Origin of the sequence: Arthrobacter parietis (assembly GCF_039530425.1) — a bacterium.
GTDB classification, from domain to species: Bacteria; Actinomycetota; Actinomycetes; order Actinomycetales; family Micrococcaceae; genus Arthrobacter_D; species Arthrobacter_D parietis.
This window is the reverse complement of the sequence record NZ_BAAAON010000001.1, coordinates 603,770-719,112: the sequence shown is the minus strand read 5'-3', so window position 1 is coordinate 719,112 and position 115,343 is coordinate 603,770. Positions and strand designations below refer to the sequence as shown.

Annotated in this window: 97 protein-coding genes and 1 pseudogene; 45 read left to right on the top strand and 53 right to left on the bottom strand. The window is 62.9% G+C overall.

The genetic code is table 11. From position 1 onward, the window contains the following. Positions 1-91: 91 nt before the first annotated feature. Genes ABFX19_RS03355 through ABFX19_RS03335 form a run of 5 tightly spaced genes read right to left on the bottom strand, consistent with a single transcriptional unit; the run spans position 92 to position 4,613 of the window. Entirely contained in the window at positions 92-1,783 is a 1,692-nt protein-coding gene (locus ABFX19_RS03355) for a DUF885 domain-containing protein (protein ID WP_346027460.1), read from the bottom strand. A gap of 54 nt (positions 1,784-1,837) precedes the next feature. Then, a complete protein-coding gene (locus ABFX19_RS03350; RefSeq protein ID WP_346027459.1) occupies positions 1,838-3,205 on the bottom strand; it encodes an aldehyde dehydrogenase family protein in 1,368 nt (455 codons plus the stop codon). Next, positions 3,202-4,053, bottom strand: a complete 852-nt coding sequence (locus ABFX19_RS03345; RefSeq protein ID WP_346027458.1) for an SDR family NAD(P)-dependent oxidoreductase — start codon at positions 4,051-4,053, stop codon at positions 3,202-3,204. Before ABFX19_RS03345 ends, ABFX19_RS03350 begins: the two co-directional genes overlap by 4 nt. A gap of 51 nt (positions 4,054-4,104) precedes the next feature. Beyond that, on the bottom strand, positions 4,105-4,365 hold the full coding sequence (locus ABFX19_RS03340; protein WP_346027457.1) for a Txe/YoeB family addiction module toxin: 261 nt from the start codon (positions 4,363-4,365) through the stop codon (positions 4,105-4,107). Next, a complete protein-coding gene (locus tag ABFX19_RS03335) occupies positions 4,362-4,613 on the bottom strand; it encodes a type II toxin-antitoxin system Phd/YefM family antitoxin (protein WP_277359499.1) in 252 nt (83 codons plus the stop codon). Before ABFX19_RS03335 ends, ABFX19_RS03340 begins: the two co-directional genes overlap by 4 nt. A 135-nt stretch (positions 4,614-4,748) precedes the next feature. On the opposite strand from ABFX19_RS03335, the gene ABFX19_RS03330 reads away from it, so the two are divergent. Next, the gene (locus ABFX19_RS03330) at positions 4,749-5,540 is read left to right on the top strand and encodes a nucleotidyl transferase AbiEii/AbiGii toxin family protein (RefSeq protein WP_346027456.1); all 792 of its coding nucleotides are present in this window, start codon (positions 4,749-4,751) and stop codon (positions 5,538-5,540) included. Then, a complete protein-coding gene (locus ABFX19_RS03325; RefSeq protein ID WP_346027455.1) occupies positions 5,540-5,971 on the top strand; it encodes a helix-turn-helix domain-containing protein in 432 nt (143 codons plus the stop codon). Before ABFX19_RS03330 ends, ABFX19_RS03325 begins: the two co-directional genes overlap by 1 nt. Here ABFX19_RS03325 and ABFX19_RS03320 read toward each other — a convergent pair. Next, positions 5,968-6,957: a glycoside hydrolase family 43 protein gene (locus tag ABFX19_RS03320; protein ID WP_346027454.1), complete on the bottom strand. Its 990-nt coding sequence runs from the start codon at positions 6,955-6,957 to the stop codon at positions 5,968-5,970. The genes ABFX19_RS03325 and ABFX19_RS03320 overlap by 4 nt on opposite strands. An 83-nt stretch (positions 6,958-7,040) precedes the next feature. Next, positions 7,041-7,763: a response regulator gene (locus tag ABFX19_RS03315; RefSeq protein WP_346027453.1), complete on the bottom strand. Its 723-nt coding sequence runs from the start codon at positions 7,761-7,763 to the stop codon at positions 7,041-7,043. A 480-nt stretch (positions 7,764-8,243) separates the two neighbouring features. Here ABFX19_RS03315 and ABFX19_RS03310 point away from each other — a divergent pair, with 480 nt between their 5' ends. The 13 genes from ABFX19_RS03310 (at position 8,244) to ABFX19_RS03250 (ending at position 24,664) form a co-directional block, all read left to right on the top strand. After that, positions 8,244-9,395 (top strand): sensor histidine kinase, encoded by a 1,152-nt coding sequence (locus tag ABFX19_RS03310; RefSeq protein WP_346027452.1) that lies wholly within the window; start codon positions 8,244-8,246, stop codon positions 9,393-9,395. 264 nt (positions 9,396-9,659) lie between these two features. Continuing rightward, positions 9,660-10,745, top strand: coding sequence for an ABC transporter ATP-binding protein (locus ABFX19_RS03305; protein WP_346027451.1), 1,086 nt, complete (start codon positions 9,660-9,662; stop codon positions 10,743-10,745). Then, positions 10,742-11,611, top strand: coding sequence for an ABC transporter permease (locus ABFX19_RS03300; RefSeq protein ID WP_346027450.1), 870 nt, complete (start codon positions 10,742-10,744; stop codon positions 11,609-11,611). Before ABFX19_RS03305 ends, ABFX19_RS03300 begins: the two co-directional genes overlap by 4 nt. Before the next feature lie 39 nt (positions 11,612-11,650). Beyond that, positions 11,651-13,102: a YcaO-like family protein gene (locus ABFX19_RS03295; RefSeq protein ID WP_346027449.1), complete on the top strand. Its 1,452-nt coding sequence runs from the start codon at positions 11,651-11,653 to the stop codon at positions 13,100-13,102. A gap of 14 nt (positions 13,103-13,116) precedes the next feature. Continuing rightward, positions 13,117-13,545: a hypothetical protein gene (locus ABFX19_RS03290; protein ID WP_346027448.1), complete on the top strand. Its 429-nt coding sequence runs from the start codon at positions 13,117-13,119 to the stop codon at positions 13,543-13,545. A gap of 42 nt (positions 13,546-13,587) precedes the next feature. Beyond that, positions 13,588-14,550 (top strand): hypothetical protein, encoded by a 963-nt coding sequence (locus tag ABFX19_RS03285; protein ID WP_346027447.1) that lies wholly within the window; start codon positions 13,588-13,590, stop codon positions 14,548-14,550. A 21-nt stretch (positions 14,551-14,571) separates the two neighbouring features. Beyond that, positions 14,572-16,323, top strand: a complete 1,752-nt coding sequence (locus ABFX19_RS03280) for a SagB family peptide dehydrogenase (protein WP_346027446.1) — start codon at positions 14,572-14,574, stop codon at positions 16,321-16,323. A gap of 11 nt (positions 16,324-16,334) precedes the next feature. Then, positions 16,335-17,093 (top strand): CPBP family intramembrane glutamic endopeptidase, encoded by a 759-nt coding sequence (locus ABFX19_RS03275; RefSeq protein ID WP_346027445.1) that lies wholly within the window; start codon positions 16,335-16,337, stop codon positions 17,091-17,093. Then, positions 17,090-18,136: a hypothetical protein gene (locus tag ABFX19_RS03270; protein WP_346027444.1), complete on the top strand. Its 1,047-nt coding sequence runs from the start codon at positions 17,090-17,092 to the stop codon at positions 18,134-18,136. Before ABFX19_RS03275 ends, ABFX19_RS03270 begins: the two co-directional genes overlap by 4 nt. 170 nt (positions 18,137-18,306) lie before the next feature. Continuing rightward, complete coding sequence (locus tag ABFX19_RS03265) at positions 18,307-19,374, top strand: extracellular solute-binding protein (RefSeq protein ID WP_346027443.1); 1,068 nt, start codon at positions 18,307-18,309, stop codon at positions 19,372-19,374. Next, positions 19,371-20,414 (top strand): ABC transporter ATP-binding protein, encoded by a 1,044-nt coding sequence (locus tag ABFX19_RS03260; RefSeq protein ID WP_346027442.1) that lies wholly within the window; start codon positions 19,371-19,373, stop codon positions 20,412-20,414. Before ABFX19_RS03265 ends, ABFX19_RS03260 begins: the two co-directional genes overlap by 4 nt. After that, positions 20,411-22,234 carry an ABC transporter permease gene (locus tag ABFX19_RS03255; protein WP_428831005.1) on the top strand — a complete coding sequence of 608 codons (1,824 nt, stop codon included), beginning with the start codon at positions 20,411-20,413 and terminating at the stop codon, positions 22,232-22,234. The genes ABFX19_RS03260 and ABFX19_RS03255 overlap by 4 nt, the downstream gene beginning before the upstream one ends. Positions 22,235-23,221: 987 nt before the next feature. After that, positions 23,222-24,664 (top strand): Shedu anti-phage system protein SduA domain-containing protein, encoded by a 1,443-nt coding sequence (locus tag ABFX19_RS03250; RefSeq protein WP_346027441.1) that lies wholly within the window; start codon positions 23,222-23,224, stop codon positions 24,662-24,664. A gap of 169 nt (positions 24,665-24,833) precedes the next feature. Here the strand turns inward: ABFX19_RS03250 and ABFX19_RS03245 are convergent, their stop codons facing one another. The 25 genes from ABFX19_RS03245 to ABFX19_RS03125 form a co-directional block, all read right to left on the bottom strand. Further along, positions 24,834-27,362, bottom strand: a complete 2,529-nt coding sequence (locus ABFX19_RS03245) for an AAA family ATPase (protein ID WP_346027440.1) — start codon at positions 27,360-27,362, stop codon at positions 24,834-24,836. Then, positions 27,350-27,511 (bottom strand): hypothetical protein, encoded by a 162-nt coding sequence (locus ABFX19_RS03240; protein ID WP_346027439.1) that lies wholly within the window; start codon positions 27,509-27,511, stop codon positions 27,350-27,352. The genes ABFX19_RS03245 and ABFX19_RS03240 overlap by 13 nt, the downstream gene beginning before the upstream one ends. Positions 27,512-28,308: 797 nt before the next feature. Further along, complete coding sequence (locus tag ABFX19_RS03235; protein ID WP_346027438.1) at positions 28,309-28,773, bottom strand: toxin glutamine deamidase domain-containing protein; 465 nt, start codon at positions 28,771-28,773, stop codon at positions 28,309-28,311. A gap of 630 nt (positions 28,774-29,403) precedes the next feature. Then, entirely contained in the window at positions 29,404-29,664 is a 261-nt protein-coding gene (locus tag ABFX19_RS03230) for a hypothetical protein (protein ID WP_346027437.1), read from the bottom strand. A 30-nt stretch (positions 29,665-29,694) separates the two neighbouring features. Next, positions 29,695-30,297 carry a hypothetical protein gene (locus tag ABFX19_RS03225; protein ID WP_346027436.1) on the bottom strand — a complete coding sequence of 201 codons (603 nt, stop codon included), beginning with the start codon at positions 30,295-30,297 and terminating at the stop codon, positions 29,695-29,697. Position 30,298: 1 nt separating this feature from the next. Next, positions 30,299-33,046 (bottom strand): FtsK/SpoIIIE domain-containing protein, encoded by a 2,748-nt coding sequence (locus tag ABFX19_RS03220; RefSeq protein WP_346027435.1) that lies wholly within the window; start codon positions 33,044-33,046, stop codon positions 30,299-30,301. Beyond that, complete coding sequence (locus ABFX19_RS03215; protein ID WP_346027434.1) at positions 33,036-33,554, bottom strand: nucleotide exchange factor GrpE; 519 nt, start codon at positions 33,552-33,554, stop codon at positions 33,036-33,038. The genes ABFX19_RS03220 and ABFX19_RS03215 overlap by 11 nt, the downstream gene beginning before the upstream one ends. Then, complete coding sequence (locus ABFX19_RS03210; protein WP_346027433.1) at positions 33,554-34,681, bottom strand: J domain-containing protein; 1,128 nt, start codon at positions 34,679-34,681, stop codon at positions 33,554-33,556. The genes ABFX19_RS03215 and ABFX19_RS03210 overlap by 1 nt, the downstream gene beginning before the upstream one ends. A gap of 30 nt (positions 34,682-34,711) precedes the next feature. After that, complete coding sequence (locus ABFX19_RS03205; protein WP_346027432.1) at positions 34,712-36,244, bottom strand: Hsp70 family protein; 1,533 nt, start codon at positions 36,242-36,244, stop codon at positions 34,712-34,714. A gap of 15 nt (positions 36,245-36,259) precedes the next feature. Then, positions 36,260-36,691, bottom strand: a complete 432-nt coding sequence (locus ABFX19_RS03200; RefSeq protein ID WP_346027431.1) for a hypothetical protein — start codon at positions 36,689-36,691, stop codon at positions 36,260-36,262. 114 nt (positions 36,692-36,805) lie between these two features. Next, positions 36,806-37,750 carry a site-specific integrase gene (locus ABFX19_RS03195; protein ID WP_346027430.1) on the bottom strand — a complete coding sequence of 315 codons (945 nt, stop codon included), beginning with the start codon at positions 37,748-37,750 and terminating at the stop codon, positions 36,806-36,808. Positions 37,751-38,716: 966 nt separating this feature from the next. Continuing rightward, positions 38,717-40,429: an IlvD/Edd family dehydratase gene (locus tag ABFX19_RS03190; protein ID WP_346027429.1), complete on the bottom strand. Its 1,713-nt coding sequence runs from the start codon at positions 40,427-40,429 to the stop codon at positions 38,717-38,719. Beyond that, on the bottom strand, positions 40,426-41,580 hold the full coding sequence (locus ABFX19_RS03185; protein WP_346027428.1) for an acyl-CoA dehydrogenase family protein: 1,155 nt from the start codon (positions 41,578-41,580) through the stop codon (positions 40,426-40,428). Before ABFX19_RS03185 ends, ABFX19_RS03190 begins: the two co-directional genes overlap by 4 nt. Positions 41,581-41,594: 14 nt before the next feature. Beyond that, positions 41,595-42,767, bottom strand: a complete 1,173-nt coding sequence (locus ABFX19_RS03180; RefSeq protein WP_346027427.1) for a CaiB/BaiF CoA transferase family protein — start codon at positions 42,765-42,767, stop codon at positions 41,595-41,597. A gap of 100 nt (positions 42,768-42,867) precedes the next feature. Then, positions 42,868-43,731 (bottom strand): fumarylacetoacetate hydrolase family protein, encoded by an 864-nt coding sequence (locus tag ABFX19_RS03175; RefSeq protein WP_346027426.1) that lies wholly within the window; start codon positions 43,729-43,731, stop codon positions 42,868-42,870. After that, entirely contained in the window at positions 43,731-44,504 is a 774-nt protein-coding gene (locus tag ABFX19_RS03170) for an SDR family oxidoreductase (protein WP_346027425.1), read from the bottom strand. Before ABFX19_RS03170 ends, ABFX19_RS03175 begins: the two co-directional genes overlap by 1 nt. Beyond that, positions 44,505-45,395: a dihydrodipicolinate synthase family protein gene (locus ABFX19_RS03165; RefSeq protein WP_346027424.1), complete on the bottom strand. Its 891-nt coding sequence runs from the start codon at positions 45,393-45,395 to the stop codon at positions 44,505-44,507. Then, positions 45,392-46,618, bottom strand: coding sequence for an L-2-hydroxyglutarate oxidase (lhgO, locus tag ABFX19_RS03160; RefSeq protein WP_346027423.1), 1,227 nt, complete (start codon positions 46,616-46,618; stop codon positions 45,392-45,394). The genes ABFX19_RS03165 and lhgO overlap by 4 nt, the downstream gene beginning before the upstream one ends. Next, positions 46,615-47,844, bottom strand: coding sequence for an MFS transporter (locus ABFX19_RS03155; protein WP_346027422.1), 1,230 nt, complete (start codon positions 47,842-47,844; stop codon positions 46,615-46,617). Before ABFX19_RS03155 ends, lhgO begins: the two co-directional genes overlap by 4 nt. Beyond that, on the bottom strand, positions 47,841-50,021 hold the full coding sequence (locus tag ABFX19_RS03150; protein ID WP_277357457.1) for a TRAP transporter permease: 2,181 nt from the start codon (positions 50,019-50,021) through the stop codon (positions 47,841-47,843). Before ABFX19_RS03150 ends, ABFX19_RS03155 begins: the two co-directional genes overlap by 4 nt. Further along, positions 50,018-50,518 (bottom strand): hypothetical protein, encoded by a 501-nt coding sequence (locus ABFX19_RS03145; protein WP_346027421.1) that lies wholly within the window; start codon positions 50,516-50,518, stop codon positions 50,018-50,020. Before ABFX19_RS03145 ends, ABFX19_RS03150 begins: the two co-directional genes overlap by 4 nt. A 12-nt stretch (positions 50,519-50,530) precedes the next feature. Further along, on the bottom strand, positions 50,531-51,541 hold the full coding sequence (locus tag ABFX19_RS03140; RefSeq protein WP_346027420.1) for a TAXI family TRAP transporter solute-binding subunit: 1,011 nt from the start codon (positions 51,539-51,541) through the stop codon (positions 50,531-50,533). A gap of 62 nt (positions 51,542-51,603) precedes the next feature. Beyond that, positions 51,604-52,197, bottom strand: a complete 594-nt coding sequence (locus tag ABFX19_RS03135; protein ID WP_277357454.1) for a carboxymuconolactone decarboxylase family protein — start codon at positions 52,195-52,197, stop codon at positions 51,604-51,606. Beyond that, entirely contained in the window at positions 52,190-52,918 is a 729-nt protein-coding gene (locus ABFX19_RS03130; RefSeq protein ID WP_346027419.1) for an SDR family NAD(P)-dependent oxidoreductase, read from the bottom strand. The genes ABFX19_RS03135 and ABFX19_RS03130 overlap by 8 nt, the downstream gene beginning before the upstream one ends. A gap of 222 nt (positions 52,919-53,140) precedes the next feature. After that, positions 53,141-53,803, bottom strand: a complete 663-nt coding sequence (locus ABFX19_RS03125; RefSeq protein WP_346027418.1) for a GntR family transcriptional regulator — start codon at positions 53,801-53,803, stop codon at positions 53,141-53,143. Positions 53,804-53,960: 157 nt separating this feature from the next. Here ABFX19_RS03125 and ABFX19_RS03120 point away from each other — a divergent pair, with 157 nt between their 5' ends. Then, positions 53,961-54,557, top strand: coding sequence for a hypothetical protein (locus ABFX19_RS03120; RefSeq protein WP_346027417.1), 597 nt, complete (start codon positions 53,961-53,963; stop codon positions 54,555-54,557). Here the strand turns inward: ABFX19_RS03120 and ABFX19_RS03115 are convergent. Both ABFX19_RS03115 and ABFX19_RS03110 read right to left on the bottom strand, forming a co-directional pair. Continuing rightward, complete coding sequence (locus tag ABFX19_RS03115; protein ID WP_346027416.1) at positions 54,511-55,296, bottom strand: response regulator; 786 nt, start codon at positions 55,294-55,296, stop codon at positions 54,511-54,513. The two genes, ABFX19_RS03120 and ABFX19_RS03115, sit on opposite strands and share 47 nt — an antisense overlap. A gap of 12 nt (positions 55,297-55,308) precedes the next feature. After that, a complete protein-coding gene (locus ABFX19_RS03110) occupies positions 55,309-56,961 on the bottom strand; it encodes an ATP-binding protein (protein WP_346027415.1) in 1,653 nt (550 codons plus the stop codon). Between the two features lie 160 nt (positions 56,962-57,121). Between ABFX19_RS03110 and ABFX19_RS03105 the strand changes: the two genes are divergently transcribed. From ABFX19_RS03105 to ABFX19_RS03075, 7 genes are all read left to right on the top strand, one after another. Continuing rightward, complete coding sequence (locus tag ABFX19_RS03105) at positions 57,122-58,318, top strand: ROK family protein (protein WP_346027414.1); 1,197 nt, start codon at positions 57,122-57,124, stop codon at positions 58,316-58,318. A gap of 289 nt (positions 58,319-58,607) precedes the next feature. Further along, positions 58,608-60,719, top strand: coding sequence for a heavy metal translocating P-type ATPase (locus ABFX19_RS03100; protein WP_428831004.1), 2,112 nt, complete (start codon positions 58,608-58,610; stop codon positions 60,717-60,719). 20 nt (positions 60,720-60,739) lie between these two features. Then, positions 60,740-61,330: a DUF305 domain-containing protein gene (locus ABFX19_RS03095; protein WP_346028030.1), complete on the top strand. Its 591-nt coding sequence runs from the start codon at positions 60,740-60,742 to the stop codon at positions 61,328-61,330. A gap of 175 nt (positions 61,331-61,505) precedes the next feature. Further along, a complete protein-coding gene (locus ABFX19_RS03090; protein WP_346027413.1) occupies positions 61,506-62,867 on the top strand; it encodes an extracellular solute-binding protein in 1,362 nt (453 codons plus the stop codon). A gap of 122 nt (positions 62,868-62,989) precedes the next feature. Continuing rightward, complete coding sequence (locus tag ABFX19_RS03085; RefSeq protein ID WP_346027412.1) at positions 62,990-63,844, top strand: carbohydrate ABC transporter permease; 855 nt, start codon at positions 62,990-62,992, stop codon at positions 63,842-63,844. Further along, positions 63,841-64,746, top strand: coding sequence for a carbohydrate ABC transporter permease (locus ABFX19_RS03080; RefSeq protein ID WP_346027411.1), 906 nt, complete (start codon positions 63,841-63,843; stop codon positions 64,744-64,746). Before ABFX19_RS03085 ends, ABFX19_RS03080 begins: the two co-directional genes overlap by 4 nt. Positions 64,747-64,750: 4 nt before the next feature. Continuing rightward, on the top strand, positions 64,751-67,777 hold the full coding sequence (locus tag ABFX19_RS03075; RefSeq protein ID WP_346027410.1) for an alpha-mannosidase: 3,027 nt from the start codon (positions 64,751-64,753) through the stop codon (positions 67,775-67,777). A gap of 76 nt (positions 67,778-67,853) precedes the next feature. Here the strand turns inward: ABFX19_RS03075 and ABFX19_RS03070 are convergent, their stop codons facing one another. Next, a complete protein-coding gene (locus tag ABFX19_RS03070) occupies positions 67,854-68,582 on the bottom strand; it encodes a FadR/GntR family transcriptional regulator (protein ID WP_346027409.1) in 729 nt (242 codons plus the stop codon). A gap of 240 nt (positions 68,583-68,822) precedes the next feature. Between ABFX19_RS03070 and ABFX19_RS03065 the strand changes: the two genes are divergently transcribed. The 10 genes from ABFX19_RS03065 (at position 68,823) to tatA (ending at position 81,457) form a co-directional block, all read left to right on the top strand. Further along, entirely contained in the window at positions 68,823-70,433 is a 1,611-nt protein-coding gene (locus ABFX19_RS03065; RefSeq protein WP_346027408.1) for an ABC transporter substrate-binding protein, read from the top strand. A gap of 71 nt (positions 70,434-70,504) precedes the next feature. Continuing rightward, positions 70,505-71,464: an ABC transporter permease gene (locus tag ABFX19_RS03060; RefSeq protein WP_346027407.1), complete on the top strand. Its 960-nt coding sequence runs from the start codon at positions 70,505-70,507 to the stop codon at positions 71,462-71,464. 2 nt (positions 71,465-71,466) lie between these two features. Next, positions 71,467-73,659 (top strand): dipeptide/oligopeptide/nickel ABC transporter permease/ATP-binding protein, encoded by a 2,193-nt coding sequence (locus ABFX19_RS03055; RefSeq protein ID WP_346027406.1) that lies wholly within the window; start codon positions 71,467-71,469, stop codon positions 73,657-73,659. Continuing rightward, positions 73,656-74,462 (top strand): ATP-binding cassette domain-containing protein, encoded by an 807-nt coding sequence (locus ABFX19_RS03050; protein WP_346027405.1) that lies wholly within the window; start codon positions 73,656-73,658, stop codon positions 74,460-74,462. Before ABFX19_RS03055 ends, ABFX19_RS03050 begins: the two co-directional genes overlap by 4 nt. Before the next feature lie 45 nt (positions 74,463-74,507). Further along, positions 74,508-75,434 (top strand): dihydrodipicolinate synthase family protein, encoded by a 927-nt coding sequence (locus ABFX19_RS03045; protein ID WP_346028029.1) that lies wholly within the window; start codon positions 74,508-74,510, stop codon positions 75,432-75,434. Between the two features lie 3 nt (positions 75,435-75,437). Beyond that, positions 75,438-76,406 (top strand): ROK family protein, encoded by a 969-nt coding sequence (locus tag ABFX19_RS03040; protein ID WP_346027404.1) that lies wholly within the window; start codon positions 75,438-75,440, stop codon positions 76,404-76,406. Further along, positions 76,403-77,080, top strand: a complete 678-nt coding sequence (locus ABFX19_RS03035) for an N-acetylmannosamine-6-phosphate 2-epimerase (RefSeq protein WP_346027403.1) — start codon at positions 76,403-76,405, stop codon at positions 77,078-77,080. The genes ABFX19_RS03040 and ABFX19_RS03035 overlap by 4 nt, the downstream gene beginning before the upstream one ends. Next, positions 77,077-78,078 (top strand): alpha/beta hydrolase, encoded by a 1,002-nt coding sequence (locus ABFX19_RS03030; RefSeq protein WP_346027402.1) that lies wholly within the window; start codon positions 77,077-77,079, stop codon positions 78,076-78,078. The genes ABFX19_RS03035 and ABFX19_RS03030 overlap by 4 nt, the downstream gene beginning before the upstream one ends. Positions 78,079-78,247: 169 nt before the next feature. Then, positions 78,248-81,157, top strand: coding sequence for an exo-alpha-sialidase (locus ABFX19_RS03025; RefSeq protein WP_346027401.1), 2,910 nt, complete (start codon positions 78,248-78,250; stop codon positions 81,155-81,157). A gap of 117 nt (positions 81,158-81,274) precedes the next feature. Continuing rightward, positions 81,275-81,457 (top strand): Sec-independent protein translocase subunit TatA, encoded by a 183-nt coding sequence (gene tatA, locus ABFX19_RS03020; RefSeq protein ID WP_346027400.1) that lies wholly within the window; start codon positions 81,275-81,277, stop codon positions 81,455-81,457. Between the two features lie 76 nt (positions 81,458-81,533). Here tatA and ABFX19_RS03015 read toward each other — a convergent pair whose 3' ends face one another. Both ABFX19_RS03015 and ABFX19_RS03010 read right to left on the bottom strand, forming a co-directional pair. Beyond that, positions 81,534-83,135: an HNH endonuclease gene (locus ABFX19_RS03015; protein WP_346027399.1), complete on the bottom strand. Its 1,602-nt coding sequence runs from the start codon at positions 83,133-83,135 to the stop codon at positions 81,534-81,536. Between the two features lie 69 nt (positions 83,136-83,204). Beyond that, positions 83,205-83,579, bottom strand: coding sequence for a hypothetical protein (locus tag ABFX19_RS03010; protein ID WP_428831003.1), 375 nt, complete (start codon positions 83,577-83,579; stop codon positions 83,205-83,207). 509 nt (positions 83,580-84,088) lie between these two features. Here ABFX19_RS03010 and ABFX19_RS03005 point away from each other — a divergent pair. Next, positions 84,089-85,387 carry an ATP-binding protein gene (locus ABFX19_RS03005; protein ID WP_346027397.1) on the top strand — a complete coding sequence of 433 codons (1,299 nt, stop codon included), beginning with the start codon at positions 84,089-84,091 and terminating at the stop codon, positions 85,385-85,387. Between the two features lie 26 nt (positions 85,388-85,413). On the opposite strand, the gene ABFX19_RS03000 is transcribed toward ABFX19_RS03005, so the two are convergent. Continuing rightward, a complete protein-coding gene (locus ABFX19_RS03000) occupies positions 85,414-85,917 on the bottom strand; it encodes an ankyrin repeat domain-containing protein (protein ID WP_346027396.1) in 504 nt (167 codons plus the stop codon). Between the two features lie 10 nt (positions 85,918-85,927). Between ABFX19_RS03000 and ABFX19_RS02995 the strand changes: the two genes are divergently transcribed. Next, entirely contained in the window at positions 85,928-86,215 is a 288-nt protein-coding gene (locus tag ABFX19_RS02995) for a hypothetical protein (RefSeq protein ID WP_346027395.1), read from the top strand. 146 nt (positions 86,216-86,361) lie between these two features. On the opposite strand, the pseudogene ABFX19_RS02990 reads toward ABFX19_RS02995, so the two are convergent. Then, a pseudogene (locus ABFX19_RS02990) lies at positions 86,362-88,575 on the bottom strand (type I restriction endonuclease subunit R); the annotation flags it as partial. Between the two features lie 151 nt (positions 88,576-88,726). Between ABFX19_RS02990 and ABFX19_RS02985 the strand changes: the two are divergent. The 3 genes from ABFX19_RS02985 (at position 88,727) to ABFX19_RS02975 (ending at position 92,233) form a co-directional block, all read left to right on the top strand. Next, positions 88,727-89,221, top strand: coding sequence for a hypothetical protein (locus tag ABFX19_RS02985; RefSeq protein WP_346027394.1), 495 nt, complete (start codon positions 88,727-88,729; stop codon positions 89,219-89,221). 217 nt (positions 89,222-89,438) lie between these two features. After that, complete coding sequence (locus ABFX19_RS02980) at positions 89,439-91,910, top strand: GDSL-type esterase/lipase family protein (RefSeq protein WP_346027393.1); 2,472 nt, start codon at positions 89,439-89,441, stop codon at positions 91,908-91,910. After that, a complete protein-coding gene (locus ABFX19_RS02975) occupies positions 91,907-92,233 on the top strand; it encodes a hypothetical protein (RefSeq protein WP_346027392.1) in 327 nt (108 codons plus the stop codon). Before ABFX19_RS02980 ends, ABFX19_RS02975 begins: the two co-directional genes overlap by 4 nt. Here ABFX19_RS02975 and ABFX19_RS02970 read toward each other — a convergent pair. From ABFX19_RS02970 to ABFX19_RS02955, 4 genes are all read right to left on the bottom strand, one after another. Continuing rightward, the gene (locus ABFX19_RS02970; RefSeq protein WP_346027391.1) at positions 92,223-94,082 is read right to left on the bottom strand and encodes a glycoside hydrolase family 13 protein; all 1,860 of its coding nucleotides are present in this window, start codon (positions 94,080-94,082) and stop codon (positions 92,223-92,225) included. The two genes, ABFX19_RS02975 and ABFX19_RS02970, sit on opposite strands and share 11 nt — an antisense overlap. Before the next feature lie 6 nt (positions 94,083-94,088). Then, the gene (locus tag ABFX19_RS02965) at positions 94,089-95,024 is read right to left on the bottom strand and encodes a sugar ABC transporter permease (RefSeq protein ID WP_299166331.1); all 936 of its coding nucleotides are present in this window, start codon (positions 95,022-95,024) and stop codon (positions 94,089-94,091) included. Then, positions 95,024-96,619: an ABC transporter permease subunit gene (locus ABFX19_RS02960; RefSeq protein ID WP_277357433.1), complete on the bottom strand. Its 1,596-nt coding sequence runs from the start codon at positions 96,617-96,619 to the stop codon at positions 95,024-95,026. The genes ABFX19_RS02965 and ABFX19_RS02960 overlap by 1 nt, the downstream gene beginning before the upstream one ends. A gap of 136 nt (positions 96,620-96,755) precedes the next feature. Then, a complete protein-coding gene (locus tag ABFX19_RS02955) occupies positions 96,756-98,051 on the bottom strand; it encodes a sugar ABC transporter substrate-binding protein (protein ID WP_277357432.1) in 1,296 nt (431 codons plus the stop codon). A 281-nt stretch (positions 98,052-98,332) separates the two neighbouring features. Here ABFX19_RS02955 and ABFX19_RS02950 point away from each other — a divergent pair, with 281 nt between their 5' ends. Together ABFX19_RS02950 and ABFX19_RS02945 are read left to right on the top strand one after the other, a co-directional pair. Further along, positions 98,333-100,012: a glycoside hydrolase family 13 protein gene (locus ABFX19_RS02950; protein WP_346027390.1), complete on the top strand. Its 1,680-nt coding sequence runs from the start codon at positions 98,333-98,335 to the stop codon at positions 100,010-100,012. 38 nt (positions 100,013-100,050) lie between these two features. Further along, positions 100,051-101,067, top strand: coding sequence for a LacI family DNA-binding transcriptional regulator (locus ABFX19_RS02945; RefSeq protein WP_277357430.1), 1,017 nt, complete (start codon positions 100,051-100,053; stop codon positions 101,065-101,067). 9 nt (positions 101,068-101,076) lie between these two features. On the opposite strand, the gene ABFX19_RS02940 is transcribed toward ABFX19_RS02945, so the two are convergent. The 8 genes from ABFX19_RS02940 to ABFX19_RS02905 all read right to left on the bottom strand — a co-directional run bounded on the left by ABFX19_RS02940 (position 101,077) and on the right by ABFX19_RS02905 (position 108,833). After that, positions 101,077-101,355 (bottom strand): hypothetical protein, encoded by a 279-nt coding sequence (locus tag ABFX19_RS02940; protein WP_346027389.1) that lies wholly within the window; start codon positions 101,353-101,355, stop codon positions 101,077-101,079. Positions 101,356-101,363: 8 nt separating this feature from the next. Beyond that, positions 101,364-102,083: a GAF and ANTAR domain-containing protein gene (locus tag ABFX19_RS02935; RefSeq protein ID WP_277357428.1), complete on the bottom strand. Its 720-nt coding sequence runs from the start codon at positions 102,081-102,083 to the stop codon at positions 101,364-101,366. Positions 102,084-102,125: 42 nt separating this feature from the next. Further along, the gene (locus tag ABFX19_RS02930; RefSeq protein WP_404800692.1) at positions 102,126-102,899 is read right to left on the bottom strand and encodes a GAF and ANTAR domain-containing protein; all 774 of its coding nucleotides are present in this window, start codon (positions 102,897-102,899) and stop codon (positions 102,126-102,128) included. Positions 102,900-102,984: 85 nt separating this feature from the next. Beyond that, on the bottom strand, positions 102,985-103,722 hold the full coding sequence (locus tag ABFX19_RS02925; protein WP_346027388.1) for a GAF domain-containing protein: 738 nt from the start codon (positions 103,720-103,722) through the stop codon (positions 102,985-102,987). Positions 103,723-104,197: 475 nt separating this feature from the next. Continuing rightward, complete coding sequence (locus tag ABFX19_RS02920) at positions 104,198-105,931, bottom strand: M23 family metallopeptidase (RefSeq protein WP_346027387.1); 1,734 nt, start codon at positions 105,929-105,931, stop codon at positions 104,198-104,200. A gap of 263 nt (positions 105,932-106,194) precedes the next feature. Continuing rightward, positions 106,195-107,097, bottom strand: coding sequence for a diacylglycerol/lipid kinase family protein (locus tag ABFX19_RS02915; protein ID WP_346027386.1), 903 nt, complete (start codon positions 107,095-107,097; stop codon positions 106,195-106,197). Between the two features lie 82 nt (positions 107,098-107,179). Next, on the bottom strand, positions 107,180-107,671 hold the full coding sequence (ybaK, locus tag ABFX19_RS02910) for a Cys-tRNA(Pro) deacylase (RefSeq protein ID WP_277357423.1): 492 nt from the start codon (positions 107,669-107,671) through the stop codon (positions 107,180-107,182). Between the two features lie 4 nt (positions 107,672-107,675). Next, a complete protein-coding gene (locus ABFX19_RS02905) occupies positions 107,676-108,833 on the bottom strand; it encodes a GGDEF domain-containing protein (RefSeq protein ID WP_277357422.1) in 1,158 nt (385 codons plus the stop codon). A 114-nt stretch (positions 108,834-108,947) separates the two neighbouring features. On the opposite strand from ABFX19_RS02905, the gene ABFX19_RS02900 reads away from it, so the two are divergent. Next, the gene (locus ABFX19_RS02900) at positions 108,948-110,255 is read left to right on the top strand and encodes a cation:proton antiporter (protein WP_346027385.1); all 1,308 of its coding nucleotides are present in this window, start codon (positions 108,948-108,950) and stop codon (positions 110,253-110,255) included. Positions 110,256-110,313: 58 nt separating this feature from the next. Beyond that, complete coding sequence (locus tag ABFX19_RS02895) at positions 110,314-110,976, top strand: YqjF family protein (RefSeq protein ID WP_346027384.1); 663 nt, start codon at positions 110,314-110,316, stop codon at positions 110,974-110,976. Between the two features lie 6 nt (positions 110,977-110,982). On the opposite strand, the gene ABFX19_RS02890 is transcribed toward ABFX19_RS02895, so the two are convergent. Together ABFX19_RS02890 and ABFX19_RS02885 are read right to left on the bottom strand one after the other, a co-directional pair. Further along, positions 110,983-111,261 (bottom strand): acylphosphatase, encoded by a 279-nt coding sequence (locus tag ABFX19_RS02890; RefSeq protein WP_346027383.1) that lies wholly within the window; start codon positions 111,259-111,261, stop codon positions 110,983-110,985. After that, positions 111,258-111,953 (bottom strand): SDR family oxidoreductase, encoded by a 696-nt coding sequence (locus ABFX19_RS02885; protein ID WP_346027382.1) that lies wholly within the window; start codon positions 111,951-111,953, stop codon positions 111,258-111,260. Before ABFX19_RS02885 ends, ABFX19_RS02890 begins: the two co-directional genes overlap by 4 nt. 164 nt (positions 111,954-112,117) lie before the next feature. Here ABFX19_RS02885 and ABFX19_RS02880 point away from each other — a divergent pair, with 164 nt between their 5' ends. From ABFX19_RS02880 to ABFX19_RS02870, 3 genes are all read left to right on the top strand, one after another. Further along, positions 112,118-113,089 carry an aldo/keto reductase gene (locus ABFX19_RS02880; RefSeq protein ID WP_346027381.1) on the top strand — a complete coding sequence of 324 codons (972 nt, stop codon included), beginning with the start codon at positions 112,118-112,120 and terminating at the stop codon, positions 113,087-113,089. After that, positions 113,079-114,080 carry an SDR family oxidoreductase gene (locus ABFX19_RS02875; protein WP_346027380.1) on the top strand — a complete coding sequence of 334 codons (1,002 nt, stop codon included), beginning with the start codon at positions 113,079-113,081 and terminating at the stop codon, positions 114,078-114,080. The genes ABFX19_RS02880 and ABFX19_RS02875 overlap by 11 nt, the downstream gene beginning before the upstream one ends. A 96-nt stretch (positions 114,081-114,176) precedes the next feature. Beyond that, a partial coding sequence (locus ABFX19_RS02870) for a TerC family protein (protein WP_346027379.1) occupies positions 114,177-115,343 on the top strand: 1,167 nt, incomplete at its 3' end.

The following is a 115,343-nucleotide window of genomic DNA, read 5'->3' as shown; positions in this document are numbered from 1 at the left end:
GACTGGCGCAAGTGGGATGGTTGAGGCATCCGCCCCCTTGATGGGCAGATACAGCACCATTATGGCTGTATCTTCCGCTGGTAGATCACCGCTAGAACCCGGGAAGTAAGGCCCGGCGCAGGGTATCCAGGCCCACCGATCCCAGGTTCAGTGCTTCAGTGTGGAAGGCACGGAGATCGAATGTATCGCCGTCGGTCTGCTGGCGGATAGCGCGGATTTCTTGCCAGACCCGCTGCCCTACCTTGTAGGACGACGCCTGGCCCGGCCATCCGAGGTAGCGGGTGAACTCAAACTCGAGCGCTCCCTCGGAAATATCGAGGTGCCGGGTGAGGAACTCGTAGCCTTTCTCTGGGGTCCAGGTCCCGCTGCCCCACTGCTCGGGAACGTCCAGCTCGAGGTGCACCCCGAGATCGAAGACAACCCGGGCTGCGCGCATCCGCTGCATGTCCAGCATCCCCATATAGTCACCGGGATCAGCGAGATAGCCCAGCTCCAGCATCAACTGTTCGGCATACAGTGCCCAGCCCTCGCCGTGGCCGGAGACCCAACAGGCGTGGCGCCGCCAGTTGTTCAGCAGCTCCCTCTGGTAGGTCGCCGTTCCGTACTGCAGGTGATGCCCGGGCACCCCCTCGTGGTAAACGGTGCTGGTTTCGGCCCAGGTGGTGAACTCGTCCTCGCCGGGCGGGATGGACCACCACATACGCCCGGGGCGGCTGAAGTCATCGGAGGGAACGGAGTAGTAGATCACGCCCTCCTGGGTGGGCGCGATCATGCATTCCAGGCGGTCCATGGGTGCCGGAATGTCGAAGTGCACCCCGGCGAGGTCAGCCAGGGCCTGGTCCGCTGTAGCCTGCATCCATTGCTTCAGGGCAGCGGAGCCCTTGAGCTGACGGGCGGGTTCCGCGTTCAGGATCGCCTTGGCTTCCTCGATCGTGGCGCCGGGCTTGATCCGGCCGGCCACCTCCACCTGTTCGGCAATCAGCCGGTCGAGCTCAGCCACTGCCCAGGCATAGGTTTCGTCGAGGTTGACGGCGGCGCCCAGGAAGCGCCGCGAGCACAGCTCGTAGTAGGCGCGCCCGACGGCGTCTTTCTCCGGCGCTGTCGGCAGCAGTTCGGTTTCGAGGAAATCCGCGAAATCTACGTACGCTGCTGCGGCGCCTGCTGCGCCGCGTTCGAGCCGGCTCCGGGTCCCGGCGTCGAGTTCGTTGTCCTTGATCTCCGCCTCCGCTGCCAGGGACTTGAAGTAGCCATTGTCTTTGGCATGCTCGCGCGATTGCCAGACGACGGCGTTGATTTGCCGGGCAGCCGCGACGTGGCCTTCATCGCGGCTCTTTCGCAGTGAGGCAATATACCCGTCCAGGGCGCCACTCACATTTTCGAGTCTTTCGGCGATGCGCTCCCAGTCTTCGGCCGTCTCTGTGGGCATGAGATCGAAGACGTTCCGGATCAGCTGGGACGGGCACTCAATGTTGTTCAGTTCGGTGATACCGGTGGCGAGGAACTCCAGTTCCAGACCCAACCGCTCACGCATGGCGTCCAGAGTCACTCCGTCGACGTCGTCGACCGGGTTGAGGTCTTCCAGCCTGGCTAGTGTCTTCTGAATCGCCTGTGCAAAGACCTGATGTCCGGCGGGGGAGTAGTCGAAGAACCCGCTGCCGTAAGCCGGGATCCCGAGGGCGGCGGCAAGCTCCGGCTTGAGCTCCAGCAGCTTCAGGAAGAAGGCGTCCGCGACGTCGTCAATGGCGGTCCGGGCGCGCCGAACGGGGGCCAGGGCATCGGTCATGGCCCCACACTATCCATTTTCCGGAGCCGGACGAAGCATGGTCAGGGGCGTATCTCAGAGCAACTTTCGCAACAGTTTCCGTTTGAGCGCACCGAAGGGCGGGTAGGCAAGCCGGAGGGTGTCCACCGCCGTCGGCTTGGAAAAGACCGGCTGCAGGTGGCTGAACGTGTCGAAGGACTGGCGGCCGTGGTAGCTGCCGGTCCCGCTCGCGCCCACACCGCCGAAGGGCAGCCCGGGCACCGCAAGTTGGATGGTGCAGACGTTGTGCGCGATGCCGCCGGCCTGCACCTGCTCAGTGAAAGCGTCGAGGTGCTCGTCCCGGTCGCTGAACAGGTAGGCGGCGAGCGGGTGGGGGCGCTCGCCGATGAAGCGGATCGCGTCGTCGAGGTCTTCCACTTCGAGGATGGGCAGCAGCGGACCGAAAATTTCCTCCTGCATGAGCGGTGAGGCGGGGTCGACGTCGCGCAGGATGGTCGGTTCGATGTACCGCTCCGACCGGTTGTACTTTCCGCCGGCGACCACGGTTCCGTCGTCCAGGAGCGTCACCAGCCGGTCAAAGTGGTGGTCGTTAATGATTCGCCCATAGTCACCGGAGGTCTGCGGATCGCTGCCGTAGAACTCCCGGACTGCCTCCGAAAGTGCCAGCGCCAGCGCGGGGGCGGCAGCCGGCGTCGTCAATATGTAGTCCGGTGCCACGCACGTCTGGGCGGCGTTCATGAATTTGCCGTAGGCAATGCGGCGGGCGGCGGCCTTGAGATCACCACCGACGACGACGGCGGGAGACTTCCCTCCCAGCTCCAGCGTCACCGGTGTGAGGTGCTCGGCGGCCGTTTTCATGACGATCTTGCCGACGCGCTCGCCGCCGGTGTAGAAGATGTGATCGAAGGGTTGGGCGAGGAGATCGGTGCTCACGTCCACACCGCCTTCGACGACGGTCACGGCGGATCGGTCGAGGTACTGGGGAACGAGTTCGGCGAGCACGCTCGAGGTGGCCAGTGCCAGTTCGCTGGGTTTGAGGACCGCCGTGTTGCCAGCCGCGAGCGCGCCGACCAGCGGCGCCAGGACCAGCTGCAACGGGTAGTTCCAGGGTCCGATGATGAGCACGGTGCCCAGCGGCCGGGGTTGGGTCCAGGCCTTCGCCGGTTGCAGGCCGAGCGGCACGCTGACCTTCGCGGGCGCCATCCAGCGGTCAAGGTGCTTCAACGCGAAATCCGTCTCCGCACGAACCACAGCGACCTCGGAGATGAAGGCCTCCGTGCGGCTCTTGCCGAGGTCTTTCTCGAGCGCATCGGTGAGCGCGTTTTCCCGTTCGGTGAGCAGCTGCAGGAGCGCCTGCAGCTGTTCCCTGCGCCACTCGGCCGGCCGGGTTGCACCGGTGTGAAAGTACTGTTTGTGGTCTGCGAGCAGGTCGGCGGCGCTCATCGGCGGGTCTCCTCGTTGGCTGAAGGGGCCGGCCGCCCGGTGAAGTGGTCCATTGAGCTGTACACCTTGAAGACGCGGTCGGCGACGAAGTCCCAGACCGGCTGCGGCAGGACGTTGCGGAGGGTTCCGGCGAGCTGCACGGTCCAGGGCAGTTGGACGCGGGCCTTGCCGGCCAGCGTTGCGCGCCAGGCTTTGTCCACCACATACTCCGGTTCCATGAGCGGGGTCAGTAGCGGCCCGCGCGCTCCCTCGAACATGCCGGTCTTGATGTAGCTGGGGATGAGGGTTGTGACGGCAATAGGGTGGCCGGTGGAAGCGAGCTCGAGGCGTAGGGAATCGCTCCAGCCGATGACGGCCCATTTCGACGCCGCGTATACGCTCATGCGGGGGACCGAGAGCGTGCCGGAGGCTGAGGCCACGTTCAGGATCCGCGCGGGTGTTCCGCGTTCCATCATCGCCGGCAGGAACGTACGGGTGACGTGCATGGGTCCGCCGGTATTGATGCGCAGGGTGAGATCGATATCGGAGTGGTGGTCGTGTTCCCAGAAGTATTTCCCGCGCACAATCCCGGCGTTGTTGATCAGGACATCCGGGGTGCCGACGTCGTTCAGAACCGACTGGGCTGCAGCGGTGATCGACTCCACCGAGGCAACATCGACCACATTGGTGTGAACCGTCGTCGTGCTTGAGGTAAGGCTGGTTGCGACGTTCTGGAGGGCGGTTTCGTCAATATCCCACAGCACGACGGCGGCTGCCCCTTCGCGCACGGCGCGTTCGGCATAGAGCTTTCCCATGCCCATTCCGGCGCCGGTAATCAGGACGGTGCGTCCGCGGACGGTGAATGCCAAGGCGGGTTCCTCTCGCGTGGTGACCGGGGGCCAGCGTGCAGCGGTTGTGGATCAGTAGTGGTCGCGGGCCTGCAACACGACGACATACGTATCAGTCACGAGGTAGACCAGGCGATGTGCCTCATCGATTCGTCTGGACCAGGCTCCCGACAGGATGTGCTTGAGTGGCTCGGGTTTGCCAGTGCCGGTGAACGGGTCGCGCAAGACATCCTGAATCAGCAGATTGATTCGCTTCAGCGTCTTTCTGTCCTGGCCTTGCCAGTAGGTGTAGTCTTCCCACCCGTCCCGGTCGAATGCGAGCTGTCGGCTCACGCGTCGTGGAGTTCGTGAGTCTCGAACTCCCCGCGTCGGGCACGTTCCAGGGAGGCGAGCAGCCGCTCAGCACCTTTCGTATGCCGCAACAGGTAAGCAGTTTCAGTGATCGCGTCGTAATCGTCTTTGGACATGATGACGGCGTTACCGTGCTTAGACACGACTTCGACCGGAGCGTGGTCCTCATTCACCTGCTGGATGAGTCCAAACAGGTTGCGACGAGCGTCTGTTGCGGTGATTGCGGACATTGGTCGGCTCCTTGCAAGTGGTACATGAAAGCGTACCACTTCTTCGAGGGGAATGAGGCGTGCACAACTTTTCCAGATGCACATAGCACCGACCGTCATCTCCTGACTAATTGTCATATTTGATAAGATGTTTGCATGGCTAATGACCATGCAAACCACTCGCGTGGCAATCCAAACGATGCTGGCCAGTCCCGCGAGCAGGACCACAGAGAGCCGTCCTTAGGTTTGTCTCCTGTGCGTGGCGACCTGCATCCCGATCTTCAGAAGGTCCTCGAGTCAGCAGCCAAGCTCCAGCAGCTTGTCCCCGATGCGGTGCTTGTTGGCGGCAGCGCCGCCGCCGTATACGCCGGACACCGTGCTTCCTACGACCACGATCATGTCCTCGCCGGGCTGCGAGAGAATTTCGACGTCCTCCTCGACGCCCTGGAGACCGACGACGGCTGGGCGACTAACCGGGTCACCTACGGAAAGATCATCTTGGGTGAGCTCGGGGGCATCGAAACCGGTCTTCGGCAGTTGATTCGTCTCCGCCCACTCGAAGTGACAGAGGTGCAGGTCGCATCTGGCGCCTCGGTGAGGGTCCCCACGCGGGATGAAACCCTACGGATCAAAGCGTTCCTCATCACCCGCAGAAACCAGACGAGGGACTATCTTGACGTGGCAGCACTGGCCGAAACGATGGGGGTTGAGCATGCCGCCGAGGTTCTCAACGGCATGGACGAGTACTACGCCGACCAGAACCGGGACGGTGCGGCAGTGAGATCGCAGGTGGTTCGCCAACTATCCGCGCCCTCACCCAAGGATTCCCGGACCACTAAGCAGCTCGACTCCTACAAAGGTTTGGTGAGTCGGTGGCAGGATTGGGGCGCCACGGTGGAGACCTGCCAGACACTCGCCGAACAGATGGTTCTTCGAGGGGAGGCGTGATGCTGAAGTTTCGCAATCTGAATATCGATCCCGAGGCACCCGTCGATCAGTGGGGGTTCGAGGGTCTGCTCGCAGCGGTCGAACGTGGCGACATCCGGGACTGGCGCCGTATCGCTGAAGCCGTCATGGCGAGCCCTCGCGGGAAAGCGGCAGCAGAACTTAAAGAAGTATTGGCCGCAACGGAGAGTCCAGCCATGTCTGCGCTGTTTTCGCGCATCCTCCGGCATTCAGTGCGGGACGCCGAGGATGCCGAGCGCCAGGAGGTCACGCAGGACCTTGCCGCGTACTTGACGCGCAGCGGTCTGACTCGGGCGGAGTTCGCTCAGCAACTCGGCACGTCGCCGTCGCGGTTGTCCACCTATCTCACCGGGAAAGTGGTGCCGTCGGCAGTGATGATGGTCAGGGCCCGGAGGCTGGTTGAGCGCCGCTAGGCGCGCGGTCGCCCCGAGAGCCGCGCGTGTTCGTCTGGGGTGATCGCAAGAAGCGATCCGTGGCGCGCAAGCGGCGGCAGGACGGCGTCGTGCAGGTGCTTCCAATGGCGCAGCTCCGGGTCAGCGGCTTCGAACAGGTGATAACCGCTGAGGCCGAATTCGTCGATCAGCAGCAGCGGGGCTGAACCATCGGAAGGCAGGACGACGGCGGGACCCTCACCCTGCCTGATGTCGCCTTTGCCGGCGGCTACTACCCAGGGCTCGAAGTCCGGGTCGAGCAGGCTGCTGCCGCGTTCGATGAAGACGAAAGCGTCCTGCTCGGGGCTGCCGGCGGGCCGGGAGGTCGCGGAGAAGCGGTACCACCAGTCGCCCACCTGCAGGAAGGTCACGTCGATGACGGACTTGCCGAGGTCCAGGTACAGCACGGGGGCGCTGAAGCTGGTGAAGTCGGCCGTCTCGGTGACGAACATGCGCTGGTAGTCACTCCCTTCCTCGCCGGTGCCCGGGAGGGAGGATGCGAAGAACACCAGCCAGGCGTCGCGCTCCTCGGACCAGAAGGCTTTCGGCGCCCAGGCGTTGCCGGCGTCCTCGCGTGCGATGGGGACGGGCCGCGGCCCCGACCATGTGATGAGGTCATCGGACTCCCAGACAAGGATTGACCTGCTGCCGCGGTGCTCGGCGCGGTCCCAGTCGCGGTCGGTTGCCACTCGCAGGTCGGTGGCGAGGACCACGAACTTGTCCCGGGTGTGGTCGCGGAAGATGAACGGGTCGCGGGCTCCGCGCTCGCCGACGTCGCTGGTCAGGACAGGGGCGCCGTCGTTCAGGGCGATCCATCTCCTGGCATCCGGGCCGGCATTCACCGCGAAGCGGACCTGCTCGCCGTCCTCCTCCGTCTCGGGAGTGAAGTAGGCGAAGAGCCAGCGCTGGGAGGCAGCGCCGTCGTCGTAGTTGGCTGGATCGGCGGAAGCGGGGCTAGGGGAAGTCACGCGGAACAGTCTGTCAGACGCTGAGCAGCCTGCCGTGGGGAACTGCTCATCGGCGGAGCACTGGGAGGTGAGCTTGGAACTGGCTACCGCAGGTTCTCGCTCATGGGATGTATCGATGGTTGGCTGGGCGCGCTGCTGCTCAGGTGGATGACCCCGTTTTTCGCCGCAAAGATGACCACCTGCACTCGATCCCGGACCTTCCATTTGGCCATGATCCGGCCAAGGTGCGTCTTGACCGTGGCTTCAGCGAGGTGAAGCTCACGTGCCGTTTCCGCGTTCGACATCCCCTGCCCCAGAAGTTGAACGATCTTCGTCTCCCGGGGAGTCAATGCTTCGACTGACGCCGGTGCCACTGGCGTCAGCTCCTGCGGGAGTTCCGGGGCATCGCGAATTGAGGAGATGAGTGCTTCAGTGACATTGCGTGAGAGAACGCAGCCGCCATCGTGGACTGCCCTGATGGCATCGATGATTTCCTCAGGTTCCGCATCCTTCACCAGGTAACCCGATGCGCCCGCCCTGAGCGCGGGAACCAGGTAACGCTCGGATGAGAAGGTTGTCACCGCGATGACCCGCACCCCGGGCGATGTCTGAACAATCTTCCGCGTAGCCTCGACACCGTTCATGATCGGCATCTGCATGTCCATGAGAACCACATCGGGTTTAAGGGAAACGCACTGCTGGACGGCAATGTGCCCGTCAGATGCCTCGCCGACGGTTGTCATGCCATCTGCCGCATTGACGAACATTTTCAGTGCCCGACCCATCAGCGGCTGATCATCCACCACGAGAACCCGGATCTCTTCCACACCGGGCAGTCTATCGTCGTCCCGGTCGGAGCAGTATGCGACAAAAGTAGGACGCAAGCAGAGACGATAGGGGCCTGCCCTTCCTCCCGGGCTGAGCCAATGATCGAAGTGGTTGCACTGCCACCGCGTGCATCATCGAAGCAGCTGCCTGGGGGACCCATGAAAACCGCATCCATTGCTCTTGCTTTATCCCTACTTTCCGCAGGAACCGCGTCAGGTGGTCCGAGCATTTCGCACACGTTGACCATGGACGATGCAATCGTGCAGAGTGCCCCGGATTCGGTTTCACCAGCTGGGCTGGGCGACGGTATGCGCCGCTACCTTTGCCGATTTGTCGACTGGTGTTGAGTTCGCCGCGGCCATAGGCGCCGAGGCTGAGGGCAGAGTGGTCATAATAGGGGAATGAAAAGGTCGGAAGCGCCTCCCCTCTCCGTCCGGAAGTTTGGGGAACAGCTTGTCGGCCGAGGCCAGGAAGCGGGGGTGAACGCCCCACGCGCTGAAGGCTTTTGGGATGCGCGACGCACGCCGGCGCTTGTCAACATCCTCGTCATCTTGATAGCGCTCGTGTCAGCTTCCTCAGATTTGATCCTCATCCTGCAGGAACAGTCGTCGCTGCCGTCGGCAGCCCTGCCCACCCTCGTCTGGTCGACGCTCGGAGTGTGTCTCCTGGCCTGGCGTTCCACTTTCAGCGCGGCGGTTTTCATTCCGGCCGGGTTCATGTGCATCTTCACCGAGAATGCCACCTATGCCGCATTGGGCTTCAGCATCATTGGCGGCTTTGTCGCCGCGACAGCTGCCCGACGGTTTCTTGTCAGCTACGCGTCGATATTCGGCCTGTGGTGCGTGGTGGTCGCCGTGGCGTTGCCGCGCGAAATGCCTTTCCTGATCGCCTATGTACTGCTCTTTGCCATCGGGTTCACCACTGGACTCTACTTCCGCCGTGCAACATCGAGGGCCGAGCAGCATCTGCGTAACCTCGCGCTTCGTGAACAGCACGAGCAAGAGGCAATATGCGCGGAAAGGCAGCGGATCGCGCGGGAACTGCACGACGTCGTCGCCCATGGACTGACCATCGTCGCCATGCATGCGCGGGTTCTCCGCGGCTCAGTCACGGAGGCCGAGCGCAGGGAATCCCAGGATGTCATCGGCGATGCCGCGCGCCAGACCCTGGTGGACCTGCGGCGGATGCTGCAGGTCCTTCATGGGCCGGATTGGGATTCGGCCAGTTCAGAGGCGGATGATCCTGCGGTCACCCTGGAAGGCCAACTACGGAACGTCGTCGGCACTATGCGCACAATGGGGATCACTGTCACCGTTGACGTACCCGAGCAATTGCGCCTGCCGCGCAGCATCGAACTCGCGCTGATTCGCATCACCCAGGAATCCACCACCAACATCCTCAAACATGCCGGTACCTCCACCTCCGTGTCGATCTCCATCACCGAGGGTGAGCATGGCGTTGTCCTGGTTGTCAGCAACACTCCACCACGGGACGCACGGCCAATGACCTTGCCGGGATCCGGGATCGGGCTCGTGGGCATGAAGGAGCGGGCAACGCTGTTCGACGGCACCCTCTTTGCAGGTCCCGACGCCGGCGGCTGGACTGTGCGCGCGTCACTGCCTCACGCCTGAGGGCACTTCTGAGCACCCGGCTGTCGCCTACCCGGTGTGCTTCTTTGGTCGTACAAGATCAACACCTTTGACCGATACCCGCGGGTTCCTCCCGTTGCAAGGATGAGGTCTTGAAGGACGGATAGGCCCACGCCTTCGGTGCTGTACCCGATTGGTCGGTAGAGATCCGCAATCCTTCCCGAAGGAGGTGAACAATATGCTCTCAACTCTTGGACGTACCGAAGCAAAGCACTTTACCGGCGAGAACGCAGTGGCGCCCGGCGGGTGGTGCTGCTCTTGCTGCTGCTGGTGCTGGGCTTCGATTTTCTAGAAACCACCACACAGGCGGTGTGGGTGGTGCCGGACTTCGCAGGTGGCGTCACCCACACCAACACCTACACCCATCCGCTCACTACGAGGAACGGTTACCTCATGACTATCGCGACTCTGACGAACGTATCGAAACGCTATCCGGGAATTGACCGGCCAGCGCTGGAGAACCTGAGTCTGAGCATTATGCCGGGCAGCATTGTTGTCCTTGTCGGCGCGAACGGCTCCGGGAAAACAACGGCGATGGAAATCCTCTCAGGCCTTCGGGAAGCAGATTCGGGGAGCGTCGTCATCAACGGACGCAAGGTTGTCCCGGGCGGACAACACCGATATGACATCGGGGTCCAGCTGCAGGAAGGGGGACTTCCGCAACGCCTCAAAGTCAAGGAAGCCGTGAGGTCTGTATCTGCGCTGTACCAGGATCCGGGACCAGTCGACTCGATCCTGCATCAGCTTGGGTTGACCGACCGGATGAACCAGATGGTGGACCGCCTTTCCGGAGGATGGCAGCGGCGCCTGGATATCGCTCTCGCCTGTGTCGGACGACCGCAGCTGCTCATACTGGATGAACCTTCCAGTGGGCTCGACCCGATGGCGCGTGCCGAAATGTGGGAGTTCCTCCGTAGTCTGCGATCGCGCGGCACAGCTGTTCTCGCTTCCACCCACGACCTCACCGAAGCTGAAGCGTTCGCTGACCGCCTTCTCCTGCTCCACCAAGGGAAACTGCTACTGGACGGTACGGTGCCGCAGGTTCTGGCCTCCGCCGGCGGGGAGTGGCGGATACGGCTGACCGAAGCCAGTGACCAGACCGAAGCCTTCCTCAGGAACCGTGGCGAACGCCCGCTGCGGCAAGGGGAAAACATCAGCGTGGTCGGTGAGCGGCACCACCTCGAGCGGCTTTCCAGGGACATTGACCTGGAGCGGGCGGCGGGCGGCCTCTCGTATTCGGATCTGTTGAGCGGCCCGATCCGCCTGGAAGATGTCTACGCCTACGCGGCGAACCTCACCCCTACTGCCTCGACGAGTGGAGGATCATCATGACTCGCAAACTCACGGACCTGCCAGGCCGGGGTGTCTTGCCCACAGCGCAGGCCCCCGAACGCGGTGACGTGGAAGGGCCGCAACCGTCGGTACCCCGCGGCATCACTGCCCAGCGGGCACCAGCCGGGCGCATGCTCTGGGCTTGGCTGCGTCAGGAGCTGACCCTGCTGCTCCGCGAACCAGTTGCAGTGTTCTTCTCGTTGGCATTCCCGCTGGTGATCTATGTCTTCATCGGCATCCCGTACGCCAGCGAGACCCTGCCGAACGGTGCACGCTTCATCGACGTGATGTTCCCGGCGCTGGTCGGCACGGTCGCCGCAAATCTCCTGCTCATGGGATTACCGATCTATCTGTCCGAATTGCGCATGCGTTCAGTGATCCGGCGCTACCGGGTGCTGCCCCTGCCCGGGTGGCTGTTCGCCTCGGCAACCCTGCTGTCCATGCTGACCTTGGTTGTCGCCGCCTGTGCCGTAATCACAGGGATTATCGCAGTCCAGCACGGGCTGCTTCCGGCGGCCGCCAGTTGGCGCTTCATCGCGCTGGCTCTCGGCCTGATCGCCTGGCTCAGCGCCCTCGGTTTCCTTCTCGGTACCCTCCCCGTGGGGTCCCGCACCATCCAGGCCTTGAGCGCCGTCGTCTTCTTTGTCATGTTCTTCGGCTCCGGCGCTGCAGCGCCAGTTGACGGCTTGCCCCAACTGCTGCAGGACGTCCTCGAATGGAACCCGCTGAAACAGTGGTTCGACGTGATGACCGGTGTATATGCCGGTATCGAGGTGACATCCACCCAATGGATGCGCCTGTGGGCAGCGTTGCCGCTCACCCTGGGCAGCGTAATACTCGGGCTCCGCTTCTGGAAGCGCGCGTAGACCCTTGATCAAGCACCGGATACTCAGCCAGGAGGCATCATGAAGCACACCGTCTACAACCACGAAATTCCCTGGGCGCCCGTTTCTCAAAGCCACGAACGCGACGCCGCGTTGCAGGACATGCTGGCGGTCTATAGTCCGTTCGGACAGATCCGCAATGTACTGACCACCTTCCGCTCCGGCCTCGGCACTGGCGGATTCCAGGGATCCGCCAGTCCCTTCTCGCTTGACCATACGTTCCGCCGCATGCTGGGACTCGGCGCGCTGAACGCCGGCCTGGACCGCGATATCTACGGCGGGGGCAAGGGGCTCACTCTCTTTGACTCTGTGGCTTCCTCTCTGGGTGAGGCGATTGAGCGCATGCTGGGTTCCTTCTCCTCGATGACCCAGCTGGGCCCCGAAGACAAGGTGATGGCAACAGCACGCCAGATGCAGGATCGGGGCCTCAAATTTGTCAGCCCGGAGGACTACAGCCTGTTCACAGAAGAGCAGCTCAGCGCGGAAGGGTTCCGCTGCGAACGGTGGACGTGGGACACCTCGCTGGCGTGGAACCGCGGTACCAACCTGCTGACCGGGGAGGATCACTGGGTGCCTGCCCAGCTGGTTCATCTCTTCTACATCTCTGAGCCAGGCGAGGCCCGCATCGGAGCATCCAGCTCAGGTGGACTGGCCACCCATGTCAATGACGAGGAGGCCCTCAGCCACGGCCTCCTCGAAGTTCTGGAGCGCGACGCCGTCAACCTCTCCTGGTTCTGCAAGGTGCCGTTGACAAAGCTGACAGTCGACCGTGCCTTCAACGACCCCCGCATCAACAGCTGGCTTGCGGACGCGGAACGTGCTGGAGTCACGATGGATTTCTACCTCCACCGGCTGGATCTGGATGGCATCTACGTGGTCACGGCGATCACCTGGGACGAGGGCCTCAAAGAGAACGCCTACATGGCCGGCGGCGGCGTTGGTCTGACCATCGATCAGGCGGTACGCAGCGCACTGAGCGAAGTAGTTCAGGCAGAGCGCATGGTTCGCACACCGCTGCTGGCTGCCGAGTGGGAGCTGGCAATGGGGTTCAGCCGGATGTTCGGCATCGACCGGGACGCCAAGCCGCAGGATTTTAAGAACTTCATTCAGGTGGTGCCGTATTACGGGTACCAGGAAAATCAGCCGAAACTTGACTGGTACTTCCGATCGCCCAACCAGCCCACCGTCCTGCTGTCGGATCTGCCGGTCGAGAGACCGGTTAGCGAGTACAACGCGATCCTCGACCTGTTCAGCACTCATGGGCTAACGCCCATTGCGTTTGACCTGACGCCCGAAGGATTCGACAAGGTACGGCTGCGGAAGGTCTTTGTGCCTGAAGTGGTGCCTGCCTTCCCTCCGAACCTGCCCATGCTCGGTCATTCCCGATACCGCCACCTCCGTCAGAAGCTCGGACTCCAGTCCACCGACTGGACCCTCGCGGACATGCCCTCCGACCCACTGCCCTACCCCTAAGCAAGGACAACCCCATGGATCCCACAGGAACCACAGAAGCCGCCCAGCACGGCCTGACGCAGACAGCACGTCAGGCGGCTGCTTCACCCTGGCTCATCGCCGCAATCATCGCCCTGAGCCTGAAAGCGCCCCTCATCGTCATCGGCGTGCTGAACCCGCAGGGCATCTCGGGAATAGTGCCGCCGACGGCGGTGGGCCCCGGTCTGTTCCTGACCCTCGCCTTCCTTGGATCCAGCATTGTCTTCCTTGCCCTGCGGTCCTGGTTCGGCGTGATTTCCACCGGCGCCTACGGACTCTATTCCTCCATCGGTGGTGCCCTCCTGCTGAACCAGTACCCGTGGTGGGCGGCGGCGATCATGCTGACGAGTGTCGGAGCGCTCGCCTTCACGGTGCTGGCCGTCCGGTCCGGCACCTTTGGCCGGCGATCTTCCAGCGGTTCCTAACCTCCCGAGAACGGTCCGTATTTTTACTTACAAGGAGCAACCATGACCGACACCATCACTACCGAACCCCTGCAGGAATCTGCTGACATCCCGTCTGAGAATGATGCGCCGCGGTTGGTCATCAACCCGGCCGTCGCCATCATCCGCTGTTCAGATAACGAGGTCTTTGTCCGCCACGGGTCGCGTTCCAGCAGCACCCACCGGATCGAGGACACCAAGAACCGCCGGCAGCTCGCCAACTACACCGAAGCGTTCACTTCGCCCGTCACAGCGGAGGAAGCCGCGGCCATCAGCGGGCTTGACCCACAGACGGCTGCCGAGTTCACCAGGCATCTGCTGGATGGCAAGGCACTGATCACAGAGGCGGCAAGCGATTACGGGTATCTGGTGGCGGGGATGGGAGTCGACAAGGCTCCGCCGCCCGCCGCCGTCGTCGTTATTGGGGAAGGCAGGGTGGCGGCCGCGATTGCCCGCCAACTTAGTGATCTGCTGGCGCACGACGTGCCTGTAGTGGACGGGCTGACCGAGTCCTTCGAATCCAGCGACCTGGTGATTGTTGCGTCTGATTCGCTCAATCCCGGCCTGTTCTACGATGCGGATGAAGCCGCCATGGAGACCGGCACACCGTGGCAGCTTGTCTATGTCGATGGCGGAGAGGCGATGGTGGGACCCACCTTTGTGCCGGGGATCACCGTCAGCTACTACGATCTCGACACCATGGACGAGGCGGGCCGGACCATGCGGATGGACTACCAGTTCATGAAGACTGCCGCGCCGTCGATTCCCGCGACGGCCGAAGTGCCGCTGGCGGTGGCAGATCTTGCGGCCTCCTACGCTTCCTTCGCCGTGCTCCAGCACCTGACCGGGAAGGGCAGCTTTTTGGAGAACCACGTGCTCAGGATCGATGTGGAACGTCTGCATATCATCCGCGACCGTGTGATTCGCCTGGCGCGTACCCCGCGTGACATCGCCAGCCGCGACGACCTCCGCCACCCATTCCTCTAACCTGAGTCCGAGGAGCACACCATGATCACCCGACCGGATGACCAGCTGCGCCGCATGCTGGAACAAACTCTCGTTCCACCGACCACAGTGACCGAGCTTGACCCGGACACCATCGACGCAACCACCAGCCGGATAGGTTCCGTGGCCGGGTCCCTGGCCGAGTCATATCAGCTGAATTCGCAGCATACGTTGGCAAGTTACACCCGACTGCCCGACGACGATACCCGCGCCACGGTGCGGAAGTTCTACTTCGAAACCACGCTCAATGCCTTCAACCGGCTACATGAGCAGGACACCAGATGGACCCTGCACGCGAGCGAGCTGCCGGCGCGCCTCCAGCAGCTGCTCAGTCCAATGTGGAGCAACCCTGCGGTGGTCGATTCCCTGTACGCACTGGACGCGTTGGTGCTGATCGACGGCGCACTCTGGCGCTGTGTGCCGGGAGCGCCTGGATTCCTGTTGGAAAAGACCTGGGAGAGCGTTCATCAGCACTCGCTACAGTCGGCCGTTCCGGATCAGAATCTGGCGGCCAGCGACGGGCTGATCTTCGTGGTGGGGCACCTTGCCCGGTCATCCTATCTTTCGGGCGACCGCGCGGTACGCAGCGTCGGCTTGACGGCGGGAGTGCTTACCGGCGCGATCTTCGCGGCCGGAGCAAATCCTGCTGTGGCGATCAGGGTAGGGATTATCGAGAATTTCATCGACGCGACGGCGAACAAAGCGCTCGGATGCGACGGCGTCGAGCGGTCCCTGGTGGCGATCCTGAACCTGCGGGCGGCAACGGAACCGGCCGCGACCCGGCCCACCGCCCATGCCGACGGCGAGGCCTCCTCCCCGCCAGCCCGCCCGGAGCCATCGCCGGAGGCTGCAGAACCGGAAAGCCAGGTGGCCGGCCCCAGCGCCGAGGCACTGGAGGTGGCAGCCCAGTTCGACAGCCTCGCCGTGAGCGACCGCAAGGCAGTCAACGAGGCCCTCGCCGCAACAGCCGACGTACTGGAATCAGGTGTGTCTGCAACCTTGCAGCGGGTAACGCACCGCATCTTTGAGCGTTCCGTGCAGGAGTTTTTCACAGCCGAGCAGAGCAGCACGCAGTTGCCGGAGGAGCTGGTGCGCTTTACGAGGGCGGACGCCGCGGGCATCCCGCTTCCCGAAGTGGTGGAGGCTCCGGAAGCGACGCTGGCCGAAGCGCTGCAGTTGCGTCGCTCGGTTCGAAGCTATGAGAACGTTCCGATGGGCCTGGACGAACTGGCCGGGCTCCTTCGATTGGCTGCCGGTAGTACCGGAACCGAGGACGGCTATGGGGTCCGCGGCATGCCCAAGTTCCCCTACCCAAGCATCGGCGGACTGGACAGCAACGAACTCGGCCTGATCATCAGCCGGGTTGAGGGTGTGGTCCCGGGGTACTACGTCTATGACAAGGTGGGCCACGCCCTGGTCCCACGTCTCAAGGGCGACCTTCGGCTGTCGCTGGTGACTGCCACCTTCGAATCTGAATGGCTCTTCTACGCGCCCGTGGTGTTGGCACTGGTCAATGACCAGAAAAAGGTCTCCTGGAAGTACAAGACGCGCGGATACCGGATTTCCCACTTGGATCAGGGAGCGCTTATGCAGAACCTTGGGCTCTCGGCTGCGGCGCTTGGGCTTGGTTCATGTGCTGTGGCCGGCTACTTCGATGAGGTGTTGAACCGTGTGCTCGGGTACGAGGGCCAGGACGCATTCGTTGCTGCGTTGATGGCGATTGGACGTCCCAACAGGCTCAGTCACGGCGGCTGAGGATGAGCGGAGTGCTGGCAGTCGCACTGGGTGTTTTCATCGCAGTTGCATTGAGCGTGGCTGCCTGCAGCGTCCGTCTGTCCTGGCGTCGCCACATTGTGGTGGCCGCGCCGGTGACCCTTGGATTGGCAAGCCTGGCCGGAGCCTGGGTTCTGCTCTCTACCCTGGAAGAACCGGGCGGGAACATCGCGGATCCAACAGCGCTGGTCACCTCCTGGGCGTTCGGAGGGGCTCTGAACAATCCGTGGGCAACAGCCGGAGTGCTGCTGGCCTGCGCAGGCGGCGCTCGCGTGGCCTTCTGGGCGGAATCGCTCATCCTGCGGGGGCTCAGCATGCTGAGGAAGCCGCGCAGCGGGGCCCTGCCCGCAGAATTGCTGGCGTTGAACCTTCCGGAGCGGGCCGAGACAATGAGCGAGATCAGCCGGACCGCCGCACGGCCGGGACGCTACTGGTCGGTGTCCCTGCTGACCGTCGTCGGAGAAGAATCATTGTTCCGGGTGGCTATGCCCGTTGCGTTTGTCCTGCTGGGTTTCCCTGTCTGGGTTGCCCTTGTGGTGCCTGCCGGACTGTATGCGGCCAACCACATCGGGTTTGGTCTGGCCACGGTGCTCGGGAAATTCCTCTTCGGAATCCTGCTGGGGTGCGGAGCTTGGGCGGCGGGTGCACTCCTGGTTTCGGCTCCGATTCATCTCCTATACCAGAGCTGGGTCCGCCGGCAGTTTGTCACCACTAGGCCAAGTCGCGTCGAAGCCAAGGAGAAAGTGAAATGAACCCGCTTGCAGTTCCCCGTCAGCAGCCGGACGGACGGGCCAAGGCTGATGATGCGCCCGTCCAGCCAATCGCGATTGACGCGTCAGTGGGAATCGGCGGATACCGGAACTCCCTGATGGATCCGCTGGATCGGGCTACGTCTGCCATTCTTCGCTTCTGGGCCGAGCACGAATTGACCGGGGTCCGCATAGAGAGTTCCACCTGGGAGGAGCTTGCCCTGCTGCGCGGACTTCTCCTCACTCGGGGAACCGAGGAGCAGCCTCTTCCCCAGATCACCGGCGGAGGCCCCACTCTGGTGGATACGACACCGAGGTCGGAACGGGACTATTGGGTGGGAGATTCACGCTCAATTGCTGCGGCGGTTGAGACGGCGGTTGCGCATCACACCGGCTGGGTCAACGTGCGTGCGCAGGGCACTTCGGTGTCGCGGAAGATCATCGAAGCCGCTCACGCACGGGACCTCCGGGTCTGCTATCGCGGGCCCTGGGGTGGAACGGATGACCTGCGCTCTGGCGACCATATTCCCTCGGTGGCGGATCTGATTCGTGAAGGAATTGAGGGACCAGTCGAGATACTGCATCGGTGGGCGGACGCCGGATCACTCGGGGTTGATCGGGCTCGGCTGATTGATGCAAGGGGTGTATCGGTGGGCACCGAACTCCTGGCGCTGAGGCGATCAGTGTTCTTGCGGGAGGCCCTGGAAGCTCCCTTCCTGGAGGAGCTTGAACCTGTGCTTCCTCATGCCGCGTACATTCGGCAGATGAAGCGACCAGGGGGATATCTGGTCGGTAAACGGCAGCTACGTCAGCACGCCGGGTTGATCGAGCCAACCAGGGATGACGCAGCCCGGGCAGAGGATGGGTGGGCCAACCTGCTATTGACAGTGGGGCAGGTGCCGGAGCCGCTGATTCCCGCTACCCGATCTCCACAGTTGACGCTGCTTCCCGGATATTCGTGGCGTGAGGAGTGCAGCATCCTGCGGCACGCAGGAGTTATTGACCCACAACTGAAGGGGGCCACGCTCTTCGCAACCGGCCAGTGAGGGTGAGGGGCCGCGCGCTTGGACTGCACGAAGGACTTCCCCCAACCGCTTCGCAGACTGCCGCTGTTGCCACGCAGTTAATGCCTCTCGTATCAACCGTTCACTTTGGTCCTGAAACATTGACATGTCTCGATGCTGGGACACCGCAACGCCAAGAAGGAGAACCAATCGTGAGAAAACCGCTGAGCGCCGTAGCCCTAACCATCAGTGCTGCATTCCTACTGACCTCGTGTGGTCAGGGTGACACCGCGGCCGAGGGTGATGGTTCCGCGGAGGCCGGCACGCTGGTCGTCTACACGAACTCAAACTCGGAAGGCCGCGGCGAGTGGCTTCAAGCGGAGGCGGCCGAGGCAGGGTTCGACATCGAGATAGTTGGAGCCGGTGGAGCCGATGCTACGAACAAGCTCATCGCTGAGAAGAACAACCCGATCGCCGACGTCGTGTACGGGTTGAACAACGTCTACTACGAGCAGCTGAAGAAGGAAGACGTTCTTGAGCCCTACACGCCGGAATGGTCCGGTGAGGTTGATGAATCCCTCGCGGATCCGGCGGAGGACAAGGCGTACTGGCCGCTCGTACAGCAGGCGATTGTCCTCGCCTACGACGCTGACGCCATCAGTGCGGACGAAGCTCCCAAGGACTGGCCGGAACTGTGGACCGATGAGGAGTACAAGGACCGTTATGAGCGCGTCACCGGTATGGGCGGTGCCACGATTCAACTTGTGATGGCAGGCATCCTCAGCCGGTACCGCGACGACAACGGCGAACTCGGCGTCAGCGAAGAGGGCTGGAGCCAGATCGAGCAGTACTTCAACAACGGCGTTCCGGCAGTGAAGGATCTTGACCTCTTCGCCCGTTTCGCCGAAGGTGAGGTCGACCTCGGCCAGATGCCGTCGTCGTCTATCCCTGGGCGCGAGGAAGCTTATGACGTAACCTCCGGAGCTGTGGCACCGGAAATCGGCGTGCCGTACGCCATCGAGCAGGTCGCCGTCGTGAAGGGCACCGACCAGCAGGAACAGGCGCAGAAGTTCATCGACTGGTTCGGCAGCGCCGAGGTGCAGGGGGAGTGGGCGCAAAAGTTCAACTCGCTGCCCGTCAACGAGGGCGCGCTGGAACAGGCTAAGCCCGAGGTCATCGAGTTCGACGAGCAGTTTACTCATCAGGACATTGACTGGACCTTCGTTGAGAAGAACCTGGCCGGTTGGGTCGAGAAGATCGAACTGGAATACATGCAGTGATTCGCTTCGACTCCATCCGGGTGACCTTCGACGGGTTCACCGCGATCCACAACCTTGACCTGCACGTCGAACCGGGGGAATTCTTTACTCTGCTCGGCCCGTCCGGCTGCGGCAAGACCACGGCGCTTCGCACGCTCGCCGGGTTTGTCGATCCGTCCGCTGGCGACGTCTTTGTTGACGGCCGCCGCGTGACGACCGTGCCGAGCGACAAGCGGGAAGTGGGAATGGTCTTTCAGAACTACGCCCTCTTCCCGTCGATGAGCGTCTGGGAGAACATCGCGTTCGGCCTGAAGGTTCGCCGTACCTCCGGTGCCGAGCGGGATCGTCTCGTCGAGGATATGGCCGCCCGGGTGGAGTTGTCCGGTGATCAGCTGCAGAAGAAAGTGTCGGAGCTTTCCGGCGGCCAGCAGCAGCGCGTCGCGATCGCGCGTGCGCTGGTGCTCAAGCCCAAAATCCTGCTGCTCGATGAGCCGCTCTCCAACCTGGATGCCAAGTTGCGCCATCAGCTCCGTGGTGAGCTCAAGGCACTCCAGTCCGACTTCGGCATCACCACCGTCTACGTGACCCACGACCAGGACGAGGCGCTGACCATGAGCGACCGGATCGCGGTCTTCAACAAGGGCGAGGTTGAGCAAATCGGAACGCCGCAGGAGATCTACGATGGGTCGGCAAGCGAATTTGTCTGCAACTTCATCGGTGATTCATCCGCGCTTACTCCGGAATTGATTCACCGGCTCAACGAATCAACCCCGGGATCTCCACTGGATCCCGCGCGGCTGTCCTATCTGCGCGTGGAGAAGGCGGCACTGGATCTTTCGGGCCGGGACAACCACATGCACGACGACGGCGGCGTCACTGTGAGCGGCCGCGTCACCGCCCGCAACTATCACGGCCAGCACAGCCGCTACACGGTCCGGCTGCACGACGCTGACGTCAAGGTCCTCGTTAAGGAGGACGGACGGCACGGCCTCACCCTGGGCGAGGAGGCGCGAGTGCGAATCAATCCGGCGCACGTGCTGCAGTACGCGGGGACGGCGTGACCGGCTCGACGCGCCGGATGCTGCGCTCGCCCGCCGTCGTCATCACCATGACGGTGTTGGTGTGGTTCATCGCCGCCTTTCTTCTGTGGCCGAATGCCAACCTGCTGATCCAGACGTTCTTCCCGGATGGGCGGTTCACCGGCCGCGCCGTCGAGAAGCTGTTGTCTTCGGAGCGCGCCATGACGTCGCTGGCCAACAGTTTCCTGCTGGCTGTGGCACTGGCCGTCACCGTGAATGCCGTCGGAATCTTCATTGTGCTGGTGACTGAGTATTTCCGTATCCGCGGCGCGAGGGTCCTCTGGCTGGGCTATGCGACGACCTTCATTTACGGCGGCATAGTCCTTGCCGCCGGGTACAAGTTCATCTACGGTGCAGACGGCATCGTGACGAAGTTCCTGGCTGGCTTCTTCCCGGAGATGGACCGAAGCTGGTTTGAGGGGTTCTTTGCGGTCCTCGCCGTGATGACCTTTGCGACGACAACCAACCACATGCTCTTCCTGGGATCTGCAATTAGGAACGTTGATTATCAGACTGTGGAAGCGGCTCGGAACTTGGGGGCGTCGCCCTGGACCATTCTGCGCCGGGTTGTCCTGCCCACGTTGAAGCCCACCATCTTCGCCGTGACGATCCTGTCCTTCCTCACCGGTCTGGGTGCTCTCAGCGCTCCGCAGGTACTCGGTGGCCAGGACTTCGAAACGATCACGCCGATGATCCTGACGTTCGCGAACAGCACGACGTCGCGGGATCTCGCTGCGCTGCTGGCCCTTGTCCTGGGCGTCGCTACTATCGCCATGCTCTCCGTCATGACGCGGTTGGAGCGCGGCGGTACGTATCATTCCGTGGCCAAGGTCGCCGCACCTCTGCAGAAGCAGCCCATTCGGCATCGCGGAGCGAACATCGCCGTGCACGCGGTGGCCTATGTCCTCTTCCTGGTCTACGTCTTTCCGCTGGCGCTGGTTGTCCTGTACTCCTTCATGGACAGCGCTGCGATCAGCACGGGCGTACTCACTCTGGACCGGTTCACGCTCGATAACTACGTGCGCGTCCTCTCACAGCAGTCCGCGTTGAAGCCCTTCATCGTCAGCATTGTGTACAGCGCACTCGCAGCGGTCATCTCTGTGGGTGGTCTACTTTTTGTCACCCGGCTCATGGTCAAGTACCGCGGTTGGCTGATGAGCGCGCTGGAGTATCTGCTGCATATTCCCTGGATCCTGCCGGCCGCGATGATTGCCCTCGGGCTGCTCATCACCTATGACCGGCCGAATCCGCTGGTCGGCGGTTTCGTGCTCAGCGGTACGGTTGTGATCCTGCTGATTGCGTTCGTGATCGTGAAGGTTCCGTTCACCCTGCGGATGCTGAAGGCGGCGTTCTCATCGGTGAACGGATCGATGGAGGAGGCTGCCGCCATTATGGGGGCAGGGACTCTCTACACCTTCCGCCGGATCCTGCTGCCGGCAGTCCTGCCCGCTGCGGCGGCGGTGGCGGCGCTCAACTTCAACAACCTGCTCGATGACTACGACACCGCCGTCTTCCTGGCGCACCCTCTGTACCAGCCGCTGGGGCTGCAGATCAAGGCAAATACCGACGGCGGAGCTTCAGTGGAAGCGATCGGCAATACGTTCGTCTACACCGTGCTGCTGATGTTGGTCATGGGAACCGTGATGTACCTGGTTTACGGCCGGTTGAACCGCAGACGTCGTTCCTCGCCTCGGCTTCGCCGGGTGCCCTTGCAGCGCGTCGGTGGCAGTGCTGGTACGCCTAACGCTGACATGCCGGGGGCGGCGAAGGTGGAAGATGCTTCCGAGGCTCGGGTCCCCTGATGTGATGGCTGGAAGAGGCGCCTCTGGGTGGATCAAGGAACGGCTTCCGTTTCGGGTTTGTCGCCTTCAGTTCCTGTTCAGACCGAATTCGCGCGTCATCAGTGCTGCCTTGTAGTGAGACTCAGCTGAATTCACTTCCGATGATGGGGTGCTCGGCCCGAACACGCGCAGGAGGCTGAAAACAAAAGTTGCGGGCGTAGTCCATCGTCCGAGAATGCGTTCGGAGCCGTCTGCCTTGCCGACGTGCTGCTTCCCGTTGCTGGAATCTGGTGATGAGGTAGATTCCCTGAACCTCTGCAAGAGCAGTTCGCCAGTCGGCGTAGCGGGGATCATCAACCATGTCGCGCAGTTGGTGGTAGGGGAGGAGTACGCCGTCGAAGCTGGGGAAGGGGATCTTGTCCCGGTCGGCGATCTCCAACACAGGCATCCGCGCGGCGGTGACAGAGTTGGCACTCCTGTGCCGGCTGCGGGATTATCCCACTCGACGACGAGCCGGTCTTTCAGTGCTGTAATGAATTGTGAGGGACACAGTTCGAAGTACCGGTTTGATTCCCAGCGTTCTGCGGTGTTCTGTCTCGGCATCTCTGCTGCCAGGACTTTCGAGCCAGAAAGATCTCGTAACCCATGGGATGCAAGACAAAAGTACGAGACACTTCCTTTAGACGCTCTCGCTCGGAGAAGGCGATCGCATTCATCCCATCCACGCCTTGTCGGGAGCGCGCCGGCGACGGATCTCCATACGGGTGCTGGACGCCCGATGACCACGGGCTCACGCGCGCTTTATACGAGCGCCGATGAACTTGACGCCGGCGTTGCACCGGAGCTGGATGGGTTCCGGTGATTTCGGCCGCAGCCGTACTCCTTGGATCGAGCAGTTGCGTAGGTCGAACCTCAGCGCAGCACCGCTCCTAAACCAGAATGTTCACCATGGGAGACTTTTGGGTACCCGCACTACCCGCCAGGACGGACACCATCAGGGAGACCACTATGCTCAGGAATCCATTTGACGAAGGACTCGTAGAACCGGATCAGGAATTTGACGCCGCCGAGGCTACCGAAGTCGAAGGCACCGATGTTTCAGGCCGACTTGAGCTCACCAGCGACGAGGATGAGTCCGTGCTGACCTACATCGGAAACGAACGCCACGCTGTCCCGTACGAGGCCCTGCGGTACCGACTGGGCGAGAAGTTACTGCGGATCTTTCCGAGTGGCCATTCTGGCCAGATCAAAGAATTTCAGATCGAACTTCCGCAATGGTCTATCAGTACTCACAGCTACGAGAATGACCGCTTTTTCCGCCTTCAAGTGGCAGAGCTACCGAAGGGCTTCAACTCCATCTACGCTTTCGGTCTCGGTATAAACAAGAGCTACAGGGGATTCATTAAGGAAATTGAAGACCAAACCGAGTGCACTATCATCCGTTTCCTGCAAAAGGGAGGCGAAGGTGCCAGCCCGGATGGATCCACCTACCGTGTCACGCTCGAACGCTTTGATCGATATCGCGCGGCCGTAGAGCGCAACCGGGGTCGTGGGCAGTCTGCCGTTCAGCGAGTTAACGACGCCGAAGCACACAACACTTTTAAGGACTTGCTCCATTCGAAGAACGTGGACCCGAAGTACACCACGCACCCGGTGATCCGGGCGATCACCGAAGAGGTGGCTACAGGGCACGTCACCACGGTCGAGGACCGAGTCACGCTCGCCAACGCGGTAACTAACGCCGCCCCCAAGATCGCTCAAGAAGATCCACAGCGCCTGGTCAAGCTGCGAGACGACATCGAGCTAGTGTCACTGGACACCCTCATCGCCGAGTTCGAATCAAACCTTAAGGGCCCGAAAGCGAACAGTGAACCCCACTGGCAGAAGTTCTTCGGGAACAACCATTTCGCTCTCCAGCTCATCCTCTCCACGCCTCTGGTCGTCGAAAAGGAACAGGTCACGGTAAAGAGCCAAGGTCTCGACGGCAGCGGATCTCGGATTGCCGACTTCCTATGCGCGAACCCCGTCACCCGTTCTGTGGTCCTGGTGGAGATCAAGACGCCCGGGGCGGCTTTGATGAGACCCGGAACCTACCGAGGGAAAGACTCCAGCGCGGTCTACAGTCCGCATGATGATCTGGGGGGACCGATCGCGCAGGTTCAATCGCAGATGGCGTCGGCCGCTGAGTATGCCATGGTCTTGTTTCCGGGATCTGGTTTCGACACGGTGAACGAACTACGCGGCGCCGTCATCACTGGAAGAGCCTCGTCGCTCAACGCGGAACAACGTGACTCGTTCAGCCGCTACCGTGGAGGTCTGAGTAACGTGACGGTACTGACCTTCGACGAAGTCCTGGAGCGCCTAAAGCACCTGCGCGAGGCTCTCAATACCCCTCCCAGTCAGAAATCTGGCGCCGCTCTAAGCAATGACGCTTCTTGCATCGAGGACTAGCATGCGGATCCTTTGCCGCTCTAGGTGCCTGCGGCTCAACGTCGGAGACATCGTCTAGCCCATGACGGGAGCGCTTCGACGCTCCCGCTGAAGGATCCCTTGGCCCGACGGAGGTGGGAAGAGTCCGCCCGGCCCGGGAAAGGTGCGCGAGGCCAGCAACCACAAAGTTTCAGCGGATAAGAGTGCTGCCCCATTTCTGTCTGTGGGCCTTCGCAATCTGACGAAGGTTGCCGCGAATCTGCTTTAACTCGATCGTGCTTGGCGCGCCGTCATCATGGTTGCCTGGGTTGAGTACCTTCGGTATCACCTGCCACTTCCCCTTCTCATCAGGAGACAAAGTGAAAGGTGCCAGCAGAGGAATGAGGTTCCCCAGCATTGACGCTTCCCGCTCGATGTCGGCGACGGTAGTAGAATCCCCGGAAGCGGTCCGATTTGTCGCGATTATCTGTTTGGCCAGCCGTTCGGCTGCGCTGCGGTACGCGGTGCATGCGCCACGGCGGCCGACCGCAGTGGGAGCGTTCAGTCCGTCTTCTCCTTGCAGCATGTAGTTACTGAACAGGTCAGAGGTTTGCGCCGGCTCGGTGCCCTCGGCAATGTTGAGAAGGGTTAGGTCGTAGGTGATTGGCTCCCAGGATTCGTTAACCGTTTGGGCGAGTTCGGCAAGTTTTGGGTCGTAGGTAGTAACGATTACCTGCATGCCGGATGAAAGCAGCCCAGCCAGGGTGTTCTGACAGAAAGTAAGGCGATGGTCTCCGTCGCTGCCCGGGATGGGATCGTCGAGGAATACAAAAGGCGACTGGACGAGTTCGGTGCGGGCGAGAAAAGTGGAGAGTCCGAGCGCGTTGAGTTGGGAGTCGCTGAAAACACCGAGGGCATCGCGTTCGACGGCGTCGGCCTGTGTGTCTGCCTGCAACGCGGCAATGAGGTTGACGAAAATAGCACCTGCTGCACGGCGTTTGACTCCTGCAAATCCAACGAGTTCTTCCGGGCGGATCGACCCCCACCACCTCATGATGGCGTCGCTCATTGTTGTGAAGCGGTCGTCAAGTACGGCGCCAATAGCTTTTTTGAGGGACCGGTCGGCACGGTTCAAGCGTTGGAGGGCTGCCGTGCGTCGCTGGAATGCGTACTGATCTTCAACGAGTTCTTCTAGCCGTTCAAGTACGTGCAGCAGGTCCTGGGTACCTTCGGACTGAAGACGAGTGCGTAGTAGCGGTTCCACCGCTGTCCGCAATCTGGTCAGCGCCTCATCACCAGATACCTTATTCAGGAATGCGGAAAGGCTCTGTTGGACCTCAGCTAACGAGAGCGTTGCTGTGGGTGGGATATCAACTCTTCGATGGATAAGGTCGTTCAGCCTAGCGGCAGCGGCATCTACTTTCTGGGCGGCGTCGACTACCTTACGTGCATCTGCAGCCGTGCCGCGGGCGTGCTGTAGTGCAGCAGTCAGTAAAACCGGGATGTCCTCGCTTAGGCTCGCCGCTGCAGAGGCCGCTGCAAGCTCACGGGTTTCATCCCAGACTGCGGCGCTCGGTATTGAGCCCTCAACTGAATCAACCCATGTTTGGAGCCGAGTGCGGAAATCCCTGACTGCCTTCTCTGCGGCAGACGATGCGGCGGCGAGTTGCGTCGTGTCGCGTAGGCGGGTCTGGATATCCGCGATGCGCTCCGGCGTGAGCCCATCGGTGGTCAAGCAGACCGGGCAGTCAACGGGATGATCGATGTGTGCAACTTCGGGCACCCGCAGGACTGCAGTCAGAACCGGTAACAGCGCTGCCGAGACCTCGTCGGCGCGACGGATCTCAGTGATGTATTTGCTGATGTCCGGTAATACGGGCATTTCCGTGAGGAGCGCAGCTGAGAAGTCAGAGAGTGGGAAAACTCGGTCGTTTCGTTCCTGTGCCGCTTGCTCGAGCGCCCCGCATAGATGTTCAATCGATTCACTCTCGCTGCCGAGAACTGATGTACCTGCCGCGAGCAGGGCCTTTTCCACGCCCACGCGCAACGTTTGGCGATCTTCTCCGGCGAGCTGCTGAATCTCGGTAGCTGACGCAGCGAGTTGCGTCCGCGAGAGACGTTGCAGCGCCAAAAGCCCTGGACCGGGCGAGACCCGCTCGAGATCGGTTGCTTGGGCACGGACACGTTCTCGAAGGAAGTCCAGATCGGACAGAGCGAGCAGGGCCTTGAAATAGGTAACACGTTGCTTGGGCTCAGTTGACAGGACATATCTCAACGTATGCTGCAACAACACCGGTGCCGCTATCGCCCCTTCGTTTGTGTCAATGCCAAGTATTGACAGGGATGAGACTTCTTGGCCGCTAACGGTGAGACGAGACATGCAGTCAGCCGCGCTGGAGAAATCGGAGATGAGATCGCGCCGCACCTCCCGAACGATGCCGTCTTTACCACGAATCCCGGCTGCCACCCACACCGGATCATCCGCGGGCAGGTGTGCGTTGCGCAGGCTCTCGTTGTATTCAGCTTTCGCGCCGCCGAACAGATCCCGCCGGCTACTGCGACCAGTGACAAGGAACTCAACAGCCTCCGCAAGGCTGGTCTTGCCCTGGCTGTTTCCCGCGTGAATTACTACCAAGTTTGAGGTCAGATCCATGCGACGTGTCTCGGAACCAAATGCCCGGAAGCCGCGAACCTCGAACCACTCAAGCCTTACTTGTTCACCCGTCACTAGGCCAACCATCCATCAACGATCGTGGCGAGTGCCCGATCGAGCTCCGCGGGCGTCTCGGCGACAGCTCCAGCGAGTGCTAACTCTCGCGCGTCTGCGGTTTGCTTGGTTTCAGGGAGAGCCGCGACAAGATCATCGACGTTCGGTAGGAGTGTGCTCATCTGATCATCCTTGCAGCATTCACCGCATCGTTCCGCTTTTGACACCGACCGTAGCCGGTGTCCCCTATACCCGCCCGTAAAAAATGCCCGGTGAAGGGGCCCTAACGCTACGCACCAAATTGTCTCGAAACCCTAGGGCTGCAACACACCGGACCGAGACACCAGCACTCCCCCCTCTCGCTGGTCGGAATCTGTCTTACTACCCTGTCTCCTAAGCGACAGCCGACAGTTCTGACTGTGGAGTAGGTTGCGAGACGGTTCGGACAGGTTGATGTTAAGGAGCTGCACGGGCAAGCTGATCAGACAAGCGCGGGTATCAACTAACGCCCAGGAAGCCGACCAGCAGGTTGTCGACTTATTCGCAGCAGGCGTTCGCCGCGACGACCTTCTGAGTGAGTGGAGCCCATGCGCGACGGCTCCAGTTCGACAAAGCTCTCGACTCGCTGCATCAAGACGGCAGCCTGAGTGTCACTATCCGATCGTCTCGGCGTTATCGTGTGTAGCCGTCCCGGGTAGAAATGTGCAAAACAGGGCCAGTTGCATCTAGTCGCTCGTGTCATGGGGTGCGGAGAGCGCCAAGTATGCCTCATCGAGAGTGGTGTGTGCTGGTGAGAACCACGCGACGGAATCACCAAGGACGAGGTAGAGGACGTTGGAGCGGCGACCGCCAGCCGGACTGAAAACGCGAGCATCGCGATACTCGGAAACGTTCCAAGCATCTTCCGTAGACGTGGATGTGTCTTGCCCACGCGCAGAAAGCCAACTGTTGAGCGCGGCCAAAGCCTGAGATCGATCATTCACAGCACAAGGTCCTTCCATTCCGAATCGGCCGATGGCCTCACCACCGCCTCGATTTGCCATATGTCGGCCGCGTACCCGGGCGGCCATCCTGTTGTCTGACCAGTTTGCTCATCCGCCCACCGCACGTTCCCTCCGCTGTCGACGTAACCGTTGAACCAATGTCCGCCGCCTTGCCCCCGCGGTATTCCGGCAACGTCCCAGTCGACGCCGATGATGGCAACAGCCCCGGGGCCCTCCCGTCTGAGGTTGGCTTCGAGAGCGCCGTAGGCGTATGCAGTAAAAGCGGCTGGGTCTGACCCGCCGTTCGTCATTTTGGAAGTGGGTCGTATACCAACGGCGTCCCACATCTCTTGGTACTCACCGGGCGGCACTTTGGAGTCTCCCGGTGCCGGCCGGGCGCTCTTGCCATGGAACGTGTCTGCGAACGACCGCGAGCACGGCCCGCAGTTATTGGTCCACATTTGGAGACCTGTCGCGTAATTAGGATTTCCGGCGGTGATCCACCCTTCTGGGTTCTTAGCACCGAATTCCCCTACAAGTTGCCGCAAGTGCAACTCAACTTCAGCGACTGGATGAACATAGCGCGAGTTCCCTCCGACATCAGTGGTAAACCCCACGTCCCTTTGAACGTGACTTGGTAGGTTTTCGGTCCCTATTTGCGAATAACGTGATACGAAGCCTCGGCCAACGACCGCAGCTTGATGGAGCATCTGTGCGGCTAGGTGGGCGGCCTTGGAGGCAGCTTGGAGGGCCTGCGCTGTCTGCGCACCTTCCACTCGGTTTGACCCGCTAGCTATACTCACCGTTTGACTCGCGGCCTGGCTCAAGCGTTGGGCACGCTGGCTGAGCTCGGCCGCAAGCCGGTCCGCATCTTGATTCACCGATTCCAGCACCCGACAGAGCTGCAGGAGTTCACTCATACCACACCCACCGAACAACGGTTGAGAATCACTACCGCCATGCCCATCCCCCGCGTAGGAGCCAGTCGTCCTGCGCAGCACCCCACTCCGCAGGTCCGCGGCAACCTCGCTAGCTGATCATTTGAGGAAATCGGACGCAAAGTATGAGTCATGAAATTGGGGTGTAAGGCGCTATATGGATGATGCGAATCGAGCTGCTGCCTGTGACGCCTGCTGGAGGGCTGCAACGGCGGCGTCAACCTGTTTCTCGGCGGCCTGCAGGGTTTGGATCATGTCCTTGTCCACGCCTTGAGCGCTGCCCCCGATCGTTGCCTGGATCTGATTAATCGCCTGCGAGAATTTGCTCTTGAAGCCTTGAAGGCCCGCGGCTGTGGTCTTCGCGTCGCTGCCGATGGAGATGAGCTGTTGCTTTACCTGAGAGAGCTGAGACATTGTGGGTCCTCTTTCTACTGGTGTGGGACTTTACAAAATTAGTAGGAATGCAATAATCGCGAGGACGATGAGGGCCGCGCCGCCTCCGCCGAGAATCAACTGACGGGAGCGCTTCGTGCGCTCCTCTGCGGCACGCCTGCGCTCAGCCTCCTCGCCCTGTCGCGCGTTATGCAGTTTTTCTTGTCGCCTCCTGAGGGCCTCGGCCGCTTCTTGACCGGTCCTTATGCGAGCTTGATCGTCGGTCGCCTGCTGCTTCGCTGCGTTCACCGTTGCTTGGAGCTCCAGCGCGACTGCCTTCTCGGCCGTCCGCTGCGAATTGATCGTCGCGGAGAGTGAATCGGCATCACCGCGCTGTCCCGCCGCCGGTCGAACCCGCAGTGGAACCAGCACCTTAGCTGCCTGAATTGATTCGGCTGATGTCCGATATCGTGTCATCATCGTCCGGCGAAGCGTGTCAAGCCGGTCCATCTCCCCATTGACGAAAGCGGCCGCGGCGGACAGGGCTGCCTCATGCGACTCCCTTGCTGAAACCAACTCCTGTTCAAGCCGACCAGACACCTGGAGAAGCCCCACCAAAGCGGCTTCGTACTTAGCGAAGTGTTCGTTCCCACCCACGGGCGCAGGGTCAGTCATTTCAACTCTCCCAGTCAACTTTTAGCAAAGACGTAGAGTCCCTCAGAGTCATCGGTGCGAACGGCACCACAGTGGTCGGTTCAGGCAGCTGTGTTCGGTCCGCCACGAGCCCCCGGTTGTCTCTCACTGACCAAGAAACAAACGGTCCAAGAAACTCCTGTACTGATGCTTGGTCGAGTCTAAGCATGATCATAGTTTCGATGAAGCCGTCGCCCCCGAAGCCAAGGTGATTTCTGAAAGTGGCGGCATTTGACCACCATCCAAGGAGGTGGATCCCTCGAACCGGTCCATCTCGCAAAATCAACTGGAGGTCCTCAACCGGCCTGTGAGCAAAAGCGTCGGGCGTCTCGAGGCTGGACGCCCGATCCAAACCGAAGGCAACGAGATACGTCCGCCGCGCGACCGTTCCCTCAAGTAACTCGTCGGCAAGCGTTCGGAGATATGCGCCAACGTCCGCCTTCTGCACAATCTGCACCGGGTACCCTAGGCGCTCCATGAGGTTCAGCCACTCATAGTAGTTATTGCGTCGCGCGGTTACATGATCAAGGAAATCGAAGCACACGAAATCTGCATCCCCGGCTGGGTGCTGCAGCGCTAGGCTTACGCTGGCCGCTTGAAGGATTCCGATGGCGTTGTTGGTGGCGCTCTCGGCTTCTTCTAGGCTGCCGGTCTTCTCTCCGGCACCCAACACGGCCAGATGCCTGCCCGGGTCATCAGGCAACGAGATCGCCAGTGGAGTTCCTGAAATATCGATGGGATAACCCACCAGTGCTGCCGGGGCCCTCCCCTCGCTCATCACGTGGCGCCGCAGAGTTTGAATGGCAAATATCGCTTCGCTCAGGCGCACGAGGTGGGCGCCGTCGAACACCAGCGGCGGCGTGACGGACCGCCGGGCAGCCTCCCACCATGCTCGTTGCAAACTACTCAGCACAGAGTCATTAGCAACAGCGATGACAACTTGTTGATTAGCAGAGGCAACTCCATAGTCCTGGTTGAGGACTGCCTCCCCCCGTGCACGGAGCCGAGCCGCCGCATCGTTGCCTTGACTCAGCGTTGCGAAAGACTCGGCCACCGCATTCTTCAGCGCGACTCGGATGGGAAACTGAGCAAAAATTCCGTTTTCGCGTGCCATCAGGGCAGCGATTCCCGAGATCGTCTGAGAGGCCAAAACTATGTGTATCCCGCAAGCCCTTCCTCGACGAGCCAGCCCTTCGAGAAGGCGCGCCCCATCCTCGGCGGTTTTGTCTGTCGGCTCGAACATCATGTGAAACTCGTCGATAATCAACACGATTCGGGGAAGCGGCGGTTGGGTAACTGCGGCCCGATACTTCGAGATGTCGTCACCATAAGGCCGGAAGAGTCTCGATCGTCTACCGAGTTCGTCATCCAAGTGTTTCAGTACCGCGAGCCCGAAGTCTCTGTCGCTCTCCAGCCCCAACACTCGCGCGTGTGGCAAATAATCAATGGCACCTGGCATAGAAGCGAATGGAAACAGTGTGACGCCCGCTTTGAAGTCGAGCATGTAGAGCTGGAGCTCCTCTGGCGCGTATCTCTGGCACAAACTATGGACGATGACTTTGAGCAAATTGGACTTGCCCTGACCCACCGCGCCTGTAACGAGAACATTGTGGCGCTGCTGGCGTTCATCGCCCAGCGTGACCTCGACTACATGGGGTCCCGCCATCCCGATAGCGAACGTCAGGCCGTCTGCGGAAGAATCAGTCCAGCGCCTTTCGGTCTGCTGGATGCGCTCGAAGGGGACACTAGGCACGGAGGCCGACCTGATGCTGGCAACGAGAAAGTTCGTTTCCCTTACCAGTTCAGAGGCCGCGGGACGGGCAATTCTCAGAGCAAACTGGGGATGAGCACGCCACTGCAGCGCCCCGTTCTTTGCCTCGAGAACCTCCGCTGACTTTTCCACTTTCTCTTGGTCCCACCAACCAGGCTTGTCCGCCTCTGGCTTCGTTAACCACACCAACGAGATCCCGACAGCCGGTCCGACTTTGCCCAACGACAGCAGTCGTCGGTAGGTCTCCTCATCGATTCCTTCGGGTGTATCCAGCAGCACAAGTGCTTGCCAGCGCTCTACGGGGTGCCCTGTACGCGCCCGGAAGTCGAGCAGCGTGTCACCCGTTCCGCGAAGAAGATCGTTCACTCGTTGAACATCTCCGACGAGTCGATCCACGACCTGCGAAAGCTCTCGTGGGCGGTTCAAACCCGTGAAAGCAGATTCTGATGCTTCCTTGATTCCTGCGAATGGAGACAGCAGGCCGGTTAGCGTAGGGTCGTACCCAATCACGTCCAGTTGCCCTGGGGCAGTTCCTGAATAGGCCGCCCAAACCAAGTGACGGATAAGGTGGGTCCCTAGCTCCCCGTCAAGATTGAGCACAACGTTGCCCCGTCCGATAAAGGGCAGGACGCACGGCACAACGATGTCTTGGTTCACGCCGCTATCAGCCCCGGGAAGATATAAAGTACCAGCTGCCACGTAGTCCGCTACAGCGAGAGGATCGTCGGCACTCCTCACCAGCTCCACACCCAAGTCCCGCGCTGCGCTGCTGTGCTCGGCAATGTGCTGCGCGGCACGGGTACGAGCAATTGCAACATGCCTCTCGTACCCGGTCTTCGCAGCGCGTTCCGCTTCTGCCCCTGCGTCGAAGGCAAGAGCGCAGGCAGCGTCCAACGCACCGAGCGCGTTGGCGTGTGCCTGTTTCAAGCGTTCGGCGGCTAGTTCAACCCTAGTTGTCATCGGGCTCCCGGGAGGCGCTGACGTCGGTTCCACCTCCCGCCACCGCCACTGTCACTTGAGTTGGCCGTAGCAGCCGGTCGTCCAGGGAGTAGCCCCTTCGATGCACAGCAACGATCGAACCAGCCGGCGCTCGTTCGGTCGCCGGCACCGTCCCGATCACCTCGTGCAGGCGTGGATCGAAATCCTCAGTGTCGTTGATCGGACGGAGATTCCGGCGCGCGAATACCTCGAGCAACTCACTCACTGCCGACTCAACGAGCTGCGGTGTTGTGGGCTCGGATTGGAGCCTGTCGATCGCGAGCAGAGTTTCTCGAAAGAGAGACTCAAAGGCGCGATAGCTCAGCAGGTTCTGAGAAACGCGTGCCTGCTCCTTAAGAGACTCGTACAACGAGTTCCGCGCCTTATCGTCCATGAGACGACGGCGAAACAGATCTGTGAGGTTGGCGAGCTCAGTTCGAATGTCTTCGAGTACCGGGTCCCGGCTGGCAGGGGCATCAGATGGCGTCATCACTGAAGACCGGTCGACCGAACAAAGTCCGATGTGCCACGACGGTTCCATTGCCAACCGGGCACTCGGTGACGTTTCAATGCGAAGAAAATAACGGCCGCACCTGCCCCGAAACCTATCAGGCCGATAAGCGGAGAATCACCAATGCCAACAGCAAGCCCGACTGAAACCAGCAATGCCAACACGTACGCTATCCAGGAATTGGACTCCCACCGCCACCTGACTTCTTCGGCATCTTCTACGAGCCGACGTATATCGAGGAGTTCTACACGTAGTTGCGGGTCATCAACACGTAACGCTTCGATTCGAGATAACGCCTTTTTGCTCGCTAGAAGTTGAGCCTCGGTAAGGATGGTCCGGGAATCGTCGCCGAACTTCGACCACTGGGCGGTTATGTGGTCTGTCAACGCGCTAGCCAGATGATAGCGGAAGAACTCGGTATCGGGACTCTGCTCGACTGCCGCCTCAAGGATCGGCAACGCAAGTTCCGGTCTACGTTGAGCGACGTGCATCGACGCCACGCCGACCTGGTAGTACTTGTTGTGCGGTTCCAGTTCGCTCGCTCTTTGATAGCTTTCCTGAGCCCGGCTCCATTGCTCCACTGATGCGTACAGGTCGCCCAGCTCTGTGTGGTACGCGGCGTTATCCGGATCTAGTCGTAGTGCCTCACCCAGTTCAAAATGCGCGTCAGTTTGATTCTGGAGCAATGCGGACGATGAACCGCGCAGGTACCATGCTTCAGCATTGTCCGGCTCTTGGGTCGTTGCTTCACGTGCTGCATAGTTCGCCCGGGAGGGATCACCCGCAGCCAAATACTGACGAATGATGGAGGCCCAGTCGCGGCGGTCACCAGAACTTGGGCTAGGCCCCGCTTGTTGCGGTTCTGGAGCGACCCGTTGCGCGGCCAGTTGCCGGTCGTAGTCGGCGCGGCGTCCAGGATCGACCAACACTCCTTCAGCATCGGAAATGTGCTGAGTCATCTTCTCAGCAAGCGCCCGGGTATCGGCTTTGGGATGCGCAGAACGGTTACGCCACTCCCGACGATGCTTGCGTACAGCTTGCTTTATTGCCTCACTATCCGCGCCGTGCGGGATTTCCAAAAGCTCATAATAGTTGACGACAGCCACGGTTTTCCTCTACGTGATTCATTGGTGGTGTTACAAGACGGGTAGGCCGGAGACTTTGGCCACGGCTGCATTCAGTTGCTCGTCGTTAAGGTTCGCCAGGCGATCAATCTCAACGGTGCCGAGGGACTGGTTTGTCGTGAGATCCGTCAGTTCCACGAATATCGTTTGATCGATGTCGTACGCGTAGGTGACACGGATAGGAGCACCTGCTGGATAAAGTGGGATGGGCAGAGTCTTTGTCCCAACGACGACGACATAGTCAGGGTTCGTGTCATCACCCTGGGTGACTTCGACATCGAGTGCCGATTGGTTGTCACGAATAGTCTGAAGGTCCTCGCTTAGTTTTGCGGGAATCTTCGTGTTGCGCGGAATGACGATCGTGTTGATCTTCGTCCGCAGGTCATTCCCGACAGTGATCACGCCCAAGGACTGTGATGTCACGTCTTCCACCACGAGCGGCTTGCCCTCGAAAATGGCTAGCTCACCCACCACAGACGATGACTGCTCCACAGCGGCTTGGATTGCCGCACCGAGCGCCACCGCCTCATCCGGATGGACCGAGCGGTCTACAGGCTTTGCAGCTAACCGCTCGACAAGCGTGCGCACCATAGGCATGCGGGTGGAGCCCCCCACCAGCAAGACGTGGTCAACCTGCGACCAGGAAACCCCAGCTTCCTCTAGGACAAGCTCGGTGAGCTCCTCCGTCCGGCTCAGTAAGTCCGCGGTGATGCGCTCGAACTCCATGCGTTCTACTGCCACACGGAAGTGCTGACCATTGACTGACACATGAACCATGGTGGTAGCGACGGTCGTCAGACTTCGTTTGGCCATCTCGGCCTTCTCGCGGAGGACCGGGACCTGAGTTCGGTCGTTCAGGAGGTCGGGGCCGCCCTCCTCCTCAATTTTTTTGGCGATGTACTCGATGAGTCGGTTGTCGAAATCGAACCCCCCAAGGTTCCTGTCGCCGTCGGTGCCGAGCACCTCGAACTCGCCGGTATGAACCTTCATGAGGGTAACGTCGAACGTTCCACCGCCCAGGTCATAAACAAGCACCATCCCTTTTGCCTCGGTGTCCAAGCCGAAGGACAGTGCTGCTGCAGTAGGCTCGTTCAACACTCGTAGCACGTTGAGTCCAGCGATTTTTCCAGCATGCTTGGTCGCCGTCCTGCGGGCGTCGTCGAAGTAGGCAGGTACAGTAATCACGGCGTCAATGACCGGCTCACCCAGCGCAATTTCTGCGTCTTCTTTCAGGCGCTTCAATATGATCGCCGACACCTCTTCAGCGGTGTACGAGGAACCGCCCGTGGAGTCGAACCTCCACGCCGAGTCGCCCATGTGGCGTTTGACGAATTGGACGACGTCATCGGGCGCGCCAGCAGCCGAATGCTTCGCCATCGTTCCCACCAGCGGCTCATCCCTAGTGCCGACTGTCTGGAAGAGAACGACGGAGGGTGTGATGTCCTCACCATCGCGGTTGGACAGAATTTCGGGCTTTCCTGACTCGTGAAACACCGCGACCGCGGAGTAGGTCGTGCCGAGGTCGATGCCGATTGCTTTTGCCATTCCTGTGGCTTCCAGTCAGCCGACGCGCTGGACCTGAGGATCTACTGCATTCAGGCCCTCAACGACTGCGGCGACAAGGTTCTTGCTAGACCTCAGAACGGGCTGTGCGGCACCCGCCGCTGCTCTGTCCATGAAGCCCTCGTTTCGAACCTGCCAGGCGCCGGCTAGATTGGCGCCGGCACTCGTACCCAGAGCAACGAACTGGATACGACGGTGGTCACCGCTGTCATGCACGAGAATCTGGGCTGCCGCCAAACCGTTGCCAAAATTTGGCTTCTTGAAGAGCCCACCCTTCTGCTCGGCAAGGATGGCGAACTCGGGCAAATCGTTCAAGGGCCCGCCCCGCATCTCGCTAATCTCGGCCCGGGCAAGCACCGACCCGAGAACTTGCTTGATTTGGCCAAGATTGAGGCTGGTCGAATACCAGCTTTCTTCCTGCTTCGACATTCCGTTTCTCCTCATGTGAAGGGACACTGCGGTTTGACTACGAGTGAAATCCTTCTCGCGATGGGAGCGCATCACCAGAGCTAGCGTCACGCGCCCATTTGTGGTATTGGAGGTCTAAGACCGAAAATTGAAGGACTGGCGAACAACCTTGCGCACTTCGCGCCAGTCCGGGATTTTGGACGCGCTTCGCAGACCCGTGGAATAACGAGCAGCCGACGGAGGAACGCCGGCCTGATAGGCAGCGATCTTCCGAAATTTTTGAACCTCTGATCGAGTCAACACCAAGTTTTCATCGAACCCATATGAGCGCCATACTTGCTCCGGCACCTCCATCGCAGCGGCCAACAGAGGCGCCAGTTGTCCGGAGAGTTGAAATCCGAGCTCCTGCCGCAGGGCAAGTGGTGTTTCGAGGTGGAAGCGAGTGGGGAGAGTAGCAGTAGTGATCATCTGTGGGAAATCCTCAACCCGGTCAGAGAGCCACCACTGAGGCAGCGCATATCGAACCCCAGCTTCAGCTAGGCGGAGGCGAAAAAGATCCGTGATTTGACCAGGGTAGAGAGCCACAACCACAACTCCCGTAGCGGCGGCCTCAGAGGCGCAGTTGACGCTGGAATAAGGGTCGATACCCTTCCTAGAAGGCAGCCACACTAAGACGTAATCCCAAAGGGCTGCGGATCCAACGAGGCTCTCACGAGTGTCGCCTGCCCACGTCAGGATTCCCTGCTGCGAGAGGATAACGGTTAGGCCTTCCCGAACGATCGCGTCATCCGATGCGATCATCACTGCGGTTTGACTCGTCGCAGATCGAAGGAGCGAACCCTCCATCCTGTGAAGGCCGTCCACCGCGATAGCCGGATGTCCTTGGTCAGTCACCCAAGCTCGAAGAGCGGTCAACCGACGCCGGACGGTGGAAGGCGAACGCCCCGTCTTCATCAGACTCACAAGATAAGCAAACACGTGCCGCTCTTCGAGTTGGTCGAGGCCGCCAGCAACACCGTGTCGCTCCCAAAAATCACACACATCGCGCAGATCCGACTGATACGCACGTGTTGTGGCCACAGAGCGAAGGGGTAGCTTGCCATCACTTTGTTGGGCGCTTACCGCATCGTGTCGCGAAGTCACCATCGGCTCCCTTCGATTATGCTCTTGCTCCGCACTTCACACACGAACGTAGCAGCTCTTGCTATTTCACCTGGACAGGCGCATCTGATTGATGACCTGAACGGGCAAAGAGGCTATGGACTTGTTCGATTCGATCTTGACGCCGCCGAGTTGAGGGGTGACCTGACGAGGGCGGCGCGCCTGCTGTACTTGTGGCGTTCGGGATACGCGGAAAGGGTCCGAAGGCGCGGGTACACCCGGTCAATTTCCCAGGACGGTACCGCCAACCCTCCCGCACTGCTTCCATCGTGCGTACAAGCCGAGGAGCGCAACCATCGGGTCGGTCGAGCCGTGAAGAAATGCAAGGCCCTCGGAGAGTCCGATGATCCAAAAACAAGACGCAGGCGAGCAGGGCTGACGCCGGTAGGACTCATTACCTGCCCCGTGTCGGTCACATCTAGCGAACCCGACGGAATCACCCCTAAGGGGTCACAGCACTCAAGTGTGGGCGGTAATAACAATCGACAGAGTGCACATGTGGGCCTCCTGCCCCCATGTGCATGGCACAAGCTCTCTCCGCTTCGCTGCTTGTCCCCACCCAAGTGGACAGCAGGGACCAGCCTGACCGCCTGCTCACACCCACCGCGTCACCAACATTGAGAGTCTCACCCTTGAGCGGGCGGTGGCCGTGCACAGCCTGGTTCGAGGGGAATCATGGGTCGATGGAGAGCGTACCCCTCAACCCGGAGCACCGCCGGCGCTGGCGTCAGCCCGGGCGGTGACGAAACTCCCTGCACCCGATGCCCTCCTTGGCGTGTGTGTGTATGAGCCGAAATGGGATGGCTACCTTCACCGCACTTTGTCTCGCTCCTGATGCAGAGTGCCGATAACGGAATGCTACGTCAACTAACCTGGGCGTTCTCCTCAAGCCTGAAGGAAATGGAAGTCACAGCCCTCGTCCGCCTGAGTAACCTCCTGGACGTACAGGCGTCGGTAGCCGCGGTCGGGAATAACCGGCGAAGCAGGACCAAGCTCCTCCGAACGCCGCTTGAGCTCCTCCTCGGAAACGTCCAGCTGCACCAACCTGCGGCTCACACTCAACGTGATCGTGTCGCCGGTACGCACCAGCTTCAGCGGCCCACCGACGGCAGACTCCGGCGTCACATGCAGCACGACAGCTCCGGCCGCGGTACCGGACATACGGCCGTCCGAAATGCGCACCATGTCCTTCACACCCTGGGCTGCGAGCTTCTTCGGGATCGGTAGGTATCCAGCCTCCGGCATGCCGGGGTTACCCACTGGCCCGATGTTCTTCAGCACCAGGACCGAATCGGCAGTGACCTCGAGCGAGGGGTCATCAATTCGCGCAGCCAGGTCCGCGGCATTCTCGAACACAACGGCAGGCCCCGAATGCTCCAGCAACGAAGGCGACACTGCGGCCTGCTTGATGATCGCCCCACCCGGCGCCAGGTTCCCGCGCAACACCGCCAGACTGCCCTGGGGATAGATGGGGTCCGACAGCGGCCGGATGATGTCCTGCGGGAAGCCGGGGCCGGCGTCGTCGATCTCTTCACCCAGCGTGCGGCCAGTCACCGTCAGCACATCGCGGTTGATCAGCGAACCCAGCTCACGCAGCACCGCAGGTACGCCGCCGGCACGGTGGAAGTCCTCCATGTAGTACTTGCCGGACGGCTTCAGGTCCACCAGCACCGGCGTCTCCGCGCTCATCCGGTCCAACTCGTCCAGCGACAACTTGATCCCCAGCCGACCTGCCACAGCGGTCAGGTGGATGATTGCGTTCGTCGAACCGCCGATCGCCAACAGCATCCGCAGCCCGTTCTCGAAAGCCGCCGGAGTCAGGATCGACGACGGCGAAACGCCGGCAGCGGCGAGAGCAACAGCCTGCGTCCCGGTCCGTTCGGCAATCCGCACCCGGTCCGCCGTCACCGCGGGAGCGGATGCAGACCCAGGCAGGGCAATCCCCATCGCCTCCGCAATGCACGCCATAGTGCTCGCCGTCCCCATCACCGAGCAGGTACCGACGCTCCCCACCAGGCGCGAGTTGACGTCGTCGATCTCTGATTTTGAAATCTCTTGGGCGCGGAATCTGCCCCAGAACGCCCGGCAATCCGTGCACGCACCGACCCGCTCGCCGCGGTACCCGCCGGTCAGCATCGACCCGGTGACCAGCGAAATTGCCGGCACACCCGCCGACGCCGCACCCATCAGCTGCGCCGGCACCGTCTTGTCGCACCCGCCAATGAGCACGACGGCGTCCATCGGCTGCGCGCGGATCATCTCCTCCGTGTCCATCGACATCAGGTTCCGCAGGAACATGCTGGTGGGGGAGGAGAAGCTCTCATGCACCGAGATGGTCGGGAACTCCACCGGGAGCCCCCCGGCCAGCATCACCCCGCGCTTCACGGCCTCAACCAGCGCGGGCATGTTGCCGTGGCACGGGTTGTAGCCGCTGCCGGTGTTCACGATCCCGACGACGGTCCTATCCAGCGCATCATCCGAATACCCGGCACCCTTGATGAATGCCTTGCGGAGGAACAGCGAGAACTCGGCGTCCCCGTAGCTGGTGAGGCCGCGGCGGAGGCCGGTGGGTTCAGGCGAGGAGGAGGAGCCGCTCATCGGAACGCAGGCGTCCCCGTGATGTGGTTGCCCAGGATCAGGGTGTGCACCTCGTCGGTGCCCTCGTACGTACGCACACTCTCCAGGTTGTTCGCATGCCGCAGCGGCGAGTAGTCCAGCGTGACGCCGTTGCCACCGAGCATCGCCCGGGCGTCCCGACAGATCTCGATCGCTTCGCGGCAGTTGTTCAGTTTGCCCACGGAGATCTGGTACGGCTCCAGCGTCCCGGCATCCTTCAGCCGGCCCACCTGCAGCGCCAGCAGCATCCCCTTGTTGATCTCCAACGCCATGTTCACCAGCTTCTGCTGGGTCAGCTGGTACCCGGACAGCGGCTTGCCGAACTGCAGGCGCTCCTTCGAGTAGTTCAGCGCCGCCTCGTAGCTGTCCCGCGCAGCACCCATCGCACCCCAGATGATGCCGTAGCGCGCCTCATTCAGGCACTCGAACGGGCCGCGCAGCCCCTTGGCCTTCGGCAGCATCGCCGACTCCGGCAGCCGCACGTCCTCCAGCGAAATGTCGCACTGGATGGAGGCGCGCATCGACAGCTTCTGCGTAATCGGGGTCGCCGTGAACCCCGGAGTGTCAGTGGGAACCACAAAGCCGCGGACGCCGTCGTCGGTCATGGCCCAGATGATCGCCACCTGCGCCACCGAAGCCAACCCGATCCAGCGCTTGGCGCCGGAGATAACCCAGTCGGAACCGTCACGACGCGCAAAGGTGGCCATCGAGCCCGGGTCCGATCCCGCCGTCGGCTCCGTCAGCCCAAAGCAGCCGATCGCTTCCCCGGCAGCCATCCGCGGCAGCCACTCGTTCTTCTGCTCCTCGGAGCCGTGCTTGGCGACGGCGCTCATCGCCAGCGACCCCTGCACACTCACGAACGTGCGCAGACCGGAATCGCCCGCCTCAAGCTCCAGCGCCGCCAACCCGTACTCCACCGAGCTGCGCCCAGGGCAGCCATAGCCCTTGATGTGCATGCCGAGCACGCCCAGCTCCGCCATCTTCGGCACGATCTCCAGCGGGAACACCGCGTTGTCATACCACTCGGCGATGTTCGGCTTGATTTCGGTATCCACAAAGGAACGGACTGTGGAGCGGAGGTCAATCTCCTCCTGCGACAGGAGCGAGTCGATGGACAGAAGGTCAACAGTCATGGTTCTACGTACTTTCAGTGAGAGGTAGCGGTGGTCGAGAGCGCCGCGAAGGTCGCATCGTTGTGTTCGCCGAGCAGCGGCGGCAGGCGCCGGTAGCTCGCAGGGGTTTCGGAGAGGTGGATCGGGTTGGCGACCTGGTGGCTGGTGCGCGGGCCGGCGTCGTCGGCCATTTCGACGGCGGGATCAAGTCCCAGCTCCTCAGCCAGCTGGAGCGCCTCCACAATCGAATTCACCTTCCCAGCCGGGACGCCCTCCTTGGACAGGACTGCGGACCACTCCGCCGCGGGACGCTTGGCGAGCTGCTCCTCGAGTCGCGCCTTCAGCTCATCGCGGTGGGCCACGCGCTGGGTGTTGGTCTCGAAGCGCGGATCGGACGACATTTCAGGCACCCCAAGAACCCGCACGAGCGACGCGAACTGCCGGTCCGTCCCGACGGCGACGGCGAGCGGCCCGTCCGCGGTTTTCAACGTCTCGTACGGCGCGATCGACGGATGCGCGTTGCCCATCCGCTGCGGCGCTTCGCCGGTGGCCAGCGTGCTCGACGCCTGATTCACCAGCCCCGCCAGCAGCGATGACAGCAGATTCACATCGATCCGCTGGCCCTGCCCGGTCGCGTCCTTGTGTCGCAGCGCCGCGAGAATCCCGAGCGCCGCGTTCTGCCCGGTGACCACGTCGACCAGCGCCACGCCCACCTTGCTCGGCTCCGAATCCAGCGACCCGGTCACGCTCATCAGCCCGCCGACGGCCTGCACCAGGAGGTCATATCCCGGAAGGTGGGCTCCCGCCGTCGAACCGAATCCGGTGATGGAGCAGTAGATAAGGTCGGGTTTGAGAGCGTGCAGCGTCTCGTAGTCCAGCCCGAACTTCTTCATCACGCCGGGCCGGAAGTTCTCAATGATCACATCCGAGCCCAGCGCCAGCTCCTTCGCGCGCGCCAGCCCGTCGTCGGTCCGCAGGTCACACACCACCGAGCGTTTGTTCCGGTTCACGCTCGAGAAGTACGTGCCCACGCCGTGCTCGTCGACGGGCGGCGTCCAGGACCGCGTGTCATCCCCGGCAGGGCTCTCCACCTTGATGACGTCCGCCCCGAAATCGGCGAGCATCATCGACGCATAGGGGCCCGCGAGCACGCGGGAAAAGTCAGCTACCCGAACACCCTCGAGAGGGCCAGATCCAGACGTGCCCATCGTCATCTCCTTACTTTTGGTGCATCGAGTGGGCGCTGGCTACGTGCTTCCTGCCGGAAACCCGTTCTCAGCGCCCCCTCGATGGTGGTGCTCTTGTAACTCAGGTTCCCTGCGTCACGGGGTTGGTGAGGACGCCCACGCGCGCCACCCGGGCCTCCGCAACATCGCCGGGCTTGATGTGGATCGCGCCCGGCGTGCCCGTCGAAATGATGTCGCCCGGGAACAGCGGCATCACCTTCGAGTGGAAACTGATCAGGTACTCGGGGCTGTACCGCATGTGCGCCACGGTATTGGTCCGCAGCACCTCACCGTTCACCACCGTAGACACCTCCATGTCCGCGAGCATCCCGTCACCCACCGCCTCGGCCAGCGGCACAATCCGCGGCCCGAACGAGAAGAACCCCGGAAAGTTCTTCGACCGCGTCAGGAACCGCGGATTCCTCTGCAGGATGTCCTCCGCCGTCTGGTCCAGTACGGGCACGACGCCGGCCACATAGTCCAGCGCCTCCTCCACCTCCACATTGCGGCAGTACCGCCCGATGACGACGGCGACCTCCCCCTCGACGGTGGTCCGCTCGCTCTGCGACGGGATGGGAATGTCCTCCCCGGGACCGATGATGGTGTGGTCGCCCTTGATGAACGACGCCGGCTCCTCCGGCACGCCCTCGGACAGGTCCGAGGCGTGCTCCACGTAGTTCAGCCCGATGCCCCACAGCATCCGCGGGTGCCGGTAGGGCGCGCCGTAGGTGACGCTCTCCGGGTCCCGGAAGACGTCGTCGTTCGCTTCATTTGCCGCGGCCTCAAGCTGATCGAGCAGTTCTTCGACCAGGACGTCCCGAATATCGCCGGTGAAGCTGGACATCAGGTCCCGGACCAGCGCCAGTCCGCGCTGCGGGTGCACCACGGCAGGAATCTCCTCCTGGCCCTCAGTGACAGAGCAGAGGTGCAGTGTGTGGTTCATCATCAGTAGCTCCTTACCAGTCCGCCGTCGCAGCGGATCTGTTCACCGGTCACGTAGGCTGCGGGATCGCTGGCAAGGAACGCGACGACTGCGCCGAACTCCTCCGGCTTGCCGTACCTGCCGGCGGGGATGGTGGCCTCGGACGAGGCCCGGGCCTCCTCGGGCGTCTTGCCGGTACGCTTCGCCGCGCCGGCATCCAGTGATGCCACGCGGTCGGTGTCAATCCGGCCGGGCAGCACCATGTTCACGGTGACACCGTCCTTCGCCACCTCGCCCGCGAGGGTCTTCAGGTACCCGGCGAGCCCGGCACGGCCGATGTTGGACAGCGCCAGGTTGGGCAGCGGACTCTGCACACCGGAGGAGCCGACGGCGACAATCCGCCCCCAGCCCCGCTCCCGCATCCCGGGCAGCACCAGGTTGGTCAGCCGGATGTGCTGCAGCAGCAGCTGGTTCACGGCGGCCAGCGTCTGCTCATCCGACACATCAGCGGCGCCACCGGGCGGCGGTCCGCCGCTGTTGAGGATCAGCACGTCGACGGGCCCGAACGCCTTTTCCGCAGCTTCAACCAGCCGCGCCGGAGCACCGTCAAGATTCAGGTCGATCCCGATCCCGACGGCGGAAGGCAGCTTCTCAGCCTCGGCCCGCACCACGTCCTCGCGGCGGGCGGCGAGCACCACGTTGGCGCCCTCATCGGCCAACACCTGCGCAATGGCCAGCCCGATCCCGGAGCTCGACCCCGGCACCAGTACGTTTTTTCCCTTGAGTCCGGTTTCCATCTAGGCAAGCTCCTTAACAGCATCCAGGTGTGCGTCGATCATGTCGGCCAGTTCAGCCGGCAGCGTGGGCGCCGGCGGGCGGACCAGTGCTTCGGCGATGATGCCGCGCCGCTTGAGGATCTCCTTGCGCAGGGCCAGCCCAATTCCGGGCTGTCCCTCAAAGTTCGCCAGCGGTAACCACGGCGCAAAGACGTCGCGGGCGGCGCGGAAGCCGCCGTCGCGATTCGCTGAGATGGCAAGCTGCAGCGCTTCCGGGTGGGAGAACCCGGTCATCGCGCCGGCGGCACCAGCCGCGAGCTCATCGATCAGGCCGACACCGCCAAGTCCACCGAACACCGGCACGTCCGTGGCGCGCGTCAGCTGGGCAATCGCCGCAGCCGTGGGCGGTGCCTCGGACTTGATGGCCGAGATGAACGGGCAACGCTCGACGACGGCGAGAATCTGCGCGGTGCTGATCTTTACTCCGGAGGCCACGGGGTAGTCCTGCAGCACGATGTCCGCGCCGGTTGCCTCATGGATGGCAGCGAAGTGCGCGGTCAGCAGGTCCGGGTTCGGCGTATTCGCCTGCACCATGAGCGACGCCAAATTGGACCCCGCAGACTCCACCGCGGTCCGCGCCTGCTCAATCGCGACGCTGGTGCTCCGCGCCGACAACCCAACAATCAGCGGGGTCTCCTCAGCGGCTTCAGCAACCGTCGAGACCGTCAGGGCCTGCTCACGGGTATCCAGCGTGCCGCCCTCACCGAACACGCCGAGCACCACCATGCCGGTGGCCGGAATGTGGGTGTAGAGCTCCACCTCCCGCTTCAGTGACTCGGTGTCGACGTCGAACGACGGCCCGGTGAACGGCGTAGCCAGCACACCCCAGAGCCCCTTCTTCAAGTGCGTCATGCAACTTCCTTACTGTCGGAATCAAGGACGATCGAAACAATGTGCTCGGCAATGGCGAGCGAGGAAGTCGCGGCCGGCGAGGGCGCATTCCGCACCGCCAGCACCGATCCATGGTGGGAAATGCGGAAGTCGTCCACCAGCGAACCGTCGCGGTCCAGTGCCTGGGCGCGGATGCCGCTTGGCCCGGGAACGACGTCGTCGACGGTCAGCTCCGGCACGTACTTGCGTGCCTCGTTCACGAAGCGGCGCTTGTTCAGCGAACCCACCATTTCGACGGCGCCCGTCTTCCAGTGCTGCTTCGCGAAGGCCCGGAAACCGGGGTAACCCACGGCGTCGCCGAGGTCGCGCGGGGACACGGTGCCCCAGCCGTAGGCCTCACGGGCCAGGGCCAGCACGGCGTTGGGACCGACCATGACCTCGCCGTCCGTCCGCGGAGTCAGGTGCACACCCAGGAACGGGTAGCGCGGATCCGGAACCGGGTACACCAGCCCGCGCACCAGTGACCGCTTCGAGGGCTTGAGCAGGTAGTACTCACCGCGGAACGGCACAATCTTCGGGTCTTCCCGGTCACCGGCCAGCCCAGCCACGCGGTCCGCCTGGAGCCCGGCGCAAATGATGACCGAGTCGAAGATCTCCCAGGTGTCCGTGCCGTTGTGGGTCCCGGTCACCAGCGTCTCTTTCCCGCGCTGGGTGATGCCGGTGACCTCGAACCCGGTGTGCACGGTGCCTCCGGCCGCAACCACGTCTTCCGCGAAGGAACGGGTCACCGCGCCGTAGTCCACAATCGCTGTGTGCGGGGAGTGCAGCCCGCCCACTCCCTCAACGTGCGGCTCAAGTTCGCGCAGCTCTGCGCGGTTGATGATCCGCACGCCCGGGACGCCGTTGGCCTGGGCGCGGGTCATGATGTCACCCAGCCGCGATTCCTCCACCGCGTCCCGGGCGACAAGCACCTTACCGATCTCGTCATACGCCAGGTCCTTCGAGGCGCAGTACTCCTTCAACAGTTCCACGCCGCGTCGGCACAGTTTCGCCTTCAGGGACCCGGGCGTGTAATACAGCCCGGCATGGACCACGCCCGAGTTCCGCCCGGTCTGGTGGGCGGCAAGCGAATCTTCCTTCTCGAGCACGGTCACCGAAGCGTCCGGCTGCTGCTGGAGCAGCCGGCGCGCGACGGCGGTCCCCAGAATGCCGCCGCCGATCACCGCATAGCGTGTGGCTGTCATGAAGTCTCCTTAACAGGGTTCGAAAATGGGCGCCGCAGCGTGAAGACCGACACGCCGCGTGCCCGGCGAATCATCCTCCGCCCGATGCGGAACGTAATGGCAGCAGCCAGCGCAACAATGCCGGCCACCACCCAGGCAGTGGAATAGGAGGTGGCGCTCACCAGCAGGCCGAACAGCAGCGGCCCGCCGGCCGCGCCGAGCGAGAGCCCGGTCTGCACAACACCGGTTGCGGACGCTGCTGCCTGCCGGTTATCGCGCACGACGGCGAAGTGCAGCAGCCCCGGCCAGGTCCAGCCTGCGCTGTAGGCGAGGAGTGTGCCGGTCACCATCAGCGCTGTGGAGCCGACACTGAGCATCAGATAGCCGACGACGCCGGCCACCAGCAGATTGGCGATCAGTACGTAGGGGCTGCGGGTGGGCATCTTGTCCATGAGCGCACCGAGGAGGATTCGGATGCTGAGGCCCACCACCGCGGCGCCCGCGAAGATAAACCCGGCGGTGCTGGGCTCGATCCCGGACTGCACCATCGAGTCCACGAGGAACACTCCGAGCGAGGTGGCGGCCGCAGCAGCGAGGCCGGCGCCGATTGTGAGGACAACCAGCCCGGCACGCGGGGTGCCGCGATCCTCCGGGTGGCCGGCCGCCGTCGTCGTTGTCAGTGGTGCCTGACCGCGGAAGAAGGCCCAGACAGCGAGGCCCAGCGCCAGTCCGGCGCCGAAGAAGAACGCGTATCGCCAGCCGAGCACCAGCGCTATGCCCGGAACGGCAAGGCCGCCCAGCAGCGACGCCATTGGGATGGACGACTGCTTCACGCCGAACGCCAGGCCCAGCCGGTTGCTGCCGATGCTGCGGGAAATGCCGAGGTTTGCCGAGGGCTGGGCCATGGCGTTGGCAAGGCCACCGATGAACAGCGCCGCCACCAAAACGGGAAATGACGGTGCTGCACCGGCGCCTGCCAACGCCACGGTCGCGAGAATGGCCGAGAAGACCATGCCCCGCCCTGCTCCCACCCGCTGGACAACTCCTCCAAGCGGGCGGGCGAGGGTTCCGGAGACCGCAAACAGCGTTGCTGCTGCGATGCCCATCTGCGCCGGCCCCAGGTCGAGGTCGTCGCGGATCTGCACCGCCAGCGCGCCCAGAAGGAACGCCGGCAGTACCCCGGTGGTAGTGACCGAGACGGCCTGCAACAGGGTGGTTACAGGCCGCCCGGAGGACGGTACGTTCACGAGGTCGATTCAGCCGTCCGTGAGCGGTCGGTTCCTGAACGTTCCGGCGTGGTCGAATCGTCATGCGGGTGCCGCTTCATCCGGACCACATGCATCACCAGGCCGAGGGCGATCAGCGCGCCGCCGACGATCAGGTACATCGGTTCCATCACGAGCATCGGCAGGGAGCCGACTCCGATCAGCAGGCGCTCAAGCCAGTTGGCCGGGCCCATGATCCAGCCGCCGGTTGCCACGGCCAGGGCCGCTACGGCGATGGTCGAGACCACCAGGGCCATGAGCACGGTCCCGAATCCGCCCTGCATCAGCAGGCCGATACCCGGGCCGGTGAGCACGAAGATGAACGGAACCAGGAACGCGGAGAGCGTGTACCGCCAGGTGAGCCACATCGTCTTGATCGGCTTGCCGCCGGTAATGGCCGACGCCGCGAACGGGGAGAGCGCGGTCGGAGGGGACACTTCGCTGAGTACGGAGTAGTAGAAGATGAACATCGCGGCGGCGAAGGCCGGAACGCCGACATCCTGCAGCGCCGGGCCGATAATCACCCACGAGATGATGAAGCTCGCCGTCACCGGAACCGCGAGGCCCAGCAGGATCACCGAGATCGCCGAGAACAACGCCGTCAGGAACAGGCTGCCGCCGGCGAAGTCCACAATGATGTTCGCGAGCTTCAGGCCCAGCCCGGTGAGCGTCATGATGCCCACGATCAGGCCGGCCGCCGCCATCACCGGGATGACCGAGAGGGCGCCGGTGGCGCCGGTGGCCAGCGCATCCCAGATGCGCTTCGGGGTCATCCAGGACTGCCGGTCCAGGAAGCTGAGCAGGAACGCAAGGATTGTCGCGTAGACCACCGCACGGAACGGAGTCATTCCGGTAGCCATGAACACCACGATCGCGATCAGCGAGCTGAAGTGGTAGCCGAAGCGCAGCAGCAGTTTGCCGGCCTTCTGGGTTTCCATATCGACCGGCTGGGTCTTGAACCTCCGGGCATCCATCTCGATAGCGAGGATGATGCCGAGGTAGTAGAGGAGGGTCGGGATGGTCGCCCAGATCAACACCTCGAGGTAGGAGACGTTCAGCAGGGCGGCAATGATGAACGCCGCAGCGCCCAGGGTCGGGGGAGACATGATTGCGCCGATGCCGGCAGCAGCCAGGACTGCACCACCGTGTTCCTTGGGGTAGCCGGCCTTTTTCAGCAGCGGCCAGGAAATACCACCGAGGGTCACCGTGGTGGCAACACCCGAGCCGGAGACCGTACCGAGGAGGAAGCCCGCCAGCGTGACAGTACGTCCCGGGCCGGACTTGGACTGGCCGAACGCCGAGAAGGACAGGTCGATGAAGAACTTCGTGGCTCCCGACGCCGTCAGCACGGCGCCGTAGATAGTGAACAGGATGATGTACGTCGCCGCCACATCCGTTGGAACACCGAAGATACCCTGCGTTCCCATCACGTTGTGGCCCACGAGACGGATCCACCCGAACGACGACGTCTGAAACGGATCCGGAATATACGGACCGAAGTAGGCGTAGGCGAAGAACCCGGCCACGACGATCGGCACCAGGATGCCCACCGTCCGCCGGCAGGCTTCCAGCACCACGAGGATGGCGATGGTGCCCATGATGAGGTCGAGGTAGGTGGGGATGATCGCCCGGCGGAAGAAGGCATCCCAGTCGGAAATGATGTAGGCAAACGGGACGACGGCGATGATCGCCAGCGCCCAGTCCAGAATGTGCGGGTTGTCGCTCTTGCCGGCCGCCTTGTCTTTGTCCGACCGGCCCCAACCGCGGTAGACGAGGAACGTCATCGACAGGCCGATCATCAGGAACGCCGGCAGGTAGAACTGGGTGGCCATGGGGTTGAACACCCAGTACAGGCCGAAGACGGACAGCGCGACGCCCACTGCCTTGATGATGGCTGCCGGTGTACCGGTGAGGTGCCGGGCGGGCTTCTCCGCCTCGAACTCGGCAATCAGCGCTTCTTCGTCGAACTTGCCGTCCGTGTCCTTGTAAGGATCGGGGGAGCCGTTGAACTTCTCGTCGGCAACCCTGCTGTGGACAGCCCGGTGGGAGCCTTTGCCGTGTTTCTCCCCATGGCCGTGCTTCTCGCCGGGCGGCTGATCCTCGGACGGTGGTGACTTATGCGCAGCTACGGCACCGTTGCCGTCAGGTCGCTCGGTCATTGGGTCTCCTTGATATCTAGCACAACAAACGGATTGGCGTTCCCCACCAGCGGCCACAGTTCCAGCGGCGGCTCTCCGGGGACGTGGAGGGTGCGCTGCCCCAGATCGGTGGCAGCGATTGAGAGGGTGTCAAAAACCACCGGACGCTCAGGGCTCGGCGGTACAACGTAGTTGCGTCGGTCGGACGGACCGGCGGCTGTAGGGGCATCGGGGACGCCGTAGTACTCCTCGAGGACAGCGAGCTGGTCAGCCGCTATCTGCACCAGGCGGTAGGAACCGTCCGGCTGCACCTCGTAGCGTTCCTCGGCGAGGGTCTGGTAGATCGAATTGCGGTAGCTCACCGCGAAGGTGCCCCCGTCAAGGGGCACACGGGCAAGCTCGCCGTCGTCGTTCGTCACTGTCAGGAAACGCTGGGTGGGGCCAGCATTTCCGGCGGTCACGCCGGCCAGTGTGCCAAGGCACACCAACACGGCAACGACGACGGCGAGCTTACGCATGTCCGGTCAGCCTCAGCCGGCCTGGTCGTAGTACGCCTGGGCGCCTGGGCAGGTCTCGACGAAGGGCACGTCACCGGCGGTGGCGGCGTCCATCTCTTCCGCGGCGGGGTGCACCTGGATGAGCTGGTCCTTGTTTTCGAAGAGGGCGGTGGTGATGTCCTCCTGGAGCTGCTCATCCATGCTGGACGGAGCAACAAGGATGTTCGGCGAGGCGATCACGGAGATCGGCTCGGTCTGTCCCTCGTAGGTTTCGGCGGGGATTTCCTGCTCGACGTAGTACTCGCCGTATTCCTCGGCCATCGGAGCTGCGTACTCTCCGATGGGCACGATCACCATGTCGCCGTCGGCCGCGAGGTCGATCAGCGCACCGGTGGGCAGGCCGCCTGACCAGAAACCGGCGTCGATGGTGCCGTCACGCAGGGCTGCCACTGTTTCGGCAACCCCGAGCTGGCGGCGGTCGATGTCAGCTTCGGGATCCAGTCCGGCTGCCTCCAGGGTACGGATTGCGGCAACCTCGGTAGCCGAACCCGGTGCTCCCACGGAGACGACCTTGCCCTTCATGTCCTCGACACTCTGGATTCCGGTGCCCTCAACCGTGACGGGCTGCAGGAAGTTGTTGTAGACGTTGCCGAGCGAGCAGATCTCCTGGGCCTTGCCCTCGAAGTCATTGACGCCTTCAACGGCATCCGCAACGACGTCACCCACGGCAAGGGCAAGGTCAGCGGCCCCGCTTTCGAGCAGCAGGATGTTGTCTACCGACGCGTTGGTCTCCTGGACCGTGGCGTCGTAGCCCTCAACGTTCTCGCGGATGACGGTCGCGAAACCGCCGCCCAGCGGGTAGTAGACGCCGCCGGTGCCGCCGGTTGCGATGGACAGGGTGCCGCCTTCGCCGCTGTCCGCGCCGCCGCCGTCACCTCCTCCGCTGGGTGCCGGGCTTCCGCAGGCGCTCAGGAACAGTGCCGGTGCAAGGAGTGCGGCGGCAGCGATGCGCGATCCGCGGACCTTGTTCGAGGTGCTGGTCATGGATATCTCCCTTGATATGTGTTGGGTTTTTGGTGCGGTGTTGATTTTCATGGGTGTGATCTTCACTGCTGGTGCCCCTCCTCTGGAGCGGTGTCAGCCGGGGCTGGGACGTCAGCCACGGCAAGCAGTCCGGCGAGGGTGCGGTAGTACCCTACGAGGACTGAAATTTCGGTGAGCCCGCTGTGCCCGAAGTGCTTCTGTGCGGTGGCGCGGATGGTTTCATTCACTCCGGCTTCCGTCACCAGTTCGCGGGTGAGCTCGAGGGCGGCAGCCTCGCTGTCGGAGACGCTCGCCGGGACGCTGCCTGCTTGCAGTTGGCTCAGTTCCTCCGCTGAAACGCCGACGACGACGGCCGCCCGGCTGTGCGCGTACCACTCGTACTCGGAATTGAGGGCTGCCGCGACAGCGCAGATCACCAGTTCCCGGGTGCGGTCGGGGAGTTCGCCGCCGAATCGAAGCGCGGCGCCGAGTTCCTGGACCGCGTTGCCGATTGCCGGTGCGAAGAGGAGGGCGTTGAACGGGCCGGCGAGGGTGCCGTCGTCGTGCATGATCCGGAACGGACCGTTGGCGCGCGGGCCGGCAGTGATCTTCTCGTAGAGGTCCTGCTGGTCCGGTGACAGGTCCGCGGGCTTCAGGAGGGGGAAGTGGTTAGACAAGGGTCCGCCCTCCGTCCACGTAGAGGACATGCCCGGTGACAAAGGAGGCCTGCTCGGAGGCGAGGAAGAGCACGGGGCCGGTGAGGTCATCGACACTGCCGAGCCGCCCGGCGGGAACCAGCGAGGTGTAGTGTTCGCGGACGCCCGGCTTGTCCAGGTGGGTGCGGGTGAGATCGGTTTCGGTGTATCCGGGCGCTATGGCGTTCACGGTCACGCCGCTGGAGGCCCATTCGCGGGCCATGACGCGCATCATCTGATTGATGCCGCCCTTGCTGGCCGCATAAGAGGCGTGATCGGGATGGGCGAGGAGGCCCGAGACTGAAGAGCAGTAGATCTGGCGGCCCCAGCCTGCGCTGACCATGTGCTTGCCCGCGGATTTGCCGAGGCGGAAGGCGCTCGAGAGGTTGATGTCGAGGGTGCGCTGCCAGTCCTCGTCCGCAGTGTCGAGGACCGGGACCCGCTGGTTCATGCCGACCGCGTGGAGGAGGATGTCGATGCCGCCGAGTACTTCGACCGTTGCCTGTACAGCGTTCTCGCAGCCTTCGGCGGTGGAGAACTCTGCGGTGAGGCCGTTCTCGTGGGCCGTCAGGCGTGACTCGTCAATATCGGCGACGACCACGCGGGCGCCAGCCTCGGTGAAGGCAGCCGCGCAGGCTTCACCAATGCCGCCGGCTCCTGCAATCAGCACGCGCCGATCGGTGAGTCCTAGCCAGTTCTCCACGAAATGCGATCCCTTTGCGTCGTCGTTGTTGGTGTCATCGAAATAAGCGCTATTGGAGATTGTATACAAAAACGGGACGGAATGTAACCCCGGTCACACAGGAGAAGTTATCAGAGGTAACTTCGTTGCGGGAGGGGTTCGGAGGAGTGTTACGAGAGTGTGACATGTTACTGAGCCGGGGCCGTTTTGGCCCACGAACACTCGCGTATCCGGCCCGGATTCTTACTTTGCGTCGAGGAACTTCCGGAGCGCGTTGACGGCGTGGTCGCGGTGATCATCCAGGTGTTTGACCAGCCGGTCGGCATCCCGGTCAGCGAAAGCATCGATGATGAGGTTGTGCTCTTCCTCGACGAGGTGGCGGTTGGTCGGAACGCCGTAGTAGACAAACCGGTAGGTATCAGTGGCGTCCCAGAGGACCTGGATGAGCCGGTCGAGCCGCGGCATCCCTGAGGCGGAAAGCAGCACAAAGTGAAACCGGCGGTTGGCTTCGGTCATCGGCAGGATGTCCGCTGCAGCGCTGGCTGCCTCGACTTCGCGCGCCGCGTCTTTCATCGCCTGCAGCACCGAGCCGTCGGCGCGCTTCACTGCGGCGTACGCAGCTTCAGTCTCAAGGAGCTGCCGGATGCGGTACGTCTCAAGGAGGTCCGCGAGGGAGAGCCGGGCAACCTTGAACCCGCGGTGTGGTTCGTAAACGATCTGCCCCTCGCCCTCGAGGATCTTGAACGCCTCGCGCAGCGGAACCCTGCTGACGCCAAGCCGTTCGGCGAGGGCATCCTGCCGCAGCGGCTCGCCGGGCTGGACTTCACCGGCGATGATCATGCGGCGCAGCTCGGCGAGGGCGAAGGCCTGCGCGGTGGGGGGCCGCTTGGGCAATGTGCCGGCCATCTACGCGTCCTCCCTCTGCTCCCGCTGACTTCACTACAGCTTCACGTCGCCGCATTCCTGACGACTCTAGTTCAACACAGCAGCAGGTCCGGATTGCTCTGGATCTGACCATTCTTGAGGAAAGCTTCGGCCAAAAGGGCATAGTGGCTTGATCTGGATGGGTCACAGTGGAGGCAGACTCCTCCGGACCGGACCGTTCGCCGGCCCGGAGGTCGACTTCTTTGACGGGTTGGGAGCAAGTGCTGCGGTGGCCTGGCTGAAGAACAAACGAACCTCGGCAGTATCCGCCGTGCCCACACAGACCGGGGCGGCATCGACTGAAGCACTTGAGAACTGTGTTCCCGCAAACCTGCCGGTGCACCGTCCCGAAGTCATCACACAACTGGGTGAGGAACTGGCGACCCTCGCCGATGCCCTCCGCTACCGGGACAACTTTGCCCGGCTCCTGCCCAAGCGCATCCGGGACCTTGAGGCGGATCTTCGGTCAAAGAGCTCCAAGAACCTCGAAGACGCCGAGGGTACGCTCCTGAGCCTCAACGTTGGCGCCACCATGGTCGGAGCACCGAGACTGCAGTACGTCGCGGACCGGTGCTTGTCCGACTTCCGCGGCGGCCGCGAAATGAGCTGCCTGCCGGCACTCGCGGGTGAAGCCGAGCGGTTCCTCATGTTGCTGTCAGGTGCGGAGGACGCGCCACCCGCACCAGGTGCTACTCCACCGGGATCATTCGGTAGCCCACGCCCCGAACAGTCTTGATGAACCGGGGCTCGCGGGTGTCCTCGCCGAGCTTCTTCCGGAGGTTCCGGATGTGCACTTCTACGAGGTGATGATCGTCCGTCCACCCCTCACCCCACACACGCTCAAGCAGGGTCTCCCGGGTCCACACCCGGCGGGATCCGGTGATGAGCGTTGCGAGCAGATCGAACTCAATCTTGGTCAGCGGCAGCTCCTCACCCCCAAGCCGAGCCACCCTTCCCTCAACATCGACCGAGAGACTTCCATGAACGACGACGCCGTCAACTGCGCTGCCCGCTGCGGCTTCAGTTCCAGCCGCGTCCCGTGACACCGCGTCCCGTGACACAGCCTCCCGTGACCCCGACCCGCCGTCAACGAAGGACCGCGGACGGCGGAACATCGCCGCAACCCTCGCCCGCACCTCGCGCGGACTGAACGGCTTGATAATGAAGTCGTCTGCCCCGATCTCCAGGCCCAATACCCGCTCAATTTCTTCGACGCGGGCCGTAATCATCACAATGTAGGCATCGGTCTCCGGCCGCAGCTGGCGGCAGACCTCCATGCCGTCAAGATCCGGCAGGTTCAGGTCCAGGGTCACCAGGTCCGGTTTATGTTCCCGCACCAGGGCGAGTGCTTCTCTTCCACTCGCAGTTTCGATGATGTTGAACCCCACCATCGAAAGCGTGAGCACCAGGAGCTCGCGGATGTCGGGATCATCCTCCACCACCACGGCCGTGCGTTCGAAGGAGTCAGTACCCATGGGATGAACCTTTCATGATCGCGGCAACTCGATGACCACCGTGGTTCCTTCGCCCAGCTCGGACTGGATGACCAGCGATCCGCCGTGCCGTTCCACCGCTTCGGCAGCTATCGACAGGCCCAGCCCAGTACCGGGAATCTCTGCGGCCACCGAGTTGGTCGCGCGGTAGAAGCGGGTCAGCAGCTGGGGGAGCTCGTCTGCTGGAATACCCATGCCTGCGTCTTCGACCGTCACCTGCACTGCCCCGTTCTCGGTTGCGAGGCTCACGGTGACCTTCCCGCCGTCGGGACTGAATTTCACGGCGTTGGACAGCACATTCACAAAAGCGCGCTCCAGCAGCGCCCACATGCCACTCACATACAGCGCCTGATCAGTAGGCAGGACCTGAATCGAGACGTTCTTTCTGGTAGCGAGCGGCAGCAGGTCGGCGGTGACCGTCTCAAGCAGATGAACCAGGTCAATCGACGCGTCGCCGAGCTCCGTACCGGCGTCGAGCACTGACAGAGCAAGGACGTTCTCCACAAGGCTGCTCAGGCGCTGACCGTTGCGTTCAATGATTTCCAGCATCTTCCCCGCCGGCGCGGGCAGATCACCGCCGTCGCCGTCCTGCAGCAGCTCAACGTACCCGAGGATCGAGGAGAGAGGAGTTCGCAGCTCGTGGTGCACCGTAGCCACGAAACCGTTCTTGGCCGCATCGAGTTCGCGCAGCCTGTCCACCACCTGCTGCTGGCCGACGATCAGCTGGCCCTGGATCATCCCGTGGGCAAGGTTTCCGAGCAGGTGTTGCAGCAGGGCGATCTCGGCGCCCGACCACTTGCGCGCACCGCGGTCAGCGACGATCCACACGACGCCGAACGGCGTAGCGCCCTCTCCGATCGGCAGCAGCAGGCCGCTGCTGTCGAAGCCCTCCATCCGAGCGTGAATCCGCGGCATCGTCTCCGGAACCTCAGTGAGCTGCCCGGCGATCACTGCGAGGGAACCCGAGGTACGCCACAGCTCAGTCCCGAGCACCCACAGTTCATCCAGTAATTCACTGACGTCATTCGGTTGAGCGCTTCCGACACCGCGCTGCCAGCGGGCACCACCGTAGGAAACCCGGGCGTCGTCAAAGGTATGAAGGGTCACGTCCTCCGCACCGAGTGCTTCTCCGATTCCCTGCAGCGCCAGTTCAACCATGTCCGCTGGTTCGTTGGTCTGGCGGATGTCGTCGGAGATGCGCCGCACCCGGTCCCGCAGGAACGCCGATTCATTCCGCCGTTCTTCGCGAAGCCGGTTACGGTGGATCGCGGTATTGACCCGGTGCAGCAGCTCCTCGGAGGCAATCGGCAGCAGCAGGTAATCGCTGGAGCGCATCGCCAGCTCGGGATGGGACGTCACCTGCTCGGCCGACTTCGCTGTCAGCACCACCGGGATATTCCGCGGCAGCAGGTGGTCGGCTTCCTTGGCGATGGTCGCCAGATACTCCAGTGCAATGTCCGCACCGACGACGGCGACATCAGCCGTGAGCTCCCGCGCCGCATCGATGGCCGGGCTGACCGTGCTGTGCGCGGCTACGGTGAAACCGGCGCTGCGCAGGCCGCCGGCAATCTGGTTGAGCAGGTCGATGTCCGAGTCAACCACCAGGGCAGTGCCCCCGGCAGTAGTGATCTCGCTGGTTGCGCGCAAGACTCGTCCCCTTGTGTTCAAAATTGCAGACCGTTGGTACAGCAGGTTCTGCCGAGTCTAGCGATGTGCCGGTTGTCCCGCTGACCGGGAACGGTAGGATCGTGCATCAGCCGCCCTGACGAAAGGCCTGATCGTGCGCCGTGGCACCAATCTTCCCCGCATGGGGGACTTCAACCAGAGTGTCATTCTCGATGCCGTCCGCCGGTCCAGTGAGGGCCTCAGCAGGGTTGAACTGGTGGACCTGATCGGCCTGTCCCCGCAGGCCGTCTCCAACATCACCCGGCGCCTGCTCTCCGAGGAACTGATCGTGGAGGCCGGCAAATCCGGCAGCGGACCGGGTAAGCCGCGGACCATCCTGCGCATCAATCCCTCCGGCCGGTACGCGGTCGGCGTGCACCTGGACCCTGCGCTGATGACGGTGGTGCTGATGGACCTGATGGGAGTGGTGCTGCACCGCCGGGTTCGGGATACGCCGCTTGGCACCGAGCCGGGCCAGATCATCGACGCGATTGCCGGTGAGGTACGCGCCCTGCTCGCCGAGTCATCCGTGGACCAGACCCGCATCGAAGGAATCGGGGTGGCACCTCCGGGGCCGATCGATCAGCCGGCGGGCGCCGTCGTCGACCCTCCCCTCCTGATGGGCTGGCACCGTGTTCCGCTGCGGGATGCGCTCGCGGAGGCCACCGAGATGCCGGTCTTCGTCGAGAAGGATGTGACGGCGGCAGCGGTTGCGGAGATCTGGGGCGGCGGCCACGGGAGCACGCAGAGCTTCGTCTTCGTCTATATCGGCACGGGTATCGGCAGCGGCATAGTGGTGGACGGTGAGGTGCTGCGCGGAACCTCGGGCAATGCCGGGGAGATCGGGCACATCGTGACGGACCCCAACGGCCCCGAGTGCGCCTGCGGGATGCGCGGATGCATTGCGGTGACATGTGATCCGCAGTCGCTCGTGCGCGAAGCCGAGCGCGCCGGCGTGCTGAGCACCGAGCGGCACCGTAGCGGTGATGTGGCTGACGGGCTCGTGCGGTTGTGCGCAGCGGCGGAGGCGGGGGACAGGATCGCCTGTGACATCATCACCACTGCTGCCGTGCGCACGGCCCGCGCTGTGTCGGTCCTCGCCAACGTGCTCGACGTCGACCGCGTGGTCTTCGGCGGGCCGTTCTGGGCGCCGTTGGCGAACCGGTACCTGGAGGTGGTGCCGTCGTCGTTATTGGACTTCCGGGCTGCGCGGAGTATCCATCCGGTGGAGGTGGTTTCCACCGGGATCGGCGACGACGTTGCGGCCGTCGGAGCCGCCTGCCTCATGCTTGAGCGGACGCTGGGTCCGCGCGCTGAGCGGTTGATGCTGGCGCGCTAGTTCCCCCCCCTGATCTTTTGCGCAGCTCCGGCGACTTTGCATGCCGTGGAAGTCGCCGTAGGTGCGCAAAACTTCCGGGGTTGACAGATACCCCCTGGGGGTATAGTTTACTGGTACCGGAGTCAGGAAGTCCGAGCCCGCTCACCGGGCCGCATACTCCTTGAAGGTCATTCGATGCGGCCGTCGCCACGTTCGGTTCATGAGCAGCGGCAGGCCAAACATTCCTCCATCAACGCCTGACTTTCCAGGTCCCTCGGAAGGCTTTTCTCGAGGGCCGAAGGGAATCATCATGAAACACCAGACTTCAGGTCACGCAGACTCGCAGGTCGCGGACCACGAAATGCCCGGGGACCCCACGCATTCCACACATTCCTCCCACGCCGATTCCGAAGTGCATACGCATGGCCAGCATGCCGGGCACTCCACCGCTATGTTCAAGAACCGGTTCTGGATCAGCCTGATCCTGGCCGTTCCCGTTGTCCTGTTCAGCCACATGTTCGCCGAGATCGTCGGCTACACGCTCCCTGACTTCCCTGGCGCCCTATGGATTTCGCCGATCCTGGGCACGGTCATCTTCTTTTACGGCGGCGCACCGTTCCTCAAGGGCGGCATTTCCGAGCTGAAGTCCCGTCAGCCCGGCATGATGCTGCTGATTGCCATGGCCATCAGCGTTGCCTTCATCGCGTCCTGGATCACCACGCTTGGGATCGGTAACTTCAACCTCGATTTCTGGTGGGAACTCGCTCTGCTGGTGGTGATCATGCTGCTGGGGCACTGGATGGAAATGCGTGCCCTCGGCTCAGCCGCCGGCGCCCTCGACGCTCTGGCAGCACTCCTGCCGGATGAGGCGGACAAAGTGACCGACACCGGTATCGAGACTGTGCCGGTCAGCTCGCTCGCTAACGGCGATATAGTCCTGGTCCGCTCCGGTGCCCGCGTTCCGGCCGACGGCGACATTGTCGACGGCGCCGCCGAGTTCGATGAGTCGATGATCACCGGCGAGTCGCGCACGGTCTCCCGCGCCGTCGGCGAGACGGTGGTTGCCGGCACGGTCGCAACGGACAACGCCGTGCGGGTGCGGGTCACCGCCGTCGGCTCGGACACCACGCTGGCCGGGATCCAGCGCCTGGTCGCAGAGGCGCAGGCGTCCTCCTCCAAGGCGCAGGCACTCGCGGACCGTGCGGCGGCGCTGCTGTTCTACTTCGCGCTGACCGCGGGCATCCTCACCTTCATCGCCTGGCTGCTGCTCGGCAGCCCGAATGACGCGGTGATCCGGACCGTGACCGTGCTGGTGATCGCCTGCCCGCACGCCCTCGGCCTGGCGATTCCGCTGGTCATTGCCATCTCCACGGAGCGCGCGGCCAAGAGCGGTGTACTGATCAAGAACCGGATGGCGCTGGAGCGGATGCGGACCATCGACGTCGTGCTGTTCGACAAGACGGGCACGCTCACTGAAGGCCGTCACGCTGTGACCGCTGCCGCCGCCACCGGCGGTGTTGCAGAGGCCGAACTGCTGGCCCTGGCAGGCGCTGCCGAATCCGACAGCGAGCACCCGGTGGCCCGTGCCATTGTGCAGGCGGCGGCGGACAATCCTGACGCCGTAGCCTTCGGTTTCCGCGGCGCCGGGTTCTCGTCAATGACGGGACGGGGAGTGCAGGCGGAAGTCAACGGTTCCCAGATTGCTGTCGGCGGCCCCAACCTGCTCCGGGAACTCTCCCTCGATACGCCGCCGGACCTGAGCGGCGCCGTCTCCGAATGGATGGGCCGCGGCGCTTCGGTGCTGCACGTGGTCCGGGACAGTGCCATCATTGGTGCGCTCCGGCTTGAGGATCGGGTACGGGATGAGTCCCGGGCGGCCGTGAAGGCGCTGCAGGATCGCGGAGTCAAGGTTGCAATGATCACCGGAGACGCGCGCCAGGTGGCTGAGGCCGTCGGTGCCGAGTTGGGCATCGATGAGGTCTTCGCTGACGTGCTGCCGCAGGATAAAGACTCCAAGGTAGCCGAGCTGCAGTCACGCGGGCTCAAGGTGGCCATGGTCGGCGACGGCGTGAATGACGCTCCTGCGCTGGCCCGCTCGGAAGTGGGGATTGCGATCGGTGCGGGCACCGACGTCGCAATGGAATCTGCCGGCGTCGTGCTGGCGGGAAATGATCCGCGGTCGGTGCTGGCGATGATCGACCTGTCCCGGGCCAGCTACCGGAAAATGATTCAGAACCTCGTCTGGGCCACCGGCTACAACGTCCTCGCCGTTCCGCTGGCTGCGGGAGTGCTCGCCTTTGCGGGCATCGTGCTCTCGCCCGCCGCCGGGGCCGTGCTGATGAGCGTCTCCACCATTGTGGTTGCGCTGAATGCGCAGCTGCTGCGCAGGATCGACCTCAACCCAGACCGCATCACCCAATGAATCAGAAGGATCAGACCATCATGAAGCGTTACCTATCCCTTTCAGCGCTCGGTGTTGCCGCCGTCGTCATGCTTGCCGGCTGTGGGGCTGCCGATCCGGGTGAATCGGCAGCCGGCTCATCCGGCAGTGAGGTGTCCGGGGAGCATAACGACGCCGACGTCATGTTCGCGCAGATGATGATTCCCCACCATGAGCAGGCGGTTCAGATGAGTGACGTCGTTCTCGCCAAGGACGGCCTCAGCCCCGAGATCACCGAGCTGGCCACCCAGGTCAAGGACGCCCAGGCGCCCGAGATCGAGACGATGACAGGCTGGCTCGATGCCTGGGGAGAGCCGGTTGAGGGCCACCACATGGAATCTGCTGACGGCGAGGACGGCATGGACGGCATGCTGAGCGAGGACCAGATGGGCGAGCTTGAGGCCGCCGAGGGCGAGGAGGCAGCGCGCATGTTCCTCGAGTCCATGACCGCTCACCACAACGGAGCCGTGGACATGGCACAGGAGGAAATCGAGAACGGCGAGAACCCTGAGGCCATTGCGCTCGCCGAAGACATCGTCGAAACGCAGGAGGCGGAAATCGAGGAGATGAAGGAGTTGCTCGCGGAACTGTAGGCGGCAGGCTCTAGGCTGGTTTCCACCACCGTTGATTCGGCAGGACACGCCCTGAATGGTTGGCCATGAGGGGCGTGTCCTGCTCATTCAACGGGGGGATTGTGGGATAAATCCACTCGATGTACTATTTCCGGTATCGGAAGTCTCCCGATGCCTAAGTTTCAAAGGAGAAACCATGCGCGGCGCCTCTCGAACCCTCCCAGCAGCGGCGGTTGCCGCGCTCCTCGTCCTCAGCGGCTGCGCAGGCGGCGGCGGAGAGGAGGAGGCCACGGACAACACCCTGCGGATCATCTACCAGAAGGCCGGCGAGGCCTCTCCGCTGGACACCCTCATGCAGACCACCAAGGAACAGTTCGAGGCCGCCAATGAGGGCGTCACCGTGGAACTTGAGCCGGTCGAGGGCACTGATGAGGACTACAACACCCGCCTTGCGCTCTCGCAGCGCTCGCCGGATACCGCTCCCGACGTCTTCTATGAGGACACCTTCCGTCTCCGCTCCGATGTCGAGGCCGGGTATCTGCTCAATCTCGACGAACACCTTGCCGGTTGGGATGAGTGGGACGCCTTCAATGAGCGCGCAAAGGAAGCAGGAAAGGCGGACGACGGCGGCACCTACGCGGTGCCGCTTGGCACCGACACCCGGGTCATCTGGTACAACAAGCAGGTGCTCCAGGACGCCGGGATCGAGGTTCCCTGGCAGCCCGAATCATGGGATGACCTCCTCGAAATGGCACGTACCGTCAAGGAAGCGCAGCCTGATTCACGGCCGTTCAGCATGTACGCGGGAACGGGCACCGGTGAGGGCACCGTCATGCAGAGCTTCTACGAGCTGCTCTACGGCACTGAAAGCGGCGGTCTCTATGATGACGAGTCGTCGAAGTGGATTGCCGGATCCCAGGGCTTCGTCGATTCGCTGGCGTTCCTGAAGACTCTCTATGACGAGGAATACGCCGTTACCCCGGCCGAGGCCCTCGATCCCAACGTGTGGCAGGTAGTCCTCGGCACCATGCTGCCGGAAAACCAGATGGCAGCCACAGTGGAAGGTTCCTATGCGCCGTCGTTCTGGCAGGAAGGCGGCATGTTCGAGTGGCCGGAGTACGCGGACGTGATGGGCGTTGCGCCGTTCCCCACCCAGAACGGCCAGGAGCCCGGAGCCACGAGCATGTCCGGCGGTTGGACCCTGGCCATCGGTGCGGGTGCGGAGAATCCGGACCTGGCGTTCGAGTTCCTCACCACCGCCATGAGCCAGGAAAACCTGCTGCAGTACACGGTGGACAGCTCGCAGATTGCTGTGCGTACGGATATCGCCGAAGCGCCCGAGTACCTTGACGCGAACCCGTTCGTGGCGGATGTCTCGGCGGTGCTTGATGTTACGAACTACCGGCCTGCAACCTCCAACTATGCCGAGATTTCGACGGCAGTGCAGGAAGCCACCGAAGCCGTCATCACCGGCGGAGCCACTCCCGAGGAAGCGGCTGCAACGTACGACGAGGCCTTGACGGCGATTGTCGGCGAAGAGAACGTCGTCGAGGAGTAGCCATCTCCTCCACGGTCACTTCCCGCGGTTCGTCCTCCGGCGCCGCGCGCCGCGGCGGCAGCGGGAACAACAGCCAGGAGCGGGAGCGTAACGGACGGGCCTCCCGCTCCCTGGCGTCGGCGTTGAAGCTCATACCCCTGGCCCCGGCGATCATCCTTATTGGGATCTTCCTGGCCGGACCGATCATCTGGTCCTTCTACGGGTCCTTCACCAACGCCGCCCTGACCGGCCCCAACGCGAAGAACCCCGAGTGGATCGGCCTGGAGAACTACACCACCCTCTTCGCTGATCCGCTCTTTCCGCAGTCACTGCTGCTCACCGTTGTCTTTGTGCTGGTGTCGGCTGTTATCGGGCAGAACTTCCTCGGACTTGGCCTGGCGCTGCTGATGCAGCGGGCACATAAGGCGGTTGCCGCCGTCGTCGGCGTATGTGTGGTGGCAGCGTGGGTACTGCCGGAAATTGTGGCAGCTTTTGTTGCGTACGCGTTCTTTTTCCGGGACGGGACGCTGAATCAAATCACCGGCTTTGCGAGCTTGCCGGCGGTGGACTGGCTCTTTGAGCATCCGATGCTCGCCATTATTCTCGCCAACATCTGGCGGGGGACGGCGTTCTCGATGATGGTCTACCAGGCGGCGCTCAATGACGTGCCGAAGGAGATTACGGAGGCCGCGGAGATCGACGGCGCGAGCGGCGCCAAGTCGCTGGTCTTCGTCACGGTGCCGATGATCCGGCGCAGCATCGCCACCAACCTGATGCTGATTACGCTGCAGACCCTCGCCGTGTTCACGCTGATCTACGTGATGACCGCCGGCGGGCCCACCAACCGGAGCACCACCCTGCCGATCATGGCGTACGAGGAAGCCTTCCGCTACAGCGACATCGGCTACGGCACGGCGATCGCGGTGGTCATGCTGATCATCGGCGCCGCGTTCTCCCTCGCGTACATCCGCCTGCTGCGCGAGAGGAAACCCTCATGAGCGGGCCGGTTTCCAGTACGACGACGGCGGCGCCCCCGGATTCGCAGCGGTCCCGCAGCGTCCGCCAGGGTGCCCGCAGCCTGCGCCGCGGGGCGCCCAGCTGGAGCGCCAGTGTTGTCCTGGCCGTGATCGCCCTGTGTTTCGTGGTACCGCTGAGCTGGCTGGTGCTGGCGTCCTTCGATGCTGAAGCGACGTACGAGACTGCCCTGCCGGCGTCGTTCTCTCTGGCCAACTTCACCGCCATCCTGACGCCGGAACAGACCTTTGTGCCGCTGTGGAACAGCTTCATCCTGTCCGGTGGATCGGCGGCGCTGACCGTGATTGCCGCAGTGTTGGCCGCCTACCCGCTGTCCCGCTTCAACACCCGGTTCAACCGACCGTTCCTCTACACCGTGCTGTTTGGCACCTGCCTGCCGATTACGGCGATCATGGTTCCGGTGTACAGCCTGTTTGTGCAGCTGAACCTGCTGGATTCACTCGCCGCGACCACGTTTTTCCTCGCCGCGACGTCCCTGCCGATGGCCATCTGGATGACCAAGAACTTCATGGATTCAGTGCCGGTGTCACTCGAGGAAGCGGCGTGGGTAGATGGCGCGTCCGCCATGAAAGCGCTGTGGCACATTGTGGTGCCGCTGATGCGGCCGGGACTCGGCGTCGTGTTCATCTTCGTGTTCATTCAGGCGTGGGGGAACTTTTTTGTGCCGTTCATCCTGCTGTTCTCGCAGGAAAACCAGCCCGCAGCGGTAAGTATTTTCCGGTTCTTCGGGCAGTTCGGGACGGTCGCGTACGGGCAGCTGGCCGCATTCTCGATCCTCTATGCACTGCCCGTGATTGTCCTGTACATCCTCGTTTCGCGTGTGTTCGGTGGCTCCTTTGCCATGTCCGGCGCCCTGAAAGGTTAGCTTCATGCATGACAATCGACTTCTCGTCGAGGCGCGAATCGCCCGATTCCTTGCCGAGCGGCTGACCCCTGCGGTCTGGCCGGTCTCCGTGCCGCTCGAGATTTCCGCCTGGCAGGCGGCGGGGGAACCGGTGCCGTTCTCTTCCGTCGTCGCCGAGCAGTTCGAGCCGTTCGTTGTGGGCTCCATGTGGGGGCGACCGTGGGGAACCACCTGGTTCCGCTTCACCGCGACCGTGCCGGAGGAGTGGTCTGTCTCTTCCGGGCACCAGCTTGAGGCCGTGATTGACCTCGGATTCTCGACGATCATGCCGGGCTTTCAGGCCGAGGGGCTGGTGTACGCGCCGGACGGCCGGGTGATCAAGGCACTGGAGCCGCTGAACATGTGGGTTCCGCTGGACGCGGCGCCGGGCACCGCCGTCGAGTTCTATGTTGAGGCGGCGTCCAACCCCAACGTCATTGACGGGTTCACTTACCAGCCCACGCCGTTGGGGTCGCTGTCCACCGCAGGTTCGGATCCGCTATACACGTTCCGCCGGGCGGAGGTGGCGCTGTTCGACCGCGAGGCATGGGAGCTGGGCCAGGATGTCTGGACGCTGAACGGACTCATGCATGAGCTGGCGGTTGACCTGCCGCGCCGGCACGAAATCCTGCGCGCACTGGAGAAGGCGGTCAACGCCGTCGACCCAACGGATATCTCCGGGACAGCATCGACGGGCCGCGCCTGTCTTGCTGCGGTTCTGGCTGCGCCGGCGCACGCGAGCGCTCACCGGTTGCACGCTGTGGGCCATGCGCATATCGACAGCGCCTGGCTCTGGCCGGTCCGGGAGACAGTGCGCAAGGTGGCGCGGACGTTCTCCAACGTGCTTGAGCTGATGGACCGCAATCCGGACTTTGTGTTTGCTGCTTCGTCGGCGCAGCAGTACGCGTGGCTCAAATCGTCCTATCCGGAACTGTTCGAGCGGGTCGCGGAGAAGGTCCGGTCCGGGCAGTTCGCGCCGGCCGGCGGCATGTGGGTGGAGTCGGATACCAATATGCCGGGCGGCGAGGCGCTTGCGCGGCAGTTTGTTGCCGGTAAGCGCTTCTTCCTCGAGAACTTCGGCGTGGAGCCGCTGGAGGTGTGGTTGCCGGATTCCTTCGGGTACTCGGCTGCACTGCCGCAGATTGTCCGTGCGGCGGGGTCGGAGTACTTCCTCACCCAGAAGATCTCGTGGAACGAGACGAACCTGTTCCCGCATTCGTCCTTCAACTGGGAGGGCATTGACGGCACGAGGGTCTTCACGCACTTCCCGCCGGTGGACACCTACAACTCGGATCTCAGCGGACCCGATCTTGCCCGCGCCCAGCGGAACTACCGGGAGAAGGGCGCCGCCAACACCTCGCTGGTCCCGTTCGGCTGGGGCGACGGCGGTGGCGGACCCACCCGGGAGATGCTCGCCGCTGCTGCCCGCGCCGCTTCCCTCGAGGGGTCGCCGACTGTGACTCTGTCTTCTCCTGCACGGTTCTTCTCGGAGGCAGCCGCCGAGTATCCGGATGCACCGGTATGGTCCGGTGAGCTGTACCTTGAGTTCCACCGCGGCACGTACACCTCGCAGGCGCGGACCAAGCGAGGCAACCGTCGCTGTGAACACCTGCTGCGTGAGGCTGAGCTGTGGTGCACGCTTGCCGCGGTCCGTTCAGGTTTTGCGTATCCCTACGACGAGCTGGAAACCGCCTGGCATACGGTGCTGTTGCAACAGTTCCACGACATCCTGCCGGGATCCTCGATTGCCTGGGTCCATGAGGAGGCCGAGCGGAACTATGCGGCGGTCACGGCTTCGCTGGAGTCGCTGATTGCCGCGGCGTTGGAGGCGCTGCTGGGCGACGGATCAGCGACAGCCGCGCTGAATGCTGGCCCCTATCGCGTGGAGGGTGTGCCTGCGCTGGGAGGTGCAGCGCCGTCGTCGTCGGCTGTTTATGAACCGGCACGCGAGGGGTCCTCGTGGGTGTTGGAAAGCGAATCCCTGCGGCTGACGGTTGATGAGAACGGGTTGTTCACCTCCTTGGTGGTTGACGGCTTGAGTGCGTCCGGCGGGCGGGAAGTCATCCCCGCGGGCACGAGCGCCAACGTGTTCCAGCTGTTCCGGGATACGCCGAATCAGTGGGACGCCTGGGATATCGATGAGCATTACAAGTTCAATGTCACCGAGCTGACCGAGGCGGCGTCCGTTGATGCGGTCGGTTCCGTGTTGCGGGTGGAGCGGGTGTTCGGGAAGTCGCGGCTGGTTCAGCGGATTTCGTTGAGTGCTGACGGCACCGCGGTGAACCTGTCGATCGAGGTTGACTGGCATGAGCAGCAAAAGCTCCTCAAACTCGCGTTCCCGGTGGATGTGCTGGCTGATCGTGCGGCGTCGGAGATCCAGTTCGGGCATATCCAGCGACCGACGGCCACGAACACGTCCTGGGATGCTGCGCGGTTTGAGACGGTGGCGCACCGCTGGGTCCACGTGGGGGAACCCGAGTTTGGGGTGTCGCTGGCGAATGATTCGACGTACGGCTATGACGTCACCCGGGCGGAGTCGCCGTCCGGTGTTCCCCACACGCTGCTTCGTGCGTCGCTGTTGCGGGGGCCGCTGTTTCCGGACCCGCAGGCTGACCAGGGAGCGCATACCTTCGAGTTTTCGCTGCGGCCGTCGTCCGGAATCGCTGAGGCGGTTGCGGAGGGCTATCGGTTGAATCTGCCGGTGCGTACGGTGGCCGGCGTGGGGTCTTCAACTGTTGAGCCGGTCCTGACGGTCTCCAACCCAGCAGTGGTGGTGGAGGCAGTGAAGCTGGCCGAGGACCGGAGCGGTGATGTTGTGGTGCGGCTGTATGAGGCGTTCGGAGGGCGGGCTTCGGTGGTGCTTTCGGCCGGCTTTGAGTATTCCTCCGTGATTGCCACGGACCTGTTGGAGCGGCCGGTTTCGGCGGACTGCGTCCAAACCACCGACGACGGCGGTGTTGCTCTCTCGCTGCGACCCTTCCAGTTGGTGACGCTGCGGTTTCGGCGGGTGTGAAGTTCCAACGCGGGTGACGCTGCGCTTCTGCGCCCGGTGACGTTCAGCGCCGCTGCGCTTCACCGCCCCGTGGCGTTCAGTGCGCGGTGAGCTTCGCCAACTGGTCCCGGATGCCATCGAAGTGGCGCTTCAACCGTTCAGATGCCAGCGCTTTGTCGCCCGACTGCACGGCGGAGAAGATATCCCGGTGGATGGCGGCGGTTTCCATCAGGTTGGCCGTATCGCCGCCCACCTCGGCATGGATCTTCCGGTAGACCTTCCAGAAGACCGACATGAGGTTGGAGAGAAGTTCGTTGCTGAGCGGTTCGAACAGTTGACGGTGGAATTCCTCGTCAATATCAGCGAAACCTTCGCCTCGCTGTGCTGCAGCTTCCATCCGCTGCACAGTCTGTTCGATGGCTTGTCGATGGTCCGGAGTCATCACATCCATTGCGTCACCGATCAGCCCCGATTCCAGCGCCTGCCGCACGTCGACGAGTTGGATGGCTTCCTTGCCCTCGTGCCGGAGGGAGAGACGGCCGCGGAACGTCAGTCCGTCCGTCAGGGCATCGAAATTGCTGGGGGCCACGAACATGCCGAAACCGTGGCGGATTTCGACGACGCCCAGCGCCTGGAGCACTTTGAGGGACTCCCGCAGCGTGTTGCGTCCGATCCCGAGCTCGGCAGACAGCTCACTTTCGGTGGGGAGGGGATCGCCGGACTCCAATTCACGCTCAAGAATCAGGTCCATGATCTCGGCCTGTAGTGCACGGAGCCGGGCCTGCGCGCTGAAGCGCGCTTGGCGTTGCGGAAGATCGACGCTCATAATTTCTCCTAGAGTCAGCGGGCGGCGGTGGTCAAGACCCCGGAACGACCATCGCCGTACACGGCCCGTCAGTGGAGTTCATCCGCGGTTAGGTTATCGGATGTCCCACCTCTTTGCACAGTCCCACTTCTACTCACATTATTCGAACTTGACCAAGGCATGTGATGCGTCTTACAGTTCTCGGCATAGCATCGGACATCCTACATCCGATAACCAATCTTGAAATGGTGAGGCACATAGATGAGCAACACTTTTGAAACCCCGGGGCTGCTGAAGGATTCCAGCCGCCGCAACTTCCTGAAACTGGCCGGCGTCATGGGTGCCGCAGCCGCGTTTGCCGGTTCGATCTCGGCCTGCAGCCCCGGCGGCAGCCCGGCTCCGGCAGAAGGAGGCGAGGCTGCAGCAGGGTCCATCGAAGCCGGTATCTCCTACCAGCTGTCCACCGGGTTCGACCCCATGCTGGCCACAGGTGCAACGCCGCTCGCGGCAAACCTGCACGTCTTCGAGGGCCTGGTGGAACTCCACCCGGCTACCCGGGAGCCCTACCTGGCACTTGCCGCAGCGGACCCGGAGATGGTTGATGACACCACGTACCGCGTGACCCTCCGCGATGGCGCCACCTTCCACAACGGGGAGCCGGTGACGGCGGAGGACGTAGTCTTCTCCTTCGAGCGTGTCCTCGACCCGGAGAACGCGTCGCTGTACGCAGGATTCATTCCGTTCATTGACACGGTGACCGCTGTCGATGAAAAGACCGTCGAGTTCAAACTGAAGTATGCATTCCCCGGCTTCGGCCCCCGTATCTCGGTCGTCAAGATTGTGCCCAAGGCCGCTGTCGAAGCGGATCCGGAAGGCTTCGACCTCGCGCCCATCGGCACCGGTCCGTTCAGCCTGGTGTCCGCAGTCAAGGAAGACAAGATTGTCTTCAAGAAGTTCGCCGACTACAACGGCAAGTACCCAGCCCGCGTCGAGGACATGACCTGGCTGCTCATCGCTGACCCAGCCGCCCGCGTAGCCTCTATCCCGTCCCGCACCCAGGCCATCGAAGACGTTCCCTACCTCGACGTCGACCAGCTGAAGAGCAAGGTCGAGGTTGAATCCGTTCAGTCATTCGGGCTCCTTTTCCTGCTGTTCAATACGGCCAAGGAGCCGTTCGGCGACAAGCGGGTCCGGCAGGCACTGCACTATGCGCTCGACACCGAAGACATCATCTCCAAAGCCCTTCTGGGGAACGCAACCCCTGCGACCTCTTACTTCCAGGAAGGCCACCCGTCCTATAAGGAAGCCTCCACGATCTACAACTTCGACGCCGGGAAAGCCAAGTCGTTGCTGCAGGATGCAGGTGTGGAGAATCTGTCCGTCACGCTGACCTCGACCGACACCGGCTGGGTAACGAAGGTTGTGCCGCTGATCAAGGAAGCCTGGGACGCCATCGGCGTGAACACTACGCTGGAGATTCTGCAGTCCGCGGCCGTGTACTCACCGGAGAAGGTGAACGGTGGAAACTTCGATATACTCTGCGCACCCGGTGACCCCTCCGTCTTCGGGAACGACGGCGACATCCTCCTGAGCTGGTTCTACCGCGGCGACGCCTGGATGAAGAACCGCGCCGCCTGGCACGAGACAGCTGAGTACAAGGAGATCCAGGCCAAGTTGGATGAAGCGGCCCAGCTCGCCGCGGAGGACGCGAAGGCTATTCACGGAGAAATCATCGACATCGTCGCTGAAGAAGCACCGCTGTATCCGATCTTCCACCGCCAGCTGCCCACTGCGTGGGACAGTGAAGCGCTGGTCGATTTCGAGCCTCTTCCGACCACGGGTCTCTCCTTCCTTGGAGTCGGCCGCAGCTAGTCCGCGCGACGGTGGGACTGCCCCATCCGGGCAGTCCCGCCGTCTCCTGCGAAAGGTTTGGAGTTCTCTAAGTGACCACGTTAATCCGCCTCCTGGGGCGAAGGCTGGCAGCCCTGCCCTTCATGCTGCTGGGCGTTACCGTCATGGTGTTTGTCGTCTTGTCGGTGGTGCCGGCGGACCGCGCAACCGCAGTCCTCGGACCCGAGGCGACCGAAGAGATGAAGTTCGCCTGGCGGGAAGAACGCGGACTTAACGACCCCCTCATCGTCCAGTTTTTCCGCTACCTGGCCGGCATCCTGCGGCTGGACTTCGGCGTCACCAACCCGCCGGAAGAGTCGGTGGCAACCAAGATTGCTGCTGCCTTCCCCGTCACCCTTCAGCTGACGCTCCTGGGAGTGCTCCTCGCCGTCGTCCTCTCGCTTGTCCTCGGCGTTCTCGGAGCCCTGTACCGGGACAAGTGGCCGGACCAGGTCATTCGCATCTTTTCCATTGCAGCGATAGCAACGCCGTCGTTCTGGCTTGCGATCCTGCTGATCCAGTGGTTCGCTCTGCCGGAAGGATCAATCTTCCCAACGGGCGGGCTTGCGTGGGCTGACCAGTACGGCTTCGTCGGCTGGCTCTACGCCATGGCGCTGCCGGCGCTTGCACTCGGCATTCCCGTCTCCGCGTCGCTGATCCGCGTGGTCCGCACCTCGATGGTGGAGGAACTGGACCGGGATTATGTGCGCACCGCGATCGGCAACGGCGTGCCCTACCGCACCGTCGTGGCGCGCAATGTCCTGCGCAACGCGCTGGTCACCCCGGTGACCGTGCTGGGTCTGCGCGTGGGCTACCTGCTGGGCGGCGCCGTCGTGATTGAAAAGATCTTCAGCCTCAACGGGATGGGCGATCTGATCGTCACCGGCCTGACCACCTCCGACACCAACCTTGTGCAGGGCGCGGTGCTGACAATCGCCGTCGTCTTTGTGATCGTCAACATTTTGGTTGACGTCCTATACCTGCTCATCAACCCGCGAATCCGGACGGTATAACCATGCGAAACGGACTGGCTACCCGCCTGAGCACCTCCGGGGCCCGCTTCCAGGCGCTGCCTCTCAGCTCAAAGATTGCGCTTGGCTTCCTCAGCTTCATCATTCTCGTGGCCATCATTGGCCCCATGGTGGCGCCGTACGGGGAGAACGAGTCGATCGCGCCAGTACTTCCGCCGGGAGGACCTCACCTCTTCGGCACCGACGGCTCCAGCTACGATGTCCTGTCCCGCATCCTCTACGGTGCGCGGGTCTCCATCGCCATCGGCCTCGGTGCCGTGTTGCTCGCGATCATTATGGGTGCCCTGCTGGGCGCACTGGCAGCCACATCCCGCAAGTGGGCGAACGAAGGCATCATGCGGGTCATGGACGTCCTGATGGCGTTCCCCGGCATCGCGCTGGCCGCCGCTCTGCTCTTTGCGCTGAAGGATCACTCGAACAACATCTTCGGCTCAACGGTGCCGGTCATCATTCTGGCGATCGCCATCGTCTACACCCCGCAGCTGGCGCGCGTGGTTCGTGCCAACGTGCTGGCCCAGTACGGCGAGGACTACGTCCGTGCCGAGCGGGTCCTGGGAGCGGGCCGCTTCTACATCCTCTTCAAGCACATTGTCCGCAACACCGCGGCCCCGGTGCTGGTCTTCGCTACGGTGATGGTTGCCGACGCGATCATCCTCGAGGCATCGCTGTCCTTCCTCGGCGCCGGTGTCCAGCAGCCCGCAGCCTCCTGGGGCAACGTGATGTCCGACGGCCGCAACGTGGTGTTCAGTGGAGCCTGGTGGCCCACCACCTTCGGCGGTATCACCATCCTGCTGACGGTGCTGGCCCTGAATATCCTCGCGGAAGGGCTGACCGACGCCATGGTCAACCCGAAGCTGCGCAAGGCGGCGCCCGTGAAGGAAGAGCCTGTGAAGGCAGCCCAGCTCAGCGAGACGGCCCGGGCAACGGTGGCGCAGCCTTCGGTCCTGGACGCGGAAGAAGTCCAGACCGGCGTCGGCCGCCGGGAACAGAACGACGACGACGGCGCCGCCTTCGAGAAGGCAGCGACGCCGGGCGCAGCCATCCACAAACCCGGTTCACTGGCGGCGCTCGCGGAGGAACTCAAGCTGCTGTCCCGCGTGGAGAGCAGCCGCACAGACCGGCTGCCTCAGGTACCCGCCGATGCTCCCGTAATCCTTGAAGTGAAAGACCTTTCCATCCGCTTCCCCGGGCGGTACGGAGATACAGCGATAGTGGACCGGGTGAATTTCACGGTCCGCGAGGGCGAGACCATGGGCCTTGTCGGTGAATCCGGATGCGGCAAGTCGATTACGTCACTGGCCATCATGGGCCTGCTGCCGCCGTCGGCGGAGCTGAGCGGTTCCATCAGGTTCAACGGCAAGGAATTGCTGACCAACAACCCGAAGGAACGGACGGGCCTGTACCGGGGACTGCGCGGCGAACAGATCGCCATGGTCTACCAGGACGCACTGAGCTCGCTGAATCCGTCCATGCTGATCAAGGACCAGCTCACCCAGCTGACCAAACGCAACGGGCGAAAGACGCCGCGGGAGCTGCTGGAACTGGTGAAGCTGGATCCGGACCGCACGTTGAAGAGTTACCCGCATGAACTTTCGGGCGGCCAGCGCCAGCGGGTCCTGATTGCCATGGCGCTGTCCCGTTCGCCGCGGATCGTCGTGGCGGATGAGCCCACAACTGCCCTGGACGTGACCGTGCAGAAGCAGGTGGTGGATCTCCTCAATGAACTCCGCGAGCAGTTGGGGTTCGCGATGGTCTTCGTCAGCCACGACCTCGCCCTTGTTGCCTCCCTGGCACACCGCATCACGGTCATGTACGCCGGACAGGTGGTGGAGTCAGCTGAAACAACCGAGCTCCTGCGCAATCCGCACCACGAATACACGCGAGGCCTGCTGGGCGCGGTGCTCTCCATCGAGGCTGACGCGGAACGGCTGCACCAGATTCAGGGCACCGTCCCCTCGCCCCGCGAGTTCGCTGCAGGCGACCGGTTCGCCGAGCGCTCGCTGCGCCCGGACGCCGATCCCAACCAGGTACTCAAGTTCACCCGCGTGGGCAACGGCGAGCACTACTGGGCGAGCCACCTCACCTCTGACGCGCCGCAGGGCGGTCAAGAGACCACGGACGACGACGACGGCCTGGTGAAAGCCTCCGCCGCCACCTCCCCGGAAGGTGCACGATGAACAGCAACGACACGGTGCCGGTCCTGGAACTGAAGGATGTCAAGGTCTATCACCGCTCGAGGACGGGCAGTCTTTTCCGTCCCAATATCGTCAAGGCGGTGGACGGGGTCAATTTCACCGTGCGCCGCGGCGAAACCGTGGGCATTGTCGGTGAATCCGGGTGCGGAAAGTCCACGCTGGCTTCGGTGCTGGTCGGGCTTCAGGAACCCACTGCGGGCCAGATGCTGTTCCATGGCAAGCCGGTCAAGAGCCGCAAGGATGCTGCCCGGAAGCAGTTCGGCCGTGACGTCTCAGTGGTCTTCCAGGATCCGTCCACAGCCCTGAACTCGCGCATGACCATCCAGGATATCCTGCTCGATCCCCTGCAGATCCACGGCATCGGCAACGAGCAGAGCCGGCTCGCCAGGGTGCGGGAACTGCTCAGCGTCGTGGGCCTTCCGCAATCAGCTGCCGAGGTGATTCCCAGCCAGGTCTCCGGCGGTCAGCGGCAGCGCGTGGCAATCGCTCGGGCGCTCGCGCTGGAACCCTCGGTGATCGTGGCGGACGAACCCACATCAGCCCTTGACGTCTCCGTCCGCGCCCAGGTCCTCAACCTGCTCTCCGACCTGAAGCGCGAACTGAACCTCGGCATGGTGTTCATCTCGCATGACATCCAGACCGTTCGCTACGTCTCTGACCGGATCTGCGTCATGTACTTCGGCAAGATCGTCGAAGAGGGCACGGCAACGCAGATCTTCGACCATCCCGCCAATGACTACACCAAGAAACTCCTGGGAGCAGCGCCCAGTCTGCTTCACACCTGAGCACCCAGCTCACAGCACACCTACCTCTGGAGAAATATCGTGGCAATCGCGCCTACTTCCCGCTTCCATGGCGTCATCCCGCCCGTGGTCACCCCCCGTTCCGCTGACGGTGCTATTGACGTCGCTTCCCTTGAACGGCTGACCAAGCACCTGCTCGACGGCGGTGTGAACGGACTGTTCGTTCTCGGCTCCTCCGCGGAGGTGCCTTATCTGACCGACAGTGAGCGCGCCGTCGTCGTCAGCACTATCGGGGGAGTGAACGCAGGGCAGGTTCCGCTGATCGTGGGAGCCAATGAGCAGACCACCAACCGGGTCATCGACGAGGGCCGGCGCATGGTTGAGCTTGGCGCTGATGCGCTGGTCGTGACGTCCCAGTACTACGCGATCTCCGACGCCAATGAGACGGATACGCATTTCCGGGCGGTGCACGCTGCGCTCGACGTCCCGATCTTCGCGTATGACGTCCCTGTGCGCACGCACTACAAGCTGCCGACGGACCTGCTGGTTCGGCTTGGCCGCGAAGGCGTGATCGCGGGTGTGAAGGACTCATCCGGTGATGATGTGTCCTTCCGGCAGCTGCTCCTTGCCGCCAGGGACATCCCGGACTTCGACATTTTCACCGGCCATGAAGTGGTCGTGGACGGTGCACTGCTGGGCGGTGCTCAGGGTGTGGTTCCGGGTCTCGGCAACGTGGATCCGGCAGGCTACGCACGGTTGTACGCTGCGGGTGCCTCCGGTGATTTCGCGGCTGCCGCCTCTGAACAGGACCGTCTCGCCGATGTCTTCTCCATTGTCTACACGCCGACCCCCGGGCGGGTATCTCCCGGTGCGGGCGGTCTCGGCGCCTTCAAGACGGCCCTCAGGCTCATGGGCGTCATTGATTCGAACGCCATGTCGGCGCCGATGATTGCGCTCAACGACAGTGAGACCGCGGCCATTCGGGTCATCCTCGAACGGAACGGCCTGCTCTAGACCATGCGGTACGTCATCGGAATCGATCTGGGGGGCACCAAGACGGCTGCCGGCCTCGTCAGCGAAGACGGCCGCGTGCTGTGTGCGAGCCGAATTCCTACTGCCGCCCGGGACGGCGCCGAGGCGATCCTCGATGCCACCGCTACCCTCGTGCTTCGATTGATGAGGCGGGCGGAAGCTGCGGGGATCGTCGCCGATGCGATCGGCATCGGATCGGCAGGCGTCATCGACGGGGAGCGCGGGATCGTGGTCTCTGCAACCGATGCGATCAGCGGCTGGGCAGGAACCCGGTTGACCGACGGGCTTCAGGCACGCACCGGGCTGGCCTGTACCGCGATCAACGATGTCCACGCCCACGCATTGGGGGAATCCTGGGCGGGGGCTGCTGCGGGAAGCTCGAGTGTGCTGTTGGTGGCCGTTGGCACCGGTGTGGGAGGTAGCTTCGTCGTCGACGGTGTTCCGCAGCAGGGTGCGCGGTTTGCTGCAGGTCATGTCGGTCATTTCGCGTCGCCGTATGCCTATGAAGATGCTTCCGCCAGTGCCGTCGCCCTGCCCTGCTCGTGCGGCGGCGCGGGGCACGTCGAGGCGATTGCCTCCGGTCCGGCGATCCTCCATTCCTACAACCGGGTGGTGCCGCCGGACAACGCCGCTTCCGACACGCAGGCCGTCTTCGCCAGGGCCGCTGCGGGTGACCAAGCAGCGCTTCTCGTAGTGAGCAGGGCAGCCGCCGCCTGTGGACAGGCTATCGGCGGACTCGCGAACATCCTTGACCCGGAGGTGGTGGTGGTCAGCGGCGGAGTGGCCGGTGCCGGGCCGCTGTGGTGGGACGCGATGACCCGCGCCGCATCCGCTGAGCTGCTTCCGGCGCTGGCTGACTTGCGGATCGTTCCGGCGAACCCGGCCTCGGACGCCGCTGTCCTTGGCGCTGCCCGGCTGGCACTGACCCTCGACCCCGTGAAGGTGGCCTCATGATCAACCTGGAAAGCCTACGCGGCCGCTTGATTGTCTCCTGCCAGGCCTACCCCGGCGAGCCGATGCGGGATCCCCACACCATGTCTCAGGTGGCCCAGTCGGCTGTGATCGGTGGTGCTGCCGCTGTTCGGGTACAGGGACTCGCCGATATTGAGCAGACCCGCGAGGCGGTGGAGGTTCCGGTTATCGGACTGTGGAAAGACGGACACGACGGCGTCTTCATCACTCCCACTCTCCGGCACGCTCTGGCCTGCGCGAAGGCGGGTGCTCACGTTGTGGCCCTTGACGGAACCCGGCGGCACCGGCCTGACGCGTTGACGCTCCAGCAGACGATTGACGGGCTGCGCGCAGAATCAGATGCACTGGTTATGGCGGATTGCGGATCCCTCGATGATGCGTTGGCTGCGGTTGCTGCGGGAGCGGATCTCATTGGAACCACGCTCGCGGGGTACACCGGCGAACGCGAGAAGACCGTCGGTCCGGACCTTGAACTCCTCGAGCAGCTATCCGCGGCCGATCTTGGCCGGCCGATCATTGCCGAGGGGCGCATCTCGACGCCGGACCAGGCACGGCAGGCGATGCAGGCGGGGGCGTTCGCCGTCGTCGTCGGAACTGCCATCACGCACCCGGCGAGCATTACGGGATGGTTTGTGAACGCGGTGGAAGCGCCGTGACGGATACGTTGCGCGACCGTGATCACGGACTCGGTCAGCATCAGGAACAGGTTTGTGAACGGACCTTCCAGGCACGTGTTGATCCGGAGCTGCTTGGAGGATTGGCGTACTCTAAAGCCCTGCCCCCGCCCACAACCGTCGAGGAGTTGGTTCGATTCCGTTGCCGTGCCGCGGAGTTGGTTCCGGCATTCGATCAGTCCGCCACGTCCGTGATGCTGCTCAAGCACGATGGACCCGTCCCGCTGTGGAGTTACACGCCGCCCGGTGGGGGGCCGTTCGCTGCCATCTACTGGATTCACGGCGGCGGAATGATCAGCGGGAGCCTGCGGGCTGATCAGCCGTACTGCACCGCGCTTGCCGAAGCCACTGGTTGTGTGGTGATCGCCGTCGAATACCGGCTCGCACCCGAATATCCGCACCCGGTTCCGGTTGAAGATTCGTATGCCGGACTTGAGTGGGCTGTGGCGCATTCGGCGGAACTGCGGATTGATCCGCAGCGGTTGGCAATCGGCGGATCCAGCGCAGGCGGAGGGATCGCAGCTTCAGTCGCCCTGGCGGCGCGGGATCGGGGCGGTCCGCAGCTCGCGTTCCAGTACTTGATGTATCCCATGCTCGACGACGCCCAGATCTCCCCGTCCAGCCGCGAGTTTGCAGGCATCCCCACCTGGAGCCGGGAGCGGAACGCTTTTGCCTGGCAGTGCCTGCTTGGTTCCTCGGCTGGTTCTGCCAGTGGAAGTCCCTACGCCGCCCCGGCTCAGGCTGCGGATCTGGCCGGCCTGCCTCCCGCAATGATCCAGGTGGGGGAGCTGGACCTCTTCCGGGATGAAGACGTCGAGTACGCGTCCCGCCTGCTGCAGGCCGGGGTGCCCACCGAACTTCACCTGTACCCGGGCGCCTACCACGGATTCGAGCTTGTTTCTCCTGAAGCCAGCGTCAGCCGACAGGCGATGGCTGACCGCAATCGTGCGCTGGTCCGCATTCTCCATCAGCAGTCCTGATTACCGCCGTATCTCGTTACAGCCACCGAACCAATGCCACATCAAAGGAAAGGGACACGTTTCACTCCGAGGAGGTAGGACATCGTATGTCCACCGAACCACTGACGAAGAAGTTAGGAAGGCTCTCTTGAAAAACACATTCTGCCAATTTCCCGGTAGGCGCGCAGCCGTGAGTATCCTGGTTGCCGCCGCACTCGTTTCCACGGGCGCACCGGCGGTTGCCGCGCCGGTTCCCGCAAAATCCCCGGGCGATGCTCCAGGTTCCTTCAGCGAGGTGAACCTCGGCGCTGAACTCATCAGCCCCTTTGCCTCCTACCGCATCCCGGCCCTCGCTTATCTGGGCAATGGGGTGGTTCTCGCGTCGTGGGACGGACGCCCGTTCAACGCTGCCGACGCCCCCAATCCCAACTCGATCGTGCAGCGCAGAAGCACGGACGGAGGCGCCACCTGGGGACCAGTAGAGGTCATCGCAGCAGGGTCGGTCACCTCATCAGGTGAGCAGACGCCCAGATTCGGTTACAGCGATCCCAGTTACGTAGTGGATGAAGAGACCGGAAAGGTGTTCAACTTCTTCGTCTATTCCAAGGACCAGGGCTTCCATGGCAGCACCTTCGGTAACGATGATGCCAACAGGAGCGTCATCAGCTCAGCAGTGAGTGAATCCGACGACGGCGGCATCACCTGGTCTGAGCCGCGCCTCATCACTGAGGTCACCAAGCCCGGCAGCAACCCGTCCGATCCCGTGCCGGGAGACATCCGCAGCAACTTCGCCACCTCCGGCCAGGGCATTCAGCTCAAATATGGTGAATATGCGGGCAGGCTGGTCCAGCAGTACGCGGGGGATGTTCTGCAGGCTGACGGGACCCGGACCATCCAGGCGTACAGCGTGTACTCGGACGATCACGGTCTCACCTGGCACAAGGGCGAGAACGTCGGCACCCGAATGGATGAGAACAAGACCGTCGAACTGTCTGACGGCCGCGTGATGATGAATTCGAGGGACAGCGGCAACGGTGGGTACCGGAAAGTCGCCATCTCCACGGACGGCGGGCACAGCTATGGACCGGTGACGCAGGATCTCGAGCTGCCGGACCCGACCAATAACGCCTCAATCACAAGGCTCTTTCCGGATGCACCCCAGGGTTCACCCGAGGCAATGAAGCTGATCTTCTCCAACTCCAACAGCCAAAGCTCCCGCAGCAACGTTTCTGTCCGGGTGTCCTGTGACGACGGCGAGACCTGGCCCTCCGTCCGCAGCGTCCGTTCCGGCTTCTCGGCGTATTCCACACTTGAGCGGTTGGAAGAGGGTCAGATTGGCCTGCTGTACGAGTCCAGCTACACCAACGGCATCACCTTCTCGAAGTTCGACGACGCGTGGCTGAACTACGTGTGTGCTCCGCTGTCCGTTCCCGACGTGAAGCTCGCTGCCGGTCAGTCGACCGACGTTCCGGTGACGATCACCAATCAGGAGCGGACTGCCGTGTCCGGTGAGGTCACGATCAGCACGCCTGAGGGCTGGGCTGCTCCTGTGGTGAATGTGCCGTCCATCGCACCGGGCGACTCGGCGACGATCTCCGTGCCGCTGACGGCCGGCAGCAACCCTTCCGCGGGATTCTCCGCCCTGGACGCTGTCTTCACATCAGCCCAGGGCGGAGAATCCCGCCGGTCCTTCAAAGCCGCAGCAGATGCGGTCGGTCTGACCATCACGGGATCACTCGCAGATACCAACCGGAATGTAGATACCACTCCGTATGCGGTGGGAGACCAGGTGGCCTACACCTTCCGCGTGACGAGTACGGCAACGGTGACCACCAACGCGGTCCCCACTGCCGGAACTTTCGACGTCGGATTCCTGCCCACGGGTAGCCCCAACTGCCGCTATCGGAACCTGCCTGCCGGTGGAGCTTACAACTGCACCACCGCGAAGCATACGGTGACCCAGGAGGACGTTGACCGCGGATACTTCATTCCTACGGCCACCTTCGACTCCACCTCCACAACGAACTCAGCGCTGACGAAGTCGGTGAGCTTCACGGGGCAGGCGGTGTTCCTCAACTCAACGGGCAAGGCGAAGGCCCTCGCGGCTGACATCGTTGGGTCGCGGACCGATCCGAGCCGCGATCTGGCGGCCAACCCGTACACGGCCGGAGAGCAGGTTCCTTACTCGTTCCATGTGACGAACACCGGACTCGTTACCGAAGCCACAGTGCCATCGTCGGGCAATTTCGCTCCGTTTGTGCCGCCGGGCCCGGGCAACTGCCGATTCCTGGTGCTGCCTGCCGGGAATGATTACACCTGCTCCACATCGAAGCACACGGTCACGGAGCAGGAAGCAGCGGATGGCTTCTTTGTCCCGCTGACCACTTGGACGTTGAGTGCGTCCGGCTTCCCGTCGAAAGAACTGACGATCGATGGCGGTGAGCTGGACCTGAAGGAGCGCAACCCGCAGTTGTCAGTGTCTGGGGTGTCGACGGAGACCTCAGATGAGGATGGAAACCGTATTGACAGTGTCGGGGATGGTGTGGTCCAGACCGTGACGGTGACGAATACCGGGAACGTGCGCTTGACGGACGTTGTTCTGGACGGCTGGGACGGTGGGGTTTCGGAGCTGGCGCAAAGCGCGAGTGCCACATTCACGCGCACGTTTGCCCTCACCGGGCAGCAGATCGGTGAGGGACAGGTGGAGGAAGCTGCCGCCGTCGTCGGTGCTTCCAACGGTGTGCTGAGCGTAACGGTGACGGTGACGCTCGCTGCCCATCCGTTGCAGCTCACGGAACCTGAGCCGACGTTTACACCGGAGACGCCGGTTCTTGAGCAGGATTGGGTCCGGGACTTCGATGCTCCCCGCGGACCGGTCGCGTATTGGGAAGGGATCAGCCTGACTGTTCCCGAAGCTGATGCCTGGTACTTCGTTCGTCAGGGCCAGCGGCCGTTGGGTTGGTTCCTGGCGGACGGGACAGGGACGGTGACGTTCACCGTGTCGGATGTTGCACGGCCGGGCGCTCACCCGATTGCTTTGACCGATTCGGCCGGGGAGTACCTTGGCTGGGATCGCGTAGTGGTTTCCGGCAAGAAGTAGCGATGTCCGGCAAGAAATAGAGGCGACGCCTGGGGTGGTGGCTCAGTGAAGTCGCCGCCCCAGGCTTCTGAACCCAATCAGAACAACTTCACCCAACCAGAACAACAAGGAGTTTCCATGAGGCCTGAAGGCTGGCATATTGTGATCATCATTGTGATTGCCATTGTGCTGTTTGGCGCGCCCAAATTGCCCGGACTGGCTCGCAGTGTGGGCCAATCCCTGCGGATCTTCAAGTCGGAGGTGCGGGAATTGAAAGAAGAATCCCGTGTTGATGACGTCGAGGCGCCGAAAATCACCTAGCGCACAGGAGATCGCTGGAAGGGTGGCGGGAGCGACGGCGGTTGCTTATCCCGGCACGGAACGCGCCACTACCCCGCTAGAACGGTGGCGGTAGTTCGGGTGGTTCGACGTAGGTCTCACCACCGAGCGACGTGACGTTGAGTGTGCCGGAGTCGTCCTGCGCAACAGACCAGAGGCCCTCGGTTTTCATCATGTGGTGTCGCTTGCACCGAGGCCCGAGATTAGTCAGCGACGTTTGCCCGCCGTGTGCCCAGGGGATGAGGTGATCGATTTCGCAGGACCACGACGAGCGGTTGCACCCAGAATGAATACAGGTTGGGTTCTTGATTCTCACCCAATCCTGAAGGTGTTTCGGTGGCCGGTATCTGTCTCTGCCGACGCTGAGCACCGCGCCCGTTTCGGGGTGGACGAGGATTCTGGTGAAACTCGGCGCGTGCGCGGCGAGGTTCCTGGCCGTTTCGGGGTCAATGGGCCCGTATCCATCGAGGTAGCCGTTCTCACAGCCCTCCAGATCAGGGGCGGCGCTCTCGAGGCCCCGCACAACAGCCTCCACACCGTCAGCGGATAAGTCCACCGCCGCGCTTTCATCGAAGTCGGAGCCGCGTGCGCCGGAAAGATCTTGCCAGTTAGTGCGCTTGTGACCGAGCAGCGTCATCACGGGAACCGTGACAAACACCGTGGCTCCTACCCCGCGGAAACCTGTGCCCTTCTTCGGGTCCCCGGTGCAGGTGTGGGTGAGGACGTCAGCGAACACATCCGCACGCAACTGTGACAGAGTGCGGGCTTCCTCGGGACCCTGCAGGGAACGGGCCGCCGCGTCCACCCGGTTGAAGATTCCTTGTGCCTGCTCCGCGGGAAGGTAGGCGCTGAGCCAGGCCATACCGTCCTGCTCAGGCTCCACTGCAACGCGGCGGTCCTTCACCCCACGAGCCTTTCGTTCGATGATCGACTCCGGGTGCAGTTTCTCGCGTAGCTGCCTGCAGCGCCGGGCAAGTTTGGGGCGCGTCAGCGCGCCGGCCGTTTCCAGGACCGCATCCTCAAACCCGGCCGTGGCCTCTGCCGGAATGCATTGCGATTCCTGAACGATGACCTGCGCCTGAGTGGGGGTGATGGTGCCGTCGTCAAGCGCCTCCCACGTTCCCGGTAGGTCTTCCCTCAAGCGCAGCGCTTCGCCAAGCATCCGTTGTGCTGCCCTGCCCGGCACCCGCAGCAACGGGGCGATTTCCTCAGCCGCCATGGTGAAGCTCAGATCCGGAGAGGTGCCGCCCTCTCCGGGCTTCCCCAAAGCGGTGCCGTCAAGTGCGCGCATATGGTCGAAGACATCAGCGATCAGGACGGCTTGCCTGGCCGCCGCCCAGGACGCCAACCGCTGTGCTGCCCGGAGTAGGTCGAGACTGTCAGCGATGGTCCGCGACCGCCGGGACTCTGACGACCGAATGTTCTGCAACCGGCCAACCAGTTGGTACGCCGATGCTGAGTCCACGGCGGCGCGGGAACGTGCCTCGGATTCGCCGTCGTCGAATTCATCGTCCCAGTCCAGCGCAAAGGACTGGCCGGGAGGCAGGTCCCACCAGCGCTGGTCCGCCTCAGCGTAGGCGGCATCGAGAACGCGCTCGTACGCTTCTTCGCGAGTCAGCCCATCGGCTTCCTCGAGCGTCTCCCACATCGCGATTCCCATACAAAACAGCTAATCATCCGGCTCTGACATTTTTGGATCGATGCCTGAAGAGCCGGAAGAAGCCGCCCTTCACCGTGCTTTCACACGCAGCGATCCGGTATGCGAAGACTTACGTTCCCGCCTGTCCGCCGTCCACATGACGTAGCCTGCCGACGCGATCGCGAGCTGGAACGGAACGGCAAACAGGACTGCTGAGGTCTGTTCGTTTGCCACCAGTAGCAGTGCGCTGCTCACCACAAGGAAGACGCCGATCCACCGCGGCAGCACTCCTGAGCGGAGGATGCAGAAGCCGATCAGCACAAACCCGATAATGAGCGCCACCATGCCGACGACGACGAAGTAGGGCATGCCGGAAAAGTCACCATCGAAGAACGCGGCCTGGAGAAGGACCGCTGCAAGCAGCACCAGAAAGCCCAGGGCGGCGGATACCAGGCCGGCGCGCATGAGCCTCGGCGGACGTCCGGATAGACGTGCCCTAAAGGTCAACCCAACGATCCCAATGAGAACGAGGATGGCGGCGACAGAACCAAGGCCGGTAACAAGACCTGACGCAGTCCGCATCGACTGAGCGCCGCACTCACTTCCGACACATCCGCTCGGTTGGAGGGAGTGGAGGACTATCGCGAGTGAGCCCAAGGCTCCGCCGGCCAGAGCGGAGGGCCCGGCCAGGCGAGAGCTCCAGTGCGTTTGGAGAAAGTCCCAGGACATGAATGACCGCCATCAATAAGGAGACCCAGGAGAAATGATGCTTTATGGTCACCCGGCGGCAAGTTCGGCGTCAAGAGTAGTCTGAACGACCGGCGGGCAGGCTGTGCCCGGTCCAAGGCCCCCTAATCGCCCGTCATGGTCAGCTCGCGAAGAAAGACGACTTCATCTTCGAAATTTCACCAGCAGATGGCGTCATCGTGCTGGAGAGTATAGGTACGCGTTGCCTCCACCAAGGAAGGTGCATCATGACCAAGTGGCGAGTCCGCGACTTTCACACCACCGATCTGGACGGAATACTGCACCTCTGGGAGTCTGCCAAAGCTGCAAGCGCCGAATCCGTCTATGCGCTTTCGGAAGTGTTGGCATCGTGCGAGAAGGATTATGCCGTCGTCGCGGTGGAGGGCGATCAGGTGATCGGCGCCGCCGTCGGGAGGGCAGCGCATGATCAGGGGTGGATCGTTTTTCTGGCCGTCCTGCCTGAGTATCGCAGCAGCGGAATCGGAACGGCGCTGCTCGCCGGCGTCGAAACCCGTATGGCGCCACACGGCTTGAACAAGCTGTCGGCGCTGATGCCGGAAGCTGAAACTCGGGTGGGAGCATTCCTTGCCCGGGGTTTCAGCCTGAAACAGAACCTGCGCTATCTCGAGCGGAAAATTCCGGTTCAGCGGCAGGAGCTCGAACCGCTGAGTTCACTGGGAGGCAGGGTACTTGCACGCGGTCTGTGGGAGAACGTTTCCGGGATGCGCAAGGAAAAGGAACTGTTGGAGCGGCGCCTGGTGTTGCCCCTGGCCAAAGCGGATCTGGCTGACGAATTCGGGGTAGTGCCTCCACGCGCCGTCGTTCTCTTTGGTCCGCCGGGCACCGGCAAGACGACTTTCGCGAAAGCAATTTCCTCACGGCTTGAATGGCCTTTCGTGGAGATATTCCCCTCGCGGCTGGCTTCCGATTCCAAGGGACTCGCGGGAGCCTTGCGAGAAACGTTCCTGGAGGTCGCGGAGCTTGAGCACGCGGTCGTTTTCATCGATGAGGTCGAGGAAATTGCCTCGCATCGGTCGGGTGAGCCGCCGTCTCCGCTGCAGGGCGTCACCAACGAGTTGTTGAAGATCATTCCGGCCTTCCGTGAACAGCCAGGCAGGCTCCTCATCTGTGCCACGAACTTCATCCGCACCCTGGACTCCGCGTTCCTGCGCCACGGACGCTTCGACTACGTCATCCCCATCGGACTTCCGGATCAGCAGGCGCGCGAGGCAATGTGGCAGCGTTTCATTCCTACCTCAGTGGTGAACGACGTCGATGTGCCCCTCCTGGTGCGGCGCACCGATGGGTTCACTCCAGCAGACATTGAATACGCCGCGCGGAGCGCTTCCCAACGGGCGCTGGAGAAGGCGGTCTATGGCAACGGTGGAGGTGGAGCCACGGAGGGAGCCACCAAGGGTCCGGCCACCCAGGACTACCTGGACGCGATCGAGGACACGCGGACCACCGTGAGCGAAGAGGTGCACCGGCAATTCCTGGAGGATATCGACGTCCTCGGGCGGGTGTGAGGAACGACGACGACCGAGCCTGCGCTCTACTGTTCCACCGCTGTGCGCAGAACGGCAGCGACCTCTTCGAAGCCCAGAGAAGTGGCTTGCTGCAAAGGCGTCAGACCATCACCCTGGGAGGGAGACCTCACATCGGCACCGCCGTCGACGAGCAGCTGCACGGTCTCCACGTATCGGGGCGAGCCATCGCCGAAGATGATCGCCTCGTTCAATGCGGTCCAGCCCAGGTTGTTGACGTGGTTAACGTCCACATCGGTCTCCAGCAGCCTACGCACCACGTCCGCGTGGCCACGCTCCGCAGCGCGGATCAGGGCGGTGCCGTTGAAACTGTCGAGCGCGTGAACGTCCGCACCGTTGCTCAAAGTCAGCTCCAGCAGCTCGAGGTAGCCCTCACTTGCCGCGATGAGGAAAGCGCTCTGTTGAGTCTCATCCTCGTAGTTGACGTCAGCACCGGCCTCGATGAGCCGGCTAGCTTCGGCGACGTTGTTGTCCCAGGCGGCGTTGATCAGGTTCTGATTGAGCGCGATCAATTCTTCGGGAGTGAGCGACTTAGGAGTAGCCGGTGGGCTGCTCGGCGGTACCTCCGGAGCAGACGCCACGGCTCCCGGGGACGTGCTCGACGGGCTCGGTGAACTCGACGGGCTCGGTGAAATGGAAGCGCTCGGCGCGCTGGATGAACTCGCGGAGCCGGAAGGCGTCTGCGGCGTCGGACCGGTCACTTCGCCGCCGTTGCCGGTGCAGCCGGTCAGCAGTAGCAGGAGGCCCAGAACAGTGGCCGGCACGGAGGCCCTCACCGGGAAGCCTTCCGTGAGGCTACCGAGGGGTTAAGCCAGAACTTCGTAGGGACCATTCCCATGCGCGCTAGCATACGCCAGCCATGATCAGGACGACCGTGGATCAGGCGCGGAACGGCGCATCATGCAGCACCTTCGACCTGAGGGCATGATGTTCCTGAGCCCTGAAATTGTGAACCGCTACCCCCGCGCCTCCGCAAACCGCGGCGCCATCGACTCCATCTGCTCCATCACCAACTTGATCGCACCAGGCTGCTTGTCCGGCGGATACCCGTTCTTGACCAACAGCCGCTTGATCGAAGACCGCAGCTTGGCCCGGACATCATCACGCACAGTCCAGTCCGTCCGTACATCGCGACGCATCACCTCGACGAGATCCCGAGCGATCTTCGCGAGCACATCGTCGCCCTGCTCCAGCACCGCGGACTCGTTCTGCGAGACGGCATCGTAGAAAGCGAGTTCGTCATCATTCAGTGGGGGCGAAAAGAGCTCCCCGCGTTTCGACTCTGCAGCCACTTCCTTCGCCATCTCGACCAGCTCCGCGATGACCTCCGCCGATGTCAGTTGCTGATTGGTGTACTTGTTCATCAGCTCGGCAATCCGCTCCGCAAACGCACGCTGCCGCACCACGTTGTTGCGCGCAACCCGTGCCGACTCCTCAATGAGGGTCTTCCGCAACGCCTCGATCGCGAGTTGCGGATTCCGTGCCTGACGCGTCGCCGCAACGAACTCCGGCGTCAGGTCGTCCAGCGACGGCTTTGGCATCCCCGCCGCCCAATAGATGTCCACCACCTCACCGGATGCAGTTGCCGTCGCAATCAGCTCGCTGAGCATGCGCTGAATATCAGCGGGGATCGGTTCGCCGCGAGACTGCCGGTCCTCGGCGTCGAATTTCGCCATCCAGACACGAATTTCCTCGTACACCTGGATCTCCGGCCGCAACTCGACCAGCCGTCCGGAACAGAGTGCGTATGCCCGCGCCAACTGTCCGGAGATGCGACGGTACCGATCAGCGAGCGTGTCGCCGTCGTCGTCGGGCTTGTTGCCCGGAGTGCCGGTGTCGCGCAGGTAGTTGACCGCCCCAGTGACCGCGTTCAGGAAGGCCTTCGGTCCGCCGCGGTGCAGGACTGCTTTCCAGTCGTAGCCAGCGAGGAGGGTTCGCAGCTGCTCGACGAGGTCGGTAGCGATGCCCACCGCCTCGTCGATGTTCTTGCCGATCGGCTTCTGTGCCTGGTCGGTGTCTGTGTACTCGGCCAGCGCCTTGGCGAGGTTGTCCGCCAGGGGAGCGTAGGCCACGAGCAGCCCGTCCTGCTTGCCGCGGAAGGTGCGGTTCACGCGGGCGAGCGTCTGCATCAGCAGCGCACCCTTCAGCGGCCGGTCCAGGTACAGGGTGTGCAGGGGCGGTGAGTCGTACCCGGTGAGCATCATGTCCTTGACGATCACCAGTTCCAACTCGTCGTCGACGTTCTTGAGCCGCTCCTTGATCGACGCGTTGAGGCTGTCGCGGCGGACATGGTTGCTGACCGGCGGAACGTCGGTGGCATCGCCCGAGTAGACGACCTTGATGCGGCCCTTGTCGAGGTCACCCGAGTGCCAGTCCGGCCGCAGCGCAACAATCGCCGAATACAGGTTCGCGCAGATCTCCCGCGTGGCCCCGACGATCAGGGCCTTGCCGGGCTTGTCGATGAACTTGGTCATCTGCGTCCGCCGGTCCTCCCAATGCGCCACCAGGTCCGCGGCGAGCGACTTGATCCGTTCCGGCGCCCCATACACCGCATTGACGACGGCGACACTCTGCTCAAGGCGCGCCCGTTCCGTATCGTCGAGGCCTCGCGTTGCCTCGTCAGCGGCGAGGTTGAGGTCCTCCTGCGTCACGGACTCGGCGAGGTTGACCTTGATCAGCCGCGGCTCGAAGTAGACGGGCACGGTGGCGCCGTCCTCCACTGCGCGGGAGAGGTCGTAGATGTCGATGTACTCGCCGAAGACCTCCTTGGTGTTGCGGTCCTCGAAGGAGATCGGCGTTCCGGTGAAGGCGATGAGCGTGGCGTTGGGCAGGGCGTCGCGGAGGTGGCGGGCGTAGCCGTCAAGATCGTCGTAGTGACTGCGGTGGGCCTCGTCCACGACGACGATGATGTTGCGCCGGTCGGACAGCAGCGGGTGGTCGTGGCCGGCGTCGCGCTCGTCTTTGCTGCGGCCAAACTTCTGCAGGGTGGTGAAGTAGATGCCGCCGGTGGTCCGGTTGCTCAGTTCCTCGCGCAGCTCGGATCGCTTGCGGATCTGCTGCGGCGTACCGGGCAGGAGCAGGCTCCGTGCGAAGGTCTCGTAGAGCTGTCCGTCGAGTTCGTTGCGGTCGGTGATGACCACAATGGTGGGATTGCGCAGCCGTGGATGCCTCTTCCGGAAGCGACTCCACGATCTCTGCTTCCCATTCAGCCACCTGGTGGCGGCCGTCCCACGGTGACACTCGTCGAAGGGCAGGACTTCAACACCACACGCTGCGGAGCCTGGCAGAAGCAATAGGGCGGATCAGCGCCATAATGGTCAGATGGGGATGCCTCGAACGTCTCACCACACACTGACCCGGCGGTCAGCGGCGATGCTCGCGGCCGGCTTGATCGGCGCGGGTATCGCCCTGACTGGGTGCAGCACTTTCGGTCCCGGCGCTCCGCCCTGCATGCCGCCCACACATTCGGTGAGCCCGTCAACCGTCGAAATCGGCGAAACGGTGACGGTCCACGCGCAGGATGCTGAGTGCGATCCCCGCTACGGAGGGAGCGCCGAAATTCAGGTAATCGTCACCGACTCACTTGGCCGGAAGATTATCGACACAACCGCACCCATGAACGACGCCGGCGGCTTCAGCTATTCGTTCGAGGTCCCGGAAGAGGCCGCGACAGGGAAAGCAGCGGTTGAGGCTTACCCGCATAACGTTGACTGGTGTGATGACACCGGCCGGAATAATCGCGTGTCCGAGGCTGACGTGTCACTCCAACGGGTGTCCTGCGCGGCGCGGATAGAACCGCTCACCATCACCGGCTGAGCACTCGCCACTTCGATTGGGTTCAGTTCCGACGTCGCAATTGAGCAAGATCGGCTTTACCCTTGTTCTCTCCTGATCCGACGGATATTCTTCGAGAGCTGGCACCCCCTCACAGGCATCCAGCGCAATGGCCGCGTTGTTTATCTTTGGGGAGACTGATCATATGCGTCGTAAGCGCGCCTGCTTGTTATTGGGAACTGCCACCAGCATCAGCTTGGTGACGGGGTTGCTCGGACCAGCCGTCGCGACGGCGGTGCCAACGGTGCAACTGAGCGACGATCCCGTCGCCTTAGGCAAGGCTCTCGCTGGAGACATAACGTGGGTCACCGGTGCGGCCTTTGAAACCCGGGCAGGCGCATCGGCCTCTGCGCTGGTCTCCGATGGTGTGGCAGGACTGCCGACCAGCGGACCGATGGCCGCGATGCTGAGCACCGGAAACGCGATGATTGTCACCGATCCCAATACATCCGGCAGCAGCGGCGCGGACCTGGGTGGGTCTCCATACCGAGGGAACTCAGATTTCGACGTCACCGTCCTCAGGGTAGATCTCGAGGTCCCGTCCACAGTGAATTGCCTGGTGGGAATCGATTTTCGTTTCCTGTCGGAGGAGTATCCGGAATATGTGGGCAGCAGGTACAACGACGCCTTCATCGCTGAACTTGATGAATCGACCTGGACCACCTCCGGGTCTGAGATCATTGCCCCGGACAATTTCGCTCATGACCCATCGGGTAGCCCCATCACAGTGAACTCGGCAGGCGCAACCTCCATGAGCCAGCTGGAGGCTGCCGGCACAACATTCGACGGGGCGACGCCGCTGCTTACTGCAGCCACTCCGCTCACCCCGGGCCCTCATAGCTTGTACCTTTCTATCTTCGATCAGGGAGACCGAGCGTATGACTCTGGCGTGATCGTCGACAACCTGCGCATGGGCACGGTAGGAAATGTTGCAACTGATTGCGTGCCCGGCGCGGAGGTCGCTGACAACTCCAGGTACGTGGGGCTCGGGGACAGCTATTCCTCGGGTTTCGGCGTGGCTCCATATTTCCCGGGTACGTTCGAGGACAGCGGCCCGAACAACTGCCAGCGTTCGGACAGGGCATATGCGCCTCTGGTTGCCGCAGCGCGGGGCCTGACTCTGGACTTCCACGCATGTCAGGGAGCGGTGACGAAGGATTTCTATGGTGCGCGTAATGACACCTGGGGTGAGTCACCACAACTGGACCACCTGAACGAGGAAACAGGTCTGGTCACTCTGAGCATTGGTGGCAATGATGCCAAATTCGGGGACGTTCTGGCTGAGTGTCTTCTCGGAATGGAACTGCTTCCCTTCAACACCTGCTACAAGGATGACAAGGTCCTCACCCCGGTGCGCGAAGCGATGGAACGGCTCGACGGGCAAACTGATTCACCTTCCGATATCACGCCGTACGTCACCCTCTACCGTGATATCCGGCGCGCGGCTCCAACGGCGACTGTCGCGGCCGTTGGGTACCCGCACTTCTATCCGGCCTCCGGAGGTGACCGTACCTTCCTGCCCGGCGGCCGTTGCGAGGGCATCAAGAAGGTCGATCAACGGTGGATGGTGGAGAAGATCGACGAACTCAACAGCATCATCGAGACGAACGCACGGCGCAGCGGATTCCTTTTTGCCAATCCCAACCCAAGCTTCGATGGCCATGAGCTCTGTTCCGGCGGTGAGGAATGGATCTATCCGTTGTTGTCCGCCGGACGGATCCACCCGACGGTTGAGGGACAGCAGGCCATCTCCGAAGCGGTTCTCACTGAGCTCGACGACAGTGGTTTTGAGACTTTCGAGGTCCTTCCTCAACAGACTGTGACCTACAGCTTCGTAGTCGATTCGCCGAAGGAATTCATCAGCCTGGTTACCGGGTGGCCGGGAAGCGACGTCTCCCTTACCCTCATCTCCCCTTCAGGGCAGCGTTTCGACAGGTCGACTGACCCGGCCGGCGCCACCAGGGAGACAGGTCCCACCCACGAGCATGTGGAGGTGAGCGCCCCCGAGACCGGAGAGTGGACAGTCGAGCTGTTCGGCCTTGACGTGCCCGACGGCGGCGAGCCGGTGACGCTGTCCATCCACCAGCAGGAGCCCAAAAACGCTGCACCGACCGGTGTCATAACTCCCCGGGTTGAGGGCAATTCGCTCGTGCTTGACGCCTCCGGATCCAGTGACTCCGACGGAACCATCACCGGGTTCGACTGGTACATTTCCACAGCGGAAACGGATGAGGTGCTTCAGGGCGAAAAGATCACCATTCCCTTGAATACTGATGAGGAGCGCACTGTTTCCCTCGTGATCACGGATGATCGCGGCGCAACCGATTTTCAGGACCTCGCGTGGATACCAGTCGACGTTGTGCCGGGCAGCAGCACCAATCCCATCAACCTGAGGTCGAAGGGAGTGACACCGATTGCCTTGGTGTCGTCGGTTACCTACGATGCCATGACCGTCGCGCCGACAACCCTCCTGGTGGGTCCGGGCGAGGCGAAAGTGCGTGAGACCCAAGCGCGGGGAGAGGATGTCAACGGTGATGGTCTGCTCGACCAGATAGTGCATGTCCGAACGCAGGATCTGGGTCTGTCGACAGACAGCACACAACTGTGCCTTGGCGGAACTCTCAACAACGGCCGCGCCGTCTCCTCGTGTGACTCGATCAGAGTGAAATGAGGTCTACCCGAAGTAGCCCTGCTCAGCAGCGATCGTCCCCGCTGGTCGCGGGGGCCTGTATCGCGTTCGCTGTCGCCGGTGCACTGGCCACACTTGGCTGTGTTCTCGCCCTCTACGTTGAATCATCAGGGCTGGGCTCTCCCCGGGATACCGGAATGCGTCCGGGCTACTCAGCTCTGCTGATTGGGGGTGCAGTCGCCGGCATCGCTCTCCCAGCGGCGGTGTGCTTCACAGTACTGCGCGGTTCGCGACGAGTGGTGGTAGTTGTTGCTGTGCTCGCTGCCATAGCGGTGGCGCTCGCAGTACTGGGAATCACGGGCTGAAACCATACCCAACCCCCGGCAACTGCCACAGCCCAATCCCGAGCCCGTCGCCGCTGAAACCTACCGAATCGGCAGCCCACTCCGCCGAGATACTGCCCGTACTCCACAGTTCTGTAGGCTGACCGTCCAAAGGGACACCAATCAGGTCCAACGGAAGCTGAACCTCGTCAAACCCAGACCGTGAAGCCACAACCAACACCGAACCGGACACGTGCTCACGGAGGTAAACCAGCACATCGCCCTGCGCATACAACCACCGCAGTCCTCCGAAAGCCAAGGCAGGGACATCCCGACGCAACCTGCCAAGGTGAGCAACGGCGTCGTACAGGTCCTGATGCGATGTCGTAAGTGAATCCCACGGCATCGGCGTCCGGGAGTCTTCACCGTTGATGCCTTCAAGACCGAACTCGTCACCGGCAAAGAGCGTCGGAATCCCGGGCATCGAGAACAGAATGCCCAGCCCGATCAGCTGTCCACCAGGAACCATGACGGTCGAAGCCCGCGCCGTGTCATGCGTGTTCAGCGCGATCATGTTCTGCGTCCGGACCTGCCACGGAAATGCCGCCGCAAACACTGCATGCAGCTCCACGAACTGCTCGGCCGGAATACGGTTGGGACCGGGCAGGGGAGTCCCGAAGAAGTTGACGTCCGAGGACCCAGCAAGCCATTGCCACAGCGGACGCGTGAAGTTCGAGTAAGTCATGGCCCCGTGCCAGGTGTCGCCGTCGAAATCTTGCGCTGCATCATTGGTCGATTCCGCAAGCAGCAGCGTGTCAGGATTAACAGACCGCATCGTCGAGCGCACGGCAGAAGCCACCGAATGGTTCAGGTCCACGTCCCCATGGCGGCCGGTCATATTCGCCACATCGATCCGCCACCCGTCCAGCTTGAACGGAGCCTCCAAGAACCGCGCGACGACGGACCCCGGCCCGCTCACGAATCGGTCCCGTAGCGCCGGGGAGAGCCAGTTCAGCTTGGGCAGGCTCGGCACACCAAACCACGACGCATACTCGGAGCCGTCCTCGGAAAAGTAGTAGAAACCGGCCTCCTCGGAGGCAGGATCGGACGACGCCGTCCGGAACCACTCGTGCGCAGCTCCCGTGTGGTTGGTGGTGAGGTCACCGATCACCTTCAAGCCCCGCTCATGAGCCGCCGAAACGAGCCGGATCAGCGCCTCATCGCCGCCGAGCAACGGATCCACCATGGCGAACGTCGATGCGTCGTACCGGTGGTTGGAACGCGCCGGAAAGAACGGCGTCAGGTACACCACCGTGGCGCCGAGCGAGGCGATGTGATCGAGCCGCTTCGTAATGCCGTCGAGGTCGCCGCCATAGAACTGGTACGGCGTATCGGGGCCGGTTGGCTGAACCGGAGCATCCCAATCGCAGGGAACCGCCCAATCCGGGGCTTCGGATGCCGCCGACGTAGAACGCCCGAACCGGTCCGGGAAGATCTGGTAGATCACGCCGCTCCGCGCCCATGAAGGTGCAGGCTCATGGGTCACCATCCGGAAGTCGTGCACATCAGGCGTATCCCGGGTGAAGAACCCCTCGGCGTTGAGCCAGTGCCAGGATGAGCCCTCGGAAGCGCCAACCTCCAGCAGAAACCGGTACCGCGTCACAGGATTCACCAGCAGAACTGAGGCCTCCCACCAGTCCCACGCACCGTCCGTGCCGAGAAGGACCGCCTCGTCATAGTGAGGCTCCGCATCACGAAGCGACCGGACAAACACCCGCTCGACCGAACCGAACGCATGCGGCACCCGAAGACGGACCGGCACCGCAGCACCGAGATCGGGGGAGGACGGCACATACAGTGCCGATCCGTCGTGATGCGGAACCTGGAACATCGTTCCTTAGCCCTTGACCGATCCGGCCGCGAGCCCGTTCACGATGTACTTCTGCAGGTAAAGGAACAGCGCCATGACCGGCAGGGCAGCCAGCACAGCACCGGCGGCGAACACTCCCCAGTTCTCGGACCGTTGCTGACCCACGTAGGAGTACAGGCCAACGGCGAGGGTCTGGCTGTCCGGGTCATTGAGCACCACGCTGGCAATCACAAACTCACTGCTAAGACCGATAAACGCCAACAGCCCGACGACGGCCAGGATCGGCGTCACCAGCGGCAGGATGATCGTGAAAAATACCTGAACGTGGCTGGCGCCATCGATCCGCGCCGCCTCGTCCAGGGACGCCGGAATGGTGTTGAAGAACCCGTACATCAGGTAGGTATTCACACCGAGCGCGCCGCCGAGGTACACCATGATCAGCCCTAGCTGGCTGCCCAGTCCCAGCCACGGCACCACATCGGTGATGAAGTTCAGCAGCAGGAAAATTGCGACGACGGCAAGCAGCTGCGGAAACATCTGCAGTACCAGCAGGGACAGCAGGCTGACCCGGCGGCCCTTGAACCGCATGCGGCTAAATGCATAGGCGGCCAAAGCCCCGAGGAAGACCGTTGCCGCCGAGGTGACAACGCCGATCACCAGCGTGTTCATAAACCACTTGCCGAACGGGCGGTTGGGATTGCTGAACAGTTCCTCGAAGTTGCCGAAGTCAATCCGGCTGAAGAGCACGTTGGAACCGGCCATGGTGCCAGTGGAGTTCAGGGCAGCAGACAGAACGTACAGCAGCGGGAAGATCGCAAACGCCGTGGTGATGACCGCGACCACGTGCCGCCACCCCTTGTCACGGAACCACGCACCGAAGGACTGTTTGCGGCGTTCCGGCGGCGGCGTCGTCGTGCCGTGACTGGGCGTAGCGAGGAGCGGTGTGGGGGTTTCGGTAGCCATTAGTTGATCTCCTCGAGAGACTTTGTCTGCCGGAAGCTGATCACGGAGATCACGGCAACGATGAAGAAGATGATGATGGACAGCGCGCTTGCGAGGCCGTAGTCACGCCCCACGCCGCTGCCGAACGCAACCTCGTACACCATGGTGATCAGGATGTCCGTTGCGCCCACGTTGACCGTGGTGTCCGACAGCCGCGGGCCGCCGTCGGTAAGCATGTAGATCACGTTGAAGTTGTTGAAGTTGAACGCGAAGCTCGCAATGAGCAGCGGAGCAACCGAGACCAGCAGGAGCGGGAGCTTGATGGAGGTGAAGAGCTTCCACGGGCTGGCGCCGTCGAGCCGTGCGGCTTCGTTGACGTCCTCGGGCAGCGACTGTAGCGCACCGGTGCACACCAGGAACATGTAGGGGAATCCGAGCCACAGGTTCACCAGCAGCACGCTGAACTTCGCGAGCAATGGATCCGTGAGCCACGGGATGTTCGCGCCGCCGAAGAACGTGTTGTTGACGTAGCCGAATTCCGGATTGAGCAGACCGGACCAGACGAGGCCGGCAAGGAAGGCGGGAAACGCGTAGGGCAGGATCATCAGGATGCGGTAGATCTTCTTGCCGCGAAGGTTCGGGTGGTTGAAAGCGTTGGCCAGGAACAGGCCGAGCGCAAACGTGGACAGCACCGAGATCAGCGCAAAGGTGAACGTCCAGAGGGTCACCTGCAGGAGGGGGCCGCGGATGTCCTCATTGGAGAATGCCTTGACGAAGTTCGCAAAGCCGACGTCGATCTTCCAGCCGGTGTTGAGTTGCTGACCGTCCGCAGAGACAAAGGTTCCCTCGCCGGAGTCTGAGTAGACCGTTCCGGTTTCAGTGTCGGTGAAGGTGTCGGACGCGTCGTCGTAGACAAGGGTTGGGCTGAACACGTACGCAGTGGAGCCGTCGCTGGTGCGCAGGGTTCCGTCGTCGGGATCTTCAGAGAACGGGACGGTCAGCGCAAGGATCTCGGACTGGTTCGCGAGGATCTCGTCGAACTGCAGGGTGCGGTAGTCCTCGAGTTCGGTCGCCTTGCCGGTGCCGTCGGTGACGGCGTTGGAAACTTCTTCGAGCGGTTCTTCCGTGCTGCCGATGCTGATGTCGCCGTCGGGATCGGTGGTGAGGAAGTGGAAGTCGCCGCCCTGCTCAACGATGGTGACCCGGTAGGCGGGGGAGTCCGGTACCCGCTGCTGCGCCGCCAGCTGGATGGACGAGATGGCGTCTTCCTTGGTGCTGTTGTGGCCGTCACCGTAGTTGGTGAACGCAACGTAGCCGCTGAAGATCATGACGAACACCTGGAAGAGCAGGAGGAAGAAAATTCCCGGGGCCAGGTACTTGGCGGGCAGCCCGCCGCGCCGGAGGTAGATCCAGTTGATGAGTAGTGTGACCGCAGCGGCCAGCACCAGCACTATCCACTTTTCCTGCAGAAACAGGACAATCAGGACATAGACGGCAAAGGCGTCAACGAGTCCCAGCAGAATGATCTTTGCGAGGAGACCGGCAACGGAATCTGAAGGGCGAAGGGTCCGGGACCGCTTCGTGGACTCGGCGGGGGAGGCAGTGGTGGTGGGCATGCGGCGGAGCTTTCGTTGAGGGCACTTCGGCGAAGCGGGCCGGGCAGGTGGAAGGCAATGAGGCAGGTATGCAGGTAAAGCGAAGCCGCTGTGGGCCGGGGTCTGTCCGGCCCACAACGGCTTTCAAAGGGTGTAGCTATCCGGCAGCGATCTTCTGCTCGATGTTCTTCACCATTGCCGGCCAGGCCTCTTCCGGCTTGACGGCGCCCTTGATGAGAGCGAGTTCGGTTGCGCCCCAGTCGGCCCAGACTGCCTGCATCTCGGGTACGGCGGGCATCGGAACGCCGTTGGCGCCGATTTCACCGAATGCGGCAACTACGGGATCTGACGCTGCCTTGTCGAAGGACGCGGTCAGTGCCGGGGGACGGCCGCCGACGCTGAACATCGCGTCCTGCGCCTCTTCGGTGGTCAGGTAGTTCACTGCAAACTCGTTGGCTGCGAGAGCGTTGGAGCTCTGCGAGGAGATGAAGAAGCCGTTGACGCCGATGAACGGCTGGGCGGGCTCATCACCCACGGTGGGCAGCGGATCGATGGCCAGGTTGATGCCGGCCTCCTGTGCAGCAGGAACGTTCCACGGGCCGGTCAGGTAGTAAGGGGACTCGCCGGCGAGGAACTTCTCCTTGGCGATGTCTCCGGTGATGTTGGAGTTCAGGACGCCGGAACCGGTGTCGCCCCACTCAACAAGCTTCTTCGCGAACTCAACGCCGTTGGGCTCACCGAGCATCAGCTTCGAGGGATCGTAGCTGCCGTCCTCGTTCTGAGCGAAGACAGGAACGCCCATCGAGGTCTGGAACGGGTACATGTGGTACGGATCCGCCTGCTTGGGATCGAGGCCAACCAGGAACGGGAACTCGGCTTCGCCGGCGTCAACCGCTGCCTGGCCCTTCTCGATGACCTGATCGAAGGTCTCGGAAGCCTCGGAGACCATATCGGTGTTGCGCAGCAGCGCGATGTTCTCGACTGCGTACGGCACGCCGTACAGGCTGCCCTCGTAAGACATGGCCTGGAGTGCGGACTCCTGGAACTCTCCAGCCTTGTCTCCCAGTTCGATGGGAGCAACAACGCCGTTCTCCACAAAGGTACCGATCCAGTCATGCGGGCCGACGATCAGGTCTGGTCCGTTGCCGGTAGGCACCTGGGTGATGAAGTCATCGCGTACCGCTGCGAAGTCCTTCACCGCAAGGTCGATCGAGATGCCGGTATCTTCCTTGAAGTCGGCGGCGATCTGCTCAAGTGCCGGAGCGCGCTCCGCGTCCACCCACATGGTCAGGGTGGTCGATCCGCCTTCAGCGAGGTCGGTTGGCGCAGCGGATTCTCCCGCGGCGGTGTCGGTGGATCCGCCACCGCAGGCAGTGACGGCCAGCATCGCGACGGACAAAGCCGCGGTGGCCAGCGTCCGGCGATTCAGGAGTCTGGTTGTTTGCACCTTCATTGGTGAACCTTTCTGTGGCGCCGCGAGGCAGCCGATACTGAGGGTTTGCGCTGCATGGCGCGGTTGTAAATGGAAGACCTGTTTGGTTGCGCCGAACACGTCGGATCCGAAACGGAACCAGTGAGGCACAACACATCGTAAGCGCTTACGGCCAGTCTGTACAACAACACGGCTGGGATCGCCCAGTTTCTGCGGAATACCGGCATTCGCAAGAGTGGGGGTAACTTCTCATTCATGTAAACGCTTCCATTTTCTCGGCAACCGGGGTTAGCATGTTCCTCATGCCCAACGCTGTTTCCCTGGCCCCTGCTGTGTCCGCGCAGTCTGTAGCGCCCGCTTTCCACGAACCCCTTCACACCGCTCACGACGACGACGCCTGGTGGCGCTCGTCCGTGATCTACCAGGTGTACCCGCGATCTTTTCGGGACCTGAACGGCGACGGCCAGGGGGACCTCGCCGGGATCACCGCCGAGCTGCACCAGCTGGCCGACCTCAGCATTGACGCGATCTGGATATCGCCGTTCTACACCTCCCCGCAGCGCGACGGCGGCTACGACGTCGCCGATTACTGCGACGTCGACCCGATGTTCGGAACGCTCGACGACTTCGACAAGCTGACTGCCCGCGCATCCGAGCTGGGCATCAAGGTGATCGTCGACCTCGTTCCCAACCACTGCTCCAGCGAGCACCCGCTCTTCAAGGCTGCCCTCACCGCCGGGCCGGGCTCGGACGAACGGGCCATGTTCATTTTCCGCGACGGCACCGGACCGGACGGCTCAAACCCGCCGAACAACTGGCAGTCCCACTTCGGCGGGTCCGCCTGGACGCGCACACTGAACGACGACGGTACGCCCGGCCAGTGGTACCTCCACCTCTTCGATTCCTCACAGCCGGACTTCAACTGGGACAACCCTGCCGTCCACGCCGAGTTCGAGCGGATCCTGCGGTTCTGGCTGGACCGCAACGTCACCGGTTTCCGCGTTGACGTTGCGCACGCACTGGTCAAGGCAGACGGGCTGCCGGACTGGGGCGGCCGCCCCGACGGCTGCTCCTCGGACGGCTACCCGGGCCACGCCGCGCCGATGTTCGGCCAGAAAGAGATCCACGACATCTACCGCCGGTGGCGGTCAGTTCTTGCAGAGTACGACGGCGACCGCATCCTCTGCGCGGAAGCCAGCATTGATCCGCTGTCCCGTCTGGTCAACTGGGTCCGCCATGATCAGATGCACCAGGCCTTCAACTTCGCCTACCTGCACCACCCCTGGAACGCCGCTGAACTTCGCGGGATCATCACTGATTCGCTGCAAGCGTTCGACAGCGTGAATGCACCAACCACCTGGGTCCTGAGCAACCACGATGTCACCCGGCACGCTACGCGGTTAGGCGAAAACAATCCGGAGGTCGGGCTCGACCGTGCACGGGCGGCGTCGTTGGCCATGCTGGCACTCCCCGGTGGCGTCTACCTCTACCAGGGCGAGGAGCTCGGCCTGCCCGATCACCTGGACATCCCGGACGAACAGCGCCAGGACCCGACGTTCATCCGCACCGGCGGAGAACGCGTAGGCCGGGACGGGTCCAGGGTCCCGCTGCCATGGAGGGCGGACGAACCGCACTACGGATTCGGCTCCACCAGCGGCGGGTGGCTGCCCCAGCCGGAGGACTGGTACACGCTGGCGCGTGACGTCCAGCAGACCGATCCAGATTCCACCCTCAACCTGTACCGTTCGGCGCTCGCACTTCGCAAACAGCTCCGTCTCGGTGCCGGCTCGCTGAGTTGGGCTGCGGATTACATGGACACGGACATCATCGCGTTTCTCAACAATGACGTCATGGTGATCATGAACATGGGAGAATCTGATGCCTATGTACCATCGGGCACGGTCATCGCAGGGAGTCACGCGGATGCCGGTGCAGAGGGCGTCCTGGCGCCGAACCGGTGCGTATGGATAAAACTCAACTAAGAGGACCGCACCCGTCCTTTGCTCTGAGGGAGGGCACCGTGGTTGGCATCAAGGATGTTGCAGCGCTCGCCGGCGTCTCAACTGCCACGGTATCCCGTGCCCTCAGCGGCAACGGCCAGGTGTCCGAGCGGGCACGGTTGAAGGTTCTTGAGGCTGCAAAGCAGCTGGACTTCGTGCCGTCCTTCTCGGCATCATCACTTGCCTCGGGCAGGAACCGCAATGTCGGCGTCGTTGTTCCATCAGTCAATCGCTGGTATTTTTCCCAGATTGTGGACAGCGTTGCGGCGTCACTTCTGGACGCTGGCTATGATCTGACGCTGTATAACGTGAGCGACGGCGCGGGCCACCGGGACCGCGTCTTCTCCGAGTTCCTGCTGCGCCAACGCTGCGACGGCGTCATCTCCGTTTCCCTGCAGCTGTCCGAAACTGAACTCGGACAGCTGCTGGCGGTGGGCAAGCCGATTGTCGGTATCGGTGGTCCCCTTCCCGGCGCTGACACCATCAGCGTCAACGAGTTCGCCATTGCCCAGTTGGCCACCGAACACCTGATCAGTCTGGGACACCGCGGGATCGCCTACATCGGCGGGCCTGAGGACGCTGCCAGGGACTTCAATATCTCGGAAGGCCGCCGCCGCGGCTACGAGGTAGCCATGGAAGCTGCCGGTCTGGAAATTCTTCCCTCATGGCTTGCCTATGCGGACTTCACGATTCCCGGTGGATATGCCAGCGCCAAACAGGTGCTCGGGTATCCCCGGAACCGTCCCACCGCCGTCTTCTGCGCCTCGGATGAGATGGCGATCGGCGCCATTGTTGCCGCACGGGAACTGGGAATCAGGGTTCCGGATGCCCTCTCGGTGATTGGCATTGACGGACATGACCTCGGCGAGGTTTTCGGGTTGACCACCATCGCGCAGTACCCGGCGTTGCAGGGAAGCCGTGCCGTGCAACGAATGCTTCAGCTCTTCGCCGGCCCCGCCGAGTCGGGAGAACGCTCCAACCACACGGCCCACACCGAGATGATTGTGCGTTCCAGTACCGCAGCGCCGGCAGAGTAGCGTGCGCTCTCAGTCCTGCGGGGCGTCCGCCGGCGGCAGTTCGTCCGAGTAGGGAGCGCGCGGACCGGATCCGTCGGCGCACAATTCGTTCGCAGCCATGGCCAGGAGGTCGCGTTCCAGTTTCGGCAACGAGATCAGGCTCTGCAGGTAGGCGTCCACCTCATACTCTCCGGCGGAACCGCCGATGCTGAAATAGCGAAGCCACAGCTCGCCCGTGGTGATGTCCGCTCGCGCCAGGACCTCGCTGAGACCCTGGCGCTGTTCAGGTTCGTAGCTTTCAAAGCCCACGATGAACCTCAGGTGTTGCGGGCCGTGGTTCCGGCCACCAGCTCAGCGCTGACGCCGCGAAGGGAGGTTCGCTCCTGCCTAGCGGTCTTCATCAGCTCCATCAATGCCTGCTCAGAGGTGAGGCCTTTCCGTTCAAGGAGTATTCCGCAGGCCTGGTTGATCAGGTCCCTGCTATGGAGCGCCGTCTGCAGGCCTTCGCTCATGCGCTCAACGGTTTCCCTGCTCTGGATATGGGACAGGAGCGTTGCCGCCGGGCTGACCAGAATATGCATCAGGGAGGTTGTCTCGATGGTGAAGACACCGGGTTCTCCTGCGTACGCTTTCAATGCGCCGATGGCGTGCCCTTCCACCATGAGCGGCACGCTCGCCACCGAGCGAATGGGGAGCTCCCGGACCGCCGCGCTCCACTCGGGCCACCGGCGATCAAGAGCGACATCGTCGACAAGCACCTGCTCCTCAGAGGCCCAGGCCGTGAGGCAGGGTCCCTGCCCCAGCTCATACTGGAAACGGTCTGCTTGCTGCACGACGGGGTCGGTGAAACCCGTGCTGGTCCTCTGCCCGCTGGAATCGAGGATGCTGACTCCCGCCCCCACGGCGCTGGGAATCGACTCTTTCACCGCCTGGGCCAGGTGGTGGACGGCGTCGTCCACTTTCTCTTGCGTCAGCAGCACCCCCAGAATGCGGCCGACGGCGGCGGACAGCTCATCCAGTGGCGGTTTCTTGATCATGGTGTGCCTTCGGCTTGACGGGCAGGGTGCAGTTCGGAGGGCTTACTCGTCGAAATCCGGAGCTTTGTCATGATCACCTGCTACCCGACCGATGACGCCTTCGGCCAGCGTGTGCATTTTGGTGTTGCGGTGGCTGCTGGCATCAACGAGGATCTGGAACGCCGTTTCTCGGGAACAACGGTTCTCGGCCATGATGATGCCAACTGCTGTAGCAATAGTCGTCCGGGATTCCAGCGCCGCACTGAGATTGTCCTTGAGCTCATTGAGCTGCGCAATCTTCAATGCAAGGTGAAGCGCCCTGGCTGCCTCTTCTGCAACGTCCTGCGCAGCAAGGATGCTGTCCTCCGAGAATCCGCGGACGCGCGGTGAGTAGAGGTTGAGGACTGCCTTGCCGGAGTTTCTGACGTCCATGGGCACTGAGAGAATGGACTGCACATCACAGGATTCCGCGGCGCGCATATAGTCTGGCCAGCGGGTTTCGTTCTCCACCTCCGCAACGCTGATGATGGCGCCATCGCGGAGCGCGGTCAGGCACGGACCGTCGCCGTAGCTGTTCTGCACTTCATCGAGTGTTCTGGAACGCTCGTCGCTGCTGGCTACCGTCAGCGGTTTCTTCCGGCGAAGAACCGTCACTCCACAGGAGATGGGATTGTCCGGCAGGGAAAGCTGCTCGGAGGCCATCCGACTCAGCTCCGTTAGGAATTCCTGGACATCAGCATTGTCCGCGAGCAGATCCTGCAGCTGCATCACCAGTTCGGCACTCTCTGTACCGACCGGTTGGAGAAAGGCGCGACCCTGTACTTCCACGTCCGGCATCCTTTCTGATCGGAACCTCGAATATCATCTTCCCGTGCTCGGCTCATTTTTGAAACCTTGCGCCTTCCTGCCTGTGCCGTACGAGTCAGCCTGGCTGATTCGCGGTGCGGCTGATCACCGTTCTCGCGCGGGCCGTGCCGAGTAGCTCTTGGGCAACAGCCTGCACCCGTCCGTCGTGGTGCCGCGCAGCGACGTGCAGCATCAGCATTGCTGCTTCGCGACTACACCGGTTTTGAGCCATGACGAGGGCCACGGCCGCATCGACCACGGCGCGTGATTTCAGTACGTCAGACAGATCATCAGGATAATGTTCTGGTTCATGGACGCGCAGGGCCAGCTGAAGAATGGTGGATATCGACGCCGCGTGCTCTTTCACAGACGCAATCATTGCGGCATCGAACCCAGCAAGATCCCGGGAATAGCAGTTCAGGGCAGCGGCAGAGGAACCGTTTGTAACTATCGGAACCGCAAGGACCGACCGGATCTGTTCGCCGGAAATCGCATGAGCATATCGCCGCCAGCGTGGGTCGTCCGCGAGTCGAGGGATAAAAACTGTGTGACCTGTGCGCAGCGCGGTGAGGCAGGGTCCGTCGTCGAACGCATACTGCTGCTCATCCAGGCGTTGGGCCAGGGCGCTGCTGCTGGCTACGGTCGTGGGCCCGCCGTCGCGCTCCACCGTTATGGCGCAGTGCATTGGGACGTCCTGGTTGAACAGCGAAGCGGAAATGGTGCTCAGGCCGAGCAGAAATTCTGTGAAGCCCGGGCTCTCAAGAAGCAGAGCCTGTAGCTTTTCACTGTCGGAGATGTCGCGGTCGGGGGCCATACGGCCTCAATTCTGTACAAGCGCCAGAGCAACTACCCCGACTTGCGGCAGGCCACTCGATGCGCACCCTGCCCGTAGGATGCAAATCGCCATGGCGGAAAGCTTCCTACTACCGAGACTACGCTCCCTCAGCAGCGCGGAGTCCGTTTGACCGGTACTAACTGCAGCCGGGTACCAACTGCAGCCCCGGGACCAACTGCGAGGGTGCCAACTGCAAGGGGCGGCGCCCGCCGTGCGAGTCGTGCATGAAACGGGAAGGGCTTTCTCATGGTCGTGAACCTCCGGGGGTCTCAGTGAGGGGGGAATCACGACGTTACTTGGGGCAAACAACTGATTGGCGAACTTGCCCATTATTGGGACCAATATCGCCCTGGGATCTTGACGGAACGGTCCTGACACAATATGAGCCCCAGAAGTTTCAGGGGCTCATATTGCGCTGTACGTGGTGGCACGGCGCGGTGACCGGTACCTTGCGTTATGGCGCGATGGTCAAACCTGGATCGGCTTCCCGTGCAGGCTCTGTCCCGGTGATTCCGGGCGTTGGTGTAACGGAGACCGAAGCGCACAGTTCCCCAGCCGTGATCGGCTCCTTCGTCATCGGGTCAAGTACCGGGTCTTTGGTCACCGGGTCAACAATGATGGACTCCGGGTTGATTGCGGGATCACAAGCCTCCGCAGGATCGGTCACCGAGACCGTCGGAGGAGTAGCAGGAGTCGGGGTACCGGGGTCTGTAGACGGCGGCGGTGGATCGGCGGGCGCCGGATCCACTGTTGGCGTGGGGTCGACCGGTGGTGTCGGGTCCGGAATGACCGGCGTGGGGTCCACTGGCGGCGTTGGGGCCACGGGTGGCGTGGAGTCGACGGGTGGCGTCGGATCCACAGGTGGAGGCGTCGGCGTTACAGGATCCACGGGCGGCGTCGGAACGGGCGTGTTCGGCGGCGTTGGATCGAGAGTTCCGGGCGGCGTGCCGGGGTCGGTGGCCGGCGGCGTTCCAGGGTCTGTAGGCGGAGGAGTCGTCGTCGAAGGCGGCTGTGTACCCGGCTTGGTGGCTGACGGAGTCCCGGAAGGCGTTCCCGACGGCGTGCCCGGCTTGGAAGGCGCTGTTGACGTTCCGGGAACCGACGTACTTGGCGTATCCGAGGGCTGTGTAGCCTTCTTACTGCCCGAAGAAGCGCTGCTCGTAGACGTGCCGCCGGAGGACTTGCTACTCGAGGACTTGGTGCTGGAAAGTGCCTTGCCGCTCGCCCGCGGCCCCTGAGCCGCCACTTCCGCATCCACACGTGCAGGCGACTTCAAAGCAACCGGCTCAAAAGCCGTAGCGGTAGCGAGGTAGGCAACCCAGGCGGTGTCGTCGTCGTTCCCGTTGCCGGTCCCCGGGGTGAAGTTGACCAGGCTCGGCATCTCAACCGGGCCACTGCCGTCCAGCGGAATCAGCTTCCAGGCGTCCGGATCAGTGTGACCGCCGTCGAGGATGGTTTCGAAGTGCAGGTGGCACCCGGTGGACCAGCCGGTGGTGCCTACCGTGGCGATGACCTGCCCGGCTCCCACGCGGTCTCCGGCCTTCACCCCGATCCCCTCCAGGTGGTTGTAAGTGGTGACGAGGCCGTTGCCGTGGTCAAGCTCCACGCGGTTACCGCCGCCCCAGGGATGCCAACCGGCGGCACGGACAACACCGGCATCCGCTGAAAAGACGCGGGTTCCGCAGGGTGCCGCGAAATCCTGGCCGGAGTGAAATTCATTGTGCTCCCCGGTGATGGGGCTGGTTCGAAGACCGAACGGCGAACTGGGGGTCAGGAACTGCAAGGGAGAGATCAGCATGCCCTTGCCAGGGCGCGGCGTGGAGCTGAGGGACTCAACCGATGACCTCTTGTCAGCGGTAGCCGCGGCCCGTGAAGACTCCTGCGCGCCGGGAACCTCACGCCCCGGTACCAGCGAATCCGTGGTGCCGAAAGGCAACGCTGTCCCTGGACCCACGAGCTGCTGCTCACCCACATACCCGGTCACCGGAACGATGGCGTCAGAGAAACTTCCTGCTCCCTGGGCGAGCACGGTGCCGGTTGCACCCGCACCGGAGGTCAACGGTGTGGATCCGGGATAGCCAAAGGAGTAGATGACAGCCAGAGCAAGGCAAACGCTCACACCAGACCGAACCGCACGACGACGGCTCCTCAGAACGCTGTGGCCCGATGCCGGCCTGACTTCACTCACTGGTAACTCCCCATATGTTTCCCCTGATGAAGGTCCGTTACGACCGAACCCCGGGGAGGAATCCGAACAATCAGCCTTCGCCAGGTGCCCGCGAGGGGCCCGAAATTGCTGGTGGCTGACAATCAGCCTACTGGGCTGTTTGCCATGGAGATAGAGTGCTCCGCCACTCTTGTGGAAACCTTGAGTGAACTTCGTGAGCGCTGCGGCAATACCCGGAGTTCAGTGCTGTTTGCTGCGGAGCAGGTGCTACTGAAAGGCGCATGCTACTGCGGGGCGATGACGTGCCAGGCGTCACACACGACATCCCACCGGCGGTGCGGGAACGGGCCCCACAATTCACCGTCATTGCTTACCCTGAATCCATTGCCGTCAACCGCGGTGATTTCAACAGTCTCCCCGCGCCCGATCCGCACATCAGTGCGCCGCGCATGGTCGCCGCTCTTGAGGCCGAGGGCGTACCCCACCCGTGCAGCGGAACCCACCGACTCCCAGAGCACGACGTCGACAAGCCCGTCATGCGGGTTGGCGTCCGGGATGAGCCGGGCGCCTCCACCGACGGTGCCGCCCAGGCCGAGGGCCACCATCAGCAGCGGCCTGGATCCGTCATGCAACAGTTCACCGTCCACCCTCACGCTAAGGTGCTGCCCGGGAGAGCTGAACCCCGCAGCGACGGCACCCAGCGGGTACCCGAGCTTCCCGGCCTTCACCTTTTTCAGCTTCTTCTTGAGGTCAGCGCCCTTGGCCGCGGCATCCGCGCCGATCCCCACGTGGACAGCATTGACGGCAACACGGTCTTCGCTGACCAGCAGCTCCATGGTGCGTGCCGGCCCGGACATCACACACTCGGCAGCCTGCAGCGGATCGAGCGGAATTCCCAGTGACCGTGCGAGGTCGTTTCCGGTACCCACGGGGATGATGCCGATGGGCCCGGCGGAGGCCAGTGTGCCGGTCTTGTGCAGGCACTGGATCGCGGCGTGGACCGAGCCGTCGCCGCCCAGCAGTACCAGGTGCCTGCCGTCCAGGCTTCCGAGGGCTGAATCCAACTCGTCCAGGTCCTGGGTGCGGGCAAGTTCAAAGGACGTGCCCCGCCGTGCGGAAGCGGAGGCAAGGAAGGAGGCAACGGCGTCGACACTGCGGCGGTATGCGGTTCCGGCGGACGCGTTCACGACCGCCAATATGCCCTGACTATGCACAGGTGCTCTCGTCTGCTGGGGATGGGGACAACTGAACCCACACTAGTACGGGCGGTCAAGCGGAGGCGAGGGCCGCCGTCGTACCGTCAGTTGCACGAAGGAGGTCAGCGGGCGCGAGCTCGATCTCAAATCCGCGGCGGCCACCCGAGACGAGGATTGTTTCGAAGGCAAGCGCGGATTCGTCGAGCACCAGCGGGCTGCGGTGCCGTTGTCCCAGTGGTGAGATTCCGCCGAGCACGTACCCTGTCCGCCGTTCAGCGGCAGCGCGGTCCGCCATGGCGGCGCGCTTGCTTCCACACGCGGCGCCCATTGCTTTGAGGTTCAGTTGGCGGTTGACGGGAACGACGGCGACGGCCAGTTGGGTGCCGGTGTCCACCATGAGCGTCTTGAAGACGCGTGCGGGGTCAACCGCCAGCTTCTCGGCGGCCTCGGTTCCGTAGTGTTCAGACGAAGGGTCATGCACGTAGCTCAGGGTGCGGTGCGGGATGCCCAGCCGGTTCAGCAGTGCGGTGGCAGGAGTGGCGGCGGAAGTTTTGCGTGAACCCACACTGTCACTTCCGTCCGGTAGGGCCCTGGACAGCCCGGTTCCGGCCCAGTGACTTGGCCTCGTAGAGGGCGGCATCCGCGGTTGCGAGGACTGCGGCAAGGTCTGTTGATTCCGAGTTGATCGCAGCGATGCCGTAACTGACGGTCGGCGGCTCGAATCCCTCCGCGAAGGTGGCACGTGCAAAGCGGGCGCTGAGCTGGTTCACGATCGCTTCGGCACGGTTCGAGTCCGCACCGGGCAGCAGGATGACAAATTCCTCCCCGCCGTGGCGGCCCACCAGGTCGGTGGAGCGCACCGTGGCCACACAGATATCCGCGAACGCCTGGAGGACTCCATCTCCTGCGGCGTGCCCGTGAGTGTCATTGACGGCCTTGAAGTGGTCGAGGTCTGCCAGCACCAGGGCGCCGGGAGTCCCGTTAGCGCGAATCCGGTTCAGCTCGTTCAACGCCAGATCCGCAAATCCGGAACGGTTGAGCAGGCCGGTAAGCCCGTCCCGGGTAGCGCGAAGGTGAAGGTCATGGGTCACCTGCTCGTTACTGAGCGCTGCCATGCTGAAGGAGACCACAACCAGAAGTACCAGGGTGATGAGGGTGGTGATCGCGGAATCGAAGTAGGTAGTGAAAGTGGGTCCGTCCGGTCCTTCCGCCAGGAAAACGAGCCATCGCCCCAGATAGTAAGCGGCGAGAAGGCCGGCGGCGAGCGCCAGGGACTTGGTGACCCTGCTGGAGGAGCGCTTGATACCCCAGAGCTCCACGGAAGCCAGGGCCAGCAACAGGCACATGAAGGCGAGGAACACAGGGCCGCCTGACCAGTCGTTCGTAGCCGGGCTGTCCAGTGCCGAGACCAGCAGGGTCACCGCCGGTCCGGCGAGAAGCTGCCACACGGGCGCAGGGCGGGCGCGCAGCGTTCTGGCGCTGGCCCAGACGCTGGCCACGCCGAGCACCAGCAGGGCGTTCCCGGTGGGGTTGGCCCAGACCTGGTGAGCCGTTCCATCCAGCAGGTAGGCCGCGGACCCGGTGAGGAACAGGGCGAGGGCAACGCACCACCAGGCGCTGTAGATCGAGCGCGTGCGCTGAAAGGTGACGAAGTAGAAGAGGCCCAGCAGCGTCACAGCAACCACAGCGAAGACAAAACGCACCGTGGTCGTGTCGAGAAATTCCATGAGCCCCCCGGCGGTAGCGAGATGGGCACTAGTATCCCATCCGGGGATGCTGCCCGCGACGAAGAGCTTCTGCCCGAGTATCTTTAGGCAACATCCATGCGAGAAGGAGCCAGAGTGCTCAAGCTTTTTGAGGGACCCAGCATTATCTATACGGTGCTCGGCATCATCGTCTTTGCTGCCGCGTTGCTTCCGCGCCTGCTGCGCCGTGTCCCGATCTCCATGCCGATGGTTTTTCTCTCCGCAGGGGTCCTGGCCTTCGCGCTGATCCCGTACCTGCCTACACCCGATCCGGTGAAGTATGAGGTGGTCACCACGCACTTCACCGAGGTGTGCGTCATCATCTCCCTGATGGGTGCGGGCCTGGCCCTCGACCGGCCTCCCGGCTGGCGGTCCTGGTCCACCACCTGGCGGCTCCTCGGAATCGTCATGCCGATCTGCATCCTCGTCTTCACAGTCCTTGGCTACGTGTTCCTGGGACTTGGGCTGGCCAGTGCAATCCTGGTGGCCGCCGCGCTGGCTCCGACTGACCCGGTCCTGGCCTCGGAAGTGCAGGTTGGTGAGCCCGCGGACGGCGAAGAAGGGTTCGACCGCGAGGATGAGGTCCGCTTCGGGCTGACCAGCGAGGCCGGACTCAATGACGGCCTGGCCTTCCCGTTCGTCTATCTCGCCATCACCATCAGCCTCGTCGGGGCCGCACCCGGCGCCTGGTTCCCGCAGTGGTTCCTCGTCGACGTCCTGTGGCGCATCGGGTTCGGTGTGCTGCTCGGTTACGGAACGGGCAAGCTCCTGGGCCGACTCTTCTTTTCCTCCCGCGCGGAATCGTTCCGGCTGTCCACCCACTCCGAGGGGTTCGTTGCGCTCGCTGCGACGTTCCTGGCATACGGCGTGACCGAAACGTTCGAGGGGTACGGCTTCATCGCCGTCTTCGTTTGCGCCATCACCATCCGCTCGGCGGAGCGCAACCACGGGTACCACCGGGTGCTGCACAGCTACGTGGAACAGCTCGAACGGCTGCTGTCCGTGGTCATCCTGGTGCTGCTCGGCGGGGCTATCGCGAGGGGGCTTCTCGAAACCATCGGCTGGACCGACGTCGTTCTTGCGCTCGCGTTCCTGATCCTTGTCCGGCCTCTGGCAGGATTCCTTGGACTCCTCGGCGGCCAGACGGGTACGCGGGAGAAAGTGGCGCTCGCGTTCTTCGGAGTCCGCGGTATTGGTTCCCTCTACTACCTCGGGTACGGCTTGAGCAACGGTGATTTCGACGCCGAAGCGAACGAAGTCTGGGGTTTCGTCGGCCTCGTCGTGGCGCTTTCCGTTGTCCTGCACGGAATCACGGCAACGCCCGTCATGACAGCGCTCGATCGCCTCCGCCGGCGAAAGGCCCAGGTTGATGGCGGGGGAGACGTGCCGATAACCCATGTCTGATCTCTGCGCCCCTGCTCCGCGGTGGCCGGAGCCCCCGCCACTGCCTACGCCCGCGGTCATGGACCAGTTCTGGGGCCATGCCGTCTTCCTCCACTGGCGCATCCCTTCCCCCGCGGCGGCCCGCTTCATGCCCGCGGGAACCGTTCCGGATGAGCACGACGGCGACTCCTGGGTGGGGCTCATCGGCTTCCGCATGCGCGGAGCAGGTTTTGGACACGGGGTGCCGGTGCCGTATTTCGGTACGTTCACGGAAGTGAATGTACGGCTCTACTCGCGGGACCGGAACGGCGTTCGCGGCGTCGTTTTCCTCACCCTCGACGCGTCCCGGCTGGCCGTGGTGCTTGGCGCCCGGGCGGCAGGTATCCCGTACGTCTGGTCCCGCTGCCGTGCTTGGCACGGCCCGGACGGCACCGGCTACTCAGTGGACAGGTTCCGGGGCGCGTCGTCGTCCTTCTCCGTACTGCCCACCGGGAGCGTTGCCGCAGACCCGCTGTCCGTCCACCTGACCGCGCGGTTTGGCCTCCACTCGCGGTTCGCCGGCCGCACCCTCTACATCCCCAACACCCATACGCCGTGGCCGCTTCGAAGCGCGGTACTGCAGCACTGGGATGACTCCCTGGTGCAGGCTGCAGGCCTGGCAGTGGAGGGTCCTCCGGAATCGGTGCTTTATTCGCCGGGCGTGCAGACCCAGTTCGGGATGCCCCGCAGGCTTGAAGGGTGACCGCCACTAGTCGGTGACGAAGCCTGTGAGTCCGTTGGCGCCGTCGTCGTGCAGGTCCGCTTCCACCTCCTCAACGCGGCCGGGAGCATCCGCGGAGCGCAGCCACTTCAGCAACTGTTCAACGGCTGACGACGGTCCGGCCGCAACAACCAGCACCGAACCGTCCGGCCGGTTGGTGGCCGAACCGACCAGCCCGAGCTGCTCCGCCTGCTGCCGGGTCCGGTAGCGGAAGCCGACGCCCTGGACCTCGCCCGTCACCGTCGCGGTGAGCCGAACCGTGCTCATGCCATTCCCGAGGGACGGATATTGAGGGACTCCACTGCCGAATCACGCGAGGCGCCAACTGCAAGACGCACTGCCTTGGCTACCTGGGCCGGCTGGATCCAGGCACCGGGGGAGTACTCCTTGCCCTCGAAGTCGTGAAGTTCGGCCTGCATGTCCGTCGCCACCCGTCCGGGGTGGATCGAGGACACCCGGACGCCGTTGGGCCGCTCCTCTTCCCGAAGGGCGTCAGTGAGCGCGCGGAGGGCAAACTTGGTGCCGCTGTAGACAGCCGAGCCCGCGCCGGAGCTGTAGCCCGAACCCGAGTTGATCGCGATGACCTGCCCGCGGGCCTCGCGGAGGGCAGGCAGCAGGAGCCGGGTCAGCTTTGCGACGGCGAAGACGTTGATGTCGAAGCTCGTTCGCCACGTCTCGTCATCGAGATCAGCAACCGCGCCCATCTGCAGGACCCCGGCGGAGTGCACCAGGACATCCAGGCGGTCGATGCCGGCGACGTCGGTTTCCGTCACTTCCCGCACATCCACGGCGAAGGGCTTCGCGGACGGGTAGGACGCCGCGAGGGCGTCCAAGGCCGTGCGGTCACGACCGCCCAGCAGTAGGTGATGGGTGGGCGCGAGCTCATCGGCAATGGCGCGGCCGATGCCCCGGGAGGCTCCGGTAATAAGCGCCACGGGCAGCGGGTTTGAAGAAGTCATGGGTGAAATCCTAGGCGCCGGGGAACTTTTGCGCAGATCCGGCGGGCCCGCCGCGCTCCAAGTCACCGGAGGTGCACAAAAGTTACCCCCTAGCGCACGCGCGCCGAGCTTGGCAGGATGGAAAGCGGATTCCCGCACGTTCATCCCGAGAGGAACTTTTCCTGATGCAGTACACCCACCTTGGCCGCTCCGGCCTGTCTGTTTCCCGCCTGTGCCTCGGCACCATGAACTTCGGGCCCAAGACCGAAGAAGCGGACTCACACTCCATCATGGATTCGGCCCATGCCTCCGGGATCAACTTCTTCGACACCGCCAACGTGTACGGGTGGGGCGTGAACAAGGGCCGCACCGAAGCGATTGTGGGGCGCTGGTTCGCAAAGGGTGGGGGACGCCGTGAGAAGACGGTGCTGGCCACGAAGCTCTACGGTGACATGGATGAGTGGCCCAACAACGGCAAACTGTCCGCACTGAATATCCGCCGCGCGCTCGACGCCAGCCTGAAGCGTCTCCAGACCGACTACATCGACCTCTACCAGTTCCACCACGTCGACCGGAACACGCCCTGGGACGAGATCTGGCAGGCCGTCGAGGTTGCCGTCCAGCAGGGCAAGATCCTGTACTCCGGCAGCAGCAACTTCGCCGGCTGGCACATTGCCCAGGCGCAGGGGGCCGCTGCTCGCCGCAACTACACGGGCCTCATCAGCGAACAGTCCATCTACAACCTGCTCACCCGCACCGTGGAGCTCGAAGTTCTCCCTGCCGCCCAGGAATACGGGCTTGGCATCATCCCCTGGTCGCCGCTGCATGGCGGGCTGCTGAGCGGTGTCCTGAAGAAGGAGAATGAAGGCGTCCGCCGTCTCGAGGGCCGCGCCGCCGACACCCTTGAAAAGCACCGGGATCAGATTCAGCGCTACGAGGATCTGGCTGAGAAGCTCGGCCACTCGCCGGCGGACCTGGGCCTTGCCTGGCTCCTTGCGCAGCCTGCCGTCACGGCGCCGATCATCGGCCCACGAACCCAGGAACAGCTCGACGGCGGCCTGCGTGCCCTTGAGATAAAGCTCGACGACGACACCCTGTCCACGCTCGATGACATCTTCCCGGGCCACAAGACCGCGCCCGAGGATTATGCGTGGTGAGGTCCGCGTGAAGATTCTCAGTATCGGCGGGACCGGCGTCATCAGCACCGCCGTCGTCGACCGGGCGCTCGCGCAGGGCTACTCTGTCACCGTCCTGAACCGGGGAACCACCACCGAGCGCCCGGTGGCATCGCGAGCGGAAGTGTTGACCGCCGATATCCGGAAGCCGGACGAAGTCCGTGCTGCGCTCGGTAACCGCACGTTCGACGTCGTCGTCGACTTCGTGGCTTTCACCCCCGACCACATCGCTGCCGATATTGAACTGTTCACCGGGCGAACCGGCCAGTACGTGTTCATCAGTTCGGCCTCGGCATACCAAAAACCGCCGGCAGCCCTTCCCATTCGTGAGTCCACTCCGCTGCGCAACCCGTTCTGGCAGTACTCGCGGGAGAAAATTGCCTGCGAGGACCTGCTGGTGGCTGAGTACCGGGAGCGCGGCTTCCCCGTCACCATCGTGCGGCCGTCACATACGTACGACCACACGAAGATCGCCATCGCAGGCGGCTGGACGGACATCGCACGGATGCGGGCGGGACGGCCGGTGTTGGTCCACGGTGACGGCACCTCTCTGTGGACGCTGACGCACAGCACTGACTTCGCGAAGGCATTTGTCGGGCTGCTTGGACTGCCGCAGGCGATCGGGGACAGCTTCACCATCACCTCTGACGAGTTTTTGACCTGGAACCGGATCTACCAGTTGTTCGCGGAGGCCGCGGGAGCGCCGGAACCGGAGCTGGTCCATGTCGCGTCCGAGACTATCGCCGCGCACCTTCCGGACCTCGGTTCCCAGCTGCTCGGCGACAAGTCACACTCTGTGATCTTTGACAACTCCAAGATTAAGGCATTGGTGCCGGACTTCATCTGCACAACCCCGTTCGCCCTCGGCGCGCGTGAGATTGTCGCTTGGTATGACGCCGATCCCAACCGTCAGCAGGTTGACTTCGAACTTGATGCAGCATTCGATCGCATCATTGCCGCAGCCCAGTCTTGACCGGTACAGGACTTTTACCGGTAGCTGAACTGCTTGCAGGGGTGCTGAACGTGGAACTACGGTGAAGTTACAGCCCACTGTCGAGGAGATATACGCATGGAAGTGCCCACACTTGTCTGGATTCTGACGATCGCAGGAATTGTGGGGCTGCTTCTCTTCGATTTCTTCTTCCACGTGCGCAAGGCGCACACCCCGTCCCTGAAGGAAGCCAGCGTCTGGTCCGCCATCTATGTGGGCATCGCGGTGCTGTTCGGCGTGGGAGTGCTGATCTTTGCCGGTCCCCAGTACGGCACGGAATATTTCGCCGGGTACATCACGGAGAAGGCACTCTCCGTGGACAACCTGTTTGTCTTCCTCATCATCATGACCACGTTCAAGGTGCCGCGGGCGGACCAGCAGAAGGTGCTCCTGTTCGGCATCGTCTTTTCGCTGATCGCACGGACCGGGTTCATTTTTCTCGGTGCCGCGCTGATCAACTCCTTTGCCTGGGTGTTCTACATCTTCGGCCTCATCCTGCTGATCACGGCCGGCAACATCCTCAAGCCGAAAAACGTGGAGGAGGAAGAAACTTTCATTGTCCGGATGGCGCGCAAGTTCCTGCCAGCCACGGAACATTACGACGGCGACAAACTCTTCACGGTTGAGAACGGCAAGAAGGTCCTTACCCCGATGCTGCTGGTGATGGTGGCCATCGGCGCTACGGACATCCTGTTTGCGCTTGATTCCATCCCCGCCATCTTCGGTCTGACGCAGAGCGTCTTCATCGTCTTCACCGCCACCGCTTTCTCCCTGATGGGGTTGCGCCAGTTGTACTTCCTTCTTGATGGGCTGTTGGACCGGTTGGTTTACCTCTCCTACGGCCTCGCCGCGATCCTCGGTCTCATCGGGGTGAAGCTGATGCTGCACGCGCTGCACGAGAACAACGTCCCGTTCATCAACGATGGCCAGCCGGTCAACGTGGTGGAAATTTCCACCGGGCTTTCCCTCAGCCTGATCCTCGGCATTTTGTTGGTGACGGTCATTGCTTCCCTGGTGAGCCCGAAGGGGAAGGCCAAGACCCTCATCTCCGGTGCCCGGCGCCACGCCATCGAGTACCTCGACCTCAACTACGAGACAGACATCAACGAGCGGGAGCGTATCTTCGAGAAGATGTGCGCCGAAGAGGCAATGCTCAAGAAGCAGCCGGAAAAGTACAAGCGCTATATCCGGAACGAGACCGAGTTCAAGGCACTCCTTACCCGTGCCCACGAGGAGCATGAAGCC

What these genes read in the sequence shown, in the direction of transcription:
- ABFX19_RS03355 (WP_346027460.1), bottom strand. Translation starts at nt 1,783, where the DNA reads ATGACCGATGCCCTGGCCCCCGTTCGGCGCGCCCGGACCGCCATTGAC.
- ABFX19_RS03350 (WP_346027459.1), bottom strand. Translation starts at nt 3,205, where the DNA reads ATGAGCGCCGCCGACCTGCTCGCAGACCACAAACAGTACTTTCACACC.
- ABFX19_RS03335 (WP_277359499.1), bottom strand. Translation starts at nt 4,613, where the DNA reads ATGTCCGCAATCACCGCAACAGACGCTCGTCGCAACCTGTTTGGACTC.
- ABFX19_RS03330 (WP_346027456.1), top strand. Translation starts at nt 4,749, where the DNA reads ATGGCTAATGACCATGCAAACCACTCGCGTGGCAATCCAAACGATGCT.
- ABFX19_RS03325 (WP_346027455.1), top strand. Translation starts at nt 5,540, where the DNA reads ATGCTGAAGTTTCGCAATCTGAATATCGATCCCGAGGCACCCGTCGAT.
- ABFX19_RS03300 (WP_346027450.1), top strand. Translation starts at nt 10,742, where the DNA reads ATGACTCGCAAACTCACGGACCTGCCAGGCCGGGGTGTCTTGCCCACA.
- ABFX19_RS03295 (WP_346027449.1), top strand. Translation starts at nt 11,651, where the DNA reads ATGAAGCACACCGTCTACAACCACGAAATTCCCTGGGCGCCCGTTTCT.
- ABFX19_RS03290 (WP_346027448.1), top strand. Translation starts at nt 13,117, where the DNA reads ATGGATCCCACAGGAACCACAGAAGCCGCCCAGCACGGCCTGACGCAG.
- ABFX19_RS03285 (WP_346027447.1), top strand. Translation starts at nt 13,588, where the DNA reads ATGACCGACACCATCACTACCGAACCCCTGCAGGAATCTGCTGACATC.
- ABFX19_RS03280 (WP_346027446.1), top strand. Translation starts at nt 14,572, where the DNA reads ATGATCACCCGACCGGATGACCAGCTGCGCCGCATGCTGGAACAAACT.
- ABFX19_RS03270 (WP_346027444.1), top strand. Translation starts at nt 17,090, where the DNA reads ATGAACCCGCTTGCAGTTCCCCGTCAGCAGCCGGACGGACGGGCCAAG.
- ABFX19_RS03250 (WP_346027441.1), top strand. Translation starts at nt 23,222, where the DNA reads ATGCTCAGGAATCCATTTGACGAAGGACTCGTAGAACCGGATCAGGAA.
- ABFX19_RS03245 (WP_346027440.1), bottom strand. Translation starts at nt 27,362, where the DNA reads ATGGTTGGCCTAGTGACGGGTGAACAAGTAAGGCTTGAGTGGTTCGAG.
- ABFX19_RS03240 (WP_346027439.1), bottom strand. Translation starts at nt 27,511, where the DNA reads ATGAGCACACTCCTACCGAACGTCGATGATCTTGTCGCGGCTCTCCCT.
- ABFX19_RS03235 (WP_346027438.1), bottom strand. Translation starts at nt 28,773, where the DNA reads ATGTGGACCAATAACTGCGGGCCGTGCTCGCGGTCGTTCGCAGACACG.
- ABFX19_RS03230 (WP_346027437.1), bottom strand. Translation starts at nt 29,664, where the DNA reads ATGTCTCAGCTCTCTCAGGTAAAGCAACAGCTCATCTCCATCGGCAGC.
- ABFX19_RS03225 (WP_346027436.1), bottom strand. Translation starts at nt 30,297, where the DNA reads ATGACTGACCCTGCGCCCGTGGGTGGGAACGAACACTTCGCTAAGTAC.
- ABFX19_RS03220 (WP_346027435.1), bottom strand. Translation starts at nt 33,046, where the DNA reads ATGACAACTAGGGTTGAACTAGCCGCCGAACGCTTGAAACAGGCACAC.
- ABFX19_RS03215 (WP_346027434.1), bottom strand. Translation starts at nt 33,554, where the DNA reads ATGACGCCATCTGATGCCCCTGCCAGCCGGGACCCGGTACTCGAAGAC.
- ABFX19_RS03205 (WP_346027432.1), bottom strand. Translation starts at nt 36,244, where the DNA reads ATGGCAAAAGCAATCGGCATCGACCTCGGCACGACCTACTCCGCGGTC.
- ABFX19_RS03200 (WP_346027431.1), bottom strand. Translation starts at nt 36,691, where the DNA reads ATGTCGAAGCAGGAAGAAAGCTGGTATTCGACCAGCCTCAATCTTGGC.
- ABFX19_RS03190 (WP_346027429.1), bottom strand. Translation starts at nt 40,429, where the DNA reads ATGAGCGGCTCCTCCTCCTCGCCTGAACCCACCGGCCTCCGCCGCGGC.
- ABFX19_RS03185 (WP_346027428.1), bottom strand. Translation starts at nt 41,580, where the DNA reads ATGACTGTTGACCTTCTGTCCATCGACTCGCTCCTGTCGCAGGAGGAG.
- ABFX19_RS03180 (WP_346027427.1), bottom strand. Translation starts at nt 42,767, where the DNA reads ATGGGCACGTCTGGATCTGGCCCTCTCGAGGGTGTTCGGGTAGCTGAC.
- ABFX19_RS03175 (WP_346027426.1), bottom strand. Translation starts at nt 43,731, where the DNA reads ATGATGAACCACACACTGCACCTCTGCTCTGTCACTGAGGGCCAGGAG.
- ABFX19_RS03170 (WP_346027425.1), bottom strand. Translation starts at nt 44,504, where the DNA reads ATGGAAACCGGACTCAAGGGAAAAAACGTACTGGTGCCGGGGTCGAGC.
- ABFX19_RS03165 (WP_346027424.1), bottom strand. Translation starts at nt 45,395, where the DNA reads ATGACGCACTTGAAGAAGGGGCTCTGGGGTGTGCTGGCTACGCCGTTC.
- lhgO (WP_346027423.1), bottom strand. Translation starts at nt 46,618, where the DNA reads ATGACAGCCACACGCTATGCGGTGATCGGCGGCGGCATTCTGGGGACC.
- ABFX19_RS03150 (WP_277357457.1), bottom strand. Translation starts at nt 50,021, where the DNA reads ATGACCGAGCGACCTGACGGCAACGGTGCCGTAGCTGCGCATAAGTCA.
- ABFX19_RS03145 (WP_346027421.1), bottom strand. Translation starts at nt 50,518, where the DNA reads ATGCGTAAGCTCGCCGTCGTCGTTGCCGTGTTGGTGTGCCTTGGCACA.
- ABFX19_RS03140 (WP_346027420.1), bottom strand. Translation starts at nt 51,541, where the DNA reads ATGACCAGCACCTCGAACAAGGTCCGCGGATCGCGCATCGCTGCCGCC.
- ABFX19_RS03125 (WP_346027418.1), bottom strand. Translation starts at nt 53,803, where the DNA reads ATGGCCGGCACATTGCCCAAGCGGCCCCCCACCGCGCAGGCCTTCGCC.
- ABFX19_RS03120 (WP_346027417.1), top strand. Translation starts at nt 53,961, where the DNA reads ATGGGTCACAGTGGAGGCAGACTCCTCCGGACCGGACCGTTCGCCGGC.
- ABFX19_RS03115 (WP_346027416.1), bottom strand. Translation starts at nt 55,296, where the DNA reads ATGGGTACTGACTCCTTCGAACGCACGGCCGTGGTGGTGGAGGATGAT.
- ABFX19_RS03105 (WP_346027414.1), top strand. Translation starts at nt 57,122, where the DNA reads ATGGGGGACTTCAACCAGAGTGTCATTCTCGATGCCGTCCGCCGGTCC.
- ABFX19_RS03100 (WP_428831004.1), top strand. Translation starts at nt 58,608, where the DNA reads ATGAAACACCAGACTTCAGGTCACGCAGACTCGCAGGTCGCGGACCAC.
- ABFX19_RS03095 (WP_346028030.1), top strand. Translation starts at nt 60,740, where the DNA reads ATGAAGCGTTACCTATCCCTTTCAGCGCTCGGTGTTGCCGCCGTCGTC.
- ABFX19_RS03090 (WP_346027413.1), top strand. Translation starts at nt 61,506, where the DNA reads ATGCGCGGCGCCTCTCGAACCCTCCCAGCAGCGGCGGTTGCCGCGCTC.
- ABFX19_RS03080 (WP_346027411.1), top strand. Translation starts at nt 63,841, where the DNA reads ATGAGCGGGCCGGTTTCCAGTACGACGACGGCGGCGCCCCCGGATTCG.
- ABFX19_RS03075 (WP_346027410.1), top strand. Translation starts at nt 64,751, where the DNA reads ATGCATGACAATCGACTTCTCGTCGAGGCGCGAATCGCCCGATTCCTT.
- ABFX19_RS03070 (WP_346027409.1), bottom strand. Translation starts at nt 68,582, where the DNA reads ATGAGCGTCGATCTTCCGCAACGCCAAGCGCGCTTCAGCGCGCAGGCC.
- ABFX19_RS03065 (WP_346027408.1), top strand. Translation starts at nt 68,823, where the DNA reads ATGAGCAACACTTTTGAAACCCCGGGGCTGCTGAAGGATTCCAGCCGC.
- ABFX19_RS03055 (WP_346027406.1), top strand. Translation starts at nt 71,467, where the DNA reads ATGCGAAACGGACTGGCTACCCGCCTGAGCACCTCCGGGGCCCGCTTC.
- ABFX19_RS03050 (WP_346027405.1), top strand. Translation starts at nt 73,656, where the DNA reads ATGAACAGCAACGACACGGTGCCGGTCCTGGAACTGAAGGATGTCAAG.
- ABFX19_RS03040 (WP_346027404.1), top strand. Translation starts at nt 75,438, where the DNA reads ATGCGGTACGTCATCGGAATCGATCTGGGGGGCACCAAGACGGCTGCC.
- ABFX19_RS03035 (WP_346027403.1), top strand. Translation starts at nt 76,403, where the DNA reads ATGATCAACCTGGAAAGCCTACGCGGCCGCTTGATTGTCTCCTGCCAG.
- tatA (WP_346027400.1), top strand. Translation starts at nt 81,275, where the DNA reads ATGAGGCCTGAAGGCTGGCATATTGTGATCATCATTGTGATTGCCATT.
- ABFX19_RS03015 (WP_346027399.1), bottom strand. Translation starts at nt 83,135, where the DNA reads ATGGGAATCGCGATGTGGGAGACGCTCGAGGAAGCCGATGGGCTGACT.
- ABFX19_RS03010 (WP_428831003.1), bottom strand. Translation starts at nt 83,579, where the DNA reads ATGCGCGCCGGCCTGGTATCCGCCGCCCTGGGCTTTCTGGTGCTGCTT.
- ABFX19_RS03005 (WP_346027397.1), top strand. Translation starts at nt 84,089, where the DNA reads ATGACCAAGTGGCGAGTCCGCGACTTTCACACCACCGATCTGGACGGA.
- ABFX19_RS02985 (WP_346027394.1), top strand. Translation starts at nt 88,727, where the DNA reads ATGGGGATGCCTCGAACGTCTCACCACACACTGACCCGGCGGTCAGCG.
- ABFX19_RS02975 (WP_346027392.1), top strand. Translation starts at nt 91,907, where the DNA reads ATGAGGTCTACCCGAAGTAGCCCTGCTCAGCAGCGATCGTCCCCGCTG.
- ABFX19_RS02970 (WP_346027391.1), bottom strand. Translation starts at nt 94,082, where the DNA reads ATGTTCCAGGTTCCGCATCACGACGGATCGGCACTGTATGTGCCGTCC.
- ABFX19_RS02965 (WP_299166331.1), bottom strand. Translation starts at nt 95,024, where the DNA reads ATGGCTACCGAAACCCCCACACCGCTCCTCGCTACGCCCAGTCACGGC.
- ABFX19_RS02960 (WP_277357433.1), bottom strand. Translation starts at nt 96,619, where the DNA reads ATGCCCACCACCACTGCCTCCCCCGCCGAGTCCACGAAGCGGTCCCGG.
- ABFX19_RS02955 (WP_277357432.1), bottom strand. Translation starts at nt 98,051, where the DNA reads ATGAAGGTGCAAACAACCAGACTCCTGAATCGCCGGACGCTGGCCACC.
- ABFX19_RS02950 (WP_346027390.1), top strand. Translation starts at nt 98,333, where the DNA reads ATGCCCAACGCTGTTTCCCTGGCCCCTGCTGTGTCCGCGCAGTCTGTA.
- ABFX19_RS02935 (WP_277357428.1), bottom strand. Translation starts at nt 102,083, where the DNA reads ATGATCAAGAAACCGCCACTGGATGAGCTGTCCGCCGCCGTCGGCCGC.
- ABFX19_RS02930 (WP_404800692.1), bottom strand. Translation starts at nt 102,899, where the DNA reads ATGCCGGACGTGGAAGTACAGGGTCGCGCCTTTCTCCAACCGGTCGGT.
- ABFX19_RS02925 (WP_346027388.1), bottom strand. Translation starts at nt 103,722, where the DNA reads ATGGCCCCCGACCGCGACATCTCCGACAGTGAAAAGCTACAGGCTCTG.
- ABFX19_RS02905 (WP_277357422.1), bottom strand. Translation starts at nt 108,833, where the DNA reads ATGGAATTTCTCGACACGACCACGGTGCGTTTTGTCTTCGCTGTGGTT.
- ABFX19_RS02895 (WP_346027384.1), top strand. Translation starts at nt 110,314, where the DNA reads ATGGACCAGTTCTGGGGCCATGCCGTCTTCCTCCACTGGCGCATCCCT.
- ABFX19_RS02890 (WP_346027383.1), bottom strand. Translation starts at nt 111,261, where the DNA reads ATGAGCACGGTTCGGCTCACCGCGACGGTGACGGGCGAGGTCCAGGGC.
- ABFX19_RS02885 (WP_346027382.1), bottom strand. Translation starts at nt 111,953, where the DNA reads ATGACTTCTTCAAACCCGCTGCCCGTGGCGCTTATTACCGGAGCCTCC.
- ABFX19_RS02880 (WP_346027381.1), top strand. Translation starts at nt 112,118, where the DNA reads ATGCAGTACACCCACCTTGGCCGCTCCGGCCTGTCTGTTTCCCGCCTG.
- ABFX19_RS02875 (WP_346027380.1), top strand. Translation starts at nt 113,079, where the DNA reads ATGCGTGGTGAGGTCCGCGTGAAGATTCTCAGTATCGGCGGGACCGGC.